The sequence below is a fragment of the Hydrogenophaga sp. IBVHS2 genome, from assembly GCF_002127215.1.
Classification (GTDB): domain Bacteria; phylum Pseudomonadota; class Gammaproteobacteria; order Burkholderiales; family Burkholderiaceae_C; genus Hydrogenophaga.
The window spans coordinates 1-105,820 of sequence record NZ_NFUT01000004.1 but is presented as its reverse complement, the minus strand read 5'-3'; the positions used below and the strand labels follow the sequence as shown (position 1 = coordinate 105,820).

At 69.3% G+C, this 105,820-nt stretch carries 105 protein-coding genes, 1 rRNA gene and 1 riboswitch; of the genes, 65 read left to right on the top strand and 41 right to left on the bottom strand.

The features are described 5' to 3' along the window. The first annotated feature begins 305 nt into the window (after positions 1-305). Positions 306-418, top strand: a 5S ribosomal RNA gene (gene rrf, locus CAP38_RS11275). 82 nt (positions 419-500) lie between these two features. Here the strand turns inward: rrf and CAP38_RS11270 are convergent. Both CAP38_RS11270 and CAP38_RS11265 read right to left on the bottom strand, forming a co-directional pair. Continuing rightward, positions 501-1,412, bottom strand: a complete 912-nt coding sequence (locus CAP38_RS11270; protein WP_086121511.1) for an MBL fold metallo-hydrolase — start codon at positions 1,410-1,412, stop codon at positions 501-503. Positions 1,413-1,447: 35 nt separating this feature from the next. Next, positions 1,448-2,194, bottom strand: coding sequence for a hypothetical protein (locus CAP38_RS11265; RefSeq protein ID WP_143435817.1), 747 nt, complete (start codon positions 2,192-2,194; stop codon positions 1,448-1,450). Between the two features lie 138 nt (positions 2,195-2,332). Here CAP38_RS11265 and CAP38_RS11260 point away from each other — a divergent pair, with 138 nt between their 5' ends. Beyond that, positions 2,333-3,154, top strand: coding sequence for an alpha/beta fold hydrolase (locus CAP38_RS11260; RefSeq protein ID WP_179188532.1), 822 nt, complete (start codon positions 2,333-2,335; stop codon positions 3,152-3,154). Here the strand turns inward: CAP38_RS11260 and phhA are convergent. Both phhA and hppD read right to left on the bottom strand, forming a co-directional pair. Next, positions 3,076-3,930, bottom strand: coding sequence for a phenylalanine 4-monooxygenase (phhA, locus tag CAP38_RS11255; RefSeq protein ID WP_086121508.1), 855 nt, complete (start codon positions 3,928-3,930; stop codon positions 3,076-3,078). The genes CAP38_RS11260 and phhA overlap by 79 nt on opposite strands. A gap of 10 nt (positions 3,931-3,940) precedes the next feature. Continuing rightward, positions 3,941-5,065: a 4-hydroxyphenylpyruvate dioxygenase gene (gene hppD, locus CAP38_RS11250; RefSeq protein WP_086121507.1), complete on the bottom strand. Its 1,125-nt coding sequence runs from the start codon at positions 5,063-5,065 to the stop codon at positions 3,941-3,943. A 105-nt stretch (positions 5,066-5,170) separates the two neighbouring features. On the opposite strand from hppD, the gene CAP38_RS11245 reads away from it, so the two are divergent. From CAP38_RS11245 to CAP38_RS11205, 9 genes are all read left to right on the top strand, one after another. After that, the gene (locus CAP38_RS11245) at positions 5,171-5,650 is read left to right on the top strand and encodes an Lrp/AsnC family transcriptional regulator (protein ID WP_086121506.1); all 480 of its coding nucleotides are present in this window, start codon (positions 5,171-5,173) and stop codon (positions 5,648-5,650) included. Between the two features lie 52 nt (positions 5,651-5,702). Further along, complete coding sequence (locus CAP38_RS11240) at positions 5,703-6,359, top strand: GNAT family N-acetyltransferase (RefSeq protein WP_086121505.1); 657 nt, start codon at positions 5,703-5,705, stop codon at positions 6,357-6,359. 83 nt (positions 6,360-6,442) lie between these two features. Then, positions 6,443-7,309: an HlyC/CorC family transporter gene (locus tag CAP38_RS11235; protein WP_179188531.1), complete on the top strand. Its 867-nt coding sequence runs from the start codon at positions 6,443-6,445 to the stop codon at positions 7,307-7,309. Positions 7,310-7,328: 19 nt separating this feature from the next. After that, positions 7,329-9,185: an apolipoprotein N-acyltransferase gene (lnt, locus tag CAP38_RS11230; protein ID WP_256924432.1), complete on the top strand. Its 1,857-nt coding sequence runs from the start codon at positions 7,329-7,331 to the stop codon at positions 9,183-9,185. 95 nt (positions 9,186-9,280) lie between these two features. Continuing rightward, positions 9,281-10,186: a glycine--tRNA ligase subunit alpha gene (gene glyQ / locus CAP38_RS11225; RefSeq protein WP_086121709.1), complete on the top strand. Its 906-nt coding sequence runs from the start codon at positions 9,281-9,283 to the stop codon at positions 10,184-10,186. 16 nt (positions 10,187-10,202) lie between these two features. Continuing rightward, on the top strand, positions 10,203-12,326 hold the full coding sequence (gene glyS, locus CAP38_RS11220; protein WP_086121504.1) for a glycine--tRNA ligase subunit beta: 2,124 nt from the start codon (positions 10,203-10,205) through the stop codon (positions 12,324-12,326). A gap of 1 nt (position 12,327) precedes the next feature. Further along, on the top strand, positions 12,328-12,903 hold the full coding sequence (gene gmhB, locus CAP38_RS11215) for a D-glycero-beta-D-manno-heptose 1,7-bisphosphate 7-phosphatase (RefSeq protein ID WP_086121503.1): 576 nt from the start codon (positions 12,328-12,330) through the stop codon (positions 12,901-12,903). Beyond that, on the top strand, positions 12,900-13,646 hold the full coding sequence (locus tag CAP38_RS11210) for a 1-acyl-sn-glycerol-3-phosphate acyltransferase (RefSeq protein ID WP_086121502.1): 747 nt from the start codon (positions 12,900-12,902) through the stop codon (positions 13,644-13,646). The genes gmhB and CAP38_RS11210 overlap by 4 nt, the downstream gene beginning before the upstream one ends. Positions 13,647-13,666: 20 nt before the next feature. Continuing rightward, the gene (locus CAP38_RS11205; RefSeq protein WP_086121501.1) at positions 13,667-14,569 is read left to right on the top strand and encodes a M48 family metallopeptidase; all 903 of its coding nucleotides are present in this window, start codon (positions 13,667-13,669) and stop codon (positions 14,567-14,569) included. On the opposite strand, the gene CAP38_RS11200 is transcribed toward CAP38_RS11205, so the two are convergent. After that, positions 14,542-15,666 carry an MBL fold metallo-hydrolase gene (locus CAP38_RS11200; protein WP_086121500.1) on the bottom strand — a complete coding sequence of 375 codons (1,125 nt, stop codon included), beginning with the start codon at positions 15,664-15,666 and terminating at the stop codon, positions 14,542-14,544. The two genes, CAP38_RS11205 and CAP38_RS11200, sit on opposite strands and share 28 nt — an antisense overlap. 120 nt (positions 15,667-15,786) lie before the next feature. On the opposite strand from CAP38_RS11200, the gene CAP38_RS11195 reads away from it, so the two are divergent. After that, the gene (locus tag CAP38_RS11195) at positions 15,787-16,191 is read left to right on the top strand and encodes a MerR family DNA-binding transcriptional regulator (RefSeq protein ID WP_086121499.1); all 405 of its coding nucleotides are present in this window, start codon (positions 15,787-15,789) and stop codon (positions 16,189-16,191) included. Here the strand turns inward: CAP38_RS11195 and CAP38_RS11190 are convergent, their stop codons facing one another. After that, entirely contained in the window at positions 16,192-16,794 is a 603-nt protein-coding gene (locus CAP38_RS11190) for a YigZ family protein (RefSeq protein WP_086121498.1), read from the bottom strand. A gap of 120 nt (positions 16,795-16,914) precedes the next feature. Here CAP38_RS11190 and CAP38_RS11185 point away from each other — a divergent pair, with 120 nt between their 5' ends. Genes CAP38_RS11185 through CAP38_RS11140 form a run of 10 tightly spaced genes read left to right on the top strand, consistent with a single transcriptional unit; the run spans position 16,915 to position 27,437 of the window. Continuing rightward, positions 16,915-17,376, top strand: a complete 462-nt coding sequence (locus CAP38_RS11185; protein ID WP_086121497.1) for a PaaI family thioesterase — start codon at positions 16,915-16,917, stop codon at positions 17,374-17,376. 35 nt (positions 17,377-17,411) lie between these two features. Next, positions 17,412-18,593, top strand: a complete 1,182-nt coding sequence (locus CAP38_RS11180) for an isovaleryl-CoA dehydrogenase (RefSeq protein WP_086121496.1) — start codon at positions 17,412-17,414, stop codon at positions 18,591-18,593. A 38-nt stretch (positions 18,594-18,631) separates the two neighbouring features. After that, positions 18,632-19,291: a carbonate dehydratase gene (gene can, locus CAP38_RS11175; protein WP_086121495.1), complete on the top strand. Its 660-nt coding sequence runs from the start codon at positions 18,632-18,634 to the stop codon at positions 19,289-19,291. An 18-nt stretch (positions 19,292-19,309) separates the two neighbouring features. Continuing rightward, positions 19,310-21,112, top strand: coding sequence for a bifunctional isocitrate dehydrogenase kinase/phosphatase (gene aceK, locus CAP38_RS11170; RefSeq protein WP_086121494.1), 1,803 nt, complete (start codon positions 19,310-19,312; stop codon positions 21,110-21,112). Between the two features lie 30 nt (positions 21,113-21,142). Continuing rightward, positions 21,143-22,324 (top strand): acetyl-CoA C-acyltransferase, encoded by a 1,182-nt coding sequence (locus CAP38_RS11165; RefSeq protein ID WP_086121493.1) that lies wholly within the window; start codon positions 21,143-21,145, stop codon positions 22,322-22,324. Between the two features lie 14 nt (positions 22,325-22,338). Continuing rightward, positions 22,339-23,469 carry an acyl-CoA dehydrogenase family protein gene (locus CAP38_RS11160; protein ID WP_086121492.1) on the top strand — a complete coding sequence of 377 codons (1,131 nt, stop codon included), beginning with the start codon at positions 22,339-22,341 and terminating at the stop codon, positions 23,467-23,469. A gap of 37 nt (positions 23,470-23,506) precedes the next feature. Then, entirely contained in the window at positions 23,507-24,898 is a 1,392-nt protein-coding gene (gene trkA, locus CAP38_RS11155) for a Trk system potassium transporter TrkA (protein WP_086121491.1), read from the top strand. A gap of 4 nt (positions 24,899-24,902) precedes the next feature. Beyond that, entirely contained in the window at positions 24,903-26,363 is a 1,461-nt protein-coding gene (locus CAP38_RS11150; RefSeq protein ID WP_086121490.1) for a TrkH family potassium uptake protein, read from the top strand. A 16-nt stretch (positions 26,364-26,379) separates the two neighbouring features. Then, positions 26,380-26,763: a YchJ family protein gene (locus CAP38_RS11145; RefSeq protein WP_373271414.1), complete on the top strand. Its 384-nt coding sequence runs from the start codon at positions 26,380-26,382 to the stop codon at positions 26,761-26,763. A gap of 20 nt (positions 26,764-26,783) precedes the next feature. After that, complete coding sequence (locus tag CAP38_RS11140; protein WP_086121488.1) at positions 26,784-27,437, top strand: HAD family phosphatase; 654 nt, start codon at positions 26,784-26,786, stop codon at positions 27,435-27,437. A gap of 10 nt (positions 27,438-27,447) precedes the next feature. On the opposite strand, the gene CAP38_RS11135 is transcribed toward CAP38_RS11140, so the two are convergent. Continuing rightward, the gene (locus tag CAP38_RS11135) at positions 27,448-28,488 is read right to left on the bottom strand and encodes an AraC family transcriptional regulator (protein ID WP_086121487.1); all 1,041 of its coding nucleotides are present in this window, start codon (positions 28,486-28,488) and stop codon (positions 27,448-27,450) included. Positions 28,489-28,600: 112 nt separating this feature from the next. Here CAP38_RS11135 and CAP38_RS11130 point away from each other — a divergent pair, with 112 nt between their 5' ends. The 12 genes from CAP38_RS11130 to CAP38_RS11075 are packed head-to-tail and all read left to right on the top strand — an operon-like array spanning position 28,601 to position 40,260. Then, positions 28,601-30,208, top strand: coding sequence for a carboxyl transferase domain-containing protein (locus CAP38_RS11130; RefSeq protein WP_086121486.1), 1,608 nt, complete (start codon positions 28,601-28,603; stop codon positions 30,206-30,208). 8 nt (positions 30,209-30,216) lie between these two features. Then, positions 30,217-31,023: an enoyl-CoA hydratase/isomerase family protein gene (locus CAP38_RS11125; RefSeq protein WP_086121708.1), complete on the top strand. Its 807-nt coding sequence runs from the start codon at positions 30,217-30,219 to the stop codon at positions 31,021-31,023. Beyond that, a complete protein-coding gene (gene bioA, locus CAP38_RS11120; protein ID WP_086121485.1) occupies positions 31,020-32,342 on the top strand; it encodes an adenosylmethionine--8-amino-7-oxononanoate transaminase in 1,323 nt (440 codons plus the stop codon). Before CAP38_RS11125 ends, bioA begins: the two co-directional genes overlap by 4 nt. Continuing rightward, the gene (locus CAP38_RS11115) at positions 32,332-33,576 is read left to right on the top strand and encodes an 8-amino-7-oxononanoate synthase (RefSeq protein WP_086121484.1); all 1,245 of its coding nucleotides are present in this window, start codon (positions 32,332-32,334) and stop codon (positions 33,574-33,576) included. Before bioA ends, CAP38_RS11115 begins: the two co-directional genes overlap by 11 nt. Further along, a complete protein-coding gene (bioD, locus tag CAP38_RS11110; RefSeq protein WP_086121483.1) occupies positions 33,573-34,274 on the top strand; it encodes a dethiobiotin synthase in 702 nt (233 codons plus the stop codon). Before CAP38_RS11115 ends, bioD begins: the two co-directional genes overlap by 4 nt. A 1-nt stretch (position 34,275) precedes the next feature. Beyond that, positions 34,276-36,288 carry an acetyl/propionyl/methylcrotonyl-CoA carboxylase subunit alpha gene (locus CAP38_RS11105; protein ID WP_086121482.1) on the top strand — a complete coding sequence of 671 codons (2,013 nt, stop codon included), beginning with the start codon at positions 34,276-34,278 and terminating at the stop codon, positions 36,286-36,288. Positions 36,289-36,315: 27 nt separating this feature from the next. Further along, positions 36,316-37,236: a glyoxylate/hydroxypyruvate reductase A gene (locus CAP38_RS11100; protein ID WP_086121481.1), complete on the top strand. Its 921-nt coding sequence runs from the start codon at positions 36,316-36,318 to the stop codon at positions 37,234-37,236. 13 nt (positions 37,237-37,249) lie between these two features. Next, positions 37,250-38,158, top strand: coding sequence for a hydroxymethylglutaryl-CoA lyase (locus tag CAP38_RS11095; RefSeq protein ID WP_086121480.1), 909 nt, complete (start codon positions 37,250-37,252; stop codon positions 38,156-38,158). 11 nt (positions 38,159-38,169) lie between these two features. Continuing rightward, a complete protein-coding gene (locus CAP38_RS11090) occupies positions 38,170-38,820 on the top strand; it encodes a LysE family transporter (protein WP_086121479.1) in 651 nt (216 codons plus the stop codon). A gap of 26 nt (positions 38,821-38,846) precedes the next feature. Beyond that, entirely contained in the window at positions 38,847-39,368 is a 522-nt protein-coding gene (locus CAP38_RS11085) for a YbaK/EbsC family protein (RefSeq protein WP_086121478.1), read from the top strand. Next, positions 39,365-39,583, top strand: coding sequence for a DUF1289 domain-containing protein (locus CAP38_RS11080; protein ID WP_086121477.1), 219 nt, complete (start codon positions 39,365-39,367; stop codon positions 39,581-39,583). The genes CAP38_RS11085 and CAP38_RS11080 overlap by 4 nt, the downstream gene beginning before the upstream one ends. Further along, on the top strand, positions 39,580-40,260 hold the full coding sequence (locus tag CAP38_RS11075) for a 2-hydroxychromene-2-carboxylate isomerase (protein ID WP_086121476.1): 681 nt from the start codon (positions 39,580-39,582) through the stop codon (positions 40,258-40,260). The genes CAP38_RS11080 and CAP38_RS11075 overlap by 4 nt, the downstream gene beginning before the upstream one ends. 18 nt (positions 40,261-40,278) lie before the next feature. On the opposite strand, the gene CAP38_RS11070 is transcribed toward CAP38_RS11075, so the two are convergent. Next, complete coding sequence (locus CAP38_RS11070; RefSeq protein WP_086121475.1) at positions 40,279-41,346, bottom strand: substrate-binding domain-containing protein; 1,068 nt, start codon at positions 41,344-41,346, stop codon at positions 40,279-40,281. 61 nt (positions 41,347-41,407) lie between these two features. Here CAP38_RS11070 and CAP38_RS11065 point away from each other — a divergent pair, with 61 nt between their 5' ends. The 3 genes from CAP38_RS11065 (at position 41,408) to uvrA (ending at position 52,090) form a co-directional block, all read left to right on the top strand. Next, positions 41,408-43,153, top strand: a complete 1,746-nt coding sequence (locus tag CAP38_RS11065) for an NADH-ubiquinone oxidoreductase-F iron-sulfur binding region domain-containing protein (RefSeq protein ID WP_086121474.1) — start codon at positions 41,408-41,410, stop codon at positions 43,151-43,153. Continuing rightward, the gene (gene fdhF / locus CAP38_RS11060) at positions 43,150-45,939 is read left to right on the top strand and encodes a formate dehydrogenase subunit alpha (protein ID WP_086121473.1); all 2,790 of its coding nucleotides are present in this window, start codon (positions 43,150-43,152) and stop codon (positions 45,937-45,939) included. The genes CAP38_RS11065 and fdhF overlap by 4 nt, the downstream gene beginning before the upstream one ends. A 70-nt stretch (positions 45,940-46,009) precedes the next feature. Continuing rightward, entirely contained in the window at positions 46,010-52,090 is a 6,081-nt protein-coding gene (gene uvrA / locus CAP38_RS11055; RefSeq protein WP_086121472.1) for an excinuclease ABC subunit UvrA, read from the top strand. A gap of 21 nt (positions 52,091-52,111) precedes the next feature. On the opposite strand, the gene CAP38_RS11050 is transcribed toward uvrA, so the two are convergent. Beyond that, positions 52,112-52,573, bottom strand: coding sequence for an Lrp/AsnC family transcriptional regulator (locus CAP38_RS11050; RefSeq protein ID WP_086121707.1), 462 nt, complete (start codon positions 52,571-52,573; stop codon positions 52,112-52,114). 111 nt (positions 52,574-52,684) lie between these two features. Here CAP38_RS11050 and mdeB point away from each other — a divergent pair, with 111 nt between their 5' ends. Both mdeB and CAP38_RS11040 read left to right on the top strand, forming a co-directional pair. Next, entirely contained in the window at positions 52,685-55,267 is a 2,583-nt protein-coding gene (gene mdeB / locus CAP38_RS11045) for an alpha-ketoglutarate dehydrogenase (protein WP_086121471.1), read from the top strand. Positions 55,268-55,277: 10 nt separating this feature from the next. After that, the gene (locus CAP38_RS11040) at positions 55,278-55,598 is read left to right on the top strand and encodes a hypothetical protein (RefSeq protein WP_086121470.1); all 321 of its coding nucleotides are present in this window, start codon (positions 55,278-55,280) and stop codon (positions 55,596-55,598) included. A gap of 51 nt (positions 55,599-55,649) precedes the next feature. Here CAP38_RS11040 and CAP38_RS11035 read toward each other — a convergent pair whose 3' ends face one another. The 3 genes from CAP38_RS11035 to CAP38_RS11025 form a co-directional block, all read right to left on the bottom strand. Next, positions 55,650-57,155 (bottom strand): hypothetical protein, encoded by a 1,506-nt coding sequence (locus tag CAP38_RS11035; protein WP_143435816.1) that lies wholly within the window; start codon positions 57,153-57,155, stop codon positions 55,650-55,652. 107 nt (positions 57,156-57,262) lie between these two features. Continuing rightward, positions 57,263-57,646: a hypothetical protein gene (locus tag CAP38_RS11030; RefSeq protein WP_086121468.1), complete on the bottom strand. Its 384-nt coding sequence runs from the start codon at positions 57,644-57,646 to the stop codon at positions 57,263-57,265. A gap of 10 nt (positions 57,647-57,656) precedes the next feature. Next, on the bottom strand, positions 57,657-58,907 hold the full coding sequence (locus tag CAP38_RS11025; RefSeq protein WP_086121467.1) for an MFS transporter: 1,251 nt from the start codon (positions 58,905-58,907) through the stop codon (positions 57,657-57,659). Between the two features lie 74 nt (positions 58,908-58,981). Further along, a riboswitch (S-adenosyl-L-homocysteine riboswitch) is annotated at positions 58,982-59,070 on the top strand. Positions 59,071-59,134: 64 nt separating this feature from the next. On the opposite strand from CAP38_RS11025, the gene ahcY reads away from it, so the two are divergent. From ahcY to CAP38_RS11000, 5 genes are all read left to right on the top strand, one after another. Further along, positions 59,135-60,568, top strand: coding sequence for an adenosylhomocysteinase (gene ahcY, locus CAP38_RS11020; protein WP_086121466.1), 1,434 nt, complete (start codon positions 59,135-59,137; stop codon positions 60,566-60,568). A 103-nt stretch (positions 60,569-60,671) separates the two neighbouring features. Beyond that, entirely contained in the window at positions 60,672-61,421 is a 750-nt protein-coding gene (locus CAP38_RS11015; RefSeq protein ID WP_086121465.1) for a TlyA family RNA methyltransferase, read from the top strand. Then, a complete protein-coding gene (metF, locus tag CAP38_RS11010) occupies positions 61,418-62,248 on the top strand; it encodes a methylenetetrahydrofolate reductase [NAD(P)H] (RefSeq protein WP_086121464.1) in 831 nt (276 codons plus the stop codon). The genes CAP38_RS11015 and metF overlap by 4 nt, the downstream gene beginning before the upstream one ends. Positions 62,249-62,255: 7 nt before the next feature. After that, on the top strand, positions 62,256-62,669 hold the full coding sequence (locus CAP38_RS11005; protein WP_086121463.1) for a septal ring lytic transglycosylase RlpA family protein: 414 nt from the start codon (positions 62,256-62,258) through the stop codon (positions 62,667-62,669). Between the two features lie 135 nt (positions 62,670-62,804). Further along, entirely contained in the window at positions 62,805-63,404 is a 600-nt protein-coding gene (locus tag CAP38_RS11000; RefSeq protein WP_086121462.1) for an OmpW family protein, read from the top strand. A gap of 21 nt (positions 63,405-63,425) precedes the next feature. Here CAP38_RS11000 and paaE read toward each other — a convergent pair whose 3' ends face one another. Genes paaE through paaA form a run of 5 tightly spaced genes read right to left on the bottom strand, consistent with a single transcriptional unit; the run spans position 63,426 to position 67,284 of the window. Continuing rightward, positions 63,426-64,541, bottom strand: coding sequence for a 1,2-phenylacetyl-CoA epoxidase subunit PaaE (gene paaE / locus CAP38_RS10995; protein ID WP_086121461.1), 1,116 nt, complete (start codon positions 64,539-64,541; stop codon positions 63,426-63,428). Between the two features lie 22 nt (positions 64,542-64,563). Next, positions 64,564-65,088, bottom strand: coding sequence for a 1,2-phenylacetyl-CoA epoxidase subunit PaaD (paaD, locus tag CAP38_RS10990; RefSeq protein WP_086121706.1), 525 nt, complete (start codon positions 65,086-65,088; stop codon positions 64,564-64,566). 5 nt (positions 65,089-65,093) lie between these two features. Then, entirely contained in the window at positions 65,094-65,939 is an 846-nt protein-coding gene (paaC, locus tag CAP38_RS10985) for a 1,2-phenylacetyl-CoA epoxidase subunit PaaC (protein WP_373271413.1), read from the bottom strand. A 23-nt stretch (positions 65,940-65,962) separates the two neighbouring features. Next, on the bottom strand, positions 65,963-66,277 hold the full coding sequence (gene paaB, locus CAP38_RS10980; protein WP_086121459.1) for a 1,2-phenylacetyl-CoA epoxidase subunit PaaB: 315 nt from the start codon (positions 66,275-66,277) through the stop codon (positions 65,963-65,965). Beyond that, entirely contained in the window at positions 66,274-67,284 is a 1,011-nt protein-coding gene (gene paaA / locus CAP38_RS10975; RefSeq protein ID WP_086121458.1) for a 1,2-phenylacetyl-CoA epoxidase subunit PaaA, read from the bottom strand. The genes paaB and paaA overlap by 4 nt, the downstream gene beginning before the upstream one ends. Before the next feature lie 160 nt (positions 67,285-67,444). On the opposite strand from paaA, the gene CAP38_RS10970 reads away from it, so the two are divergent. Further along, positions 67,445-68,014: a CAP domain-containing protein gene (locus CAP38_RS10970; protein ID WP_256924430.1), complete on the top strand. Its 570-nt coding sequence runs from the start codon at positions 67,445-67,447 to the stop codon at positions 68,012-68,014. 7 nt (positions 68,015-68,021) lie between these two features. Here the strand turns inward: CAP38_RS10970 and CAP38_RS10965 are convergent, their stop codons facing one another. Further along, positions 68,022-68,936: a 23S rRNA (adenine(2030)-N(6))-methyltransferase RlmJ gene (locus tag CAP38_RS10965; RefSeq protein ID WP_086121457.1), complete on the bottom strand. Its 915-nt coding sequence runs from the start codon at positions 68,934-68,936 to the stop codon at positions 68,022-68,024. A gap of 174 nt (positions 68,937-69,110) precedes the next feature. Here CAP38_RS10965 and rplM point away from each other — a divergent pair, with 174 nt between their 5' ends. From rplM to erpA, 5 genes are all read left to right on the top strand, one after another. Next, positions 69,111-69,542, top strand: a complete 432-nt coding sequence (gene rplM / locus CAP38_RS10960; RefSeq protein ID WP_086121456.1) for a 50S ribosomal protein L13 — start codon at positions 69,111-69,113, stop codon at positions 69,540-69,542. Between the two features lie 12 nt (positions 69,543-69,554). Further along, positions 69,555-69,947: a 30S ribosomal protein S9 gene (rpsI, locus tag CAP38_RS10955; RefSeq protein WP_086121455.1), complete on the top strand. Its 393-nt coding sequence runs from the start codon at positions 69,555-69,557 to the stop codon at positions 69,945-69,947. Between the two features lie 95 nt (positions 69,948-70,042). Further along, on the top strand, positions 70,043-70,747 hold the full coding sequence (locus tag CAP38_RS10950) for a DUF6776 family protein (protein ID WP_086121454.1): 705 nt from the start codon (positions 70,043-70,045) through the stop codon (positions 70,745-70,747). Positions 70,748-70,788: 41 nt separating this feature from the next. Then, entirely contained in the window at positions 70,789-71,187 is a 399-nt protein-coding gene (locus CAP38_RS10945) for a polymer-forming cytoskeletal protein (protein WP_086121453.1), read from the top strand. A gap of 80 nt (positions 71,188-71,267) precedes the next feature. Further along, entirely contained in the window at positions 71,268-71,633 is a 366-nt protein-coding gene (gene erpA, locus CAP38_RS10940; protein WP_086121452.1) for an iron-sulfur cluster insertion protein ErpA, read from the top strand. 79 nt (positions 71,634-71,712) lie between these two features. Here erpA and CAP38_RS10935 read toward each other — a convergent pair whose 3' ends face one another. Beyond that, positions 71,713-73,068: a M23 family metallopeptidase gene (locus CAP38_RS10935; protein WP_256924429.1), complete on the bottom strand. Its 1,356-nt coding sequence runs from the start codon at positions 73,066-73,068 to the stop codon at positions 71,713-71,715. A gap of 257 nt (positions 73,069-73,325) precedes the next feature. Between CAP38_RS10935 and tyrS the strand changes: the two genes are divergently transcribed. Genes tyrS through dtd form a run of 3 tightly spaced genes read left to right on the top strand, consistent with a single transcriptional unit; the run spans position 73,326 to position 75,896 of the window. Beyond that, a complete protein-coding gene (gene tyrS / locus CAP38_RS10930; protein ID WP_256924428.1) occupies positions 73,326-74,528 on the top strand; it encodes a tyrosine--tRNA ligase in 1,203 nt (400 codons plus the stop codon). A 4-nt stretch (positions 74,529-74,532) separates the two neighbouring features. Then, positions 74,533-75,456, top strand: a complete 924-nt coding sequence (locus tag CAP38_RS10925) for a cation diffusion facilitator family transporter (protein WP_086121449.1) — start codon at positions 74,533-74,535, stop codon at positions 75,454-75,456. Next, complete coding sequence (gene dtd / locus CAP38_RS10920; RefSeq protein ID WP_086121448.1) at positions 75,453-75,896, top strand: D-aminoacyl-tRNA deacylase; 444 nt, start codon at positions 75,453-75,455, stop codon at positions 75,894-75,896. Before CAP38_RS10925 ends, dtd begins: the two co-directional genes overlap by 4 nt. A gap of 10 nt (positions 75,897-75,906) precedes the next feature. On the opposite strand, the gene ybeY is transcribed toward dtd, so the two are convergent. From ybeY to CAP38_RS10905, 3 genes are read right to left on the bottom strand one after another with little or no spacing between them, the layout of a single operon-like run. Then, the gene (ybeY, locus tag CAP38_RS10915) at positions 75,907-76,362 is read right to left on the bottom strand and encodes an rRNA maturation RNase YbeY (RefSeq protein ID WP_086121447.1); all 456 of its coding nucleotides are present in this window, start codon (positions 76,360-76,362) and stop codon (positions 75,907-75,909) included. Next, positions 76,362-76,796 carry an MliC family protein gene (locus CAP38_RS10910; protein WP_086121704.1) on the bottom strand — a complete coding sequence of 145 codons (435 nt, stop codon included), beginning with the start codon at positions 76,794-76,796 and terminating at the stop codon, positions 76,362-76,364. Before CAP38_RS10910 ends, ybeY begins: the two co-directional genes overlap by 1 nt. Positions 76,797-76,807: 11 nt before the next feature. Continuing rightward, on the bottom strand, positions 76,808-77,788 hold the full coding sequence (locus CAP38_RS10905) for a PhoH family protein (protein WP_086121446.1): 981 nt from the start codon (positions 77,786-77,788) through the stop codon (positions 76,808-76,810). 32 nt (positions 77,789-77,820) lie between these two features. Here CAP38_RS10905 and ruvA point away from each other — a divergent pair, with 32 nt between their 5' ends. From ruvA to CAP38_RS10890, 3 genes are read left to right on the top strand one after another with little or no spacing between them, the layout of a single operon-like run. After that, on the top strand, positions 77,821-78,399 hold the full coding sequence (ruvA, locus tag CAP38_RS10900; RefSeq protein WP_086121445.1) for a Holliday junction branch migration protein RuvA: 579 nt from the start codon (positions 77,821-77,823) through the stop codon (positions 78,397-78,399). A gap of 3 nt (positions 78,400-78,402) precedes the next feature. Then, the gene (gene ruvB / locus CAP38_RS10895; protein WP_086121444.1) at positions 78,403-79,461 is read left to right on the top strand and encodes a Holliday junction branch migration DNA helicase RuvB; all 1,059 of its coding nucleotides are present in this window, start codon (positions 78,403-78,405) and stop codon (positions 79,459-79,461) included. A 13-nt stretch (positions 79,462-79,474) separates the two neighbouring features. Beyond that, complete coding sequence (locus CAP38_RS10890) at positions 79,475-80,419, top strand: SPOR domain-containing protein (RefSeq protein WP_086121443.1); 945 nt, start codon at positions 79,475-79,477, stop codon at positions 80,417-80,419. 7 nt (positions 80,420-80,426) lie between these two features. On the opposite strand, the gene CAP38_RS10885 is transcribed toward CAP38_RS10890, so the two are convergent. The 7 genes from CAP38_RS10885 to CAP38_RS10860 all read right to left on the bottom strand — a co-directional run bounded on the left by CAP38_RS10885 (position 80,427) and on the right by CAP38_RS10860 (position 85,468). Next, on the bottom strand, positions 80,427-81,602 hold the full coding sequence (locus CAP38_RS10885) for a DSD1 family PLP-dependent enzyme (RefSeq protein ID WP_086121442.1): 1,176 nt from the start codon (positions 81,600-81,602) through the stop codon (positions 80,427-80,429). Next, positions 81,595-82,233 (bottom strand): histidine phosphatase family protein, encoded by a 639-nt coding sequence (locus tag CAP38_RS10880; RefSeq protein ID WP_179188530.1) that lies wholly within the window; start codon positions 82,231-82,233, stop codon positions 81,595-81,597. Before CAP38_RS10880 ends, CAP38_RS10885 begins: the two co-directional genes overlap by 8 nt. A gap of 67 nt (positions 82,234-82,300) precedes the next feature. Further along, positions 82,301-82,957 (bottom strand): DUF4136 domain-containing protein, encoded by a 657-nt coding sequence (locus tag CAP38_RS15245; protein WP_143435815.1) that lies wholly within the window; start codon positions 82,955-82,957, stop codon positions 82,301-82,303. Between the two features lie 11 nt (positions 82,958-82,968). Continuing rightward, positions 82,969-83,862, bottom strand: a complete 894-nt coding sequence (gene ttcA, locus CAP38_RS10875) for a tRNA 2-thiocytidine(32) synthetase TtcA (protein WP_086121440.1) — start codon at positions 83,860-83,862, stop codon at positions 82,969-82,971. 13 nt (positions 83,863-83,875) lie between these two features. Continuing rightward, complete coding sequence (locus CAP38_RS10870) at positions 83,876-84,262, bottom strand: dihydroneopterin aldolase (protein WP_256924427.1); 387 nt, start codon at positions 84,260-84,262, stop codon at positions 83,876-83,878. Beyond that, on the bottom strand, positions 84,259-84,660 hold the full coding sequence (locus CAP38_RS10865; protein WP_086121439.1) for a dihydroneopterin aldolase: 402 nt from the start codon (positions 84,658-84,660) through the stop codon (positions 84,259-84,261). Before CAP38_RS10865 ends, CAP38_RS10870 begins: the two co-directional genes overlap by 4 nt. Next, a complete protein-coding gene (locus CAP38_RS10860) occupies positions 84,650-85,468 on the bottom strand; it encodes an SDR family oxidoreductase (protein ID WP_086121438.1) in 819 nt (272 codons plus the stop codon). Before CAP38_RS10860 ends, CAP38_RS10865 begins: the two co-directional genes overlap by 11 nt. Between CAP38_RS10860 and CAP38_RS10855 the strand changes: the two genes are divergently transcribed. Together CAP38_RS10855 and CAP38_RS10850 are read left to right on the top strand one after the other, a co-directional pair. Further along, on the top strand, positions 85,467-86,612 hold the full coding sequence (locus CAP38_RS10855; protein ID WP_086121437.1) for a class I SAM-dependent methyltransferase: 1,146 nt from the start codon (positions 85,467-85,469) through the stop codon (positions 86,610-86,612). The two genes, CAP38_RS10860 and CAP38_RS10855, sit on opposite strands and share 2 nt — an antisense overlap. A 9-nt stretch (positions 86,613-86,621) precedes the next feature. After that, positions 86,622-86,816, top strand: a complete 195-nt coding sequence (locus CAP38_RS10850) for a DUF2905 domain-containing protein (protein WP_086121436.1) — start codon at positions 86,622-86,624, stop codon at positions 86,814-86,816. Positions 86,817-86,821: 5 nt separating this feature from the next. Here the strand turns inward: CAP38_RS10850 and CAP38_RS10845 are convergent, their stop codons facing one another. The 6 genes from CAP38_RS10845 to CAP38_RS10820 all read right to left on the bottom strand — a co-directional run bounded on the left by CAP38_RS10845 (position 86,822) and on the right by CAP38_RS10820 (position 92,774). Continuing rightward, positions 86,822-87,232 carry a hypothetical protein gene (locus CAP38_RS10845; protein WP_086121435.1) on the bottom strand — a complete coding sequence of 137 codons (411 nt, stop codon included), beginning with the start codon at positions 87,230-87,232 and terminating at the stop codon, positions 86,822-86,824. Positions 87,233-87,261: 29 nt separating this feature from the next. Further along, positions 87,262-88,515: a multifunctional CCA addition/repair protein gene (locus CAP38_RS10840; protein ID WP_086121434.1), complete on the bottom strand. Its 1,254-nt coding sequence runs from the start codon at positions 88,513-88,515 to the stop codon at positions 87,262-87,264. An 11-nt stretch (positions 88,516-88,526) separates the two neighbouring features. Then, on the bottom strand, positions 88,527-89,219 hold the full coding sequence (locus CAP38_RS10835; protein WP_086121433.1) for a glutathione S-transferase family protein: 693 nt from the start codon (positions 89,217-89,219) through the stop codon (positions 88,527-88,529). A gap of 56 nt (positions 89,220-89,275) precedes the next feature. Then, a complete protein-coding gene (locus tag CAP38_RS10830) occupies positions 89,276-89,572 on the bottom strand; it encodes a metal-sensitive transcriptional regulator (protein ID WP_256924426.1) in 297 nt (98 codons plus the stop codon). Positions 89,573-89,714: 142 nt separating this feature from the next. Next, positions 89,715-90,668 carry a complex I NDUFA9 subunit family protein gene (locus CAP38_RS10825; protein WP_086121431.1) on the bottom strand — a complete coding sequence of 318 codons (954 nt, stop codon included), beginning with the start codon at positions 90,666-90,668 and terminating at the stop codon, positions 89,715-89,717. 12 nt (positions 90,669-90,680) lie between these two features. Next, positions 90,681-92,774: a lytic transglycosylase domain-containing protein gene (locus CAP38_RS10820; RefSeq protein WP_179188529.1), complete on the bottom strand. Its 2,094-nt coding sequence runs from the start codon at positions 92,772-92,774 to the stop codon at positions 90,681-90,683. A 9-nt stretch (positions 92,775-92,783) separates the two neighbouring features. On the opposite strand from CAP38_RS10820, the gene CAP38_RS10815 reads away from it, so the two are divergent. Beyond that, the gene (locus CAP38_RS10815; RefSeq protein ID WP_086121429.1) at positions 92,784-93,404 is read left to right on the top strand and encodes a 5-formyltetrahydrofolate cyclo-ligase; all 621 of its coding nucleotides are present in this window, start codon (positions 92,784-92,786) and stop codon (positions 93,402-93,404) included. 9 nt (positions 93,405-93,413) lie between these two features. Here CAP38_RS10815 and CAP38_RS10810 read toward each other — a convergent pair whose 3' ends face one another. The 3 genes from CAP38_RS10810 to CAP38_RS10800 all read right to left on the bottom strand — a co-directional run bounded on the left by CAP38_RS10810 (position 93,414) and on the right by CAP38_RS10800 (position 95,932). After that, positions 93,414-93,677 (bottom strand): hypothetical protein, encoded by a 264-nt coding sequence (locus CAP38_RS10810; RefSeq protein ID WP_086121428.1) that lies wholly within the window; start codon positions 93,675-93,677, stop codon positions 93,414-93,416. A gap of 256 nt (positions 93,678-93,933) precedes the next feature. After that, positions 93,934-94,845: a DMT family transporter gene (locus CAP38_RS10805; RefSeq protein WP_086121427.1), complete on the bottom strand. Its 912-nt coding sequence runs from the start codon at positions 94,843-94,845 to the stop codon at positions 93,934-93,936. 67 nt (positions 94,846-94,912) lie between these two features. Continuing rightward, a complete protein-coding gene (locus tag CAP38_RS10800; protein ID WP_086121426.1) occupies positions 94,913-95,932 on the bottom strand; it encodes a LysR substrate-binding domain-containing protein in 1,020 nt (339 codons plus the stop codon). A 135-nt stretch (positions 95,933-96,067) separates the two neighbouring features. On the opposite strand from CAP38_RS10800, the gene CAP38_RS10795 reads away from it, so the two are divergent. The 4 genes from CAP38_RS10795 (at position 96,068) to CAP38_RS10780 (ending at position 99,299) form a co-directional block, all read left to right on the top strand. After that, the gene (locus CAP38_RS10795; RefSeq protein ID WP_179188528.1) at positions 96,068-96,328 is read left to right on the top strand and encodes a DUF2917 domain-containing protein; all 261 of its coding nucleotides are present in this window, start codon (positions 96,068-96,070) and stop codon (positions 96,326-96,328) included. A 27-nt stretch (positions 96,329-96,355) separates the two neighbouring features. Continuing rightward, positions 96,356-96,955 carry a TetR/AcrR family transcriptional regulator gene (locus CAP38_RS10790; RefSeq protein ID WP_086121702.1) on the top strand — a complete coding sequence of 200 codons (600 nt, stop codon included), beginning with the start codon at positions 96,356-96,358 and terminating at the stop codon, positions 96,953-96,955. An 81-nt stretch (positions 96,956-97,036) separates the two neighbouring features. Then, on the top strand, positions 97,037-98,017 hold the full coding sequence (locus tag CAP38_RS10785; RefSeq protein ID WP_086121424.1) for an MBL fold metallo-hydrolase: 981 nt from the start codon (positions 97,037-97,039) through the stop codon (positions 98,015-98,017). A gap of 34 nt (positions 98,018-98,051) precedes the next feature. Further along, positions 98,052-99,299 (top strand): SLC13 family permease, encoded by a 1,248-nt coding sequence (locus tag CAP38_RS10780; protein ID WP_086121423.1) that lies wholly within the window; start codon positions 98,052-98,054, stop codon positions 99,297-99,299. Positions 99,300-99,308: 9 nt separating this feature from the next. Here the strand turns inward: CAP38_RS10780 and CAP38_RS10775 are convergent, their stop codons facing one another. Next, positions 99,309-100,229 carry a DUF6279 family lipoprotein gene (locus CAP38_RS10775; protein WP_179188527.1) on the bottom strand — a complete coding sequence of 307 codons (921 nt, stop codon included), beginning with the start codon at positions 100,227-100,229 and terminating at the stop codon, positions 99,309-99,311. On the opposite strand from CAP38_RS10775, the gene glmU reads away from it, so the two are divergent. Then, positions 100,228-101,622, top strand: a complete 1,395-nt coding sequence (gene glmU, locus CAP38_RS10770; RefSeq protein WP_086121421.1) for a bifunctional UDP-N-acetylglucosamine diphosphorylase/glucosamine-1-phosphate N-acetyltransferase GlmU — start codon at positions 100,228-100,230, stop codon at positions 101,620-101,622. The genes CAP38_RS10775 and glmU overlap by 2 nt on opposite strands. Here the strand turns inward: glmU and CAP38_RS10765 are convergent, their stop codons facing one another. Next, positions 101,623-102,330: a DUF2726 domain-containing protein gene (locus CAP38_RS10765; protein ID WP_179188526.1), complete on the bottom strand. Its 708-nt coding sequence runs from the start codon at positions 102,328-102,330 to the stop codon at positions 101,623-101,625. It lies immediately after the preceding gene. Positions 102,331-102,507: 177 nt separating this feature from the next. Next, positions 102,508-102,993 carry an Lrp/AsnC family transcriptional regulator gene (locus CAP38_RS10760; protein WP_086121701.1) on the bottom strand — a complete coding sequence of 162 codons (486 nt, stop codon included), beginning with the start codon at positions 102,991-102,993 and terminating at the stop codon, positions 102,508-102,510. 136 nt (positions 102,994-103,129) lie between these two features. Here CAP38_RS10760 and glmS point away from each other — a divergent pair, with 136 nt between their 5' ends. After that, entirely contained in the window at positions 103,130-105,004 is a 1,875-nt protein-coding gene (glmS, locus tag CAP38_RS10755) for a glutamine--fructose-6-phosphate transaminase (isomerizing) (protein WP_086121419.1), read from the top strand. The last annotated feature ends 816 nt before the right edge of the window (positions 105,005-105,820 follow it).

Here is a 105,820-nt window from a genome sequence, read left to right as displayed (position 1 = left end):
CAAGATGAGATCTGCCGGGGCCTTGAGCCCCCTAAAGAGTCGTTCAAGACCAGGACGTTGATAGGTCGGGTGTGGAAGCGCAGCAATGCGTTAAGCTAACCGATACTAATTGCTCGTGCGGCTTGACCCTATAACTTTGATTCAATGTCAAAGTGTCCAAGTGACATGCAAATGCAACATGTGAAGATCACATGCATATGCCAGTCGTGGATGCAATCAAAATACGCTGATCGATACTGCCCCGCGCAGTGTCAGACTCTATGAATTCGCCCGGCTGCGGCGTCGCAGCCAGGCAACCCTTTATGCCTGACGACCATAGCGAGGTGGTACCACTCCTTCCCATCCCGAACAGGACAGTGAAACGCCTTTGCGCCGATGATAGTGCGGATTCCCGTGTGAAAGTAGGTCATCGTCAGGCTACTAATAGCCAACATGCCCCCACCTTCGAAAGATCGTGGGGGTTTTGTTTTTTGGCTGACCCAATTCAATGATCGATAGATTCAACGGTCGATCACCCACTCGCCTTGAATCTCTGCAGCCGACGAAGACACCAGCTTGTCGAGCAGGTGCGGCAGGGTCAGATCAAGATCGGGCCGGTGCTGGCTGACCAGCGCGAAGTAGGGCGTCGACCGATACCACTCCTCTAGGTCAGTCTGGCGCAGCCGTTGTCGATCGAGCAGGTGGAATTTCACGAGCACCTTTGCCGCGTATTCGGCGTGTCGATGGGGAGCGGCCAGAAACTGGTCAAGCCGCTTGTGGGCCCGGTCCAGAGCGGCTGGAACGTTCTCGAACGGACGCCCGTGGCCAGGTATCACCACCGTCGGTGCCAAGCTTTGGATCAGATCCAGGGTGTTGGCGACTTCATGGAAGGCGTCCAGGCCTTCGAGTTCGGGGAAAACGACGCCGAATCCGTTCTCCCACAGCGCATCTCCCGAAATCAGCACCCGGTGTTGGCGCTGAAACAGCAGCACCGCGTGAGGATCGTGTCCCGGAGCGGCATGTACTTCCCAGCGGGCAGGCCCCAATCGAACTTCGTCGCCGGGCTGCAGCAGCCCGTCAAAACTGAATTGGTCACATTGCTGACCGGTCGGCTGATAGGTGAGTGCATTCACGTCCCACCGCCGCACTGCATCCGCCTGACCTGGCGGGATCCAGGTCTGCACTCCGGCAAACCGGCTGGACAGTGCCGCGTTGCCGCCACAGTGATCGCTGTGAAGATGCGTATTGAGAATGCCGACCAGCTTGCGGATACCCAGAACCTGTTGTACCAGCTCAACGGTCTGAGGGGCGTGGGAGGCGTAGCCGCTGTCGACCACCCAGCCTGCGTCGCCATCCACGATCACCGTGCTGTTGGAGGAAAGCCATCCCCTCTCCAGCACCGTCAGGCCAAGCGAATCAAACGTGGTCAACATGCGCAGTGGGCGGGGTAGTCAAGACAACCGGCTCATTATTCGGCCGAAAGGGACCAGATCAGGTCGAGCTCTGTCGCACACGAGCCATCGGGATCGCGAAACAGCCGCTCAAGCCACGCGCTTTCACGTTGGGCGATCGCATCCATCAGGCGACGGGGCTCCGGCATGGAGGCAAATGCGTCAAAGCCGGCCTCGAGAAACTGCTGCAGTGCATCCAGTCCGGCGGCACGCGCGGGCCCCCGCATCAGCCGCAGCCCGGTTCGAAGACTGCGCTTGCGGGTCAGGGATTCCAGGTCGGTGCCCATGCGTGAGACGACGACCAGCTGACGCTGTCGGTCCGCCGAGGAACCCGTGGTTTGCCACGCCCGCAGATACCGAACCCCGGCCGACCGCGAGTCGGGCTGGGCGAGCCAGGCCACCCCCATGGCATGGTCAAGCCTTTCCGTCAGTGCATGCAGTTCGGTGAGATCGATGGCCAGCTCTGCCACTGCCGAGGGGAACAGCCGCTCGAGTCCGCCCGCAATGCGGGAAAACTGCTGGTCACGGGAGCGGAAGTCCCGCACACCGTAGAGCTCATCAAGAAAGAAGCGTGCCGCCAACGCATACTCCGCGCTGGTCAGAAAGTCCTGGTACGTGTGTCTGAACCGCCGTGACTGGAGCTGCTTGATGATCAGCACTGCACGGTCGATGCCTGCATCGGCCGCTGCGTTGCGCAGCGACTCGACGGTGGACAGGTGGTGGCGGATGCGGTCGGCTGGACCGTTGGGACCCGTGTGTTGCATGGTGGGGATCTTGAATGAGCGGAGCATAACGAGATGAGTCGTGTTGCGTGGATCGGTCGGTCAAGCTGGGTGGTTCTGGTGGGTCTGGGGCTGGCGTTGCACGCCCGGTGGAGCGAAACCCACCCGGTGGCTGCAGGCTTGGCCTTGTCGCTCGCCTTGTGGTTGCCCGCCGCCGCCATGACCCTGGGCAGCGTCATCGCCGCCGGTGTGGCGGGAAAGTCATCGCCGGCCCCCCGCGCAACCGCCTGGGAATGGGGCAGCGCGGTGGTCCGGGAATGGCTGGCTTACTTCCAGGTGTTCGGGTGGCGCCAGCCGTTCCGGTGGCAGGCCATGCCCGATGTCGCCGAGCCCGGCCGGCCCACGGTGGTCCTGGTGCATGGCTACCTGTGCAACAGAGGCTTCTGGCACCCCTGGCGATCGGCCCTGCAGGCGCGGCACTGGGGTCATGCCTCGGTCAATCTGGAGCCGGTCTTCGGCAGCATCGACGACATGGTCGATGTGCTCGATCCCGTCATGCAGAAAGCCCTGGCGGGCGGAGGGCCGGTGGCCGTGGTGGCCCACAGCATGGGTGGCCTGGTGACCCGCGCCTGGCTGGCCCGCCAGGCCACATGGCCCGAGGCCTTGAAAACAGTCATCACCATCGGGTCGCCGCACCACGGCACCTGGGTGGCGCGCTGGGCCAACAGCACGGCGGGTCGACAGATGCGCTTGGGCAGCGACTGGATTGCCAGCCTGGCGGCACGGGAACGACCGGAGGACGCCCGCCGCTTCCTCTGCTGGCGATCACTCACCGACCATGTGGTCTTCCCGCCGGCGGTGGCGGTCCTGCCGGGAGCCACCGATCGGGTGGTGCGGAGTGCAGGCCATGTCGACCTGGCGTTTCAGGCGCCGGTGATGGACGAGTCGCTGGCCTGGCTGGCGTCGGCGTTCAGGTCGCCCGCAGACCGCACCCGCTCATAGATCGGCGCGAAATCGGCCGCGGTCAGGTCGAACAGCTGTTCGAAGCTGTCGATCACGAAGTAGGTGGCCTGAAAGTCGTCGATCTTGTAGCGGGTACGCATGCAGCGCTCCAGATCGAGTGCGATCCGGCGAGGCCGCGGATCGCGCACGCTGTGAACCAGCTCGCCGGCCGAGCTGAGGATGCCGGCACCATACGCCCGCAGGCCATCACCCTGACGGATCAGCCCGAACTCGATGGTGTACCAGTACAGCCGGGACAACAGCTCGCCGGCCCCCAGCGCATGGGCGCGCAGCCCGCCCTGGCCATAGCGCTGCACATAGTCGGCAAAGACCGGGTCGAACAGCAGCGGCACATGCCCGAACAGGTCGTGGAAGACGTCGGGCTCGACGATGTAGTCGAACTCGTCCGGGCGCCGTATCCAGTCGGTCACCGGAAAGCGGCGCTGCGCCAGCAGCTGGAAGAACGCCAGCTCCGGAATGAGACCGGGCACCGCCACGATCTCCCATCCGGTGGCCACGCGCAGTCGGCGGTTCACGTCCTCAAAACGCGGAATGCCCTCACCCGCACCCAGTGCAGGCAGTGCTTCGATGAAGGCGTCGGCAGCGTGACCGGGCAGCAGTGCACACTGGCGCTGCAGCAATCGGTGAAAGGTGTCGTGGTCCTGGGCGCTGTACTGCGACCAGTTCTGGTCGCAGGTGTAGTCGTCCCGGGCGCGGGCGTAGTCGCCACGCGGCGGACGTGTGCTGGTTCCGTAGACCACCGGTTCGACAGCCATGGCGGGTCCCTCAGGTGGTCAGCACGCCTCGGCGCATCTGGTCGAGCTCCATGGTCTCGAACAGGGCCTTGAAGTTGCCTTCGCCGAAGCCCTGGTTGCCCTTGCGCTGGATGAACTCGAAGAAGATCGGGCCGAGCTGGTTCTCGCTGAAGATCTGCAGCAGCAGCTCGTCCGGGCGCCCGTCGACCAGAATGTTGCGCTGCTTCAGCGCTTCGATGTCCTCCTGCAGGCCAGGAATGCGCCGCGGCAGCAGTTCGTAGTAGGTCTCGCTGGTGCTGAGCAGCTTCACGCCGGACAGCTGCAGCGCGTCCACCGTCTCGTACAGGTTGGTCGAACCCATCGCGATGTGCTGGATGCCCTCGCCCTGATAGCGGTCCAGGTACTCCTGGATCTGGCCCGCCTTTTCGTTGCCTTCCTCGTTGATGGGGATGCGGATCTTGCCGCAGGGGCTGGTCATGGCCTTGCTCTTGACGCCGGTGGCCTGGCCCTCGATGTCGAAGTAGCGCACCTCGCGGAAGTTGAACAGGCGCTCGTAGAAACCGGCCCACTCGGCCATGCGGCCCCGGTGCACGTTGTGGGTGAGGTGGTCGATGTACGTCAGTCCATGCCCGACCGGCTGGAGCTGTTCGCCCGAGTTCGGCTGCAGCGGCTCGAAGTCCACATCGAAGAACCCGATGTTGCCGATGTCCCCGGTGCGCGCGCCGTTCTTGCCGCGCCAGCGGTCGATGAAATAGATGATGGAGTCGCCAATGCCCTTGATGGCCGGGATGTTCAGCTCGCCCGGGCCGGCCTGTCCTGCGTAACCCCAGGCGCCCAGCGAGATGGCGCGTTCGTAGGCGGCCTTGGCGTCCGCGACCCGGAAAGCGATGGCGCACACGCTGGGGCCGTGCAGCCGGGCAAAGCGCTGGGCAAAGCTGTCGGGCTCCGCGTTGATGATGAAGTTGATCTCGCCCTGGCGGTACAGCGTCACGGCCTTGTGGCGGTGGCGGGCAATCGCCACGAAGCCCATGCGCTCGAACAGCGCGCCCATGGCGGCCGGATCGGGGGCGGCGTACTCGATGAATTCAAAGCCGTCGGTGCCCATGGGGTTGTCCCAGGGGATGGCCGTTGCGTCGGGAGTGTTGCGTGCGTTCATGGTGTCTCCTTCGAGAGGGTCCGGGCACTGTAGAGGGCGGCGGCCACACGAATCCGGCGTTCTCTGCCATGATTCACCTATCCAACGCATGAAAACTGCAAATCAATGAGTACAGACGCACTGGACAAGCTGGACAGGGGCATCCTGCGCATGTTGCAGCAGGACGGCCGGGCCACTTACGACCAGATCGCGGATGCGGTCGGTCTCTCGCCCAGTGCGGTGCTGCGGCGGGTCAGGCGGCTGGAGGAGGCCGGCGTGATCGCGCGCTATGTGGCCCTGGTTCAACCCGAAGCCGTGGGCCTGGGCCTGACCGCCTATGTGAACGTGCGACTGGAAAAGCATGCCGGCGGCGCCAAGCGCAATCCCATGGACGAGTTCCGCGCCAGCGTCACCGCCTGGCCCGAGGTGGTGGAGTGCGCCGCGCTCACCGGCGAGATGGACTTCCAGCTGCGTCTGGTGGTGGCCGACATGCCTGCCTACGCCCGTTTCATGATGGACACCCTGCTCAAGCACCCCAGCGTGCAGGACTGCAAGACCAGTTTCGTGATGGAACGCGTCAAGAGCACCACGGCCTTGCCGGTCTGAAATTGGAGTCCTCTCTCCTCCGCAGATCAGGGAAAACCCGTACATTCCAGCCATGACCTCCCGTCCGCCTTCTGCCCGATCCTCCACGGTGGTGCCGATCCGTTCGCTCACCCGCGACCACCTGGCCGACATCGAGCAGCACCTGCTGGCGCTGGAGCCCCACGACCGATACCTGCGCTTCGGCTACGCCGCCAACGACGAGCAGATCCGTCGCTATGTGGCGCAGCTCAACTTCGAGCGCGACGAACTGTTCGGCATCTTCAACCGCAAGCTGCAGCTCATCGCCATGGCGCACCTCGCGTTCTCGGTCGATCCTCAGCTGACCACCTGCGCCGAATTCGGCGTGTCGGTGTCGAAAGCCGCCAGGGGGCGGGGCTACGGCGGGCGACTGTTCGAGCGCGCCGCCACCAAGGCCCGCAACGAAGGGGTGAGCCAGCTGTTCATCCATGCGCTGTCGGAGAACACCGCCATGCTCAAGATCGCGCGCAACGCCGGTGCGGTCATCGAGCGGGCGGGCTCCGAGTCGGAGGCCCACCTCTGGCTGCCGCCGGCCGACTTCGATTCCCGGGTGACCGAGCTGGTGGACGAGCAGGTCGCCAGGACCGACTACCACCTCAAGGCGCAGGCGCGCCAGTTCTGGAGCGTGCTGTCGGTGCTGCAGGACATCCGCCAGGGTGTTCGCGAGGCGCGCGAGCGGGCCCGATCCTGAGGCTGTGCGGGCAGCCCTGCTGCACCCCGGCGACATGCTCTTGGGGTATTCTTGCCCCCTGTACCAACCACCCCCTCCCTTCAGTGGCCGACAACCCCCCCAGTAGCGGGCCGCAGCGCAGCCTGCGGCACGTGGACAAGCGAGGTTTCCTCCAGAAACTCGCCGAGTTCATCCACCCCGGACCCGACTCCAAGGATGAACTGATCGAAACCCTCGCCGACGCCGAGGACAACGACATCATCAACGCCGAATCCCGGGTCATGCTCGAAGGCGTGATCCGGATCGCCGACATGACGGCGGGTGATGTCATGGTGGCAGCACCCCGCATGGACGTGCTGGACATCGATGCCCCCTTCGACGAATTGCTGCACCTGGTGATCGACACCGGCCACTCGCGCTTTCCGGTGTTCGACGGCGAGCGGGAAAACATCATCGGCATCCTGCTGGCCAAGGACCTGCTCAAGCTGCAGCGCGCGCCGGAACTCAACATCCGTGCCCTGCTGCGACCGGCCACCTTCGTGCCGGAGAGCAAGGGCCTGAACGATCTGCTGCGCGAGTTCAGGGGCAACCGCAACCACCTGGCCATCGTCATCGACGAGTTCGGCCGCGTGGCGGGCCTGATCACCATCGAGGACGTGCTGGAAGAGATCGTCGGCGAGATCGAGGACGAGTTCGATGTGGCCGAGGACGACGGCGACATCTTCGCCCTGGCCGACCGCACCTGGCGGGTCAGCGGCGACACCCCCATCGAACGCATCAACGAGTCCTTCGGCCTGCACCTGCCCGAGGACGACTTCGACACCATCGGAGGCCTGATCGCCCACACCATGGGCCACGTGCCCAAGCGCGGCGAGCAGCACGAGCTGCACGGACTGCGGTTCGTGGTGCTGCACACCAAGGGCGGCGCGGTGAAGTGGTTCAAGGTCATGCCGGTGCCGGCCGAGTCCTGAACGACCTTCATTGCCGAGCATGCGCAGCCTGTTCGACTCCCTGCACACACCATCGAGTTTCAACCCGATGAGCCGCCGGCCGCCGGGGCGTGGCGGGCGCAGTGGCGGCGGTCTGTGGTTCCTGGTGTGCCTGGCGGCCGGGCTGCTGCAGGCCTTCTCGCTGGCATGGCCGTTGGCCGACTGGCACCTGCCCGGCACAGTGACGGGCCAGCCCTCGGGCGGCTGGCAGATCGTGTCGCTGGCGCTGCTGGTGCTGGCCTTGCAGTTCTCCGGCCGGGTCGGGCAGTCGGTCTGGCGCGGCTGGGTGTTCGCCACCGCCTGGCTGTGCGGCACCTTCTGGTGGCTGTTCGTTTCCATGAACACCTACGGTGGCCTGCCCGCCTGGATGGCGGTGCTGGCGGTGGGCGCCCTGGGTGGGGCGCTGGCCCTGTACTACGCAGTGGCCGCCGGCGTGCTGGCAGCCCTGGCGCCGGTGTCGCGGGCGGGGCAGGCTTTCATGTTCGCCGCGCTCTGGACGCTGGCCGAGCTGGCCCGCGGCAAGCTGTTCACCGGTTTTCCGTGGGGTGCGGCAGGCTATGCGCATGTGGACCTGATGCCTTTCTGGGCCCCGCTGGTGGGCGTGTACGGCATGGGTTTCCTGGCGGCCTTGCTGGCCTATGTGCTGGCCTCGGTGGTCTCGGGAGCCTGGCGCACGGCCGCGGCCTGGCTGCTGTCGCCGGTGAGCCGTCCTCCGCGCACCGGAACCCCCGGCTCGCGCATTCCACAGCCCGCAGCGCAACTGCAGCCCCGCTGGCCCTGGTCGGGCGCTTCCTGGACCGACGGGCTTCGCAACGGGCTCCTGCTGCTGCTGATCGGCGGGCTGCTGTCCACCCTGGGATCCGGCCCGGCGTGGCGCCAGCCGGACGCGGGCACCACGGCGGCCGGCGAACTGCCGGTCTGGCTGCTGCAGGGCAACATCCCGCAGGACCAGAAATTCCAGCCGGGCACCGGCATGGCCCAGGCGCTGTCGTGGTACCCGCAGCAGATCGCGCAGGCGGCTGCCAGGCGGGCCGATCAGCCCCTGCTGGTGGTGGCGCCCGAGACGGCGTTGCCCCTGCTGCCGTCGCAGCTGGGCGAGGGATTCTGGACGCCGCTGATGGCATCGCTCGGCGCCCAGCAGGGGCCCGGTGCCGCCGCAGCGCTGCTGGGCCTGCCGCTGGGCGACCGCCAGGGCTACACCAACTCGGCCTGGGGCATCAGCCCGGCGGCGGCGCGCGCTGCAGGTGGCCGTCCGGCCGAGGCGGGGGCCTTGATCTACCGCTACGACAAGCACCACCTGGTGCCCTTCGGCGAGTTCGTGCCGCCCCTCTTCCGCTGGTTCACTGACCTCATGAACATCCCGCTGGGCGACTTCCAGCGCGGCCCTCTGGCCCAGGTGCCCTGGTCCTGGGGCGGGCAGCGGCTGGCGGCCAACATCTGCTACGAGGACCTGTTCGGCGAGGAGCTGGCAGCCGGTTTCCGCGACCCGGCCACCGCGCCGACGGTGCTGGTCAACCTGAGCAACATCGCCTGGTTCGGCGACACCGTGGCCATCGACCAGCACCTGCAGATCTCGCGCCTGCGCGCCCTGGAGCTGGGCCGCCCGATGCTGCGGGCCACCAACACCGGTGCCACGGCGGTCGTGGACCACCGGGGTGTGGTGACGGCCCAGCTGCCCCGGCTGGAACGCGGGCGCCTGGAAGCGGTGGTGCAGGGCCGTGACGGGCTGACGCCCTTTGCGCGGTGGGCCGGCACCTGGGGGCTGATGCCGCTGGGGTTGGTGTGCGGCGCGCTGGTGCTGCTGCTGGGGGCGTTGCGCCATCTGGGGCGCCGGGGCGGACGCACCCGCCGGCGCTGAGCGGTGCCCCGGCCCGTAAAATCGGGCCTTTGTGCAGCCTGCGGCTGCGCTCCCCCGATTCCATCCAGCAGCGCGGCACAGACCGCGTGCCCGCCATGTTGACCTTTCAGCAAATCATCCTGACCCTGCAGTCCTACTGGGACCGTCAAGGCTGTGCCCTGCTCCAGCCCTACGACATGGAAGTGGGCGCCGGCACCAGCCACACCGCCACCTTCCTGCGCGCCATTGGTCCGGAGCCCTGGAAGGCCGCCTATGTGCAGCCCAGCCGCCGCCCCAAGGACGGCCGTTACGGCGAAAACCCCAACCGGCTGCAGCACTACTACCAGTACCAGGTGGTGCTCAAGCCGGCGCCGGCCAACATTCTGGAGCTCTACCTCGGCTCGCTGGAGGCGCTGGGCTTCGACCTGAAGAAGAACGACATCCGCTTCGTCGAGGACGACTGGGAGAACCCCACCCTGGGTGCCTGGGGCCTGGGCTGGGAGGTCTGGCTCAACGGCATGGAGGTGACCCAGTTCACCTACTTCCAGCAGGTCGGCGGCATCGACTGCAAGCCGGCCACCGGCGAGATCACCTACGGCCTGGAGCGGCTGGCCATGTACCTGCAGGGCGTGGACAACGTCTACAACCTGAAGTGGACCGACACCATGAGCTATGGCGACGTCTACCTGCAGAACGAGCGCGAGCAGTCGGCCTACAACTTCGAGCATTCCGATGCCGACTTCCTGTTCACCGCCTTCGGTGCCCACGAAAAGCAGGCCAGGTACCTGATGGAGCAGCAGCTGGCGCTGCCGGCCTACGAGCAGGTGCTCAAGTGCGCCCACAGCTTCAACCTGCTGGACGCGCGCGGCGCCATCAGCGTGACCGAACGCGCCGCCTACATCGGCCGCATCCGCAACCTGGCCCGCAGCGTGGCCCAGAGCTATTACGACAGCCGCGAGCGCCTGGGCTTCCCCATGGCCCCGCGCGAGTGGGTCGAGCAGATGCCGAAAAAAGCCGCCTGAGAAAAGAAGAACAACGATGTCCGCACAGAACCTGCTCGTCGAGCTGTTTGTCGAAGAACTCCCGCCCAAGGCCCTGAAGAAGCTGGGCGAGGCCTTTGCCCAGGTGCTGGGTCAGCGCCTGGTGGCCCAGGGCCTGGCGCCGCAGGACGCGGTGGTGACGCCGTATGCCTCGCCGCGCCGGCTGGCCGCCCACATCACCGGCGTGCTCCCCCGCGCGGCCGACCGTGCCGTCTCGCAAAAGCTCATGCCGGTGGCGGTGGGGCTGGATGCCGCCGGCCAGCCCACGCCGGCGCTGCTCAAGCGGCTTGCGGCCCTGGGCGCCGACGCATCGGCGGTGGCCGGTCTGCGCCGCGCACCCGACGGCAAGGCCGAGGCGCTGTTCTTCGACAGTGTGGCCCCCGGCGTGGATCTGGCCACCGGCCTGCAGTCGGCCCTGGACGATGCGCTGGCCCAGCTGCCCATTCCCAAGGTCATGACCTACCAGCTGGAATCCGGCTGCGAGCTGCCGGGCTGGAGCAGCGTGCAGTTCGTCCGCCCGGCCCACGGTCTGGTGGCGCTGCACGGCAGCACGGTGGTGCCGGTGAAGGCGCTGGGGCTGCTGGCCGGCAACGCCACCCACGGCCACCGCTTCGAGGCGCGGATCGACCCGGTGGTGGTGCCGGCCGCCGACGCCTATGCCGACACCCTGGCCGCCGATGGCGCCGTGATCGCCTCGTTCGCCGCGCGCCGTGCCGAGATCCAGCGCCAGCTGGCCGCAGCGGCCGAGCTCGTGGGCGGCGGCTGCCGTCCGATCGAGGACGATGCGCTGCTGGATGAGGTGACCGCCCTGGTCGAGCGTCCCAACGTGCTGGTCTGCGAGTTCGAGCGCCAGTTCCTGGAGGTGCCGCAGGAGTGCCTGATCCTCACCATGAAGGCCAACCAGAAGTACTTCCCGCTGCTGGACGCCAACGGCCGCCTGACCCACCGCTTCCTGGTGGTCAGCAACATCCGGCCCGACGATGCCAGTGCGGTCATCGGTGGCAACGAGCGGGTGGTGCGCCCGCGCCTGGCCGACGCCAAGTTCTTCTTCGACCAGGACCGCAAGAAGACGCTGGCGAGCCGCGTCGAGGGCCTGGGCAAGGTGGTCTATCACAACAAGCTGGGCACGCAGGGCGAGCGCGTGGAGCGGGTGCGGGCCATCGCCCGCGCCATCGGCCAGCAGCTGGGGGGCGACATCCTGGCCAAGCAGGCCGACACGGCCGCCCAGCTCGCCAAGACCGACCTGCTCACCGACATGGTGGGCGAGTTCCCCGAGCTGCAGGGCATCATGGGCGGCTACTACGCACGCCACGACGGCCTGACCGACGACATCGCCTTCGCCATCGAAGACCATTACCGCCCGCGCTTTGCCGGCGACGAGCTGCCGCGCAACCCGGTGGGCCTGGTGGTGGCGCTGGCCGACAAGCTGGAGACCCTGGTCGGCATGTTCGGCATCGGCAACCTGCCCACCGGCGACAAGGACCCGTTCGCCTTGCGCCGCCATGCCCTGGGCGTGATCCGCATGCTCACCGAGCGCGATCTGGCGCTGGACCTGACTGCCCTGATCCGCGCCGCCGTGCCGGCTTTCGGTGCGCTCATCACCGACCCGACCGAGCCGCTGGCCGACTTCATGTTCGACCGTCTGGCCGGCAGCCTGCGCGAGCAGGGCTACAGCGCCCAGGAGGTCGACGCGGTGCTGGCGCTGCGGCCGTCCCGCCTGGGTGACGTGTCGCGCCGGCTGCAGGCCGTGCGGGCCTTTGCGGCCCTGCCCGAAGCCGCTGCGCTGGCGGCCGCCAACAAGCGCATCGGCAACATCCTGCGCAAGAGCGAGACCGCGCCGGCCGAGCAGGTGTCCATCGACCTGTTCCGCGAGCCGGCCGAGGAAGCCTTCCGGGCAGCGCTGGCCGATGCCGCCGCACAGGCCAACCCGGCCTTCGAGCGGGGCGACTACAGCGCCTCCCTGCAGGCCTGGGCGGCGGTCAAGGCACCGGTCGATGCCTTCTTCGACCAGGTGATGGTCAATGCCGACGACATGGACGTGCGCCGCAACCGCCTGGGGCTGCTGCGCGACCTGCACGCCGCCATGAACCGCGTGGCCGATCTGGCCAAGCTGGCCGCATGACATGAAGCTGCTCATCCTCGACCGCGACGGCACGCTCAACCGCAGCCGCGACGACAAGGTGGCGTCGCCGGACGAGTGGGAGCCCATGCCCGGCGCGCTCGAGGCGGTGGCCCGTCTCAACCACGGCGGCTGGCGGGTGGTGCTGGCCACCAACCAGTCGGGCATCGGGCGCGGTCTGTTCGACATGGCCTCGCTCAACGCCGTGCATGCCCGCATGCAGCGCGAGCTGGCGGCGGTGGGCGGGCGGGTGGAGGCGGTGTTTCTCTGCCCGCACGCGCCGGAAGACAACTGCGACTGCCGCAAGCCCCGGCCCGGCCTGTTCCGTCAGATCGGCCGCCGTTTCGGTGTGCCGCTGGCCGAGGTGCCTGCTGCCGGCAACACCCTGCGCCACGTGACGGCCGCTGCCGCTGCCGGCTGCCCGGCCCACCTGCTGCTCACCGGCCCGCTGGCGGGTCTGGCCAGCGCCGAGGTGCAGGCCCTGCCCGACCTGCCGTCCGGCACCCGGGTGCATGCCGACCTGGCCGCCTTTGCCGACTGGCTGCTCTCCCAACCTGCCGTTTCCAAGAACCCCGCATGATCCTCGTCCACGCCCTCCGCTCGGTCCTGCACCTGCTGTTCATGGCCGTGACCGTGGTGCCGTGGGCGCTGGCGGTGCTGATCGCGGCGCCGTTCCTCAACAGCACGCAGATCTACTGGATGTGCGTGGGCTGGCTCAAGCTGGCGGTGCGCAGCGGCGAGCTGATGCTGGGCATCCGCAACCGCATCAGCGGCTTCGAGAACCTGCCGGTGGGCACCACGGCCCCGGCCATCCTGCTGCTCAAGCACCAGTCCACCTGGGAAACCTTCTGCATGCCCACGCTCATGCCGCATCCGCTGGCTTACGTGTTCAAGAAGGAGCTGCTGTACGTGCCCTTCTTCGGCTGGGCCATGGCCAAGATGGACATGATCCACATCGACCGCAGCAAGCGGGCGCAGGCGTTCAACAAGGTGGTGCAGCAAGGTCAGCGCCTGCTCGACCAGGGCACCTGGGTGATCATGTTCCCCGAAGGCACGCGCATTCCGCGCGGCGAGCAGGGCACCTACAAGACCGGCGGCACCCGGCTGGCCGTGGCCACCGGCGCCCCCGTCATCCCGATCGCCGTGACCTCGGCCAAATGCTGGCCGCGCAAGGCGCTCATCAAGCGGCCGGGCGTGGTGGACTTTTCCATCGGCCAGCCCATCCCCAGCCAGGGGCGGGAGGCCGACGAGCTGATGCGCGAGGTGGAGGCCTGGATCGAGGCCGAGATGCGCCGCCTCGACCCCGACGCCTACGCCGGCTGACGCCGACCGGCACCACCGCCATGCAGCGCTTCCTTCAGCTGGCGCTCGATTTCCTCGGGGGGCCCGACCCGCTGCCCAAGCCCTCAGCGCCGCGGCCCGAGCCGGACGCCCACGCGCCGCCCGCGCTGCCCATGGACGATGTGTTCCAGCCCGCCACCTGGCACCACCCCCGGGCCAACCGGCACATCCGCCTGCGCCACTGCGAGGTGGCCTACGAATTCAAGCGGGCCAGGCGGCGCACCATCGGCCTGAGCGTCGGCCCGGACGGCCTGACCGTGAGCGCCCCGCGCTGGACGCCGGTGGCCGAGGTCGAGGCCCTGCTGCACGACCGTGCCGGCTGGGTGCTGGAGAAGCTGCAGGCCGCGCGCGAACGCCGCACCACGCTCGACCAGGCCCGCATCGGCTGGGCCGACGGCGCCACCTTCGATGTGCTGGGGCAGCCGGTGCGCCTGCTGCTCGACCCCACCCACGCCTACGGGGGCCGCAGCGCCCGCCATGCGCAGTTCGAGGCGCCGCAGACACCGGGCGAGCCGGCCGTGCTGCGCCTGGGGCTGCCGCACCAGGCCACCGAAGCCCAGATCCGCGATGCCGCCCAGGCCTGGCTGATGCGCCGCGCCGAGGCGGTGTTCACCGAGCGCCTGCAGCACTTTGCGCCGCAGCTCGGCGTGCAGTGGAGCCGGCTGCGCCTGTCGAGTGCCGGCACCCGCTGGGGCAGCGCCACGGCCGACGGCACCATCCGCCTGAACTGGCGGCTGATCTTCCTGTCGATGGAGATGGTGGACTACGTGGTGGTGCACGAGCTCAGCCACCTGCGCCACATGGACCACAGCCCGCGCTTCTGGGACGTGGTGGCCAGCGTCATGCCCGACCACCGCGAACGCCGCCAGGCGCTGCGTCAGGTGGCCATGCCGCCGGACGCCTGAGCCGTCACGGCCGCGTCCACGGCTGCAAACCGCCATACCCCGTCATCACCCCGCTGCCGCCGCAGCTGCCCGCCATGCCACAGGCGGTTGAGGTGGGCCACCGCCTCGCCCATGGCGAAGGTGGTCTGGTGCAGGTCGAGCGTGCGCGGGAACAGCACCGGCAGGATGTCGGCCGCGCTGTGCGGGCCGGTGCGGCAGGCGTCCAGCACCTCCTGCAGGCGGTCACGGTGGTGATCGTGCAGCTGATCGATGCGCTCGTGCAGGCCGGTGAACGGCCGGCCGTGCGAAGGCAGCACCAGCGCATCGGCCGGCAGGGCCCGGAACTTGTCGATGGACTGCAGAAAGAGCTTGAGCGCATCGGCCTCGGGTTCCTGGTCGTAGACGCTCACATTGGTGGAGATGCGCGGCAGCACCATGTCGCCGCTGATGAGCACGCCCAGCGCCTCGCACCACAGGGCGATGTGTTCGGGCGCATGGCCGTGGCCGCTGATGCAGCGCCAGGTCTGGCCGCCGATGGCCACGTCCAGCCCGTCCATGAGGCGTGCGAAGCTGGCCGGCACCGCCGGCACCAGGCCGGGGAAGTAGCTGGAGCGCTGGCGGATCTTCGCCTGCGCCTCGGGGTCGGTCAGGCCATGCGAGCCGAAGAACACAGCGGCCGCCTCGGCCCCGAAGCCGCCGATGCCGCCCGAACCGATGCGCGCCACCGCATGGTCGGTGGCCGAGATCCACAGCCGGCAGGTGTGCTGCGGGGTGGTCCAGCGCTCGCACAGCCAGTGGGCCAGGCCGATGTGGTCCGGGTGCATGTGGGTCACGACCACGCGCAGCACCGGCAGGCCCTGCAGTTCGTGCTCGAACACCTCGGTCCATTGCGCGCGCGATTCGGGCTTGTCGATGCAGCAGTCCACGACCGTCCAGCCCTCGATGCCGTCGATGCGGTCGCGCAGCAGCCACAGGTTGATGTGGTCCAGCGCGAAGGGCAGGGCCATGCGGACCCAGCGCACGCCGGGGGCCACCTCCAGCGAGCGCCCGGGGGCGGGCAGGGCGTCGCCCAGGGGGTAGTGCAGCCGGGCTTCCAGCGCGTTGCGTGAGGCATTCATGGTGGTGGATCTGGATTAAGATGCGGCCGGTCTGACGTTGACGTAAACGTCAATCGGCCGCCGCATTCTAGGCACCGCTCCATCCCGCGACTGTCTGCAACCCGACACCCTTCCCGGACCATGGCCTCCAACCCGACCTTCACCATCAGCGATCTGGCGCGCGAGTTCGACCTGACCACGCGCGCCATCCGCTTTTACGAGGACATGGGTCTGCTGCAGCCGCAGCGCGAGGGGCCGGGCGGTCGCAACCGGGTGTACAGCGCACGCGACCGCACCCGCCTGAAGCTCACGCTGCGGGCCAAGCGGCTGGGCCTGTCGCTGACCGAGGCGCGCGAGATCATCGACATGTACGACAGCCCGCGCGACACCGGGCCGCAGCTGCGCAAGTTCCTGGCGGTGCTGGCCGACCACCGCCGCCAGCTCGAGGAGCAGCTGGCCGACCTGATGGCCAACCTGGACGAGGTCAAGGTGCACGAGAAGGAAGCGCGGGCCCTGCTGGCCAAGGTCGAGAAAAAGACCGCCTGATCAGACCCCGCCGGCCTCCGGCCGCAGCCACAGCGCCTGTCCCTGGCTGGCGTCGTTGATGCGCGCCACCAGCGCCGCCGCCGCGTTCTGCGGCACCGAAAACGCCAGGGTCACCGCCTGCCCGTGCTCCACCCCGCCCAGGGTGGCGCCTTGCGCGGTCAGTTCCCGCCGCAGCCAGCCTTCCAATGCATACGGCACGCTGCATCGCAGCGCGGTGAACACGGTGCGCGGCACCTTGCGGGCCTGCAGCAGCGCCTGGGCCACGCTGTCGGTGTAGGCCCGCACCAGCCCGCCGGCACCCAGCAGGATGCCGCCGTAGTAGCGCACCACCGTGGCCAGCACACCGTCCAGGTCCTGGTGGCGCAGCACTTCGAGCATGGGGCGGCCGGCGGTCCCGCCGGGCTCGCCGTCGTCGTTGGCGGCCGAATGGCCGCCGGCCATCAGCGCCCAGCACACATGGGTGGCCGCGGGGTGTTCGGCCCTCACCGCAGCCACGCGTTCCAGGGCCTGCACCCGGTCGGCCACCGGCTCCACCCGGCCCAGGAAACGGCTCTTGCGGATGGTCAGTTCGCTGGTGACCGGGGCTTGCAGGCTGTAGGGCATGGGGTGGGCGGGCAGGGGGCTGCAGCATACCCAAGGCCGGGATGTCCCGGGGGGTGTTTCATTGACGTTTACGTAAACGTCAAACTAGAATCGTCCGTTCATTTCACCCCGCCCTGACCCATGCCTCCCACCGACTTCGTCGTGCGCTCTCCCGACTACGAGCGCCGAGTGCGCGACAGCTTTGCCCGTCAGGGCGTCATGGGCACGCTGGGCGCCCGCCTGCAGCGGGTGCAGCCCGGCGAGGTGGAGATCGCGCTCGACTGGGCGCCCGACCTCACCCAGCAGCACGGCTTCCTGCACGCCGGCGTGGTGTCCACCGCGCTGGACTCGGCCTGCGGGTACGCCGGCTTCACGCTCATGGCACCGGACGCGGCGGTGCTGACCATCGAATTCAAGGTCAACCTGCTCGCTCCGGCGCGCGGACAGCATTTCCGCATGGTCGGCCGGGTGGTCAAGCCGGGCCGCACCATCACCGTGACCGAAGGCCAGGCCTTTGCCATCGACGACGGCCGCGAGACCCTGGTGGCCACCATGGGCGCCACGCTCATGGCCATCACCGGCCGTGCCGACGTGCAGGGCTGATTTCCCTCATTCCCCTTTATCCGGAGACCCGTTCCATGACCCAGCTGCCCGGCCTCAACTTCATGCTCGGCGACGACATCGACGCCCTGCGCGATGCGGTGCGCGACTTTGCCCAGGCCGAGATCGCCCCGCGCGCGGCCGAGATCGACCGCACCGACCAGTTCCCCATGGACCTGTGGACCAAGATGGGCGAGCTCGGCGTGCTGGGCATCACCGTGGGCGAGGAATACGGCGGCGCCAACATGGGGTATCTCGCCCACATGATCGCCATGGAGGAGATCAGCCGGGCCAGCGCCAGTGTCGGCCTGAGCTATGGCGCGCACAGCAACCTGTGCGTCAACCAGATCAAGCGCAACGGCACCGAGGCGCAGAAGCAGAAGTACCTGCCCAAGCTCATCACCGGCGAGCATGTGGGTGCCCTGGCCATGAGCGAGCCCGGCGCAGGCAGCGACGTCATCAGCATGAAGCTGCGGGCCGACGACAAGGGCGGCTACTACGTGCTCAACGGCAGCAAGATGTGGATCACCAACGGGCCGGACGCCGACACGCTGGTGGTCTATGCCAAGACCGAGCCCGAGATGGGCGCGCGCGGCGTGACCGCCTTCCTGATCGAGAAGGGCATGAAAGGTTTCTCGGTGGCCCAGAAGCTCGACAAGCTGGGCATGCGCGGCAGCCACACCGGCGAACTGGTGTTCCAGAACGTGGAGGTGCCGGCCGAGAACATCCTGGGCGGGCTCAACAACGGTGCCAAGGTGCTCATGAGCGGCCTCGATTACGAGCGCGCGGTGCTGGCCGCCGGCCCCATCGGCATCATGCAGGCGGTCATGGACAACGTGATCCCCTACATCCACGACCGCAAGCAGTTCGGCCAGAGCATCGGCGAGTTCCAGCTGATCCAGGGCAAGGTGGCCGACATGTACACCGTGCTGCAGGCCGCGCGCGCCTTCTGCTACCAGATCGGCAAGAACCTCGATGCCCTGGGCGCCGAGCATGTGCGCCAGGTGCGCAAGGACTGCGCCAGCGTCATCCTGTGGTGCGCCGAGGAAGCCACGAAGATGGCCGGCAACGGCGTGCAGATCTTCGGCGGCAACGGCTACATCAACGAGTACCCGCTGGGCCGTCTGTGGCGCGATGCCAAGCTGTACGAGATCGGTGCCGGCACCAGCGAGATCCGCCGCATGCTGATCGGCCGCGAGCTGTTCAACGAGACGATGTGAGTCAGGCTCGGGGAAGACCGCTCGACGACAATCCCGGCATGGACACCCACCTCAAAGACCTGTTCGACCACAACCGCGCCTGGGCGGCGCAGATGGTGGCGGAGAAGCCCAACTTCTTCACCGACCTGCTGGCCCAGCAGAGCCCGCGCTACATGTGGATCGGGTGTTCCGACAGCCGCGTGCCGGCCAACCAGATCACCGGTCTGGCCCCGGGCGAGGTGTTCGTGCACCGCAACGTGGCCAACGTGGTGGTGCCCACCGACCTGAACTGCCTCTCGACCATCCAGTATGCGGTGGACATGCTCAAGATCGAGCACCTGATGGTGGTGGGTCATTACGGTTGCGGCGGCGTGCAGGCGGCCCTCGACGATGCCCGCGTGGGCCTGGCGGACAACTGGCTGCGCCACATCAAGGATGTGCGCGACCGCCACGCCGCCCTGCTCGAACGCCTGCCGGCCGCCGTGCGGCACGACGCCCTGTGCGAGCTCAACGTGATCGAGCAGGTCATGAACGTGGTGCAGACCACCGTGCTGCAGGACGCCTGGGCGCGCGGCCAGACGATTGCGCTGCACGGCTGGGTGTACGGCCTGCGCGACGGCCTGCTGCACGACCTGCTCATGACCGTGAACGGCGCCGCCGGGCTGGATGGGGCGTACCGCGCCGCCGTGGCGGGCGTGGCCACCCGCCGCGGACACTGAGCCGACCAGGAGACCGCCATGTTCCCGCAGCAACTCGACTCCCGGCTGGCCTACGACATCGCCAAGGCCATGATGGACGGCTTCAACCGCCACTACCGGCTGTTCCGCACCGAATCGGCCCGGGCCAAGCACCGGTTCGAGACGCGCGACTGGCGCGGTCAGCAGCGGGCCCAGCGCGAGCGCATCGAGTTCTACGACCTGCGCGTCATGGAATGCGTGCGGCGGCTGATCAAGGAGTTCGATGCCGGCGACCAGCCCATGGACGTGTGGGAACAGGTCAAGCTGCACTACATCGGCCTGCTGGTGAACCACCACCAGCCCGAACTGGCCGAGACCTTCTTCAACTCGGTCACCACCAAGATCCTGCAGCGGGCGTACTTCCAGAACGACTTCATCTTCGTGCGCCCGGCCGTATCCACCGAGTACATCGAGAACGAGGAACCCACCGCGCGCCCGACCTACCGCTGCTACTACCCCACGGCCGAGACCATGGAGGCCGAGGTGCTGCGGCTGATCCAGGATTTCGGCCTGACGGTGCCCTTCGACGACATCGAGCGAGACGCGCGGCTGGTGCTCACCGCCATGAAGCGGCACTTCGACCATGTGAAGCTGCGCGCCAACTTCCAGTTCCAGGTGCTCTCCAGCCTGTTCTTCCGCAACAAGGGCGCCTACATCGTCGGCAAGATCATCAACGGCTTCCAGGAAGTGCCGTTCGCGCTGCCGGTGCTGCACAACCGCGACGACAAGCTGGTGATCGACGCCGCGCTGTTCGGCGAGGACGACCTGCTGATCCTGTTCAGCTTTGCGCGCGCCTACTTCATGGTCGACATGGAGATCCCCAGCGCGTACGTGCAGTTCCTGCGCAGCATGATGCCGCGCAAGCCGCGCGCCGAGTTCTACAACGCCCTCGGGCTGGCCAAGCAGGGCAAGACGCTGTTCTACCGCGACTTCCTCTTCCACATGCGGCACAGCACCGACAAGTTCCGCATCGCCCCCGGCATCAAGGGCATGGTGATGCTGGTGTTCGACCTGCCGAGCTTCCCGTTCGTGTTCAAGGTCATCAAGGACTTCTACCCGCCGCAGAAGGACACCACCCGCGAGCAGATCCGCGACAAGTACCTGCTGGTCAAGCAGCACGACCGGGTGGGCCGCATGGCCGACACGCTGGAGTTCTCCGAGGTGGGCTTCCCGCGCGACCGCTTCACCGACGAGCTGATCGCCGAGATCCAGAAGTTCGCGCCCAGCCAGATCGAGATCTCTGACCGCGACGGTGACGGCACCACCGAGGTCATCCTCAAGCACGTCTACATCGAGCGGCGCATGATCCCGCTCAACATCTACCTGCAGGAGGCTTTCGATGCGCTGCAGGCCAACCCGGACGATGCCCACGCGCGCGGCCAGCTCGAGCGCGCGGTGCTGGAGTACGGCAACGCCATCAAGGACCTGGTGGCGGCCAACATCTTCCCCGGCGACATGCTGTGGAAGAACTTCGGCATCACCCGCCACGGCAAGGTGGTGTTCTACGACTACGACGAGATCGAGTACATCACCGACTGCAACTTCCGCCGCGTGCCCGCTCCCCGCAACGAGGACGACGAGATGTCCGGCGAGGTCTGGTATTCGGTCGCGAAGAACGATGTGTTCCCGGAAACCTTCGGCCCCTTCCTGCTGGGCAATCCGGCGGTGCGCGAGGTGTTCATGCGCCACCACGGCGACCTGCTGGACGTGGCCTTCTGGCAGTCGCACAAGGAACGCATCCAGGCGGGCCATGTGCACGACGTCTTTCCTTACGAGCGCGACCGCCGTCTGCGCGCGCTCTGATTCCCCCACCTGTTTCGCAAGGAGTTCTCCATGTCCGATCCCGTCGTCATCCTCGGTGCCGCCCGCACGCCCATGGGCGCCTTCCAGGGCGATTTCAGTCCCTTGTCCGCGCACGACCTGGGCGGTGCCGCCATCAAGGCCGCCGTGGAGCGCGCCGGCGTGGCGCCGGCCGAGGTGAACGAGGTGCTGTTCGGCAACTGCCTGATGGCCGGTCAGGGCCAGGCCCCGGCGCGCCAGGCCGCCCTCAAGGGCGGACTGCCGCTCTCGGCCGGCGCGGTGACCCTGTCCAAGATGTGCGGCTCGGGCATGAAGGCCGCCATGCTGGCCCACGACATGCTCATGGCCGGCAGCGCCCGCGTGATGGTGGCCGGCGGCATGGAGAGCATGACCAATGCCCCTTACCTCATGCTCAAAGGCCGCGGTGGCTACCGCATGGGCCACGACCGCATCTTCGACCACATGATGCTCGACGGCCTGGAAGACGCCTACGAGCCCGGCCGCAGCATGGGCACCTTTGGTGAGGACTGCGCCGCCAAGTACCAGTTCACCCGCGAGCAGCAGGACGCCTTTGCCATTGCGTCGGTGCAGCGCGCCAAGGCCGCCACCGACAGCGGCGCCTTCGCCGCCGAGATCACCCCGGTCACCGTCAAGGACCGCAGCGGCGAGCGCGTGGTGTCCATCGACGAAGGCCCGGGCAAGGTCAAGCTGGACAAGATTCCGGCGCTCAAGCCCGCCTTCAAGAAGGACGGCACCATCACCGCCGCCAGCAGCTCCTCCATCAACGACGGCGCCGCCGCCCTGGTGCTGGCCCGCGCCTCCACCGCCCAGGCCCTGGGCGCGAAGCCGCTGGCCCGCATCGTCGGCCACACCACCCATGCGCAGGAGCCGAACTGGTTCACCACCGCGCCGGTGTTCGCCACCCAGAAGCTGCTGCAGGCCACCGGCTGGAGCGTGGCCGACGTGGACCTGTGGGAAGTGAACGAGGCCTTTGCGGTGGTGCCCATGGCCCTCATGGCCGAGCTCAAGGTGCCGCACGAGCGCGTCAACGTCAACGGCGGCGCCTGCGCCCTGGGCCACCCCATCGGCGCCAGCGGCGCGCGCATCCTGGTCACGCTCATCCATGCGCTGAAAGCCCGTGGCGGCAAGCGGGGCGTGGCCACGCTGTGCATCGGTGGTGGTGAAGCCACCGCCATGGCCATCGAACTCCTGTAACCCGGACCCGCGCCATGCTGCTGACCGACGACCAGATCATGATCCTCGACGCGGTGCGCGCCTTTGCCCAGGAACAGCTGTGGCCGAACGCGGCCAGGTGGGACCGCGAGCACCACTTCCCGGTCGAGGCCCACAAGGGCCTGGCCGAGCTGGGGGCCTACGGCATCTGCGTGCCTGAAGAGCTGGGCGGTGCCGGGCTGAACTATGTGACCCTGGCCGTGGTGCTGGAAGAAATCGCCGCCGGCGACGGCGGCACCAGCACCGCCATCAGCGTGACCAACTGCCCGGTCAATGCCATCCTCATGCGCTACGGCAATGCCCAGCAGCAGGAGCGCTGGCTGCGGCCGCTGGCCCAGGGCCGGATGCTGGGCGCCTTCTGCCTGACCGAGCCGCATGTGGGGTCGGACGCCTCGGCCCTGCGCACCACGGCCACCCGCACCGGCGACGGCTATGTCATCAACGGCGTCAAGCAGTTCATCACCAGCGGTCGCCACGGTCAGGTGGCCATCGTGATCGCGGTGACCGACAAGGCCGCCGGCAAGCGCGGCATGAGCGCCTTCATCGTGCCCACCGACACACCGGGCTACCAGGTGGCCCGGCTGGAGGACAAGGTCGGCCAGCACAGCAGCGACACGGCACAGATCAATTTCGAGAACTGCCATGTGCCGGCCGAGAACCTGATCGGTGCCGAGGGCGAGGGCTACAAGATCGCCCTGTCGGCACTTGAAGGCGGGCGCATCGGCATTGCGGCACAGAGCATCGGCATGGCGCGCAGCGCCTTTGATTGCGCCGTGACCTACGCCAAGCAGCGCGAGAGCTTTGGCCAGCCCATTTTCAACCACCAGGCGGTGGGTTTCCGGCTGGCCGAGATGGCCACGCAGATCGAGGCGGCGCGCGCACTCACCCTGCACGCCGCCGCCCTGCGCGACGCCGGCCAGCCCTGCCTGAAGGAGGCCGCCATGGCCAAGCTGTTCGCCAGCGAGATGGCCGAACGCGTCTGCAGCGACGCCATCCAGGTGCACGGCGGTTACGGCTATGTGAGCGACTTTCCGGTGGAGCGGATCTGGCGCGACGTGCGCGTCTGCCAGATCTACGAAGGCACCTCCGACGTGCAGAAGATCCTGATCCAGCGCGCCCTGGCCTGAGGGCCTGCCGCCGGCGCGGCAGGTACCATCGCGTCCCATGAACATCATCATCCTCGGGGCCGGGCGCGTGGGCGAAAGCGTGGCCGAGAGCCTGGTGTCGGAGCAGAACGACATCACCATGGTCGACATGGATGCCGCCCGGCTGCGCCTGCTGGAAGACCGGCTGGACCTGCGCGGCGTGGTGGGCAACGGCATACAGCCCTCGGTGCTCAAGGAGGCCGGCGCCAAGGACGCCGACATGGTGATCGCCTGCGCCGCCAACGACGACACCAACCTGGTGGTCTGCAAGGTGGCGCACGATGTGTTCAACATCCCCAGCACCATCGCCCGCCTGCGTTCGCCCGAGTTCGTCGAGGGCGATGCCCTGCTGGGCAAGTCGGGCTTTGCGGTGGACCATGTGATCTGCCCCGAGGCCTCGGTCACCCGCTACATCCACCAGCTCATCAGCTACCCCGAGGCGCTGCAGGTGCTGGAGTTCGCCGATGGCCGGGCCAGCCTGATCGCGGTGCGGGCCGCCCACGGCGGGGCCCTGGTGGGGCACACCATCGGCGAGTTCCGCCAGCGCTTTCCCCAGTGCGAGATGCGGGTGGTGGCGCTCTACCGGCAGGACACCGAGATCGAGGCCCGGCCGGACACCCGCATCCTGGCCGGCGACGAGGTGTTCGTGCTGGCCGACACCCAGAAGATCCGTTACGTGCTGGGCGCCATCCACAACATCGACAAGCCGGTGCAGCGGGTCATGATCGCCGGCGGCGGCAAGGTCGGCCTGCGGCTGGCGCGCAGCCTGGCCGGGCAGTGCGAGGTCAAGATCATCGAGCGCGACAAGCGCCGCTGCGAATACCTGGCCAGCCAGCTGCCGTCGAGCATGCTCATCCTCAACGGCGACGGGGCGGATGAAGACCTGCTGCTGGACGAGAACGTGGGCGAGATGGACATGTTCCTGGCCCTCACCAGCGACGACGAGGACAACATCATGTCCTCCATGCTGGCCAAGCGCCTGGGCGCCAACCGGGTCATGGCGCTCATCAACCGCCGGGCCTATGCCGACATGATGCAGGGCAGCACCATCGACATCGCCATCTCGCCCTCGCAGACGGTGATCGGCGAACTGCTCACCCACCTGCGGCGCGGCGACGTGGCGGCGGTGCACAGCCTGCGCCGGGGCGCCGCCGAGGCGCTGGAGGGCATCGCCCGGGGCGACGTGAAGACCAGCAAGCTGGTGGGCCGCCGGGTGGAGGAGATCCGGCTGCCGCAGGGCACCCGCATCGGTGCCATCGTGCGCGGCGAGGGCCGCAAGTCGGAGGTGCTCATGCCGCACCACGACACCCTGATCGAGCCGGACGACCACATCATCATCTTCATCCCCAACAAGCGGCAGGTGCGCGAGGTGGAGAAGCTGTTCCAGGTCAGTGCCACCTTCTTTGGCTGACCGCATGTACACCCTGCTGCCGGTCCTCTCGGTCTTCTCGCGCATCCTGCTGGCCTTCGCGCCCGCCTGGCTGGTGCCGCTGGGCTGGGCCTGGTTCCTCGATGGCCACCACCATGTGGCGGTGTGGGCCGGCGGCCTGGTGCTCAACCTGCTGTGCGGCCTGCTGCTGTGGCGCTACACCCGGCGCTTCCGGCGCGAACTGCAGGCCCGCGACGGCTTCCTGCTGGTCAACCTGGTGTGGGTGGTGCTGCCGGCCTTCGCGGCCCTGCCGCTGATGTTCACCGTGCCCGGCATCGACTGGGCGCGTGCCTACTTCGAGGCCATGAGCGCGCTCACCGCCACCGGTGCCACGGCGCTGTCGGGCCTGGACGACCTGCCGGTGTCGGTGAACATCTGGCGCTGCTTCCTGCAGCTGGTGGGCGGCCTGGGCATCATGCTGCTGGTGGTGGCCATCCTGCCGCTGCTGGGTCTGGGCGGCGTGCAGCTCTACAAGGCCGAGACGCCCGGCCCCATGAAGGACACCAAATTCACCCCGCGCATCGCCGAGACGGCGCGCGGCCTATGGGGCGTGTACGTGCTGTTCTCGGTGCTGTGCATGCTGGCCTACCGCTGGGCCGGCATGGGCTGGGCCGATGCCTTCATGCACATGTGCACCACCATGGGCCTGGGCGGTTTCTCGTCGTACGACGCCAGCTTCGGGCATTTCGATTCCCCCGAGATCGAGCTGGTGGCCACCGTCTTCATGGCGCTGGCCGGCATCAGCTTCGTGCGCTACTTCGTGGTGCTGCGCACCCGCTCGCTGCGCGTGATCACCGGCGACCGCGAGATCCGAACCTATCTGGTGGTGCTGGCGGTGTCGGTGCTGATCGTCGCCGTGCTGCTGGCGGTGCACGGTGTGGTCGACTCGGTGCCCGAGGCGCTGCGCACCAGCGCCTTCCATGTGGTGTCGCTGGCCACCACCACCGGCTATGCCTCCACCGACTACGCCCAGTGGCCGGTGTTCGCGCCGGTGTTCATGATGTTCCTGGGCTGCTTTGCGTCGTGTGCCGGCTCCACCGGCGGCGGCATCAAGATGGTCCGCATGGTGCTGCTGGTCAAGCAGGCGCGGCGCGAACTGGTGCGCATCATCCACCCGCGCGTGGTCAACCCGGTGACGCTGGGCGGTGCCGTGATGCCCATGTCGGTCATGACCTCGGTGCTGGGCTTCATGCTGATCTACGGTGCCACCACCATGGGCCTGACCATGCTGCTGCTGTTCACCGGGCTGGACATCGTCACCGCGTTCTCGGCGGTGGTGGCCACGGTCAACAACATCGGCCCGGGCCTGGGGCTGGTGGGTCCCTCGAGCAACTTCGGCGTGCTCAACGATTTCCAGATCTGGGTGCTGACCTTCGCCATGCTGCTGGGCCGGCTGGAACTGCTGACCGTGCTGGTGCTGTTCACCGGCCATTTCTGGCGGCGTTGACGGTCGGATGGTGAAGCTGCGTGCCCCCTCTGAAGCCTGCCCCTGCGGCCGTGCCGCCTGGGCCGACTGCTGTGGCCGCCACATCGGCACCGGCGTGCCGGCCCCTGATGCCGAATCGCTCATGCGCTCCCGCTACAGCGCCTTCGTGCGGGGCGATGTGGCCTACCTGCGCGCCACCTGGCATCCTGACCACCGTCCGGCCGATCTGGCGCTCGACCCCGCTGTGCGCTGGCTGGGGCTGGAGGTGCGCGGCCACCGCATCACCGGGCCGGACACCGCCGAAGTCGAATTCGTGGCCCGCTCGCGCATCCAGGGGCGTGGCCAGCGCCTGCACGAGCGCAGCCGCTTCAAACGGCAGGAAGGGCGCTGGCTTTATTTGGATGGCGACATCCTGAACTGAAACCTTTCACGTTGCCGACCATGTTCGATGCGGTGCTGTTCGATTGCGACGGTGTGCTGGTGGACAGCGAGCCCATCACCAACGGCGTGCTGCGCGAGATGCTGAACGAGGCCGGCTGGGCACTGTCCCAGGCCGAGTGCGAGCGCATCTTCATCGGCAAGGCGGTGCGCGACGAACGCGCCCGCATCGAGGCCGAGACCGGCCGGCCCCTCACCGAGGACTGGATGCGCGCCTTCTACGAGCGGCGCAACCAGCGCCTGCAGGCCGAGTTGCAGGTGATCGCGGGCGCGCTGGAGGCCGTGGCCCATCTGCACGCCCTGGTGGGTGGCCGCATTGCCTGCGCCTCGGGTGCCGACAAGGCCAAGGTGGTGATGCAGCTGCAGCAGGTGGGCATGGCGCCGTTTTTTGGCGAACGCATCTTCAGCGGGCACGACCTGCCGCGCTCCAAGCCCGCCCCCGATGTGTACCTGGCCGCCGCCGCCCATCTGGGCGTGGACCCGCGCCGCTGCCTGGTGATCGAGGACACCGGCACCGGCGCGCAGGCCGGTCTGGCGGCCGGCGCCACGGTGTGGGGCTACTGCCCGCATGGCGACGGCCGTGCCTTTGCCCGCATGCCGGTGCACCGGGTGTTCCACCACATGGGGGATCTGCCGGCGCTCTGGCCGGCGGCCTGAGGCGCCGGCTTCAGGCCGCCGGTGTCCCGGACGGCTGCCGCCATTCGGAGGGGCTGCGCCCGGTCCAGGCGCGGAAGGCGCGGGCAAAGCTCTTCTCGTTGCGAAAGCCGGCCGCCTCGGCCACCTGCTTGATCGGGCGGTTGGTGCGCAGCAGCAGCTCGCTGGCGCGCTGCAGCCGCACCTCGTCCTTGAGCGCCTGCAGCGAGGCGCCTTCGGCCTGCAGCTGGCGGTGCAGGCTGCGCACCGAGGTGTGCAGCAGGGCGGCCAGGCCCTCGGCGCTGTGGGTGTCGGCCGGGTGATCGGCCAGCGCCTGCCGCACCCGCTGCACCAGCAGGCGGTCGCGCCGGAACGAGCGCACGGTCAGGGGCAGGGCGCGCTGCAGCAGCTGGTTCATGGCGGCCTCGTCGCGCCGCATGGGCAGGTTGAGGTACTGGGCATCGAACACCAGCGCACCGGCGGGTTCACCGAAGCGGGCCGGCGCCTCGAACAGTGCGGCATAGGCCGCCACATGCTCGGGTGCCGGATAGGGGAAGAGCGCCTGGCGCAGCGGGATGCGGGAGTCGGCATACCAGCTGGCCAGCCCGTGGATGTTGCGCAGCACCGAGACCACGCAGAGTTCGTCCATGGGGCCGGGCGGGCGGTGCAGGGTCAGGGTGATGCGGGCCTGCGGGCCTTGCGCCTCCAGTGCCAGCGTGGCGTCGGGGGCGATCAGGCCGTGGTGGCGGCACCAGCGCCTGAGGGCCAGCCCCAGTGTGGGCGCCGAGAGCGAGGCGCGCGCCAGCATGCCGTAGCTGCCCCAGGGCAGGGGCCGGGCAAAGCAGCCCAGCGCCTCGTCGTCCAGCTCGCGCATGGCGGCTTCCGACACCCGTTCCATCTGCGCCGCGGTGATGCGCCCGGCCGGGTCGTCCAGGCGGTCGGCATCGATCAGGGCCGAGTCCAGTGCAGCGGCAGGATCCATGCCGCGCTGCCGGTACGCCAGCACCATGGCCCGCACCAGAGAAACAGGCGTCAAGGCAGGGCCGCGGAGCAGCGGATCAGGGGTCTCGCTCATGGGCCGGCAGTGTGCCCAAGAGTGGCACGATATGCAACCTGTCTGGCACCCCGGCGGTGGACGCGATGGCTATCCTCCACAATTCCGCACCCCGCATCCCCGAGCGCCTGCCATGCCGATCCTGACCTCCCAGCTCAACCCCCGATCCGCCGACTTCCAGGCCAATGCCCAGGCCATGCGCGCCGCGGTGGACGATCTGCGGCGCCAGATCGAGGCCGCCGCCCTGGGCGGTGGCGAGGTGGCCCGGGCCCGCCACACCGGGCGCGGCAAGCTGCTGCCGCGCGACCGGGTGCAGCTGCTGCTCGACCCCGGCACGCCCTTCCTGGAGCTCTCGCCGCTGGCGGCGCACGGCATGTACAACGGCGACGCGCCCTGCGCCGGCGTGATCGCCGGCATCGGCCGGGTCAGCGGGGTGGACTGCATGGTGGTCTGCAACGACGCCACGGTGAAGGGCGGCACCTACTACCCCATGACGGTCAAGAAGCACCTGCGGGCGCAGGAAGTGGCCCAGCAGAACCACCTGCCCTGCATCTACCTGGTGGACTCGGGCGGCGCCAACCTGCCCAACCAGGACGAGGTCTTCCCCGACCGCGACCACTTCGGCCGCATCTTCTACAACCAGGCCAACATGAGCGCGCAGGGCATCGCGCAGATCGCGGTGGTCATGGGCTCGTGCACCGCCGGCGGTGCCTATGTGCCGGCCATGAGCGACGAGACCATCATCGTGAAGAACCAGGGCACCATCTTCCTGGGCGGTCCGCCGCTGGTGAAGGCCGCCACCGGCGAGGTGGTGACGGCCGAAGACCTGGGTGGTGGCGACGTGCACACCCGCCTATCGGGCGTGGCCGACCACCTGGCCCAGGACGATGCCGACGCCATTGCGCTGGCGCGCCAGATCGTGGCCTCGCTCAACCACCGCAAGGAAGTCACCGCCGCCCTGCGCGAGCCGCGTGCCCCGCTGTTCGATGCCGAGGAGCTGTACGGCGTGATCCCGGTCGACACCCGCAAGCCCTTCGACGTGCGCGAGATCATCGCCCGGCTGGTGGACGGGTCGGAGTTCCACGAATTCAAACCGCGCTTCGGCGCCACCCTGGTATGCGGCTTTGCCCACATCGAGGGCATGCCGATCGGCATCGTGGCCAACAACGGCGTGCTGTTCTCCGAGAGCGCACAGAAGGGCGCGCACTTCATCGAGCTGTGCTGCCAGCGCAAGGTGCCGCTCCTGTTCCTGCAGAACATCACCGGCTTCATGGTGGGCCGCAAGGTCGAGAACGAAGGCATTGCCCGCCACGGCGCCAAGATGGTCACGGCGGTCGCCACCGCGCAGGTGCCCAAGTTCACCGTGATCATCGGCGGCAGCTACGGCGCGGGCAATTACGGCATGTGCGGCCGCGCCTACAGCCCGCGCTTCCTGTGGATGTGGCCCAACGCCCGCATCAGCGTCATGGGCGGCGAGCAGGCGGCCAGCGTGCTGGCCACCGTCAAGCGCGACGGCATCGAGGCCAAGGGCGGCACCTGGAGTGCCGAGGACGAGGCCGCCTTCAAGCAGCCGCTGCTCGACCAGTTCGCGCACCAGTCGCACCCCTACTACGCCAGCGCCCGGCTGTGGGACGACGGCGTGATCGACCCGGCCGACACCCGACGGGTGCTGGCCCTGGCCCTGTCGGCGGCGCAGAACGCCCCGATCGGCGAGCCGAAATTCGGCGTCTTCCGCATGTGAGGTTGAACATGTCCCAGGTCATCGCCCCTCCCGTCATCGAACTCACCCGCCCGCGCCCGCACGTGGCCCATGTCTGGCTCAACCGGCCGGATGTGCGCAACGCTTTCAACGACGAGGTCATCACCACCCTCTCCGACACCTTTGCCGCGCTGTCCCGCGACCCTGACCTGCGGGTGGTGGTGCTGGGCGCGCATGGCAAGGCCTTCTGTGCCGGCGCCGACCTGAACTGGATGAAGACCATGGCCGGCTTCAACTGGGACCAGAACCGGGCCGACGCCCAGCGCCTGGCCGACATGCTCCAGCTGCTGGACGACTGCCCGGTGCCGGTGGTGGGCCGCATCCAGGGCGACTGTTACGCCGGCGGCATGGGCCTGGCGTCCATCTGCGACGTGGTGGTGGCCGCGCGCGGGGTCACCTTCTGCCTGTCGGAAGCGCGGCTGGGCCTGCTGCCGGCCACCATCAGCCCGTACGTGATCCGCGCCCTGGGTGCCCAGGCCTCGCGCCGCTACATGACCACCGCCGAGCGCTTCAGCGCCGAACGCGCCCACGCGCTGGGCTTCGTGCACGAGCTGGTGGAGCACGAGGCGCTGGACGCCACCGTGGCCGGTATCGTGGACGCGCTGGTGGCCAACGGCCCGCAGGCGGTGCGGGCCTGCAAGCAGCTGGTGCGCGACGTGGCCGGCGCCCCGCTGGACGACGCCCTGCGCGCCGAGACGGCGCGGCGCATTGCCGACATCCGCGCCAGCCAGGAAGGCCGCGAAGGCGTGCAGTCCTTCCTGGGCAAGCGCAGCCCGGCCTGGATCACCCCGGCATGAACGCGCCCAGCGACCTGTCGCCCAACGCCCACTGGCAGCAGCGCAGCCTGGCCAGCGTGTGGCACCCCTGCACCCAGATGGCGCGGGCTGAGCGCACGCCGCCGCTGGCCATTGCGCGCGGGCAGGGCGCCTGGCTGCACGACCACGAAGGCCGCCGCTATTTCGATGCCATCAGCTCCTGGTGGGTCAACCTGTTCGGCCATGCCGACCCCGCCATCAATGCCGCCATCACCGCGCAGCTGAACACCCTGCCGCATGTGATGCTGGCCGGCTGCACCCACGAGCCGGCAGTGGTTCTCGCCGAGCGCCTGTCGGCCCGCACCGGCGGTGCGCTGGGCCACTGCTCCTTCGGCAGCGACGGGGCGAGCGCGGTCGAGATCGCGCTCAAGCAGAGCTTTCACAGCTGGCGCAACCGGGGCCGGACCGACAAGCGCCACTTCGTCTGCCTGCGCCACAGCTACCACGGCGAGACCATCGGGGCACTCGCCGTGACCGACGTGGCCGTGTTCCGCGATGCCTACGACCCGCTGCTCATGCGCGCCCACACGGTGGACGCGCCCGACAGCCGCCGGGGCAACGAAGCCGAGGCCCTGCGGGCCATCGAAGACTGCCTGACGGCGCACGCCGACACGCTGGCGGCGGTCATCGTCGAGCCGCTGGTGCAGGGTGCCGCCGGCATGGTGATGCACTCGCCCGACTACCTGCGCCAGCTGCGCTCCCTGTGCACCCGCCATGACGTGCACCTGATCGCCGACGAGATCGCGGTGGGCTGCGGCCGCACCGGCCGCTTCTTCGCCTGGCAGCACACCGAGCCCGCCACCCCGGCCGACTGGCCCGACTTCATCCTGCTGTCCAAGGGCATCACCGGCGGCACGCTGCCGCTGTCGCTGGTGCTCACCACCGACGCGGTGTTCGAGGCCTTCTGGTCCGAGGACACCACGCGCGGCTTCCTGCATTCGCATTCCTACACCGGCAACCCGGCGGCCTGCGCGGCGGCCCTGGCGGTGCTGGACCGGTTCGATGCCGGCCAGGAAGCCCAGAACGCCCTGCAGGCGCAGTGGCTGGCCGATGCCTTTGCGCCGCTGGCCCGGGACGACCGGGTGCACCACCTGCGCCAGCGCGGCACCATCCTGGCCTTCGATGTGCCGGGTGCGGCCGACGGCTTTGCCGAACGCTTCCACCTGGCCGCCCGCGCGCACGAACTGCTGATCCGCCCCATCGGCCGCAGCGTGTACCTGATGCCGCCCTACCTGATCGACCCGCCCACCGCCGCCTGGCTGGCGCAGGCCGTCACCCGGACCCTGAACGATGTGGTTTGACCATTTCCGCGCCACCCGCGAACAGCTCGCCGCGCAAGACCTGTTGCGCCAGTTGCGCGTGGCCCACGGCGGCACCGCGCCGCACCAGCCGGTGGCCACGGCCGGCGGCGCCGTGCGCGAGCTGCTCATGTTCTGCAGCAACGACTACCTGGGACTGGCCGCCCACCCGGCGCTGGCCGATGCGCTGGTGGACGGCGCGCGCCGCTGGGGCGGTGGCTCGGGCGCATCGCCGCTGGTGAGCGGCCACAGCCAGGCGCACGAGGCCGTGGCCCAGTGGCTGGCCCGCGCCTATGCCCCGCACCTGCCGCAGCCCCGCGCGCTGGGTTTCTGCACCGGCTACATGGCCAACCTGGGCGTGGTCACCGCGCTGGGCGATGCCGACGTGGAGCTGTTCTGCGACGCGCTCAACCATGCCTCCCTGATCGACGGGGCGCGGCTGGCCCGGGCGCGGGTGACCGTGTACCCGCACGGCGATGTCGCGGCGCTGGCGCAGCGGCTGCAGGCCAGCACCGCGCCGCGCAAGCTCATCGTCACCGACGGTGTGTTCAGCATGGACGGCGATGTGGCCCCGCTGCCCGGGCTGCTGGCGCTGGCCGACGCCTTCGATGCCCTGCTGCTGGTGGACGATGCCCACGGTCTGGGCGTGCTGGGGCAGCGCGGACTGGGCTGCATCGAACACTTCGGCCTGAACAGCCGCCGGCTGGTGCTGGTGGGCACGCTGGGCAAGTCGGCCGGTCTGGCCGGCGCCTTCGTGGTGGCCCATCAGGCCGTCACCGACCACCTGCTGCAGAAGTCGCGCAACTACATCTTCTCCACCGCCTCGCCGCCGGCCATCGAGCATGCCCTGCTCACCGCGCTGGAGTTGCTGGCCGGACCCGAGGGCCAGCGCCGCCGGCACGACCTGCAGGCCCGCTGCGAGCAGCTGCGTGCCGGCCTGACCCGCCTGCTGCAGCAGCACCCCGAACTGCCCTGGCGCCTGACCGGCAGCAGCACGCCCATCCAGCCCCTGGTCGTGGGTGCCAATGCCGAGGCCATGCGCCTGGCCGCGCGGCTGGAACAGGCCGGCATCCGGGTGCCGGGCATCCGCCCGCCCACCGTGCCGGCCGGCACCGCCCGCCTGCGCATCACCCTGTGCGCCAGCCACACCGAGGCCGATGTGGAGCGCCTGCTGCGGGTGCTGCGCGACTCGGCCGCCGAGGCACAGCAGACCGAAACCGAAGGAGCCGGCGCATGAGCCCGTCGCCCATTGCCGTGCTGCGGGGCTGCTTCGTCACCGGCACCGACACCGAGATCGGCAAGACCTGCGTCAGCGGCGGGCTGGTCCATGCCTTCCGCCGCCAGGGCCTGCGGGCGGCGGCCATCAAGCCGCTGGCGGCCGGCCAGCAGCAGGACGCACAGGGCCGCTGGTTCAACGACGATGTGCGCCACCTGCACGGCGCGCAGGACCTGGGCCTGAGCGAGGCCGAGGTCGGCCCCTTCCAGTGGCGCACCGCGTGCGCGCCGCACATCGCCGCCGCCATCGAAGGCCGGCCCATCGACCCCGCGGCGGTGCGGTCCGCCATCCACCGGCTGGCCGCGCGCACCGAGGCCCTGGTGGTCGAGGGCGTGGGCGGCTTCCGGGTGCCGCTGGTGCCGGGCTGGGACACGGCCGATCTGGCGGTCGACCTGGCCCTGCCGGTGGTGCTGGTGGTGGGGCTGCGGCTGGGCTGCATCAACCATGCGCTGCTCACGGCCGAGGCCATCCGCGCCCGGGGCCTGCAGCTGGCCGGCTGGGTCGGCAACACGCTGGACCCGGCCATGCCGCACCTGGCCGACAACCTCGATGCCCTGCGCCAAGGCCTGCCCGCGCCTTGCTGGGGCGTGGTGCCGCGCCTGGCCGACCCCACACCGGCGGCCGTGGCCGTCCACTTGAACCCGATCCCGGAGACCTGACATGTTCACCAAGATCCTGATCGCCAACCGGGGCGAGATCGCCTGCCGTGTGGCGGCCACCGCGCGCCGCCTGGGCATCCGCACCGTGGCCGTTCATTCGGATGCCGACGCGAACGCCCGCCACGTGGCGCTTTGCGACGAGGCGGTTTCGCTGGGCGGCAACACCCCGCAGGAAAGCTACCTGCGCTGGGAGGCCATCCTCCAGGCCGCCCGCGCCACCGGTGCCCAGGCCATCCACCCCGGTTATGGCTTCCTGAGCGAGAACGAGGCCTTTGCCGACGCCTGTGCGGCGGCCGGGCTGGCCTTCATCGGACCGCCGGCCTCCGCCATCCGGGCCATGGGTCTGAAGGCCGAGTCCAAGCGCCTGATGGAAGCCGCCGGCGTGCCGCTGGTGCCCGGTTACCACGGCGCCGACCAGAACCCGGCCCTGCTGCGGGCCGAGGCCCAGCGCATCGGTTACCCGGTGCTGATCAAGGCCAGCGCCGGCGGTGGCGGCAAGGGCATGCGGGTGGTGGAGCGCGATGACGACTTCGACGCCGCGCTCGCTTCCTGCCAGCGCGAGGCGCGCAGCAGCTTCGGCAGCGACGCCGTGCTGGTGGAGCGTTACGTGCAGCGCCCCCGGCACATCGAGATCCAGGTGTTCGGCGACACGCACGGCCAGATCGTGCACCTGTTCGAGCGCGACTGTTCGGTGCAGCGCCGCCACCAGAAGGTGCTGGAAGAAGCGCCCGCCCCCGGCATGACGCCGGCCCTGCGCGAGCGCATGGGGCAGGCGGCAGTGGCGGCGGCCAAGGCGGTGAACTATGTGGGCGCCGGCACGGTGGAGTTCATCGTGGAAGGTCTGGAAGGGCCGGGGGCCGACGACAGCCGCGCCCGCTTCTACTTCATGGAGATGAACACCCGGCTGCAGGTGGAGCACCCGGTGACCGAGGCCATCACCGGCCAGGACCTGGTGGAGTGGCAGCTGCGCGTGGCTGCCGGCCAGCCGCTGCCGCTCAAGCAGGACCAGCTGACGATGCAGGGTCATGCCATCGAGGCGCGCCTTTGTGCCGAGAACCCGGACAACCAGTTCCTGCCGGCCACCGGCACCCTGAGCGTCTACCGCAAGCCGCTGCACGCGGCCTTCGAGCGCGCTGCGGTGCGCTTCGACGACGGCGTGCGTGAGGGCGATGCCATCAGCCCCTACTACGACTCCATGATCGCCAAGCTCATCGTGCATGGCGACACCCGCGCGCAGGCGCTGGCCCGGCTGGATGCCGCGCTGGCCGACACCCGCATCGTCGGCCTGCCGAACAATGTGCAGTTCCTGCGCCATGTGGTGGCCAGCCGCTCGTTTGCCCAGGCCGATCTGGACACGGCGCTGATCCCGCGCGAGGCGGCGGTGCTGTTCCAGCAGGAGCGGGTGGGCGCCGCCCGGGCGGCCGCAGCGGCGGTGGTGCACCGGCTGCAGGCCGAGCAGGCGCAGGAGACGGCCGACCCGTTCTCGCGCCGCGACGGTTTCCGCTCGCACGGCACGCTGGTGCGGCGCTTCGATTTCCGCCATGCCGAGCAGCCGCTGACCGCACGGCTCACCTATGGCCGCGATGGCCTGCAGCTGGCGGTGGGCGAGGGCGCAGCACAGCCCCTGTCGTGGCAAGTGCAGGCCGACGGCGTGACCGAAGTCCGCTGGGGCGGCGAGCGTCTGCGCGTCCAGGCCTGGGTTCACGGCGAGGCGCTGCAGGTGTTCACACCGCAAGGCGCCACCCGCATCGAGGTGGTCGATCCGCTGGCCCATGCCGGCGAGACGGCGACCGAGGGCGGGCGCCTGACCGCGCCCATGCCGGGCAAGGTGCTCTCGTTCGCCGTGAAGGCGGGTGACGCGGTGCGCCAGGGCCAGCCGCTGGCCGTGATGGAGGCCATGAAGATGGAGCACACCATCACCGCCCCGGCCGATGGCACCGTGGCCGAGCTGCTGTACGCCCCGGGCGACCAGGTGGCCGAGGGCGCGGCGCTGCTCCAGCTGGTGACAGACTGATCGCGCTGCTGCGCTTAAGCTCGCCGCATGCGCATCACCCTCTGCCTCACCGCCAACAAACCCGAGCCCTGGCAGGCCGGCCTGCAGGCCGCGCTGCCCGGCGCGCAGATCGACATCTGGGCCCCCGGCGCGCCATTGGCCGATCACGCGGTGGTCTGGGCGCCGCCGCAGGCCTTCATCGACGAGCAGACGCAGCTCCAGGCGCTGTTCAACATCGGGGCCGGGGTGGATGCGCTGCTCAAGCTCAAGCTGCCGCCGCACCTGAAAGTGGTGCGGCTGGACGACGCCGGCATGTCGGTGCAGATGGCCGAGTACGTGTGCCATGCCGTCATCCGCCACTTCCGCGAATTCGACGGTTACGAGGCCGACAGCCGCCAGGGCCGCTGGGGTTACCGCAAGCCGCGCAGCCGGGCCGACTTTGCGGTGGGCGTGATGGGCCTGGGCGTGCTGGGCGAACGGGTGGCCAAGGCGCTGACCACGTTCGAGTTCCCGGTGCACGGCTGGAGCCGCACGCCGCGCACCATTGAAGGCGTGGTCTGCCACAGCGGCGAAGACCGGCTGGACACCTTCCTGTCGCAGTGCCGGGTGCTGGTGAACCTGCTGCCGCTCACGCCGCAGACCACCGACATCCTCAACCGCCGCACCCTGGCTCGCCTGCAGCCGGGCGGCTATGTCATCAACGTGGCGCGCGGCGCGCACCTGGTGGACGACGACCTGATCGCGCTGCTGGACAGCGGCCACCTGGCCGGCGCCACGCTGGACGTGTTCCGCACCGAACCGCTGCCGCCCGAACACCCGTTCTGGCGCCACCCCGCCATCACCGTGACGCCACACACCTCGGCCCGCACCCTGCGCGACGAAAGCATCGCCCAGATCGCCGGCAAGATCCTGCGCCTGGAGCGCGGCGAGCCGGTGGCCGGGCTGGTCGATCCGGTGCGTGGCTACTGAACCGGAGAAGTCCATGTCCCTCCCCTCCCGTGTCCGCCTGATCGACGTCGGCCCGCGCGACGGCCTGCAGAACGAGAAGCAGCCGGTGCCGGCCGAGGTCAAGATCGCGCTGGTGCACCGCCTGCAGGCCGCCGGCCTGGCCGAGATCGAGGTCACCAGCTATGTCAGCCCCAAGTGGGTGCCGCAGATGGCCGACAACCATGCCGTCATGAGCGGCATCCGCCGCCCGGCCGGTGTGCGCCATTCGGTGCTCACGCCCAACCTCAAGGGCTTCGAGGCGGCCCTGGCCGATGCGCCCGACGAGATCGTGGTGTTCGGCGCCGCCAGCGAGGCCTTCAGCCAGAAGAACATCAACTGCAGCATCGCCGAGAGCATCGAGCGCTTCGCGCCGGTGGTGGAAGCCGCGCTGGCGGCCGGCATGGCGGTGCGCGGTGCCATGAGCTGCACCGTGGGCTGCCCGTATGAAGGCGACATCGCGCCCGAACGCGTGGCCTACCTGGCCGGGCTGATGAAGGGCATCGGCGTGCAGCGGGTGGACGTGGCCGACACCATCGGTGTGGGCACGCCGCGCCGGGTGCAGGCGGCCATGGAGGCCGCGCTGCGGCACTACGGCATCGACGAGGTCAGCGGGCATTTCCACGACACCTACGGCCAGGCCCTGGCCAACACCCTGGCCGCGCTCGAGATGGGCGTGTGGAACTTCCAGGCCTCGGTGGCCGGCCTGGGCGGTTGCCCGTACGCCAAGGGCGCCACCGGCAACGTGGCCAGCGAAGACCTGGTGTTCATGCTGCACGGCATGGGCATCGAGACCGGCATCGATCTGGACGCGCTGGTCGATGCCGGCGCCTGGATCAGCGAACAACTCGGCCGGCCCACCGCGTCCCGCGTGGGCCGTGCGCTGCTGGCCCGCCGGGCCGCCTGAAGGAGACCGCGATGGAATGGCAGGTGTGGATCGCTTATTTCGTGGCCTCGTGGGCCATTGCGCTGTCGCCCGGTTCGGGCGCGGTGCTGTCCATGTCGCACGGCCTGGCCTACGGCGTGCGCGGCGCCAGCGCCACCATCCTGGGCCTGCAGGCCGGGCTGGCGGTGATCCTGCTGGTGGCCGGTGCGGGCGTGGGCGCGCTGCTGGTGGCCTCGGCCACGGCCTTCACCGTGGTCAAGGTGGTGGGCGCGGCCTACCTGATGTGGCTGGGCTGGCGGCAGTGGCGCGCGCCGGTGGCGGTCGCTCCCGAAGAGTCCGGCCCCACCGACGCGGCCCCCTCGGCCGGGCTGCCCTCGGTGCGCCAGCGCCTGGGCATCGGCTTCTTCACCAACGTGACCAACCCCAAGGGCATCGTGTTCATGGTGGCGGTGCTGCCGCAGTTCATCGACCCGGCGCGCCCGTTGTGGCTGCAGCTGCTGGTGCTGCTGGTCACCACCATCGGCGTGGACCTGATCGTCATGCACGGCTACGCCTTCCTGGCTTCGCGCGCCCAGCGCTGGCTGGCCACCGCGCGGGCCCGCCAAGCCCAGAACCGGGTGTTCGGCGGGCTGCTGATGGCCATGGGGGCGAGTTTGTTTCTGGTCAAGCGCGGGGCCGGCTGAGGGCCGTCTGGCTACCATCCCCACCCATGAGCGACACCCTCACCCCCTCCAACCCCTCCACCACCGCCGCCGTGCAGCGCGTCACCGAGGCCCTGGCGGCGCTGGGCCATGCGCATGCACCGGTCATGCTCGACGATGCGGCCCGCACCGCGCAGCAGGCGGCCGATGCCCTGGGCGTGGCCCTGGGCCAGATTGCCAAGAGCATCATCTTCCGCCGCAAGAGCGACGGCCGCTCGGTGCTGGTGGTGACCTCCGGCGACCGCCGCGTGGATGAAAAAAAGGTCCAGGCCCTGGTCTGCCCCGAGGGCACCAGGCTGGGCCGGGCCGATGCGGATTTCGTGAAGGCGCGCACCGGCTTCTCCATCGGTGGTGTCTCGCCGCTGGCCCATGCGGAGCCGCCGGTGGTGCTGATCGACCGCGAACTGTTCCGCTTCGACCGGGTGTGGGCGGCCGCTGGCCATCCCCATGCCGTGTTCCCGCTCACCCCGCAGGAGCTGGAGCGCTACACCGGCGCGCCGGTGGCCGACGTGACCCAGGAGGCTGCATGAGCCGCACCGTGACCCTGCAGGCGGCCCGCGCGCGTCAGCCCGGCGTGGTGGCGCCGTCCCCCTGCATCTCGGTCTGCCGGCTGGACGATGGCAACAGCCACTGCGTGGGCTGCCACCGCACCCTGACCGAGATCAGCGCCTGGTCCCGCCTGGACGACGAGGCCAAGCTGGCGGTGTGGCGCGACATCGAGGCGCGGCAGGGGATCGCGCCATGAAGGACATCGACTTCTTCTACGACCCCATCTCGCCCTATGCCCACCTGGCCTTCCTGGCGCTGCCGCAGGCGCTGGCCGGGCACAGCGTGGCGGTGCATTACCGGCCCATCCTGTTTGCCGGCCTGCTCAAGGCGCACGGGCAGCTGGGCCCGGCCGAGATCGCACCCAAGCGCGACTGGACCTACCGCCAGGTGCAATGGCTGGCCCATGCCCACAGCCTGCCGCTGCAGATGCCGGCGGCGCATCCCTTCAACCCGCTGCCGCTGCTGCGCCTGGGGCTGGCCGCGGCCCTGTCCGATGCCCCGGGCGAGACCAGCCGCTGGGTCACGGCGCAGCTGTTCGCCCATGTGTGGCAGTCTGGCGGGGCCGACGCCGGCGACCCGGCCCGCCTGCAGGCGCTGGAGGCCACCCTCCGGACCCACGTGGCCGAATGCGGCCGCCCCTGGCAGGACCCGCAGGGCGATGCGGTGCGCCAGCAGCTGCGCGCCAACACCGACGCCGCGCTGGCCCTGGGCCTGTTCGGCGTGCCGTCGGTGGTGGTGGACGGTCGGGTGTTCTGGGGCTTCGATGCCCTGCCCATGGTGTCGGCCTGGCTGGCGGGCGATGCCTGGTTTGCACCCGGTGGCCCCTGGGACACGGCGGCCGCCTTGCCGGCCGCGGTGCAGCGCCCGCGCTGAAGACGCCCGCGATCGGCGTCAGCCGTCCAGCGCGTCGGCCAGCGTCAGCACCTCGCCGGTGCGCGCCGCGTCGTAGCCCTGCAGACCCGCCACCCGCGACCGGAACGCAGGGGACCGCAGCACCGCGAGCACCGGCCGCAGCTCGTCGCGGTCCAGCGCATCGGCCGGCAGCGCAAAGAAGTACCGCTCCTTGAGCAGCGGAATGAAGTGCAGGCCGAAGCGGTGCGCGGCGGTCTGCACGCCCATGCCCACATCGGCCATGCCGCTGGCCACGAAGGCGGCCACGGCGGCATGCGTGAGTTCGGTGCTGTCGTAACCCGTCACCTGGCGCGGTGCGATGCCGTGGCGGCGCAGCAGCAGGTCGGTCAGCACCCGGGTGCCCGAGCCTTCGGGCCGGTTGACGAAGCGCAGACCGCTTCGGGTCAGATCGGCCAAGCCCCGCACCCCCAGCGGGTTGCCGGCCGCCACGAACAGGCCCTGGGTGCGCACCGCCAGATGCACCAGCCGGTGCTGGTGGCGGTCCAGCCAGGGCGCATAACGCGCGGCGGCCGCGGCCTGAAATTCGCCCAGGGGCAGATGAAAACCGGCCAGCTCGCAGTCGCCCTGGGCCAGTGCGGCCACGGCCTCCAGGCTGTTGCGGTAGCGCACCTCCACCCGCACCGACCGGGCCGCCAGCTGTTCGCGCAGCGCGGCCACCGCAAAACCGTGGCTGGCGTGCAGGCGCGGCACCGCGCGACGGCGCCGCTGCACCCGACCGAGCTCGCCTTCCACCTCGGCGGCCAGGGTCTCCAGCAGGGGCTGCAGGCGGGCCGCGATGCGGGCATCGGCCCACACCAGGCGCTGCGCCAGTTCGGTCGGCACCGAGCCCTGACCGCGCCCGCGTTCCAGCAGCGGCTGGCCCAGCACCGCTTCGGCCTGCCGCAGCAGGCCCCAGGCATGGCGGTAGGACAGGCCCAGGTCGCGCCCGGCCTGGGCAATGCTGCCGCTGGCCTGGATGCCGGCGAGCAGCTGGAGCAGGGCGCCGGCATCGAGGGCCGGGCCGTCGTCGGGGCCGATCTGCCACCGGGTATCGAGCTGGATGCGCATGGCCGGAGTTTATGCAAAGACGTACATATTGGGCGGTCACCCCGGTGCTACCCTGCGCAGCATGAGCCCGACCCCGTCCACCGTCATCCCCATCCACCCCGCCGACACCGGCACCGGTCGCCGCAGGCCCGGCTTCACGCCCAAGGGCCGGCAGGTGGAGCCGGCCGCCCGTGCCCGGGTGAGGGCGCTGTGCGCAGGGCTGGAGCCGCGCGCCGATCTGCTGATCGAGCACCTGCACCGCCTGAACGATGCCGAGGGTGCCCTGCGCCGGGGCCAGCTGGCCGCACTGGCCGAGCACCTGCGCCTGAGCCAGGTCGAGGTGTTCGAGGTCGCGAGCTTCTACCACCACTTCCGCATCGTCGACGACGCCGACGCGGTGCCCGCCATCACCGTGCGGGTGTGCAACAGCCTCTCGTGTGCCATGGCGGGTGCCGATGAATTGCTGGCCGCCACCCGGCAGGCCCTGCACGGCCGCCCGGTGGCGGTGGAGGCCGCACCCTGCATCGGCCTGTGCCACGGTGCGCCGGCCGCCTGCGTGGGCCAGCACCGGATGGCGCAGGCCACGCCGCAGGCCATTGCCGACGCGGTCGAGCAGGGCCATGTGCAGGCCCGGCCCCTGCCCGCGCCGGTGCCCGCCCAGTGGACCCAGCTGCAGCGCCTGCTGTCCGGCGAGGTGGGTGCCGAGGCGGTGCTGGCTGAGCTCAAGGCGTCCAACCTGCGGGGCCTGGGCGGCGCGGGTTTTCCGGCCTGGCGCAAATGGGAGACGGTGCGGGCCCAGCCCGGGCCGCGCATGGGCGTGGTCAACATCGATGAAGGCGAGGTCGGCACCTTCAAGGACGCCGCCGTGCTGGCCGAGGGCATCCCGCAGGTCCTCGAAGGCGTGCTGATCGCTGCCGAGGTGGTGGGCCTGGAACATGTCTGGCTCTACCTGCGCGACGAATACCACGACGCCCGCGCCCTGCTGCAGGCCGAACTCGACCGGCTCGATGCCGACCTGGCCTCGCTGCGCGCGCGCTTCCCCGCCTGGACGCCGCCGCGCATCGAACTGCGCCGGGGCGCCGGTGCCTACATCTGCGGCGAGGAATCGGCGCTCATCGAATCCATCGAGGGCCGGCGCGGGCTGCCGCGCCTCAAGCCGCCCATCGTGGCACTGCATGGCGTGTTCGGCCGGCCCACGCTGGCCCACAACCTGGAGACGCTGTGGTGGGTGCCGGCCATCGTCGAACACGGCGGGGCCTGGCTGGCCGGGCAGGGCCGGCGCGGGCGCAGCGGGCTGCGCCGTTTCTCGGTGTCGGGCCGGGTGGCGCGGCAGGGCGTGCACCTGGCGCCGGCCGGCATCACGCTGCGCGAGCTGATCGACGAGCACTGCGGCGGCATGGCGCCGGGCCACACGCTCAAGGCCTACCTGCCGGGCGGGGCCTCGGGCGGCATCCTGCCGGCTTCGCTGGCCGATGTGCCGCTGGACTTCGACACCCTGGCCGAGCACGGCGCCTTCGTGGGTTCCATGGCGGTGGTGGTGCTGGGCCACACCGACAGCGTGCGCGATGCCGCGCTCAACCTCATGCGTTTCTTTGAACACGAATCCTGCGGCCAGTGCACGCCGTGCCGGGCCGGCACCACCCGCGCGGTGCAGCTGATGCAGTCCCCGGTCTGGGACGCCGAGCTGCTGGGCGAACTCTCGGCCGTGATGCGCGATGCCAGCATCTGCGGCCTGGGTCAGGCGGCGCCCAACCCCATGGACAGCGTGCTGCGCTTCTTCCCGGAAGAAGCCGGCCTCGGCGCCGGTCTGGACGGGAGCGCTGCATGAGCCCGATCCACTTCACCCTGGACGGCCAGAGCGTCACCGCGCAACCCGGCGAGAGCCTGCTCGATGTGGCGCAGCGCTGTGGCACCGAACTGCCGCACCTGTGCCACCGGGACGGCCTGGGCAGCCCGGGCAACTGCCGCGCCTGCGTGGTGGACGTGCAGGGCGAGCGGGTGCTGGCCCCGTCGTGCTGCCGCGCGCCGGTGGACGGCATGGTGGTGCACACCGCCTCCGACCGCGCCACCCGCGCCCGCCGCAGCGTGCTGGAGCTGCTGCTGGCCGATGCGCCCGCCACCACAGCCCTCAAGCACGACAGCGAACTGGCGCACTGGGCCGAACAGGTCGGGGCGCGTGCTGATCGGTTCCCGGCCCGCGCCCCGGTGGGGCAGGACGCGTCGCATCCCGCCATGGCGGTGAACCTCGATGCCTGCATCCAGTGCACCCGCTGCATCCGCGCCTGCCGCGACGTGCAGGGCAATGACGTGCTGGGCCTGGCCTTCCGGGGCGGCCATGCGCAGATCGTCTTCGACCAGGCCGATTCCATGGGGTCCAGCACCTGCGTGGCCTGCGGTGAATGCGTGCAGGCCTGTCCCACCGGCGCCATCGCGCCGGCGCACGGCGTGTTTTCAAAGCCGGCGCAGAAGCAGGTGGATTCGGTCTGTCCGTTCTGCGGCGTGGGCTGTCAGCTGACCTACCACGTGAGCGACGAGCGCATACAGCATGTGTCAGGTGCGCAAGGCCCGGCCAACGAGGGCCGGCTGTGCGTGAAGGGCCGCTTCGGCTTCGACTACGCCCACAGCCCCGAACGCCTCACCGTGCCCCTGATCCGCAAGCCCGGCGTGCCCAAGGACCCGTTGAACCTGCAGCGGCGCGACTGGCGCGAACTGTTCCGCGAAGCCACCTGGGACGAAGCGCTGGACGCCGCCGCTGCCGGCCTGCGTCGCGCCCGCGAGAGGCAGCCCGCCACCGGGCGCGGTGCTGCCGTGGCCGGCTTCGGATCGGCCAAAGGGACCAACGAAGAGGCCTACCTGTTCCAGAAGCTGATCCGCAGCGCTTTTGCCACCCACAACGTCGACCACTGCACCCGCCTGTGCCATGCCTCCAGCGTGGCCGCGCTGATGGAGGGCCTGGGTTCGGCGGTGGTCACCAACCCGCTGCGCGACGTGCAGCACGCCGACTTCGTGCTGCTGATCGGTGCCAACCCGGCGCAGAACCACCCGGTGGGTGCCAGCTGGATCAAGAACGCGGTCAGGCGCGGCACCCGGCTGGTGCTGGCCGACCCGCGCCGCACCGAGCTGGCCCGCCAGGCCCACACCCACCTGGCCTTCCACCCCGGCACCGACGTGGCGCTGCTCAATGCGCTGCTGCACGTCATCATCGAAGAAGGGCTGACCGATCCGGCCTATGTGGCCGCCCACACGCTGGACTTCGAGCAGCTGCGCGCCCATGTGGCCGATTTCCCGCCCGAGGCCATGGCGCCGGTCTGCGGCATTCCGGCCGACACCCTGCGCGAGGTGGCCCGTGCCTATGCCGGGGCCCGCAACAGCATGATCCTGTGGGGCATGGGGGTGAGCCAGCACACCCACGGCACCGACAACGCCCGTTGCCTGATCGCCCTGGCCCTCATCACCGGTCACATCGGTCGGCCCGGCACCGGCCTGCATCCGCTGCGTGGCCAGAACAATGTGCAGGGCGCCAGCGACGCCGGCCTCATCCCCATGGTGCTGCCCGACTACCACCGGGTCAGCGATGCCGCCTCGCGCGCCCAGGCCGAACGCCTGTGGGGCCTGGCCCCGGGCAGCCTGGGCAGCGAGCCGGGCCTGACCGTGGTGGAGATCATCGACGCGGCCCACGCCGGTCGCATCCGGGCCATGCTGATCCAGGGCGAGAACCCGGCCATGAGCGACCCCGACGCCACCCATGCCCGCGAGGCCCTGGCCGGCCTGGACCACCTGGTGGTGCAGGACATCTTCCTGACCGAGACCGCCGCCCTGGCCGACGTGGTGCTGCCCGCCACCGCCTGGCCCGAGAAGACCGGCAGCGTCACCAACACCGACCGCTGCGTGCAGCTCGGCCGCAAGGCGGTGGCCGCCCCCGGCCAGGCCCGGGCCGACGCCTGGATCACCGAACAGCTGGCCCGGCGCCTGGGGCTGCCCTGGGGCTACGGCATCGCGCCGGACGGCTCGGCCACCGCCGACGCGGGGCAGGGCATCGGCGCGGTGTTCGAGGAGATGCGCGCCCTGATGCCCAGCATAGCCGGACTGTCGTGGGCCCGCCTGCAGCGGGAAGGGGCAGTGACCTACCCGGTGGCCGACGAGGCCGACCCCGGCCATCCGGTGGTGTTCACCGACGGTTTCCCCACCCCCAGCGGCCGCGCCACCCTGGTGCCGGCCGAGCTGCGCGCCCCGGCCGAAAGGCCGGACGCCGAATTCCCGCTGGTGCTCATCACCGGCCGGCAGCTGGAGCACTGGCACACCGGCAGCATGACCCGCCGTGCCACCGTGCTCGACGCCCTGGAGCCGGCCCCGGTGGTGAGCCTGCACCCGGACACGGCGGCCCGGCTGGGCTTGGGCGCCGGCGATGCGGCCCGGGTTCGTTCACGGCGCGGCAGCGTGCAGCTGCCGGTCCGGCTGGATGCCGGCATGCCGGCCGACGCCGCCTTCATTCCCTTCGCCTACGCCGAGGCGGCCGCCAACCTGCTGACCAATCCGGCCCTGGACCCGGTGGGCAAGATCGCCGAGCTCAAGTACTGCGCCGTCGACGTGCGGCCGGCCACCGTGCCGGCCTGAATGGCGCACGGCCCCGTGGGGTCGGGCGGGCCTCCCTAGAATGGTCCGCCCTTGCCCCTGGAGCCGCACCATGTCCGATGAACGCCCCGTGTCCGACCCCGCCGCCGACGAATCCCTGCCGGGCGACGAGGGCACCGGGCTGATCCGCATCCGGGGGGCGCGCCAGCACAACCTCAAGAACCTCGACCTGGACATCCGCACCGGCGAGCTCACCGTGGTGACCGGCCCCAGCGGATCGGGCAAGTCCAGCCTGGTGTTCGACACCCTGTTCGCCGAGGGCCAGCGGCGCTACGTGGAGACCTTCAGCGCCTACGCGCGCCAGTTCCTGGACCGCATGGACAAGCCGGCGGTGGACCGGGTCGAAGGCGTGCCGCCGGCCATCGCCATCGACCAGACCAACCCGGTGCGCAGCTCCCGCTCCACCGTGGGCACCATGACCGAGCTCAACGACCACCTCAAGCTGCTCATGGCGCGGGGTGCGGCGCTGTTCGACCGCGACACCGCGCTGCCGGTGCGCCACGACACGCCCGAGTCCATCCTGGCCGAGCTGCACCGCCGCGTGGCCAGTGCCGAGGCCGGGGCGGACCCGCGCCTGGTGGTCACCTTCCCGGTGGAGCTGCCGGCCAACACCAGCGCCGAAGAGGTCGAGCAGTGGCTGTCGGCCAGCGGCTACACCCGGGTGCAGTCCGAACGCGTGGTGCAGCGCGGCGATGCGTCGGTCAAGCTGCTGGACGTGGTGGCCGACCGCTTCCGCCTGGGCAGCGCCGAACCCGCCCGGGTGATGGAGGCCATCGAGACCGGGCTCAAGCGCGGCAGCGGCCAGCTCACGGTGCACGTGATGTCCGCCGAGGGCGAAGAACGGGTCTGGAAATTCAGCACCGGCCTGCACTGCCCGGAAAGCGACATCCGCTACGCCGACCCGGCGCCGTCCATGTTCTCGTTCAACTCGCCGGCCGGTGCCTGCGAGTCGTGCCGCGGTTTCGGCCGGGTGATCGGGGTGGACTACGGCCTGGTCATCCCCAACGACAAGCTCACCCTGCGCTCCGGTGCCATCAAGGTGTTCCAGACCCCGGCCTGGAAGGAGTGCCAGGACGACCTGATGCGCCACGCCGAGGCCAGCGGCATTCCGCGCGACACGCCCTGGGCCAAGCTCACGCCGGAGCAGCAGCACTGGGTCAAGCACGGCTCGCCGCAGTGGAACGGCAAGTGGAACCAGCACTGGTACGGCGTGGACCGGTTCTTCGAGTACCTGGAGAGCAAGGCCTACAAGATGCACATCCGGGTGCTGCTGTCCAAGTACCGCAGCTACACCGAATGCCCGACCTGCAGCGGCGCACGTCTCAAGAACGAGAGCCTGCTGTGGCGCATCGGCACGAAGGCACAGGCGGATGCGGTGCTGCCGCCCGAAAAGCGCTTCATGCCGAACGGGGTGAAGTGGTCGCGCGCGCAGCTGGAAGCCTTGCCGGGGTTGTGCCTGCACGATCTGATGCTGTTGCCGTTGTCGTCGTTGCGGGTGTTCTTTGCCTCGTTGGCCGAGCGCGAAGCGGAGGCAGGGGTCGGGCCGGGCGACGATTTGGGCCTGCCGTATGAGGAGCCCGGCCTGACCCCTGCCTCCGCCCCCGCCCCCGCCAACAGACGAGACATGACAGGAGAGCAGCAGGCCCTCAACCTCCTGTTCACCGAGATCAACACCCGCCTGCGCTACCTCTGCGAAGTCGGCATCGGCTACCTCACGCTCGACCGCCAGAGCCGCACCCTCAGCGGCGGCGAAGTGCAGCGCATCAACCTCACCACCGCACTCGGCACCTCGCTGGTCAACACCCTGTTCGTGCTGGACGAGCCCAGCATCGGCCTGCACCCGCGCGACATGGCCCGCATCAACGACGCCATGCTGCGCCTGCGCGATGCCGGCAACACGCTGGTGGTGGTCGAGCACGACCCGGCCGTGATGCTGGCCGCCGACCGCCTGATCGACATGGGCCCCGGCCCGGGCGAGCGCGGCGGGCAGATCGTGTTCGACGGCACGCCGCATGCCATCCGCCGCGCCGACACCCTCACCGGCGCCTACCTGGGTGGCCGCAAGACCATCGGCATGGGCTTCAAGCGGGCGGTGACCGACAGCACGCCGCGCCTCATCCTGGAAGGTGCGCGCGAGCACAACCTGCAGAACGTGTCGGTGGAGATCCCGCTGCAGCGCCTGGTGGTGGTGACCGGCGTGTCCGGCTCCGGCAAGTCCAGCCTGGTGCAGGACGTGCTGGCCCCCGCGCTCATGCGGCACTTCGGCCAGTCGACCGAATCGCCCGGCGCGCACGACCGCCTGCTGGGCGCCGAACAGCTCGGCGATGTGGTGTTCGTCGACCAGTCGCCCATCGGCAAGACGGCGCGCTCCAACCCGGTGAGTTACGTGGGTGCGTGGGACGCCATCCGCGCCCTGTTCGCCGATGCGCCGCTGGCCCGCCAGCGCAGCTATACGCCGGCCAAGTTCAGCTTCAACAGCGGCGACGGCCGCTGCCCCACCTGCGGCGGCTCCGGCTTCGAGCATGTGGAGATGCAGTTCCTGAGCGACGTGTACCTGCGTTGCCCGGACTGCGACGGCCGCCGTTACCGGCCCGAGATCCTGGAGGTCACCATCACCCGCGACGGCCATGCCATGAATGTGGCCGACGTGCTCGACCTCACCGTGAGCGAAGCGGCGCAACGCTTTGCCAACGACCGCGAGGTCATCCGCGCACTCCAGCCCATTGTCGATGTGGGCCTGGAATATGTGCGGCTGGGCCAGCCGGTGCCCACGCTTTCGGGCGGCGAGGCGCAGCGCCTCAAGCTCGCCGGTTTCCTGGCCGAGGCCGCCAAGTCGGCCAGCGCCAGCCGCCAGCCGCTCTCGCGCAAGGGCACGCTCTTCCTGTTCGACGAGCCCACCACCGGCCTGCACTTCGACGACATCGCCAAGCTCATGCGCAGCCTGCGCAAGCTGCTGGACGCCGGCCATTCGCTGGTGGTGATCGAGCACAACCTGGACGTGATCCGCGCCGCCGACTGGCTGATCGACCTCGGTCCCGAGGGTGGGGCGGGCGGTGGCCTGATCGTGGCCGAAGGTCCGCCCGAAGAGGTGCGCCTGCACCCCACCAGCCACACCGCCCAGGCCCTGCGCGAATACGCCGAGGCCATGGACGGCCCGGCCCTGGCGGCCGAGCCGGCACCGCGCCTGCGCCCGGTGCCCGAGCATGCCGACGCCATCCGCATCGTCAACGCCAAGGAACACAACCTCAAGAACCTCAGCGTGGACATTCCGCGCGGCCAATTCAACGTCATCTCCGGCGTCAGCGGCTCGGGCAAGAGCACGCTGGCCTTCGACATCCTGTTCAACGAAGGCCAGCGCCGCTACCTGGAAAGCCTCAATGCCTATGCGCGCAGCATCGTGCAGCCGGCCGGCCGCCCCGAGGTGGATGCGGTCTACGGCATTCCGCCCACGGTGGCCATCGAACAGCGCCTGTCGCGCGGCGGGCGCAAGTCCACCGTGGGCACCACCACCGAGGTCTGGCATTTCCTGCGGCTGCTGTATGTGAAGCTGGGTACCCAGCACTGCGTGCACGATGGCGCGGCGGTCATGCCGCAGAGCCCCGACAGCATCGCGGCCGCCATCCTGCGCCGCTACAGCGGCCAGCACATCGGCCTGCTGGCGCCGCTGGTGGTCAACCGCAAGGGCGTCTACACCGAACTGGCCGACTGGGCCCGCCCGCGCGGCCACACCCACCTGCGGGTGGACGGCGAATTCCTGCCCACCACCGGCTTCCCGCGCATCGACCGTTTCAAGGAACACACCATCGAGCTGCCGGTGGCCGACTTCGTGGTCGACCCGGCGCAGGAGACCGTGCTGCGCGACGCCATTGCCCGCACGCTGGAGCTGGGCAAGGGCACGCTGACCGTGCTGCATCCGTTGAACGACCTGGCCGCGGCCCTGCAGGAGGGCCGCAGCACCCGCGACATCGGCCGGGTGGAGAGCTTCTCCACCACCCGCGCCTGCCCCATCTGCGCCACCAGCTACCCCGAACTCGACCCGCGCCTGTTCTCGTACAACAGCAAGCACGGCTGGTGCCCGGACTGCGTGGGCACCGGCGTGCGCCTGAGCCGCGAACAGCGCAAGGCGCTGGACGATTCGGTGCGCGACGACCGCGAGAAAGGCCGCGAGCAGAGCTTTGCCGAACCCGAGGTGGAAGACGTCACCGACGAGGCCTGCCCGACCTGCGAAGGCACCCGCCTGAACGCCCAGGCCCGCGCCGTGAAGTTCGGTGGCGTGGGCATCACCGAGATCGCACGGCTGTCGGTGGGCGAGGTGCGCCAGCGGGTGCGGCAGATGATGGACGGATCGTCCCTGTCCGGCCGGGAGGCCGACATCGCCCGCGACCTGCTGCCGGAAATCGAAAGCCGCCTGGCCTTCCTGGAAGACGTGGGCCTGAGCTACCTCACGCTGGACCGGGGCGCTCCGTCGCTCTCCGGCGGCGAGGCGCAGCGCATCCGCCTGGCGGCCCAGCTGGGCAGCCACCTGCAGGGCGTGTGCTATGTGCTGGACGAGCCCACCATCGGCCTGCATGCGCGCGACAACCGCATCCTGCTGGACGCCCTGCACAAGCTGGGCGGGCAGGGCAACACGCTGGTGGTGGTGGAGCATGACGAGGACACCATCCGCCGGGCCGACCACATCATCGATATCGGCCCGAGTGCGGGTCGGCGTGGGGGGCGGGTGGTGGCCCAGGGTTCTGTGGACGACCTCTCGGCTTCGCCGGAATCCTTGACGGGGCGGTACCTGCTGCATGCGATGAAGCATCCGTTGCAGGCTCGCCGTTTGGTGGTCGCCGGGGATGGGGTGGCCCCGGGCTCCTCATACGGCGAGCCCAAATCGTCGCCCGGGGCCACCCCATCCCCTCGGGGCAAGGGCAAGCCGAAAGCCAAGGGTGCAGACATGGCTGGTACGAGCGCCCAGGTCGCGGCGGGCGCGGGTGCGCCGGGCGACGATTTGGGCCTGCCGTATGAGGAGCCCGGCGCACCCGCGTCCGCCGCCCCCCCAAGCTCTCCGCCAACGAAACCGGTGGAAGAGTGGATCGAAGTCAAAGGCGCGAACCTCCACAACCTCCAGAATGTGGACGCCAAGGTCCCCCTGCGCCGCCTCGTGGTCGTCACCGGCGTCTCCGGCTCCGGCAAGTCCACCCTGGCCCGCGACGTGCTGCTCACCAACGTGGCCGCCGCCGTCACCGCCCGCAGCACCGCCGCCGGCCGCAAGGCCTGGGACGCGGGCGAGCGCCCGGCCTGGGTCGGCTGCCAGCGCGTGCTCGGCACCGAACCGGTGGACCGCGTGCTGGAAGTCGACCAGACCCCCATCGGCAAGACCCCGCGCAGCTGCCCGGCCACCTACATCGGCTTCTGGGACACGGTGCGCAAGCTGTTTGCCGACACGCTGGAAGCCAAGGCGCGTGGCTACGGCCCCGGCCGCTTCTCGTTCAACACCGGCGCCGGCCGCTGCCCCACCTGCGAAGGCCAGGGCATGCGCACCATCGAGATGAGCTTCCTGCCCGACGTGAAGGTGCCCTGCGAGACCTGCCGCGGTGCCCGCTTCAACGTCGAGACCCTGGCCGTGACCTGGCGCGGCAAGAGCGTGGGCGACGTGCTGCAGATGGCGGTCGACGAGGCGGTGGAATTCTTCGCCAGCATGCCGGCCATCAGCCACCCGCTGCAGCTGCTCAAGGACGTCGGCCTGGGCTACCTCACGCTGGGTCAGCCCAGCCCCACCCTGTCGGGCGGTGAGGCCCAGCGCATCAAGCTGGTCACCGAACTCTCCAAGGTGCGCGACGAGGTGGGCCGCCGTGGCCAGAAGGCGCCGCACACGCTGTATGTGCTGGACGAGCCCACCGTGGGCCTGCACATGGCCGACGTGGAGAAGCTCATCCGCGTGCTGCACCGGCTGGTGGACGGCGGCCACAGCGTGGTCGTCATCGAACACGACCTCGATGTGATGGCCGAGGCCGACTGGATCATCGACCTGGGGCCCGAGGGCGGATCGGGCGGTGGCCGCATCGTGGCTGCCGCAGCGCCGGACGAGGTGGTGCGGCTGGACACCCACACCGGGCGGGTCCTGGGGCCGGTGCTGGCGCGAAGCTGATCGCCCGTGTTGCCGGGGGCCTCAGCGCCCTGGCAGCGGCAGCGCCGTCTTGTAGCGCACCTGCTTCAAGGTGAAGCTGGAGCGGATCTTCTCGATCTCCGGAATGGGGGCGAGCCGGTCCAGGATGAAGCGCTCCAGCGCGGCCATGTCGGCCACCACCACGCGGATCAGGTAGTCGGAATCGCCGGTCATGAGGTAGCACTCCATCACCTCTTCGTGGTCGGCGATGCCGGCCTCGAAACGGGCCAGGGCTTCCTTGCTCTGGGTCTTGAGGCTGATGTTGATGAACACGCTCAGGCCCAGCCCGAGCCGCGCCGGGTCCACCAGCGCCACATAGCGGCGGATCAGGCCGGACTGCTCCATGGCCTTGACCCGCGCCAGACACGGCGAGGGCGACAGGCCCACCCGCCGCGCCAGCTCCACGTTGGAGAGCGAGCCGTCGTGCTGGAGCTCGTGGAGGATGCGGCGGTCGATGGGGTCCATGGTGTTTTGTGCTGAGTTGATGTTGTCCGGCAGCACGATCGGCTGACTGGCTGCCAGATGGTCGGCATTTTGGCAGCACATGCCGGGCGCTTGTGCCTACAGTCGTCGGTCATGAACGCCCCTTCCGCCCTCCCTTCCGAACTCCTCCACGCCATCGACGCCGACCCGCAGGAAACCGCGGAATGGCACGAAGCCTTTCTGGCCCTGTTGCAGCAGGCCGGCCCGGCCCGGGCGCGCCAGCTGCTCGATGGCCTGGCCGGGCTGGCGGCGCACCAGGGCGTGGGCTGGAAGCCCAGCCTGAACACGCCTTACGTCAACACCATCCCGGCCGACCGCCAGCCGCCGTTCCCGGGCGATCTGGCCATCGAGGAGCGGCTGGCCTCGCTGATGCGCTGGAACGCCCTGGCCATGGTGGTGCGGGCCAACACGGCGTATGGCGAACTCGGCGGCCACATCGCCAGCTACGCCAGTGCGGCCGACCTGTTCGAGACCGGCTTCAACCACTTCTTTCGCGCCGGCCGGCAAGGCGACCTGGTGTTCTTCCAGCCGCACAGCGCCCCGGGCGTGTACGCGCGGGCCTTTCTGGAAGGCCGCCTGACCGAGGCCGACCTGCTGCACTACCGGCAGGAGATCACCGCCGGCGCCAGCGGCGCGCGCGGTCTGTCCAGCTACCCGCACCCCTGGCTGATGCCGGACTTCTGGCAGTTCCCCACCGGCTCCATGGGCCTGGGCCCGATCAGTTCCATCTACCACGCCCGCTTCATGCGCTACCTGGCGCACCGGGGGCTGCAGGACACGGCCGGCCGCACCGTGTGGGGCGTGTTCGGCGACGGCGAGATGGACGAGCCCGAGAGCATGAGCGCGCTCACCCTGGCTGCCCGCGAAAAGCTCGACAACCTGGCCTGGGTGGTCAACTGCAACCTGCAGCGGCTCGATGGCCCGGTGCGCGGCAACGGCCGCATCATCGACGAGCTCGAACGCCTGTTCGCCGGTGCCGGCTGGAACGTGATCAAGCTGGTCTGGGGCAGCGACTGGGACGGCCTGTTTGCCCGCGACCACCACGGTGCCCTGCTGCGCGCCCTGGGCGACACGGTGGACGGCCAGATGCAGACCTTTGCCGCCAAGGACGGCCGCTTCAACCGCGACCACTTCTTCGGCCAGAACCCCGAGCTCGCGGCCCTTGCCCAGGGCATGACCGACGAGCAGATCGACCGCCTCAAGCGCGGCGGGCACGACCTGGTCAAGATCCACGCCGCCTACGCCGCCGCTGCCGCCCACCGTGGCCAGCCCACCGTCATCCTGGCCCACACCAAGAAGGGCTACGGCATGGGCAGCGCCGGCCAGGGCAAGATGACCACGCACAGCCAGAAGAAGCTCGATGGCGACGAACTCATCGAATTCCGCAACCGCTTCAACCTGCCGCTGACCGACGAGCAGGCGCGCGGCCTGAGCTTCTACCGCCCGGCCGACGACAGCCCCGAGATGCGCTACCTGCGTGAACGGCGTGAGGCCCTGGGTGGCGCCATGCCGCGTCGAGAGACCGCGTGCGACGTGGTGCCGGTGCCGGCCCTCGATCGCTACGCCAGCTTTGCCCTGCAGGCCGGCGGCAAGGAGATGAGCACCACCATGGCCTTTGTGCGCATGCTGGGCAATCTGCTCAAGGACCCGGTGCTGGGCCCGCGCGTGGTGCCCATCGTGGCCGACGAGGCCCGCACCTTCGGCATGGCCAACCTGTTCAAGCAGGTCGGCATCTACAGCAGCGTGGGCCAGCGCTATGCGCCGGAAGACATCGGCTCGGTGCTGAGCTACCGCGAGGCGCTGGACGGCCAGATCCTGGAAGAGGGCATCAGCGAGGCCGGGGCCATTGCCAGCTGGACGGCGGCGGCCACCAGCTACAGCGTGCACGGCCTGGCCATGCTGCCGTTCTACATCTACTACTCCATGTTCGGCTTCCAGCGCGTGGGCGATGCCATCTGGGCCGCCGCCGACCAGCGTGCCCGCGGCTTCCTGCTGGGCGCCACCTCGGGCCGCACCACGCTGGGCGGCGAGGGGCTGCAGCACCAGGACGGCAGCAGCCACCTGGTGGCCGCCACCATCCCCAACTGCCGCGCCTGGGACCCGGCCTTTGCCGGCGAGCTGGCCGTCATCCTGGACACCGGCATGCGCGAGATGCTGGTGGAGCAGCGCGACGTCTTCCACTACATCACGTTGATGAACGAGAACGTGGCCATGCCCGACCTGCCCGAGGGCGCGGCCGAGGGCGTGCTGCGCGGCGCCTACCGCTTCGCGCGCTTCGGCGCCGGTCTGACCGACCGCGTTGTGCTGATGGCCTCGGGCGCCATCGTGGGCGAGGCCATCCGGGCCGCGCAGGCCCTTGAAGCGCAGGGCGTGGGGGCCGACGTGATCAGCGTCACCAGCTGGAGCGAACTGGCCCGCGACGGACAGCGCTGCGACGACAGCGGCACCGGCACGCCGTGGATCGCGCAGCTGCTGCAGGACTCACCCGGCCGCATCGTCATGGCCAGCGACTATGTGCGCGCCTTGCCCGACAGCATCCGCGCCTGGCTGCCGGCTGAGCGCCGCTGCACCACGCTCGGCACCGATGGCTTCGGGCGCAGCGATACGCGGGCGGCGCTGCGGGCGTTCTTCCGGGTGGACGCGGCTTCCATCGCACAGGCCGCCACCCGGGGTTAAGCTGCCAGGGGTGCAACCGGTCGTCATCCACATCCACCCCGAAGCGCCCCCCAAGCCGGCACTGGGCCAGCCCTGCAACGGCTGCGGCCTGTGCTGCCTGGCCGAGCCGTGCCCGGTGGGCATGGTGATCTCGCGCAAACGCACCGGTGCGTGCGATGCGCTGCGCTGGCAGGCCGATGCCGCGCAATACCGCTGCGGCCTGCTGACCGACACCGCCGCCGTGCTGGGTCCGCGCTGGACCTGGGCCGCGCCGCTGCTGCGGCGGCTGGCGCGGCGCTGGATATCGGCCGGCAGCGGGTGCGACGCCGATCTGCAGCGGGACCCCGGCTAGACCGCTGCGCGGGTGCGACTGCGGATCATGGGCTGTGGCCGTCGACCGGCATCACCCGCCGCGTTCCAGCCGGCCCTCGAACTCGATCGTTGCGTTGAGAACCATGTTCTCCAGCCCCATCGTTTGTGCATGGACGGCCGCTTCTTTCAGCTTGACCGACAGACCGGCGCGCAGGGCCGGATCCGGCCAGGCGACGATCTGCCGGATGAAGGGGTTGTCTTTGTGTGCGGGTGCGAACAACTGGTAGAGGTGGCCCGCCAGATAGCTGACGGGAATCCGGTCCAGCAGGGCCAGGAGGGCCTTGGTGGTCGTTGCAGCGTCGTGTGGTGGGCCCTGGTCGAGCAGGGCTTGCAGCAGTTTCCGCAGACCCCCCATGAAAGGGTCGGCCCCGAACGCGATGAACTGCATGGCCGGCTTCAGAAGGCCCTCGGAGAGGCTTGCCGTGTCGGCCAAGGTCTGTGCCGGGGTCGGGTCGTGAGCCAGGCATGACGGATGGGCCTGTGCCAGGCTTTCCAGCAGCTTCAGCGTTCCCTGCAGGGCCTGTGCGAGTCCGTTGAAGCCACCCCTGTCCTCGACGAGCTGGACGATCAGCCGTTCGACGAAACGGACGACGGCCTGGGCCTGCGCCGGCGTGATCTCGATTCCCTTGGCCAGTCGCTCCAGACCGGACGCGACGCTGTCCCATTCGACCGGAGGTTCGGTCTTGAGCATCCGGTCCAGGGTGCCCATGCACGCAGGCGGCAGCCCGAAATGGCCGATCAGCGTGTTGCCGACCTGCTGGGCGGCCTCGTGCTTCGGCCCGGACGGCTGGCGGGAGTGAAGCGCATCGAGCGCCAGCGTTTCCTGCGTGGTCAGGGCCGGGGCCATGAGGCGCTGCGACGCTCGTGCAAGCCGGTCGATGGTGTCTGCCGATGCGTCCGGGTTCTGGCGGTGGACATGGAGGGCCACGGCCACCATGTGTCCCAGCGCACGCACGGTGCCCGCCTTCCGGGCGCAGGTTGTCAGGCTGCTGTGGCTGATCGGGTGGATGAGATCCCCGAACGCGTGCACACAGTGGCGGATCCTTTCGGCCTCCGGCAGGCGCTGGAGCAGTTCGAGCGCCGATTCGGCCTGTCCGTGGTGCATCAGGTCGGCTGCGAGGTGGCACAGGAACCGGCACGCCATGGATGTCAGCGGCTGGCCCCGTCCCAGCTGCTGCAAGGCCAGAGCAAGGTCAGGGTTCGCGCTGCCCAGATGGGGAATCACCGACGGGTTGACACCCAGCAGTTCGACCAGAACATCCAGGCCGGCGAGGTAGGGGTCGATCCATTCGGGGACCTCGGCATGACCGGGCAATTCGATCTCGATGTCATGCACCCCGGAGCGTGTGGCCGTCACGGACAGGAATGGCGTGCCTTTGGACCGCAGTGTCCGCGCGATGTCTTCGCGTATGTCCTTCAGGAGGGACTCATCGGCGCCCAGCGGTGGTGGCAAAGGGCAACCGATGGTGGTGGTCCTGCCCTGTGTGCGGACCGCGGTGCGGGAGTTCGGGGGCGTCTGGGGGGTTCCGGAGATCATGAACGGAGGGGAGAGTGATGGGAGCCCCTTCGTGACAAACCCCGGTTCACGGATTCGCGGCGGATCGAATTCTTGATGGAATCATCATGGTCGGGCCGCCCCCCGGTTCAGCGCAGCAGCAGTGCCACCAACCCAGCACTCAGCGCCAGCACCGCCCAGATCAGCATGCGGGTGCGCAGGCGCAGCTTGTTCACCGCGTCCACCAGGCGGGCGTTCTGCTCCGCCAGTTCGGTCACCATCTGGGCGGTCTGCTGCTGCACCGCGGCCTGCTGGTCGATGAGCTGGCGGGCTTCGATCAGGCGGTTGCGCAGCTCGCCCAGGCTGGGCGGTTCGGCGTTCGGGTCCAGGGGCGGGCCGGGCGGCACCACCGGCGCGGGGGTGGCGCTCTGCCGCTCCATCAGCTTGCGGGCGGCATTCAGCACCTTGGGCGCGTGCTCGATCACGTCGCCCCAGGGGATGTACTTCAGCGCGGCGATCCAGGGCAGGGCCATGCGGTTCCTTTCAGTCGGTGGACGATGGAGTGGCGCGGGGCACCCCGGGTTCCCGCAGCAGCCACACGCCCAGCGCCGCCACCGCCAGCAGCAACACCGGGAATCCCAGGGCGGGCGCCCATTGCAGGGCCGCTGCGCCCAGCACCGGCGCCAGCACGCCGCCCAGGGTGTAGCTGAGCACCAGCACGGCGGTGCTGTTGACCAGGGTGATGCCTTCCTCGCGTGAGCCGATGTCGATCATGGCCAGGGTGTACAGACAGCCGCCGGCCCCGCCCCAGACAAAGGCCACCGGTGCCGCCAGCCAGGGCGTCCCGGCCACGAAAGGGATGACCACGGTGGCGCCCAGCGTGATCCAGGCACAGACCCGCATCAATGTGTGCCGCGCCTGGGCCTCGTTGCCCCAGCGCTGCTGGGGGTGGTGGCCCATGCGGTCGGCCAGCAGGCCGGCGGGCAGCATCATCAGGGCGCTGCCCAGCCCGCTGGCCGACACCAGCAGGGCGGCCAGCGTGGCGCCCAGGCCCAGGGCCAGACCGTAGAGCGGCAGGATGGCGGTCAGGCCGCTTTCAAAGAAGCCGCCCACGAAGCCCACCGCCATGACCATGGGGTGGGCCAGCACCGCGTGCCACACGCCGCCCAGACCGACCCGGGCCTCGTGCGCATCGGCTGCGGGTGGCAGGCGCGGAATGATCAGGCTCCACACCAGGCCGGCGGCCATGAAGCCCAGGGCGGTCCAGATGGCGGCATCGTTCTGCGGCCCGATCCAGGCCAGCAGGGCCGGGCCGACCACGAAGGTGATGCCCACCATGGTCTCGAACAGGCCCACATACCGGCCGCGCTGACCCGGCGGCGAGAACTCGGCCACCACCGCCTCGGCCAGCACCCAGCGCAGGCCGGAGGCCATGCCGGCCGCCAGCTTGAGCACGAACCACACGCCCAGCAGCGGCGACAGCGCAAAGCCGGCGGTGGCCACGGTGGGAATGAGGGCCGCGAGCCACAGGGTGGGACGTCGGCCCAGGCGGCGGGTGACGGCCGAGGCAAATGGCGTCATCAGGAACACGCCCAGCCAGCCGGTGGCGGCAAACACCCCGGCCAGTGCGGTGGACACGCCGCCGTCCTTGAGCCGCAGGATCAGCAGCGGCGTGAGCATGAAGTAGCCCACCAGTTCCAGAAAGGTGCTGCCGAAGATGGCCAGCAGGCCCAGGCGGGCCTGGGGTGGTGGTGGCACGGCGGGGCCGGTCGACGAAATGGGGACAGTCTGCATGGAGCGCGGCAGTTTCTCACAGGGGCAACCCCCTCGAATGGACGGGAATGGACCCCGGCCGCTACAATCAACGGCTTCCGAGGAGCGTTGCAGCGTTCCCCCCATGCAGCAGCATGGCGCGGGGCGTGAGGCTCGGACTGTTCTGCAACGACGCTCATCCACTGGTTGTGCGATGGGCTTTTTTTTCGCCCGGCCGGTGGCTCAACCCCTCAATCCGGAGCGAAAACATGAATGCACGACTGAACACCGCCGTCAACGCCGACTGCGTCATTGCCGACATCGGCCTGGCCGAATGGGGCCGCAAAGAGATCAAGATCGCCGAGACCGAAATGCCGGGTCTCATGGCCATCCGCGAAGAGTTCGCCGCCAGCCAGCCGCTCAAGGGCGCGCGCATCACCGGCTCGCTGCACATGACCATCCAGACCGCTGTGCTGATCGAGACCCTGCAGGCGCTGGGTGCCCAGGTCCGCTGGGCCTCGTGCAACATCTTCTCCACCCAGGACCATGCCGCTGCCGCGATTGCCGCCAACGGCACGCCGGTGTTCGCCATCAAGGGCGAGACCCTGGCCGACTACTGGGAGTACACCCACCGCATCTTTGAATTCGGCGCCGCCGGCACCCCTGGCGAAGGCCCCAACATGATCCTGGACGACGGTGGCGATGCCACGCTGCTGATGCACCTGGGTCAGCGCGCCGAGAAGGATGCCTCCATCCTGAACAACCCGCAGAGCGAGGAAGAGACCTGCCTGTTCAACTCGATCAAGGCCAAGCTGGCCCAGGACCCGACCTGGTACACCCGCAAGGCCGCCGAGATCATCGGCGTGACCGAGGAAACCACCACCGGCGTGCTGCGTCTCAACGAGATGTCCGCCAAGGGCACGCTGCAGTTCCGCGCCATCAACGTCAACGACAGCGTCACCAAGAGCAAGTTCGACAACCTCTACGGCTGCCGCGAGTCGCTGGTGGACTCCATCAAGCGCGCCACCGACGTCATGATCGCCGGCAAGGTCGCCGTGGTGGCCGGTTACGGTGATGTGGGCAAGGGCTCTGCCCAGGCCCTGCGCGCCCTCTCTGCCCAGGTGTGGGTGACCGAGATCGACCCCATCAACGCCCTGCAGGCCGCCATGGAAGGCTACAAGGTGGTGACCATGGAATACGCCGCCGACAAGGCCGACATCTTCGTGTCCGCCACCGGCAACAAGAACGTCATCCGCTACGAGCACATGGCCGTCATGAAGGACGAGGCCATCGTCTGCAACATCGGCCACTTCGACAACGAGATCGATGTCGCCAGCCTCGAGAAGCTGCAGTGGGACGAGATCAAGCCCCAGGTCGACCACGTCATCTTCCCCGACGGCAAGAAGATCACCCTGCTGGCCAAGGGCCGTCTGGTGAACCTGGGCTGCGCCACCGGCCACCCCAGCTTCGTGATGTCGAGCTCGTTCGCCAACCAGACCATCGCCCAGATCGAGCTGTTCACCAAGAAGGAGCAGTACGAGAACGGCAAGGTCTATGTGCTGCCCAAGCACCTGGACGAGAAGGTCGCCCGCCTGCACCTGAAGAAGGTCGGCGCCATGCTGACCGAACTGACCGACGAGCAGGCCGCCTACATCGGCGTGAAGAAGGAAGGCCCGTACAAGGCCAACACCTACCGCTACTGATGGTCCCCCCCGCGCCGCCTTCGGCGTCACCCCCCAGGGGGCGGTGCCAGCGGGCCGGCGGAGCCGGACCCACGGTACCCCGGACGAAACGGTCTGTGTTCGCATGAGGGTGGACCAGCTTCTGGTGGAACGTGCGCTGGCGGCCTCGCGGTCGCAGGCGCAGCGCCTGGTGGCTGCCGGTGTGCGCTGGCGCCTGCCGGGCGGCGTGTGGCGCACCGTCACCAAGAATGGCGAGGAGGTGCCGGAGTCGGCCGAACTCGAGCTGGTGGACAGCGCCGAGACGCGTTTCGTCTCGCGCGGTGGCCTCAAGCTCGACGGCGCGCTGAACCACGTGGGCCTGCCGGTGGCCGGGCTGCGCTGCCTCGATGTGGGGCAGAGCAGCGGCGGCTTCACCGACTGCCTGCTGCAGCGCGGTGCGGCGCAGGTCGTGGGTGTGGACGTGGGTTCGGGTCAGCTGCACCCCAGCTTGCGCAGCGATGCGCGCGTGGTGTGCATCGAGCACCTCAATGCCCGCGATCTGACGCCCGCCGCCGTGGGCGTGCCGCCGCTGTTCGATCTGCTGGTGGGCGACCTGTCGTTCATTTCGCAGACCCTGGTCTGGCCGGCGCTGGTGCCCCTGATGGCACCGGGCGGACACGGCCTGATGCTGGTCAAGCCGCAGTTCGAGCTGCAGCCCTCCCACATCGGCAAGGGGGGCCTGGTGCGCAGCGCCGAGAGCTACCCGCTGGTGCGCCAGCGCATCACCGACGCACTCACGGCCCTGGGGCTGGAGCTGCGCGACTACTTCGACAGCCCGATCACCGGGGGTGACGGCAACCGCGAGTTCTTTGTTTTTGTCAGGAGGCCTCTGTGAGCCTGCCCATCAGTCTTGAATTCTTTCCGCCCAAGACGCCCGAAGGGGCCGAGAAGCTGCGTGGCGTGCGCCGGCAGCTGTATGCCCTGCAGCCCGAGTTCTGCTCGGTGACCTATGGCGCCGGCGGCTCCACCCAGGAAGGCACTTTCGGCACGGTGCGCGAGATCCTGGCCGAGGGCGTGGACGCGGCCTCGCACTTCTCGTGCATCGGTGCCACACGGGCCTCGGTGCGCGAGCAGCTGGCCACCCTCAAGGCCATGGGCGTGAAGCGCCTGGTGGCCCTGCGCGGCGACCTGCCCAGCGGGTACGGGGCCGGTGGCGAGTTCCAGTACGCCAGCGACCTGGTGGCCTTCATCCGCGCCGAGACCGGCTCGGACTTCCACATCGAGGTGGCGGCCTACCCCGAGGTGCACCCGCAGGCCCGCTCGCCCGAGTCCGACCTGCAGGCCTTCGCCGCCAAGGTCAAGGCCGGCGCGAACTCGGCCATCACCCAGTACTTCTACAACTCGGACGCCTACTTCCGGTTCGTGGACGACGCCTACCGGCTCGGTGCCGACGTGCCGGTGGTGCCGGGCATCATGCCCATCACCAGCTCGACCCAGCTGATGCGCTTCTCGGATGCCTGCGGCGCCGAGATCCCGCGCTGGATCCGGCTGCGCCTGCAGTCCTTCGGTGACGACGCCGCGTCCATCCGCGCCTTCGGCCTCGACGTGGTGACCGACCTGTGCGACCAGCTGCGCAACGGCGGCGTGCCGGCGATCCACTTCTACACCATGAACCAGAGCGCGGCCACGCTGGAGATCGTCCAGCGCCTGCAGCCGCTCTGACGCTGCCATGGCCACGCACCGTGTCCTGCTGTGGGGTGTGCTGATGCCGGCGTTGTGGCTGGCGGGTTGTGCCACGCGGGCACCGGTGCCGGTGCCGGCGGTTCCGCCCGCCGCCGAGCGCACCGACCCGCGCGAGATCGAGCGCGGCATCGGGTCCTGGTATGGCGATGGGTTTCAGGGGCGCAAGACCGCCAGCGGCGAGACCTTCGATCCCAATGCCCTCACCGCCGCCCACCGCACCCTGCCGTTCGGCACCCTGGTGCGGGTGCGCAATCCGGCCAACGGCCAGGAGGTGGTGGTGCGCATCAACGACCGGGGACCCCACATCGGCGGCCGCGTGATCGACCTGAGCCGGGCGGCGGCCACCCGCATCGGTCTGCTGAGGGCCGGTGTGGCGCCGGTGATACTGCTGCGCGACTGAGGTTTGACCTGGGTCAAACCGGCGGCAGGCCGCCGCCCACCTGTGCCGGTCGGTTTGATGCAGCGCAACAAACCGGTGCGGCAGGGCCCCTGTAATGGAGCGCGGGAATGTTCCCGGACCGATCCATACAACGCCATGAAACGCTCTTCTCTCGCCCTGGCCACGGCCCTCCTGCTGGCTGGTGGCACCACCTTCGCCCAGGACTTCCAGGCCGGCGATCTGCTGGTCCGTGCCCGCGCGGTGCACCTCGATTCGTCCAACAAGGACAGCACCGGCCTGGGCCTGACCATCAACAACAAGACGCTGCCGGAAGTCGATTTTTCGTACTTCTTCACCCCCAACCTGGCGGCCGAGCTGGTGCTCACCGTGCCGCAGAAACAGACCGTGTCGTCCAACGGCACGGCCATCGGCACCCTCAAGCACCTGCCGCCCACCCTCACGCTGCAGTACCACTTCAACACCGCCAGCGGCATCAAGCCCTATGTGGGCGCGGGCGTGAACTACACGCGCTTCAGCTCGGTGAACCTGTTGAACGGGGGCGCGACCATCGACCGCAACAGCTGGGGCGGCGCACTGCAGGTGGGCGTGGACATTCCGCTCGCCAAGGACCTGTACTTCAACATCGAAGTGAAGAAGGTCTACATCCAGACCGACGTGTTCGCCGGTGGTGCCCGTGCCGGCACCTTCAAGATCGACCCGGTGCTGGTCGGCGTGGGTCTGGGCTGGCGTTTCTGACGCGGGCCTGCGACGGGCGCGTCAGCGCTCGTCGAAGCTCACCACCACCCGGTCGGTGGTGGGCCGGGCCTGGCAGCTGAGCACGAAGCCCTGCTCGGCTTCCCACGGCTCCAGGGTGAAGTTCTTGTCCATCACCACCGCGCCCTCCATCACCTTGGCGCGGCAGGTGCAGCACACGCCGCCCCGGCAGGACCAGGGCAGGTCGAGTCCGGCATCGAGCGCCACGTCCAGCACATGCTCGTCGGGTTCCATGCGCAGCTGGTGGGCCTTGCCGTCGAGCAGCACGGTCAGAGCCACGCTGCCGGAGCCGTCGGCCGCATGCGCCTCGCGCCGCGGCCGGACCGGGGCCGGCGCAGCGCCGCTGCTGAAGCGTTCGGTGTGGATGCGCTCGGGCCTGACGCCGGCCTCGCGCAGCGCGGTCTCGGTGGCGTCGATCATGGCCTCCGGGCCGCAGATGAACACCTCGTCCAGGCTGGGCACCGGCAGCAGGGTGGACAGCAGGGCGCGCACCTTGTCGCCGTCGATGCGGCCTTCGAGCAGCGGCACCTCCTGCGCCTGGCGAGAGAGCACATGCACCAGGGTCAGGCGGTCGCGGTAGCGGTCCTTCAGGTCCTGCAGCGTTTCGTTGAACATCACGCTGCCCATGCGGCGGTTGCCATAGACCAGGGTGAACTTGGCCTGGGGCGACTCTTCGAGCGTGCTGTGCAGGATGGACAGGATGGGCGTGATGCCCGAGCCGGCCGCAAAGCCCACCCGGTGCAGCGCACGCGGCCGCTGCACCGTGAAGCGCCCGTCCGGCGGCATGGCCTGCAGGGTCATGCCGGCCTGCAGCGTGCGGGCGGCCCAGTTAGAGAACACGCCGCCTTCCACCGCGCGGATGCCCAGGGTCAGTTCACCGCGTTCGCGGTACTGGCTGCGGGGGCTGCTGATGGAGTAGCTGCGTCGAACCTCCTGCCCGTCGATGGTGGCGCGCACCGTGAGGAACTGGCCGGGCTCGAAGGCGAACACCTCGCGCAGCGCTGCCGGCACCGACAGCGTGACGGCCACCGCCTCGCCGGCTTCGGGCTGCACGCGGGCGATGCGCAGTTCGTGGAACCGGGCGGCGGTGGGGGAAGGTGCGGTGGCGGTGGCGCTCATGCGTGGGACCCGGAGCTACCGGTCAGTAGGGTTTGAAGTAGTCGAACGGCTCCAGGCAGTCCAGACAGCGGTAGAGCGCCTTGCAGGCGGTCGATCCGAAGGGCGATGTCTCGGTGGTGCGCGTGGAGCCGCACTGCGGACAGGCAATCGGCTGCGTGCTGCAGGGCGGCGGTGCAAAACGGATCACGTTGGCGTGGCCGGTGGGTGCGCTGCTGCACTGCGGCGGCGCAATGCCGTAGGCGCGCAGCTTCTCGCGGGCGGCCGGGGTCATCCAGTCGGTGGTCCAGGCCGGCGAGAGCTGCGTCACCACCCGGGCCTGCAGGCCGGCCGTGGCGATGGCGGCGCGCACGTCGTCCTCGATCTGCCCCATGGCCGGACAGCCGCTGTAGGTGGGGGTGATCACCACCTCGGCCTGACCGTCGCTGCCCATCCGGACCTCGCGCAGGATGCCCAGCTCGCGCAGGCTCACCACCGGGATCTCGGGGTCGGTGAGCGGCTCCAGCACCGCCCACAGCGGCGCCAGGCTTTCATCGTGCGCCACGGTCATGACCGTCACCACACGGCGTCGGGGTGGGCGCGGGCCAGACTCTGCATCTCGGCCAGCAGGAAGCCCATGTGTTCGGAGTGCACGCCCCGCTTGCCGGTGGGCACGAAGCCGCCGTCGGCCGGGCGCTGCAGCGTGGCCTGGGCCAGGGCGGCGTCCACCGTGGCATTCCAGGCCTCGCGCAGGCTGGACAAGGCCACGCCGGTGCCGCTGGCCACGGCCTGCTGTTCGGCCTCGCTGGGCACCCAGAACTCCTGGCAGAACGGCATCAGGTGGTTCAGCGCGGCCTGGGTGCGGGCATGCGATTCGTCGGTGCCGTCGCCCAGCCGCACCAGCCAGTCGCCGGCGTGGCGCTGGTGGTAACGCGCCTCCTTGAGCGACTTGGCGGCGATGCCGGCCAGCTGCGCATCGGCGCTGTCCTGCAGGGCGGTCCACAGCGGCACGGTGAGCGCACTGAACAGGAAGTTGCGCACCACCGTGGTGGCGAAGTCGCGGTCGGTGCGGGCCGGGCCGGCCAGCGGGCCGTGGTGCGGCAGTTCGGCCAGCGTGTGGTTGCGGAACTCGCGGGCGTCGCGGAAGTAGGCCAGGGTGTCCTCGGTCACCACGCCACCGTGGCGGGCGCCCTGCAGGTGGGCAAAGCGGGCCTGCTCACCGGCATCGGCCTCGATGCAGGTGGCGGCATGCTGGTAGAGCAGCCGGGCCAGGCCCAGGTGGTCCAGGCTGTGGTTGGCCAGGGCCAGGTCTTCTTCCAGGATGGGGCCGTGGCCGCACCATTCGGCATTGCGCTGGCCCAGCACCAGGGCGTCGTCGGCCAGCTGAAGCAGGTAGTCGACCGGCGCGGTGCGGGTGGCCACTTCGGCGGTGGTGGCGGCGTCCATCACATGTGCCCCACGCGCTCAGGGATCTCGTAGAAGGTGGGATGGCGGTACACCTTGTCGGCCGACGGATCGAAGAAGCTGTCCTTGCTGTCGGGCTCGCTGGCCACGATGCTGGCCGAGGGCACCACCCAGATGCTCACGCCTTCCTGGCGGCGGGTGTACACATCGCGCGCCATCTGCAGGGCGTGGCGGGCGTCGCTGGCGTGCAGGCTGCCGCAGTGCTTGTGCTCCAGGCCCTGCTTGCTGCGCACGAAGACTTCCCACAGCGGCCATTCCTTCATGGCCGGGGTTCCGGTGTCCGGGGTCGTGCTCATGCGGCCTCCTTGCGGGCGCGTTGCTCCTGCTTGCGGGCATGGGCCAGCGCGGCCTCGCGCACCCAGGCGCCGTCTTCCCAGGCCTTGACCCGGGTGGCCAGGCGTTCCTGGTTGCACGGGCCGTTGCCGTTGACCACCTGCCAGAACTCGTCCCAGTCGATGGCACCGAAATCGTGGTGGCCGCGCTCGGCGTTCCATTTCAGGTCGGGGTCGGGCAGGGTGACGCCCAGCACCTGGGCCTGCGGCACGGTGGCGTCGACGAACTTCTGGCGCAGGTCGTCGTTGCTGATGCGCTTGATGCCCCAGCGCATGCCCTGCACGCTGTTGGGGCTGTCGGCGTCGGGCGGGCCGAACATCGCCAGACACTTCCACCACCAGCGGTTCACCGCGTCCTGCACCATGGCCTTCTGCTCGGCCGTGCCCTGCATCATGGTCATCAGCGACTCGAAGCCTTGGCGCTGGTGGAAGCTCTCTTCCTTGCAGACGCGGATCATGGCGCGCGCATACGGCCCGAAGCTGCAGCGGCACAGCGGGATCTGGTTCATGATCGCCGCGCCGTCCACCAGCCAGCCGACCACGCCCACATCGGCCCAGGTCAGGGTGGGGTAGTTGAAGATGGAGCTGTATTTGGCCTTGCCCGAGTGCAGCGCGTCGAACATCTGGTCGCGGCTGGTGCCCAGGGTCTCGGCCGCGCTGTAGAGGTACAGGCCGTGGCCGCCTTCGTCCTGCACCTTGGCCACCAGAATCGCCTTGCGTTTGAGGCTGGGCGCGCGGCTGATCCAGTTGCCCTCGGGCAGCATGCCCACGATCTCGGAGTGCGCGTGCTGGCTGATCTGGCGCACCAGCGTCTTGCGGTAGGCCTCGGGCATCCAGTCGCGCGGCTCGATCTTGCCGTCGGCGTCGATGACCGCATCGAAGCGCGCCTGCAGGTCGGCATCGACCGGGACCGACACGGCCTGCAGCGTGGGGGTGCCGCCGTCGGGCACGTTGAACGACTGGGTGTACATGGCTGTCTCCTCGGGGTGCTCGGCCCGCCATCGGTGCCGGCTGGGTCGCAGTATAGCCAGTTACCCAACCGATCGGTCGGTTAATTGCAATGCCCGTGTCGCATGGTCGGATGAAGCCCGGTCGACGGCGGGGAGATGGCCGCCGGCGCACCATCGCGGCATGCAGTTCCGGAACCTGTGCACGTGGCGACGGCGCCTGATGGCGGCGGGGCTGGCTGCGCTGGTGTCGATGGTGTTGCCGGCGGGTGCCGAGGTGCGGCCGGAGCCCGGCCGGACCGGCAGCGAGCCCGCGGCCCAGGACCGTTGTGACTTGCCGGCCTTTCGCACCACCCTGCTGCAGGCGGTGAACCGGGCCCGTGCAGCGTCCCGGGTGTGCGGCAGCCAGCCGATGGCCGCGGCCCCCCCCTTGCAATGGGAGCGTCGGCTGTTCGCTGCAGCGCAGGGCCACTCGGCCGACATGGCGCGGCTGGACTACATGTCGCACACCGGCCGCGACGGCCGCTCGGTGCCGCAGCGGGTGCTGGCCCAGGGCTATCCGTGGTCGGTGGTGGGCGAGAACCTCGCGGCCGGGCCGCAGAGCGTGGACGAGGTCGTGGAGGGCTGGCTGGCCAGCCCGGGCCACTGCGTGAACCTGATGAAGCGCGACTTCGCCGAGGTGGCGGTGGCCTGCGTGCAGCGCGACGGCACCACCTGGGGCCGCTACTGGACCATGGTGCTGGGCCGGGAATGACGCGGATTCAGCCGCCAGCTTCCAGCGTCTGTGCCTGACCGCGTCCGCGCCCCAGCACCTCCAGCAGCACCGGCAGGGCTTCCTGCAGCTGGGCCTTCAGGGTGTAAGGCGGGTTGATCACGAACATGCCGCTGGCGGTCAGGCCCGGGCGGTCGTCCGGGCCGTGGGTCGGGTCCTGGCCGATCGCCAGGGTGGCGTGCAGCCAGGGCCGCTGCGCCTGGTTGGCCAGGGTGCGCAGCCGCCGCGGCAGGTCGTGCGCCTCGGGACGCGGGATCACCGGGTACCAGACCAGGTAGCAGCCGGTGGGGAAGCGCTTGAGGCTCTCCTGTATGCAGGCGCTCACTTTGTGGTAATCGCTCTTGATCTCGTAGCTCGGGTCGATCAGCACCATGGCGCGCCGCGAGCCGCCCGGGCCGGGCGGGGGCGGCAGCAGCGGGCGCAGCGCGGCAAAACCGTCTTCGCGGTGCACGCTCACCGACCGGCCGGCTTCGAGCTGGGCGATGTTGGCCGACAGCGTGCGGCTGTCGGTGGGGTGCAGTTCGTAAAGGCGCAGCCGGTCGCGCGAGGTGGCCCGCAGCGTGCTGTGCACCACGAAGGGCGAGCCCGGGTACACGCGCAGCTGGCCGGACGGGTTGAAGCCGGCGATCAGGTCGAGGTAATCGTCCACCGCGGCCGCACTGGCGGCCGGCTGACCGCTGGCCGGCCGCAGCGCGCCCATCAGCTTGACGATGCCGTCGCGCGCCTCGTCGCCCTTGTCGGTGAAGTCGCTGTCGAGCCGGTACAGGCCAGCCCCCGCATGGGTGTCGATCAGCGTCAGGCCCGCCTCCTTGTGCATCAGGTGGCGCAGGGTGGCCAGCAGGACGACGTGCTTGAGCACATCGGCATGGTTGCCGGCATGGAAGGCGTGGCGGTAACTGAACATCGGGCGATGGTAGCGCCGGAAATTGCCGGTCTGGCCGCAATTTCGTACAATGGCGGGCTTCGCAGCGATCTGCTGGCTCCGCGGCGAAGCAATCCAACCCCACCTAAGAGGGTCCCGACAGAGGACCACCGACCGTGGAAAAGAGCCGCCAAACCCTCGTAACAGAGCAAACTCATGACCAAAACGTTCAGCGCCAAACCCGCTGACGTGAAGCACGAGTGGTTTGTGATTGACGCGACCGACAAGGTCCTCGGACGAGTTGCCAGTGAAGTGGCTCTCCGACTGCGCGGCAAGCACAAGGCCATCTACACGCCTCACGTCGATACCGGTGACTACATCGTCATCATCAACGCAGCCAAACTCCGCGTCACGGGCAACAAGGCCCTCGACAAGGTGTATTACCGCCACTCGGGCTTCCCCGGCGGCATCTATGGCACCAACTTCCGCGACATGCAGGCCAAGCACCCCGGCCGCGCGCTCGAGAAGGCCGTCAAGGGCATGCTGCCCAAGGGTCCTCTGGGCTACGCCATGATCAAGAAGCTCAAGGTGTACGGCGGTGCAGAGCACCCGCACACCGCCCAACAGCCGCAAGTGCTGGACATCTGAAGGAGCCTTGAGATGATTGGTGAATGGAACAATGGCACCGGCCGTCGCAAATCCAGCGTCGCCCGCGTGTTTCTGAAAAAAGGCACCGGCAAGATCACGATCAATGGCAAGGACATCCAGGCCTACTTCGGCCGCGAGACCTCCATCATGATCGCCAAGCAGCCGCTGCTGCTGACCAACCACGCCGAGACCTTCGACGTGCAGGTCAACGTGCACGGTGGTGGTGAATCCGGCCAGGCCGGCGCCGTGCGCCACGGCATCACCCGCGCCCTGATCGACTACGACGCAGCGCTCAAGCCGCAGCTGTCGCAGGCCGGTTACGTCACCCGCGATGCCCGCGAGGTCGAGCGTAAAAAAGTGGGTCTGCGTTCGGCACGCCGTCGCAAGCAGTTCAGCAAGCGCTGATCGGCATGTCCCTTCAAAAACCGCCCGCAAGTTCAGCTTGGGGCGGTTTTTGCATTTCGGGCCTGCATTTCCTTACCTAGGTTGGAAAGCGTTGCATGGGACTGCGACTTCTGCGCCGTCGACTCGCTGCCAGCACACCGCGCATGTCGGTGCGCAGCAGCATGCCATGGCCGTTGCGCTGGCTGGCGGTGGCCACCGTGCTGGGTTTTTCGGCGGCTGTGGCGCTGTGGGCGTTCGAGTTCGGCAAGGACATCGCCGGCCTGGACCGGCACGCACAGGCGGAACTCCAGCAGCTGCGCCGTGAGGTGGTGCAGCTGCGCGAGGAACTGGACGCTGCCCGCTCGGTCAGCAGTGCCGCCGACAGCCTGATCACCACCGAGCGCGTGGCCCAGCAGCAACTGCAGCAGCAGCTGCGCAGCCTAGAAGCCGAGAACCAGTCGCTGCGGGCCGATCTGGGTTTCTTCGAGCGTCTGCTGCCCGCACAGGGCGGTCAGGGCCTGGACATCCGGGGCCTGCACGCGGAGCTGACCGACGCCGGCCAGTGGCGCTGGCAGGTGCTGGTCATTCAGCCGGGACGCCAGGCGCCCGACTTCGAGGGCACACTGGAGGTGACCCTGACCGGCACGCTGGCAGGTCAGCCGTGGACCCTGTCCGCCCCCGTGCGTCAGCCCGTCTCCATCCGCCGTTACCTGCGCCTCGAGGGCATCATTCCGGTCCCGGCCCAGGTGTCGGTCCGGTCGGTGACCGCCCGGGTGCTGCAGGGAGCCACCGTTCGCTCGACGCAGACTTTCGCGCTATAGCCACGGCATGATCGCCGGCCCATCACACGAGAGGAGTCCTCATGTTCGGCAAGAAGAACCCACCCCCCATCAAGAGCCTGATCGCCAACGGCACCCGGATCGAAGGCGACATCACGTTCAGCGAAGGGCTTCGCGTGGACGGCACCGTGGTGGGGCACATCAAGGCCGCCGAGGGCAAGGTCAGCATCCTGGTGGTCAGCGAGGTGGCCGAAGTCACCGGCCGCATCGAGGCCGATCACGTCATCATCAATGGCCGCGTCAAGGGGCCTGTGGTGGCCCATGGTCTGCTGGAGCTCCAGCCCAAGGCCTGCATCGAAGGGGATGTGGCCTACAAGGCGCTGGAGATGCACCAGGGGGCCACCATCAGCGGCCAGCTCAAGCCGCTCTCGGGCGAAAACCGCGAAAAGCCCACACTGCTGTTGGCGGCAAATGGCCAGTGAAGCCATTTCCCGAGCAATCTGATTTAGTATTCCGCATCGCCGGCCCTACCGTGCCCGGTTCCGTTTGACAGAGGATTGCCATGAGTGCCGTTGCCGAAAACATCCAGACCGACATGCCCGCCCCGCTGGTCTTCACCGACAGTGCCGCCGCCAAGGTGGCCGAGCTGGTGGCCGAAGAGGGCAATCCTGACCTGAAGCTGCGCGTGTTCGTCCAGGGCGGCGGCTGCTCCGGTTTCCAGTACGGCTTCACCTTCGACGAGGTGGTCAACGAGGACGACACCACCATGACCAAGAACGGTGTGTCCCTCCTGATCGACGCCATGAGCTACCAGTACCTGGTGGGTGCCGAGATCGACTACAAGGAAGACCTCGAAGGCGCACAGTTCGTCATCAAGAACCCCAACGCCTCCACCACCTGCGGTTGCGGTTCGAGCTTCAGCGTCTGAGCGGCGCTTCAGCCCCATGAAAAAAGGAGCCTTCGGGCTCCTTTTTCGTTGGGGGCGTCTGCCGCAAGGCAGGCCTGGATCACTGCGCGCTGGCCTGCTGCAGGTTGGCGGCGGCTTCGAGCGTGATGCGCTGCTGCTGGGCGACGGCTTCGAACGCCGGACGCAGCTCGGCGGGCAGGCGGATGGCCTCGCTCTGGCGGGCGATCACCAGCGGATCTCGGTGCTGGCCGTTGTCCCGGAACTCGAAATGCAGGTGCGGGCCGGTGGACACGCCGGTGGAACCCACGGCGCCGATACGCTCGCCCTGGTCCACCCGCTGGCCCTTGCGCACGAAGATGCGGCTCAGGTGGGCATACACCGTGACCTGGTTGTTGCGGTGACGCACGTAGATCACGTTGCCGTAGCCGCCCTGCACGCCCGCAAACTCGACCGTGCCATCGCCCACGGTGCGCACCGGCGTGCCGGTGGGGGCGGCATAGTCCACGCCCAGGTGGGCCTTGTGCTGACCGGTGACCGGATGGAAGCGCATGCCGTAGCCGCTGCTGACCCGCGAGAACTCCAGCGGCGACGACAGGTAGAAGCGGCGGGCACTCTCGCCCGCGAAGTTGTAATAGCCGCCCTTGTGGCCGGGGGCCTCGAACCAGACGGCATCGAAGGCGCGGCCGCCGTTGATGAATTCGGCGCTCAGCACGCGGCCCACGGTCATGGGTTCGCCGTCGGCTTCCAGGCTCTCGTAGACCACGGTGAAGCGGTCTCCCTGGCGCAGATCGCGGCGGAAGTCGATGTCGCTGGAGAACATCTCGGCCAGCTGGATGGCCACGCTGTCCGGGATGCCGGCGGCGTCGGTGGCGGCGAACAGCGAGGAGCGGATGACGCCGCTGCCCAGGCGGGCCGAGGCGGTCAGGGTGCCGGTCTCCAGCCGGGACTGCAGGCCCTGCGGCGTGGATTCGACCACCAGCCGCTGGAAGGTCTTGCCGTCGGCGTTGGCCCAGCGGGCGGTCAGGCGTTGCAGCTCCTGACGTTCGTTGGCCTCGGCATGCACCAGGCGGCCGCTGCGCCCGACGATCTGGCGGATGTGGGGGGTGTTGCGCAGCTGGGTGATGGCGGCCGGGTCATTGATGCCCAGCCGTGTCAGCAGGCTCTGCAGCGTGTCGTCGCTGCGGGTGCTGTCGGTGCGGTAGAGCACCCAGGGCGTGCTGGAGGCCGGCAGGATCTCGATGCGCGCGCCTTCGGTGCCGGTGTCGAGGGCTTCGACCACCTGACGTACCGGCAGCTGGGATGCATCGGGGGCCAGCGGCGCAATGCCGAAGGCGGTCACACCGGTGCCGAGCAGCAGCGCACCGATGCCTGCCATGATGCGGCGGGGGTGGCGTGCAATGCTGAGCTTGAGGGAGGCCGCCTGGGCCGCCCATGGGGAGTAGGACGAAGACTTCAAAACCTGTTTTCCGGTTGTGGCTGGTCTGACAGGGGAGCAGCACGCAACATCATGAGTGGCGGGCGGCCCGAGAGTTCACGGCGGCGAGGGTGGCCGGGTGCGTTTTCCGGGCGTGCAAGAAGCACGCCAACTAGAATCCGTCGGTCCGCGCGGGCAGTATAGCCAGCCAGCCGGCATGCACATCGGAACAAACGCGTATGAGCCCCACACCTCCTGAAACCATAAGTACTCAAACGTCGGCACCGGTCGCCAGCCAGATGACCGATGGCGTCCGGGAGGCTCTGGCCGTCACCCTTCGCGGCTGCGAAGAACTGATCCCGCAGGCCGACTGGGCGCAGAAATTGTCACGTGCCGAGCGCACCGGACAAGCTTTGCGCATCAAGCTGGGGCTGGACCCGACGGCACCGGACATCCACATCGGCCACACGGTGGTGCTCAACAAGATGCGCCAGCTGCAGGACCTGGGACACCAGGTGATCTTCCTGATCGGCGACTTCACCTCGCTCATCGGCGATCCGTCGGGCCGCAACAGCACCCGCCCGCCGCTGACCCAGGAGCAGATCAAGGCCAACGCCGAGACCTACTACCGCCAGGCCAGCCTGGTGCTGGACCCCGCGCGCACCGAGATCCGCTACAACAGCGAATGGAGCCTGCCGCTGGGCTCCATGGGCATGATCCAGCTGGCCGCCAAGTACACCGTGGCGCGCATGATGGAGCGCAACGATTTCCACCAGCGCTTCTCCGCCGGCACGCCGATCAGCGTGCATGAATTCCTCTATCCGCTGATGCAGGGCTACGACTCGGTGGCGCTCAAGGCCGATCTGGAGCTCGGCGGCACCGACCAGAAATTCAACCTGCTCATGGGCCGCCACCTGCAGGCCGAATATGGCCAGGAGCCGCAGTGCATCCTGACCATGCCGCTGCTCGAAGGTCTGGACGGTGTGGACAAGATGTCCAAGTCCAAGGGCAACTACATCGGCATCACCGAAGAGCCCAACACCATGTTCGCCAAGGTGCTCAGCATCTCCGACACGCTGATGTGGCGCTGGTACACGCTGCTGTCGTTCCGCTCCCTGGCCGAGATCGAGGCCCTGAAGAAAGAGGTGGAGGGCGGCCGCAACCCCAAGGATGCCAAGGTGATGCTGGCCAAGGAGATCACCGCGCGCTTCCACAGCGCGGCGGCAGCCGACGCGGCGGAGCAGGATTTCATCCACCGCAGCAAGGGTGGCGTGCCGGACGAGATTCCCGAGGTGACCCTCTCCGGTGCCCCGCTGGGCATTGCCGCCCTGCTCAAGTCGGCCGGTCTCGCGCCGTCGTCCAGCGAGGCCAACCGGCTCATCGACGGCAACGGTGTGCGCATCGACGGCACCGTCATCAGCGACAAGGGTCTGAAGCTCCCCGCCGGCACCTATGTGGTGCAGGTCGGCAAACGCAAGTTCGCTCGCATCACGCTGGGCTGATGCCATGGTGACCCTGGCCTGGCTCACCCCGAAGCGCCTGTTGATGGCGTCGGTGGTGGTGGCCATGGTCACCATCGCCCTCAAGACGCTGGCCTGGTACGTCACCGACTCGGTCGGCCTGCTGTCGGACGCGATGGAGTCGCTGGTCAACCTGGCCAGCGCCATCTTCGGCCTGGTCATGGTGACCATCGCCACCCGGCCGGCCGACGACGACCATCCCTACGGCCATCACAAGGCCGAGTACTTCTCGTCCGGCTTCGAGGGCGTGCTGATCATCGCGGCGGCGCTCGGCATCATCTGGGCCGCCGGGCACCGCATCTTCGATCCGCAGCCCATCCAGCAACTGGGATGGGGCCTGGCGCTGTCCATCGGCAGCTCCGCACTCAACGGCCTGCTGGCCTGGGTGATGTTCCGCGCGGCCCACGAGCACCGGTCGATCGCCCTGGAGGCCGATGCCCGGCACCTGGTGTCGGACGTCTGGACCTCGGTCGGGGTGGTGGTCGGGCTGGTGCTGGTGCACTTCAGCGGCTGGCTGTGGCTCGACGCGCTGGTGGCCATCGGCGTGGCGCTCAACATCCTGCGCGAAGGCGTGCACCTGATGTGGCGCTCGGCCCAGGGCCTGATGGACGAGGCGCTGGAGCCCGAGACCCGTGCCCTGATCGACCGGACGCTGTCGGCCTTTGCCGCGGAGCAGACACCGCACACGCCGATGCGCTTCGACCATGTCACCACCCGCAAGTCGGCCCAGCGCAGTTTTGTCGACCTGCACATGCATGTGCCCGCCGACTGCACGCTGGGTCATGCGGCCGAACTGCGCAACCGGCTGGAGCGCACGCTGATGCAGGCGGTGCCGGGCTTGCGCGCCACCATCCAGCTGCTGCCCACCGACGTGGAAGCGCACTTCGACGACCCGAAGGACACCGCTTGATCGCCCTGCTGCAACGTGTGACCGAGGCCCGTGTGGACATTGCCGGGCAGACCGTGGGCCGCATCGACCATGGCCTGCTGATGCTGGTCTGCGCCGAACCCGACGACACCCCGGCCGTGGGCGACAAGCTGCTGGCCAAGGTGCTCAAGCTGCGCATCTTCAACGACGAGGCCGGCAAGATGAACCGCAGCCTGCAGGACGTGCAGGGCGGCCTGCTGGTGGTGAGCCAGTTCACGCTGGCGGCCGACACGCGCGGCGGCAACCGGCCGGGCTTCACCGGTGCGGCGCCACCGGCACAGGGGCGTGCCCTTTACGACGCCTTCGTGGCGGCGGCCCGAGCGGCGCACCCGGTGGTGCAGACCGGCGAATTCGGCGCCGACATGCAGGTGCACCTGGTCAACGACGGGCCGGTGACCATCCCGATGCGCATCACGGCCTGAGGCGTCGGCTTCAGCGGTAGGGGTTCTTCAGGCCCAGCCCGGCCAGGATCTCGATCTCGCGCGCTTCCATGGCCTCGGCGTCCTCGTCGCTGGTCTCGTGGTCCCAGCCCTGGGCATGCAGGGTGCCGTGCACCAGCAGGTGGGCATAGTGGTCGGCCAGCGGCTTGCGCAGCTGCTTCGCCTCGGCGGCCACCACCGGCGCACACAGCACCAGGTCGGCCATCACCAGGGGTTCGGTGGCGTAGTCGAAGGTGAGCACGTTGGTGGCGTAGTCCTTGCCCCGGTAATCGCGGTTCAGGGCCTGGCCTTCGTCGGCATCGACGATGCGCACCGTGATCTCGGCATCGGCCTCCAGCGCATGGCGGATGCAGCGCACCACCTTGTGGCGGGGCAGGGCAGCGCGGTGGGTGGCGGCATCGGCCAGGTCGCCGAACTGCAGCGACAGGGAGAGTTGGTGCAGGGCCATCAGCGGTAGGCGGGCAGGGCCCGGCAATCGTTCAGCAGGATCTGTTCGCGGGCGGTGTCGCTGGCTTCCATGAAGCGCAGCGTGCCCTCGATGCCCTTGGTGTGCCAGCGCAGGCTGTGCTGCTCGTCGAGCGCGATGTAGCGTGCGCCCGAGGCGGCCGGCCGGTTCTGCAGCAACGCGGTGCGGCCGGCGAAGTGCAGCGTGGCGAACGAACGGCCGTCCTGCAGGTTGAGGTACACCACGTCGAGCAGGGTGCCGCCTTCGCACTGGTAGCGCACGGTACGGCTCTGGAAGCGGTCGCCCTCGATCGTGGCCGGCAAGGGCAGGGCGGCATCGGCCGGGGCGGGGTGGCGGTGCTGGGCGCAGCCGGCCAGCGCGGTGAGCGCCAGCGCCAGGCCCAGCAGGCTGGCACGCAGACGGGGTGTGGGCTTCATGCGGGCCTCCATCAGGCGGCGGGACGGCGGGTGCGGCGCACCGGCGGGGCGTCGTCGGCACCGGGTGTGCGGGCGTCGTAGGCGTCGACGATGCGGGCCACCAGCGGATGGCGCACCACGTCGGCACTCGAGAGGCGCGAGAACGCGATGCCCTGCACCCGCTTGAGCACCCGCTCGGCGTCGATCAGCCCGCTGAGCTGGGTGCGCGGCAGGTCGATCTGGCTCACGTCGCCGGTCACCACCGCCTTGCTGCCGAAGCCGATGCGGGTGAGGAACATCTTCATCTGTTCGGGCGTGGTGTTCTGCGCTTCATCCAGGATGACGAAGGCATGGTTGAGCGTGCGCCCGCGCATGAAGGCCAGCGGCGCGATCTCGATCTGCTGCCGCTCGAAGGCCTTCTGCACCTTGTCGTGCCCCATCAGGTCGTACAGCGCGTCGTACAGCGGGCGCAGGTAGGGGTCGACCTTCTGGCCCAGGTCGCCGGGCAGGAAGCCGAGCTTCTCGCCGGCCTCCACCGCCGGGCGGGTCAGCACGATGCGCTGCACCGCGCTGCGCTCCAGGGCGTCCACCGCACAGGCCACCGCCAGGTAGGTCTTGCCGGTGCCGGCCGGACCGATGCCGAAGGTGATGTCGTGCGTGGACATGTTCTCCAGGTAGCGCGCCTGGTTGGGTGTGCGGCCCTTGATCTCGCCGCGCCGGGTCTGCATGGCCAGCGCGCCGTCCCCCGGCTCGGCCAGGGCGGTGTCGCCGCTGAGCATCAGCTGCACCTGTTCGGCCGGGATGGGCTTGCGGGCCATCTCGTAGAGCGCCTGCAGCGCCTCCATGGCCTGTTCGGCCCGCGCCTTGGGCCCTTCGACGCGGAACTGCTCGAAGCGGTGCGCCACCTTGACCTGCAGCGCTGCCTCGATGGCGCGGATGTGCGCATCCAGCGGACCGCACAGGTGGGCCATGCGGGTGTTGTCCGGCGGGCTGAAGGTGTGTCTGAGAATCAAGCTGATAATTCCGGGGCAAAACAGGAGCCCCGATGATAGGCAAGTTGACCGGCCAGCTGCTGGAGAAGAACCCGCCCCAGATCCTGGTGGACTGCCACGGCGTGGGCTATGAGGTGGACGTGCCCATGAGCACCTTCTACCAGCTGCCCGCCTCCGGCCAGACCGTCTCCCTGCTGACCCACTTCGTGGTCCGCGAGGACGCCCAGATCCTCTACGGCTTTGCCACCGCCGCCGAGCGCGAGGCCTTCCGCCAGCTCATCCGCATCAGCGGCGTCGGTCCGCGCACCGCGCTGTCGGTGCTCTCCGGCCTGAGCGTGACCGAACTGGCCCAGGCCGTCACCGCGCAGGAGGCGGGTCGCATCGTCAAGGTGCCCGGCATCGGCAAGAAGACGGCCGAGCGGCTGCTGCTCGAACTCAAGGGCAAGCTGGGCGCCGACCTGCCGGCCCTGGGCGCTGCCAGCGCCGTGGGCGATGCGGCGGCCGACATCCAGCAGGCCCTCATGGCCCTGGGCTACAACGAAAAGGACGCCACCGCCGCCCTCAAGGCCCTGCCGGCCGGTGTGGGCGTGACCGAGGGCATCAAGCAGGCGCTCAAGGCGCTGGCGCGGTAAACCATGGGCATCCAGACCGACGACTTCGCCCCGGCACCCCGTGTGGTGTCGGCCACGCCGGCTTCCCCGAAAGAGGAGGCGATCGAACGCGCCCTGCGTCCCAAGCTGCTCGACGAATACGTCGGCCAGCAGAAGGTGCGCGAGCAGCTGGAGATCTTCATCGGCGCGGCCCGCAAGCGCAGCGAGGCACTCGACCATGTGCTGCTGTTCGGCCCGCCCGGCCTGGGCAAGACCACGCTCTCGCACATCATTGCCCAGGAGCTGGGGGTGAACCTGCGCCAGACCAGCGGCCCGGTGCTGGAGAAGCCGCGCGACCTGGCCGCGCTGCTGACCAACCTGGAGCCCAACGATGTGCTGTTCATCGACGAGATCCACCGCCTGAGCCCGGTGGTGGAGGAGATCCTCTACCCCGCGCTGGAGGACTACCAGATCGACATCATGATCGGCGAGGGGCCGGCGGCCCGCAGCATCAAGCTCGACCTGCAGCCCTTCACCCTGGTGGGTGCCACCACCCGCGCCGGCATGCTGACCAACCCGCTGCGCGACCGCTTCGGCATCGTGGCCCGGCTGGAGTTCTACACGCCGGCCGAGCTCTCGCGCATCGTGCAGCGCAGCGCCCGGCTGCTGAACGCGCCGATGGACGAGGAAGGCGGCTTCGAGATCGCACGGCGCTCGCGCGGCACGCCCCGCATCGCCAACCGGCTGCTGCGCCGGGTGCGCGACTACGCCGACGTCAAGGGCAGCGGCACCATCACCCACGACATCGCGCAGAAGGCGCTGTCGATGCTCGACGTCGATCCGCAGGGCTTCGACCTGATGGACCGCAAGCTGCTGGAGGCGGTGATCCACCGCTTCGATGGCGGCCCGGTCGGGCTGGACAACATCGCCGCCAGCATCGGCGAGGAGCGCGACACCATCGAGGACGTGATCGAGCCCTACCTCATCCAGCAGGGCTACCTGCAGCGCACGCCGCGCGGCCGCACCGCCACGCTGGCGGCCTACCGCCACCTGGGTGTGAGCCCGCCGCGCACCGAAGGCGGGCTGTTCCCACCCGAGGCCTGACCCACCAGCTCCCATGTCGTCGCGCCCGGCCACTTTGCCCCCGCAGGACAACGCCACCACGGCGCTGTACCGCGCTGCACTGGGGCCGGTGGGGGCGCCGTATTACCTGAAGGTGTTCGGCCGTTTCGACGAGGTCGGTCTGCCCGGACCGGCCTGGAACACCATGGCCGCCTGCTTCACCCTGGGCTGGCTGATCTACCGTCGGCTGTGGGGCGCCGCCTTTTCGTATGCAGTGCTGCTGGCGGCGCTGGGCGCTGCCCTGTGGTTCGAGATGGGCCCGTGGACGACCTGGTCGGCGCAGTGGCGCTGGATCGCTGCCGGGGGGCTGGTGGCGGTGCTGTGGTTGCTGCCGGGTTTCTATGCCAACGTGCTGCTGCACGGCGAGTTGCGCCAGCGCATGACCGAGGCGGTGCGGCAGGCCGCCACGGTGCAGCAGGCCCGCGAGCAGCTGGCCGCGCAGGCCAGCGGCCCCTGGTTGCTGGGGCTGCTGGTGTTCCTGTACCTGGTGCTGGGGTCGGCGGCTGCGGGCTGGTGGTGGCAGCAGAGCCGGGGTCGGCCTGTGCTGCCGGTTCCGCCATTGTCGGTGGCGCCCGTGGTGGCGGAGCCGGCGCCGGTGGCCGTTCCGGCCCCGCCGCCCGAACCGGCACCCAGGGCCGAGGTGGCCCCGCCCGAGCCCGCGAAGGTAGAGCCCGAGAAGGTAGAGGTGGCCGACGCCATCCGCGTCCGGGTGCGCGGCCATGGCGTGGCGGTGGGCATGTTCGCCGACCCGGCCAATGCCGCGCGGGCCGAAGCCCGGCTGCGCGATGCGGGCCTGCCGGTGCTGGTGGATCCGGTCGAGTCGTCGCGGGGCACCCTCACGCGCATACGGGTCGGTCCGCTGGACGACCGTGCCGCGGCCGATGCGGCGGCGCGCCAGATCCGCGCGCTGGGGCTGGATGCCCGCGTCTACGGCCCCTGACCCGGCGTCAGCCCAGGGCGCCCCGGGCATCCACCTCGAACACCCGTTCCACCCGGCCCTGCTGCAGGCCGCCGCGCACGCCGACCATCACGTCGTGCAGGTTCACCGTGGGGTCGCAATGGCCGGGGATCAGCCAGACCGTCTCGCCCAGTTCGGGCAGGGTGCCGTCCGGGGATGCCGGGCGCAGGATGCCGTGTTCGTCGCCGCTGTTGGCAAAGTCCAGCCCCGGCGGTTGTGCCACCCGGGGCAGACCGCTGTCGATGGCGTGGCTCTTGTGGCCGGCATCCACCACCGCCCGGTCGGGGCTTCGGCTCATCACCTGGGACTTCACGAACAGTGCGTGCTCGAATACCGGCGCGCCCGGCAGTGCCTCATTGGCGGCGTAGTCGGCGTCCATGAACAGGTAGGAGCCGGGCTGGATCTCGCCCCACAGGCCGCTGCCGGCCTCCAGCGCGAAGCTGCCGCTGCCGGCACCGGTCACCAGCGGCACCTGGATGCCCAGCCGGTTCAGGGCTTCGGTGGTGGTCCGCACCGCCCGGGCCGCGAGGTCGATGGCCGCCGCGCGGCCGGTGGCGTCGCGGATGTGCTGGGCACGCCCGTGGTACGCCTGCAGGCCGGCGAACCGCAGCACCGGCCGCGCCAGCACCTGCACCGCCAGTGCAGCGGCGGCGTCGCCGGGTTCCACGCCGCAGCGGTTCTGGCCGGCGTCGATCTCCACGAACACGTCGAAGCGGCCCGGCGCCTGCACGCCCGCCACGGTCAGGGCGGTGGCCAGGCGCTCGATGCCGGTGGCGCTGTCCACCGCCACGGCCCAGCGCACGTCCGGCCTGCTTTGCACCGCCTGCGCCAGCCGCTGCAGCTTGGCCGGGTCCACCACCTGGTTGCTGATGTAGATGTCGCTCACGCCGCCCTCGGCCAGGGCCAGGGCTTCGTCGGTCTTCTGCACGCACACGCCCACCGCGCCGTGGGCCATCTGCAGCCGGGCCAGTGCGGCGCACTTGTGCATCTTGGCGTGGGGTCGCAGGCGCAGGCCATGCCCGGCGGCAAAGTCGGCCATGCGCTGCAGGTTGCGCTCCATGGCATCGAGATCGACCACCAGGGCCGGGGTGTCGATGGCATCCACGCCCCGGCCGACCAGCGCCCGCACCCGGCGCAGGCGCTGCTCACGGGCCGCCTCAGACATGCTGCTCGTCCAGGCTGTCGGTCTGCAGGTGGCGCACATCGGCCCAGCCCACCAGGCCCAGGCCCTCGGGGGACCACAGCAGCCGGTTGACGGCGGTGTTGGGCAGTGCCCAGCTGCGCGGGGCCTGCAGTTCCAGCCGGGTGGCGGCGCGGTAGAGCACGTCCAGCACGCCCCCGTGCACCACCATCAGCACCTGTTCGCCCGGGTGGCGGGCAGCCAGGTCGTCCACGGCCGCCAGCACCCGCTCGCGCAGCTGCAGCAAGGTCTCGCCACCCGGCGGGGCGAAGTCGGGCATGCGCTTGCGCCAGGCCAGCGTCTCGGCCGGAAAGCGCAGCTCCAGTTCGTCCCAGGTGTGGCCCTCGAACCGGCCAAAGCCCCGCTCACGCAGACCCATGTGGATGTGCACCGGCATGTCCCGCTGATGGGCCACCGCCTCGGCGGTGGCGCGGGCGCGCTTGAGATCGCTGGCATAGATGGCCGCCAGCGGTTCCTCGCGCAAGGCATCGGCCAGCCGCTCGGCCTGCCAGCGACCGTGTTCGTTGAGTTCGATGTCGGTGTGCCCCTGGATGCGGGTCAGGCGGTTCCAGGCGGTCTCTCCGTGGCGCACGGCCAGGATGCGGGTGGCTTCCAATGGGGTCTCCTCGGCGCGGCGGGGCGCCGGTCGCCGAACTGTAGCGGCTGCGGTCCGCCGGTGGCGGTCAGCGGGGCACTTCGATGTCCACCCGGCGCCGGCCTTCAGGGGCGCTCGGGAAACCCTGCAGGGCGGCATCCAGCATGGCCTGCCAGAGCGCTTCCGTGCCGTTCCAGCGGCCGTCGTGGGCGGCACTGGATTCGAACACCACCTGCCCGTTCGCGGCGTTGCGCACCAGCACCGTCACCCGGCGCTGGTAGTAGGGCGTTTCCAGCCGGGGAAAGACCGGGCCATGGAACCCGTAGCCCGGCCCGTAGGGATGGACCCATCTCGGTCCGAACGGACCATGAAAACTGTCGTACGGGCTTTCCCAGGGCGCACGGGGCAGCTGCACCACGATGGCACTGACCTCCACCGCCCAGGGAGCCCGCACGTTGCCGGCGGCCGGCGTCCAGCCGGCGCGGGCCAGCGACTGTGTGGTCAGCCGTTCCAGCATGTCCTGGCTGGCGCCGGCGCGTCCGCCCTCCTGCGAGGGCGTGCGCTCGAAGCGGAACACCTGGGGGGCCTGCGGAATGCCGTTGCCGCGTTCGCTCCACCGGGGATGGCTCTGCACCTCGTTGTCCACCAGCATCACGCTGGCGCACCCGCCCAGGGCGACCGTGGCGCCCAGCAGCACCACGGCGCCCAGGCGGCGCAGGCCGGAAGAGAAGGAGCGGAGGGTCATGGGCAGTCGGCTCAGTCGGCAGCGATGGGTATGACCGGTCGGGCCGGCGCCAGGTTCCCCGCACCGCCAGCGGGTGCGGGCATTTCGGTGTCGAACGCCTTGTCGCCGTCGGGGTCGGGCACGCCGGTGGCTTCCAGCGTGTCGAACGGGAACAGCTGGCGGTCCATCAGGTGGCTGGGCACCACGTTCTGCAGCGAGTTGAACATGTTCTCCAGCCGGCCCGGGAAACGCGCGTCCCATTCGCGCAGCAGGTTGCCCACCTGCTTGCGTTGCAGGTTTTCCTGGCTGCCGCACAGGGTGCAGGGGATGATGGGGAACTGCCGGATCTCGGCCCAGCGGATCAGGTCCTTCTCGGCCACATAGGCCATGGGACGGATCACCACATGGCGGCCGTCGTCGCTCACCAGCTTGGGCGGCATGCCCTTGAGCTTGGCGCCGAAGAACATGTTGAGCAGCAGGGTCTGCAGGATGTCGTCGCGGTGGTGGCCCAGGGCGATGCGGTTGCAGCCCAGCTCGTCGGCCACCCGGTACAGGATGCCCCGTCGCAGGCGGCTGCACAGGCTGCACAGCGTCTTGCCCTCGGGGATGACGCGCTTGACGATGGAGTAGGTGTCCTGGTTCTCGATGTGGAACTTCACACCCAGGTTCGACAGGTATTCGGGCAGCACGTGCTCGGGAAAGCCGGGCTGCTTCTGGTCGAGGTTGACCGCGATCAGCTCGAAGTTGACGGGTGCGCGCTGCTGCAGCTTGAGCAGGATGTCGAGCATGCCGTAGCTGTCCTTGCCGCCCGAGAGGCAGACCATGACGCGGTCGCCTTCGCCGATCATGTTGTAGTCGGTGATGGCGCGGCCGACCTCGCGGCACAGGCGTTTTTCGAGCTTGTGGTTTTCCAGTTGTTCGTTCATGGGGTGGTTCCTTTCACCACTGTCCGCTTTCCATGCGGATGGCGACCTCGCAGTCGTCGAAGATCTCCAGCTTGGCGATCTTCACCCGCACGCCGATCACGCCGGGCAGCTGCATGAGCCGGCGGGCCAGCTTGCCGATCAGGCTCTCCAGCAGGTTCACATGTTCGGCGGTGCACTCGTCGATGATGATCTGCCGCACCTTGCGGTAGTCCAGCACATGGGTGATGTCGTCGTCGTGCGGCAGCAGGGGCTGGGTGCCCTGATTCAGCTCGGCGTCCACCTGGATCGGCTGGGGGCTGAGCTTCTCGTGGTCCAGGATGCCGAGGTTGGCGTTGAAGCGCAGCCCGGTGAGCGTGAGGATCTGGGTGCCCGCGTGTGTGCCCGATGACATGGGGTTCATGCCGCCTCCTGCGACCGGATCCGGAACACCTCCACCCCCACCGCCTCGCAGTCGGGGTAGACGTCGGGCTTGCAGGTGGACAGCCGCACGGCGGCCACGCCCGGGTTCTGCAGCAGCCGATCGACCAGCTCGTCCACCAGCGTTTCCTGCAGGCCGATGTGACCCTGCGCGATGCGCTGCGCCACCACCTCGCGCACGAAGTCGTAGTCCACCACCTCGTCGATGCGGTCGCCCTTGGGGGTGGACTGCGCCAGCGGCACGTACAGCTCGACATCGATCCACAGGCGCTGCGGCGCGGTCTTCTCGAAGTCGTGGATGCCGATCTGCACCATCACCTCGTGGCGGCGCAGGAACAGCTTGCGGCAGTTCAGCAGCAGGGCATTGAGGTCAGCGGTCAAGGGGTTTCTCCTGCATCAGTTCTTCCACCACGAACATCACGTCGCGCTCCAGGGGCACCAGGTGCTGGCCGCTGTCCACGTTCACCGTGGTGCCGGTGATGCCGGTATGGCTGGCCAGGAACACGCAGGTCTGCGCCACCTGGGCCGGGTCGGTGGGTCGGCGCAGCAGATTGACGCGGCTGGCGCGTTCGAAGTTCTCGGGCTGTTGCGGACCGCTCAGGTACATCAGGCCCGGTGCCACGGCGTTGACGCGCACGCCCGGCGCCAGCGCCTGGGCCTGCAGCGCCACCGACCGCTCCAGTGCCAGCTTGGACACGGTGTACGAGAAGTAGTCGCGGTTGAGGTTGTGCACCTTCTGGTCCAGCACGTGCAGCACACAGGCGTCGGGCAGGGCATGGCGCTGCTGCATGCGGGCGAGCTCGCGGCCGAGCAGCAGCGGCGCGATCAGGTTCACCTCCAGCTGCAGCCGCGCCATGGCCGGGTCGAAGTCGATGCCGGTGTCCGGCTCGAAGGTGGACGCGTTGTTCACCACCGCGCGCAGCGGCCCGCCGGTGGCCTCGATGTGGGCCATCATGGCCTCGATCTGGGCGCCATCAGCCAGGTCGGCGCGGACCGTGTCGACCCGCGCGCCGGCCTGCCGGAGCTCGGCCGCCAGGGCCGATGCCGCATCGGCCGACCGGCTGTAGTGGCACCACACCTGCCAGCCGGCTTGCGCAAACGCACGCACCAGCTCGGCACCCAGGCGCAGCGAGCCGCCGGTGATCAGGACCGCGCCGGGTTGTCCGGCGCCGGGAAGAGGGGGATTCATGGGGGACAATCGGCGGGTGCCACCCGCTGCCGTGAACGAACCCTCCAGTGTAACGACCGCCCTGCTGGCGCGCCTGCGCCAGGCCATCGGCGAGGCCGGTGGCTGGCTGCCGTTCGACCGCTACATGGCCATCGCCCTGTACGAACCCGGGCTGGGCTATTACGCCAACACCGCCCCCAAGTTCGGGCACCTGCCGCAGTCCGGCAGCGACTTCGTCACCGCGCCCGAGCTCACGCCCCTGTTCGGGCAGACCCTGGCGCGGCAGGTGCAGCAGGCGCTTCAGGCCACGGGCACCGACGAGGTGTGGGAATTCGGGGCCGGCTCCGGCGCGCTGGCCTTGCAGCTGCTCGATGCCCTGGAAGCAGCCGGTTGCGCGCCCCGGCGTTACACCATCGTCGATCTGTCGGGCAGCCTGCGCGAGCGCCAGGCCGCCACCCTGTCGGCCCATGCCGGCCGGGTGCGCTGGGTGAGCGAGTTGCCGGCCCGCATGGCGGGCGTGGTGGTCGGCAACGAGGTGCTCGACGCCATGCCGGTGCGCCTGCTGCACCGCCAGCGCGGCGTGTGGTCCGAGCGCGGTGTGGAGCTGGATGCCGACGGCCAGCTGGTCTGGGCCGACTGCCCCACCGATGCCCGCCCGCCGCCCGCCATCGAGGGTCCGCACGACTACCTGACCGAGATCCATCCCCAGGCCGAAGCCTTCGTGCGCACCCTGGCCGACCGGCTCGAACGCGGTGTGGCCTTCCTGATCGACTACGGTTTTCCGGAGGCCGAGTACTACCACCCGCAGCGCCACATGGGCACGCTGATGTGCCACCAGGCCCACCGCAGCGACAGCGATCCGCTGGCCGACCCCGGGCAGAAGGACATCACCGCCCATGTCAACTTCACGGGCGTGGCCCTGGCAGCGCAGGACGCCGGCCTGTCGGTGCTGGGCTACACCAGCCAGGGGCGCTTCCTGCTCAATGCCGGCCTGCTCGATCTGGCCCGTGACGCCGGCCCGCGCGAGAACGCCCTGATGCTGAAGCTGGTGCTCGAACACGAAATGGGCGAGCTGTTCAAGGTGATCGCCCTGGCACCGGCGGCATCGGCGCAGGGCTGGGTGCCGGTCGGGTTCGCCAGCGGCGACCGCACCCACCGACTCTGAGGACGATCCATGATCCGCTGGATGCTCGTGATCTTCCTGGCGCTGCTGCTGATCAGCTGGGCCACGCCGCTGCTGCAGAAGATGGGGCTGGGCCGGCTGCCGGGCGACCTGCGCTTCCGGGCCTTCGGGCGTGAGTGGTTCCTGCCGTTCGCCTCGACCGTGCTGCTCAGCTTCGTGGCCAGCCTGATCGGCTACCTGATCTGACGCGCTCAGTCGTCCCGCAGCGTCCAGCGAAAACCGCAGCGTTTGCAGCACACCGGCACCAGCTCCGGGCGGCGGTGGCCGGGCTCGTCCTGCACCCGCAGCTGGCCGTAGGCCTTGCAGTTGGCGCAGTTCGCCTGGTTCGCCACCTCTTCGGCGTGCATCAGCAGGAACAGGTAGCGCCGCAGCGACCACAGCGCGATCGCGCCGCTCACCACCACGAACACCATATCCATCAGCTTGTCGGCCAGGCTGCCACCCTGGAAGGCCTCGAAGCTGGCCAGCATGGCAACCGCCGCCAGGATGGCCAGCGTCATGTGCGCATGGCTGGAGAGCAGTTCACGCTCGTACCACTTGCGAAAACCGAGTCGACGGATGCCGTCGGCCAGCGGTCGGTTGAGCAGATTGCGGTGCGGCATGCGGCCTCCTGATCGAGCCGCCCATGGTCTCACAGGCCCTGCAGGGCGTCCACGCGTGCCTGATGGATCCGCTCGCCTATGTGCGGGCCGCTGAGCCCGGCGGCCATGGCGGCCGAGGCAATGACCGAGGTGTCCACCGCCAGCACCGCCTGCAGGGCGTCATGCAGCCGGCGGGCCTGGGGATAGTCGCGATCTTCATGGCCAAGCCGCCCGCGGGCATCGCATTCACAGGCCAGCAGGACCTGCGCAAACCGGTCCGGCTTGCGGATGGCGTCGCAGCGTTCGAGCAGCCGCAGCGTGGCCGCCGGCGACAACAGCCCGCTGCCGTGGATGTGCCCGTGTTCCCGGGCCACCACGTCGGCCAGTTCCTGGCAGGCACTGGGCACTCGCAGACGTTCTCCGATGCCCTTGAGCAGGCGTGCGCTGCGCGCCTCGTGGCCGATGTGGCGTGGCCATTCGGCCGGTGGTGTGGTGCCTTTGCCCAGATCGTGTCCCAGGCAGGCATAGCGCACCGGCAGCGGGGCCTGCAGGCGTGCGGCCATGTCCAGCACCATCATCAGGTGCACGCCGGTGTCCACCTCGGGGTGGTGTTCGGCGCGTTGCGGCACGCCCCACAGCCGGTCCACCTCGGGCAGCAGGCGCGCCAGCGCCCCGCATTCGCGCAGCACGGTCAGCATGCGGCTGGGTCGCTGTTCCATCAGGCCGCGGGCGATCTCCTGCCACACCCGCTCCGGCACCAGGTGGTCCACCTCGCCGTCTTCCACCATCCGCTGCATCAGGTCCCGCGTTTCCGGGGCCACCGAAAAGTCGGGGAACCGGGCGGCGAAACGGGCCAGGCGCAGGATGCGGACCGGGTCTTCGGCAAAGGCCGGGGTGACATGGCGCAGCACGCGGTCGTGCAGGTCCTGTGCCCCGCCATAGGGGTCGACCAGCCGGCCCCGGGCGGGATCGTCGGCATCGGCCTGGGGCACCGCCATGGCATTGATGGTCAGGTCGCGCCGGGCCAGGTCGTCCTCCAGCGTCACGCCGGGGTCGGCGTGGAAGGCAAAGCCGTGGTAGCCCGGTGCGGTCTTGCGCTCGGTGCGGGCCAGGGCGTATTCCTCGCGCGTCTGCGGATGCAGGAAGACCGGGAAGTCGCGTCCCACCGGCAGGAAGCCGGCATCGCTCAACGCCTGGGGTGTGGCGCCCACCACCACCCAGTCGCGGTCGCTGGGGGATGCCGCCCCGGTGGAACGCGCCATCAGTGCATCCCGCACGGCGCCGCCGACCAGATAGACCTGCATCGCCGGTCCGATCAGCTGCGCCCCAGCCGATAGGGCTCCTCGAAATCCAGGAAGTCGGCCTCGGCCAGGGCGTCGTCGATCCACGCTTTCACGCCGGGCAGGGCTGCCACCCGGTCCACATAGGCCTGGATGTCGGCGGGCACCGGCAGCCCATAGGTCCGGATGCGCATGCAGACCGGGGCAAAGTAGGCGTCTGCGATGGTGAATTGACCGAACAGCAGCGAGCCTGCCGGCTGGGCGGCGAGCAATTCACCCCACAGGCCGCACAGCCGGGCCAGGTCGGTCCGCACGCCCGGCTGGTCGCGCCAGATCAGCCGGCCCACGTCGGGCAAGGAGGCTTCGATGTTCATGGGACAGGCGCTGCGCAGGGCGGCAAAGCCGCTGTGCATCTCGGCACAGACGCTGCGGGCCCGGGCGCGGGCGCGGGCATCGGCGGGCCAGAGCTGGCGGTCGGGGAAACGCTCGGCGGCGTACTCGGCAATCGCCAGGGTGTCCCAGACGGCAAAGCCGTCGTCGACCAGCACCGGCACCTTGCCCACCGGGCTGATCGCCTTGAGCTGTTGCTTGAAAGTGGAGCCGGCGTCGAAGGAATCGAACCGGACCATGATCTCCTCGAAGGGGATGCCCGCCTGCCGGAGCATCACCCAGGGCCGCATGGACCAGGAGGAGTAATTCTTGTTGCCGATGTAGAGCTGCAGTGCCATGGCGGGAACCTCGTGAGTGAGGTCCCGATGTTAGGGGCACGCAGGCCGGCTGCGGATCAGGCGTATTTTTCGAGGATGCGGGTGGAGCGTTCCACATCGCGCACGGCCGACGACTCGGCCACCGTGCTGGCAATCGCCTCGAGCATGTCGCAGGCCATCATGCGGTAGAAGGCCTTGTCCATGGCCTTGCGCACGGCCGCCATCTGCTGCGCCACCTCTTCGCAGCTGCGGCCTTCCAGGATCATCTGGATGAGGCCGCCGACCTGGCCGTCGATGCGCTTGAGCCGGTTGATGACGTCGCGTTGGGCTTCGGTGAGGTGGGGGGTGCCGGGTTTGATGGAAGGAAGCGACATGGTCATTGCCCTTTAGGTAGAAGGTATTCACTCAATACCCGCGGGGAGTGTGCCAAAAAATCCCGTCTTGTAAGCCGAAGTGATTAATCAGGCGACTGGCGGTAGGGTTCCGCGTGGGGTATGGCACCCCGCCGCTCCTGTTTCAGCGGGGCGGCTGGCGGCGGTAAGCCAGCAGGGCGTCCCGCCCACCCCGGTGGCCCAGATAGCGGGGCGCCACCGCCTCGATGGGCGCCGGTGCGATGCCCAGTGCCTGCAGGCCCGGCAGGCGGCCGTCGGCCACGTTGTCCACCGTCATGGCAGCCAGGTTGTCGCGGCTCATGAGCGGCTCGCCGGGCGCCAGCTCCATCAGACGGGCCTGGATGTTGCCCACGAAGGCGGGCAGCGGGATCACCGGCCGCTGCCGGCTGCCGATGCGACCGGCCAGCTGCACCAGCTGCGCCAGGGTGAGCACATCGGGGCCGGCTGCATCGTAGGTCTGGCCGATGCTGTTGCGGCCGTACCGCGCCGGGTCCAGCGATGCCGCCACGGCCTCGGCCACGTCTTCCACCCAGACCGGCTGAAAACGGGCGCCGGCGCTGGCCAGCGGCACCAAGGGCAGCACCGACTGCATCTGGGCAAACAGGTTGAGGAAGCGGTCGCCCTGGCCATAAATGACGCTGGGCCGCAGCACGGTCAGGTCGAGGCCGGCTTCCTGCAGCACGGCCTCGCCGCGCGCCTTGCTGCGCTGGTAGCGCGACGGTCCGCTCTCGGACACGCCCAGGGCGCTCACATGCACCAGCCGGCGCACGCCGCTGGCGTTCATGGCCGCTGCCAGCTGCCGCGGCAGGGTCACATGCGTCTGTTCGAACGCGGCCTCGGTGCCATGCAGGATGGCCACCAGATGCACCACCGCGTCATGGCCCGGCAGCAGGCGCAGCAGGTCCTCGGTGCGGTGCACGTCGGCCTGCAGCACGGTCACACGCGGCAGGTGCTGCACGGCTGCCGCCTTGCTCATGCGGCGCGTGGGCACGGTGATGTGCCAGCCCAGGCGGTGCAGTTTTTCGCAGACATGGCGACCGACAAAGCCGGTGCCCCCGGTGATCAGGACTTTTTTCATGACGGGCAGGTTTCAGGGGAGATCGGTGTTGGGGGGAGGGGCCGACGCGCTGCGCGGCCCCACGGTGCCCAGCCGCTGCCGCAGCGACTGCGGCTGGCCGCTGAGCAGCGCGGCGTACAGCGTGGTGTTGGCCAGCACCCGCTTGACGTAGTCGCGGGTTTCTTCGAAGGGGATGGTCTCGGCCCACTGGTCGCCGGGCAGTGTCGGGCCTTCGCGCCAGGCGCGTGCGCGGCCGGGGCCGGCGTTGTAGGCTGCCGCGGCCAGCGGCATGGAGCCTTCGAAGTCGTCCAGCGCGAACTTCAGGTAGGCGGTGCCGATCTGGATGTTGGTGTCGCGCTCGTTGATCTGGGCCGGCCGGAAGTCGCTCAGGCCGATGCGCCGCGCGGTCCAGCGGGCGGTGGCCGGCATCACCTGCATCAGCCCCGAGGCCCCCACGCCGGAGCGTGCATCGGTGACGAAGCGGCTCTCCTGGCGGATCAGGCCATACACATAGGCCGGCTCCAGCCCGATCTCGCGGGTGCGGCCCAGCACCGCGTCGCGGAACGGGGTGGGGTAGCGCAGCGACATGTCGATCTGCGACCGGTTGCGGGAACTGGTGTGGATGCAGCGGTCCCAGAGCTGCTCGCGGCAGGCCAGCGTGGCGGCAGCCAGCAGCTCGCGTTCGGTCATGCCGCCCGGCGTGTGCAGGGCGATGCTGTAGTTCCATTCGCGCGAGGCCTCGCTGCGCAGCCCCAGCCGGAACGCGGCCAGCGCGCGGCGGATGCCGGCGTCGCGCGCGATGTCGGCCAGTTCGGCGGCCGTGGGCGGCGGTGGTGGTGGCGGCAGGCTGACCTTGAGGCCCAGCGCTTCCAGCGCCAGCTGTTCGTAGAAGCCGTGCGGCGATGCGATGCCGGCCAGCAGCTGCCGCGCCTGCAGCACCTCGGGCGCCGCCGACGCCCCGACCACGGCCGTCCCGGCCGGTGGTGCCGTGGCCGGATCGGGCACGCCGGCGGCCGATTCCAGGCCGGCCTGGGCCAGCAGGGCACGCGCCTTCCAGTAGATCCAGGCCGGGTCGGACTGCTGGGCCGGCCCCATGGCGTCCACGGCCTCGCGCACCATCGACCAACGGCCGGTGCGCAGCCCGGCCCGCGCCTTCCAGGCCAGGTGGTCGTCGGCCATGCCCCGGTCGCTGCCCCGCGCGAAGTAGTCCACCGCCTGCGGCATGAACTTCTGGGTGGCCCGCTTGCCGATGACACCCCACAACCAGTCGCGCTCGTCCCGCGTGAGCTGGGTGCGCCAGCGCAGGTGGTCCACCTCGGCGGCAGCGGCGGCCGGGTCGTTGCTGGCCAGCCGGATGATGGCCAGCGTGACCAGTTCCTTGGTCTGGGTGCGGAATGCGGTGAGCTTGCCGTCCAGGTAGCGCTGCGGCTCGGCAGCGATCGCGTCCAGCCGGGCGGCCCATTCCGGGTTGAGCAGCGCAACCGCCTGGCTGGCGGCCCGGGTCTTGCCGGTCTCCATCATCAGCCGGGCCCGCATCCACACCGCCTTCGGGTCGAGGTGGCCGCTCTGCAGCAGCGCTTCGGCGGCGGTGGCGCAGCCGGTGTCCTGGTCTTTCTGCGCCAGCCATTCGGTCTGCACCCGGGCTGCGGCCTGGGTCGGCTCCATGCGGCCCGCCACGGCGTCGAGCATCAGGCCGTAGCAGCGCACCTGGCGGTCGTCGTTCATGCGGAAGCGCGGGCGCTCGGTCTCGAAGTCGGCCCAGTTGCGTTGCCGGCCCAGCACCAGCAGCCAGTCGTTGCGCAGGCGGTCTTCCCAGTAGGTGCCGGCCATGGCGTCCAGGGCGGCACGGATCTCGGCCGCCGGCGCCGATTCCAGCCGGGCGCGCATCTCCCAGTAGCGCGCCAGGGGTTCCAGCACATGGCCCTGGGCCTTGGGCAGTGACTGGCCGAGCTGCACGGTGCGGCCCAGGCGGAACGCGTCGCGCATCTCCAGCAGGGTGGCATCGCCGGGGGCCGCCGCAGGGGCCTGGGCCAGCAGGGCACAGGGGCCCAGGGCAGCGGCCAGCAGCCCCGCCATAATGGGCCGGCGCCATGCCCCGGCCGAGATCGATGGAATCACGAAAGACATCGCCCGATTATGGATACCAAACCCCCCGAGAGTTCCCCTTCGGCCGCAGCCAAGATGGCCTGGCGCAAGGCGCTGGTCGAGAAGCGCCAGAACCTGGCCGACCGGGCCTGGCGCAACGACCTGCTGCAGCGGGTGATGCGCGTCTGGCTGATCCACCGTCCGGACACCGTCATCGGGGCCTACTGGCCCATCAAGGGCGAGTTCGACCCGCTGCCCGCGCTGTTCCGCTGGCAGGAAGCCGGTCTGGAAGAGGACGCCGCCAGCGCTGCACGCCAGCGCCGCATCGGCCTGCCGGTGGTCAACAAGGTGGACAAGACGCTCACCTTCCACACCTGGTATCCCGGCTGCCCCATGGAAGAAGATGCCTACGGCATCCCCAAACCCAAGGACACCGAGGTGGTGGTGCCCACGCTGATCTTTGTGCCGTGTGTGGGGTATGGCGCCGGCGGCTACCGGCTGGGCTACGGCGGCGGCTTCTACGACCGCACCCTGGCCGCCCTGCAGCCCAAGCCCTTCACCGTGGGCCTGGGCTATGAATTCGGCTACCTGCCCGATCTGGAGCCCGAACCCCACGACCAGCCGCTGGACGCCATCCTGTGCGACACCGGCGTGGCCTGGCCGGTGCGCTGAGCCGTCCGGTCAGGAGGTCGATGCGGAGTCGATCACCCGCCGGGCCTCTGCCATCGCCGCCGTGATCCTGCCGTGCAGGTAGGTGCCCGGCGCGTGGAGTGGCAGCTGGCTGGCCAGACGGGACAAGCGGCGGGACAGCGCGCAGATTTCCCGTGGGAACTGAATGAGCCTGGCTGAACTGGCTTCATCAAGGCCCTCGGCATAGGACTCTGCCGTCAGGCCGATGTGGTGCGTCTCGTCCAGCAGTCTGAGCAGGGCGCGGGTTGGCAGCATCCGTTCTTCGCGCGGGATCAGTCGGGCATCGACCGGCGCGACACGCGGCGAAAGGCGGGGTCCCTGGCGGGTCGGGCGACACCCCTTGAGGGCCCATGTCCCGGGGCTTCCGGTGTGTCTCATCGTGGCCGGGGCAGAGCGGCTGCGCTGGGGCCGGGGTCGTGTCGATGCTGAAATCATGGCGGGCTGTGGTCAGAGTGGATGATCCGGTTGGGTGCCCCCCCGCTCTCCGACGATCCGGGCGGTCGATCGGCGGTCACACCCGGTCCGGGTTGGCGTGCGCCTCGGTGATGCGCTGTTCGTGCCGGACCAGCCACAGGCCGCTGCCGATGATGATGGCCGCGCCCAGCCAGGTGTGGGCTTCGGGCAGGGCCTGCCAGATGAACCAGTCCAGCATCACGCCCCAGGCCAGCGCGCTGTACTCGAACGGCGCCACGGCGGACGCCTGACCGTGGCGGAAGGCCTCGGTGATGGCGAGCTGGCCACCGAAGCCGGTGAGGGCCAGGGCCAGCAGCAGCGGCAGATCCGCTGTGGCGACGGGTTTCCAGTGGGGCGCTGCCAGGGTGGTGGCGGCCACCGACAGCAGCAGCGTCATCCACAGCACCATGCCCTCGCTGCTGTCGGTGCGGCTGGCCAGGCGGCCCACCACGGCCGAGACCGCGTAGCACAACGCAGCGCCCAGCACCGCCAGGCCGCCGGCCGTGACCAGGCCGGCCTGCAGGTCCTGCCCGCTGGGCTTGAGCGCCACCAGCACGCCGGCAAAACCGACCGCCACGGCAACCCAGTGCACCCAGGGCACGCGCTCGCCCAGCACCGGCACCGACAGCACGGTTATCAGCAGCGGCGCCACGAAGAACAGGGTGTAGGCGGCCGACAGCGGCAGATCGCGCACCCCCAGCGTGAACAGCGACAGCATGGCCACACTCAAGGCGCCGCGCAGCAGGTGCAGCGACCAGCGTGCCGGCTTCACGCGCCGCCAGGCGCCGTTCCAGGTGATCCACAGCAGCACCAGCGGCAGGCAGGTCAGGCCCCGCAGGGCGGCGATCTGCATCACCGGGTAACGCGCTGCCAGCGTCTTGAGCACCGCATCCATGAGCGCGAAGAAGCCCACGGCCACCAGCATGGCGACGATGCTGCGCAGGTTGCTGGAAGAGCGGCTGGGGGACATGGCGGCGGCGGGAGAAAAAGCCGGTGAGTGTGCACCCGCCTGGGGCATGGGCCGGGTCCGGTGCGCGTCAGTCGATGCGGTCCACCGTGTCGGGGTCGGGTGCGTCGCCGATGGCCTGCCGGGTGGCGGCCGCCTGCTGCTGCAGCCAGTCGCAGAAGGCCTGCACCTCGGGCCGGCGCGTGCGCTGCGGGCCGGTCACCAGCCAGTAGGCCAGCGGCGAGTCCATGCGGCAGGACGGCAGCGGCTCCACCAGGGCGCCACTGGCCAGGCTCTCGGCCACCAGGGGCAGGCGGGCCATGGCCACGCCCTGGCCGGTGAGGGCCGCCTGCACGATCTGGTGGGCATAGTTGAAGTACAGCCAGCGCTGGGGCTGCAGCCGGACCGGTGCGGTGCGCCGGCCTCCGGCAGCGCGTCGGGGCGGTACGGTCTGGCCGAAGGTGTCGAGCCAGCGTTGCCAGGTGAGCCATTCAAGGTGCCGGGAGCGGTGCGCATCCCCGGCCTCGATCAGGGCGACACCCTCCAGATCGGCCGGCGTGTGGATGGGGTGGCTCTGCAGCAGCCAGGGGCTGGCCACCGGCGTGAGCTGTTCGCCGAACAGCCGCACGGCGTGGGGCGGCGCGTTCCCGGGCACGCCGTAACGCAGTGCCAGATCGACGTCGGCGGTGGCCAGGTCGACGGTGCTGTCGGTGGCATCGATGCGGATGTCGATGTCCGAGTGTTCCCGCTGGAAATCCTCCAGGCGCGGTATGAGCCACATCGAGGCAAAGGATGCCCAGGTGGTGATGGCCACGCTGCGCCGGCCTGCCCCCTGGCGGATCTGGCGCACCGCGCTGTCCAGCCGGTCGAGCGCGGGATCGACCGCCCGCAGCAGCTGGGCGCCGGCCCCGGTGAGCTGCACCGAGCGGGTGTGGCGCAGGAACAGCGGGGTGCCGAGCTCGTCCTCCAGGGCCTGTATCTGGCGGCTCACCGCGCTCTGGGTGAGCGAGAGCTCGTCGGCCGCCGCGCGGAAGTTGAGCAGGCGGGCCACGGCCTCGAAAGCGCGCAGGTGGCCCACGGCCAGGGGGCGGGTACGGCTGGTGGGCGACATGGTGGTGGATGACGGGTTTGATGCCGGAAAGCGATCAATCGGCAAATGCCTTTTCATTGGACCACAGCCCGCCCTTGGCCGAGCATTCAAGCACGCAGCAACCACGGGCGTTTTGCCCGCACACAGGAGTGCATCATGTCCATTCATGCCATTCAAGAATCTTCGGTTCCCGGTCCGCTGTGGCAGCTCGGGTCGGGCGCCGCGGCCAGCCTGCGGGCTGTCCAGCCCAGCCGGCTGGCGGTGCGCGAGGGCCGGGCCTGGGTCACCTGGGGCGACGGCTGCGACCGCATCGTGGCCGCCGGCGAGGCGCTGGAAGTGCCGGCCGGGGCGCATGTGGTGGTGGAGCCGTGGCAACCGGAAGGCGGGCCCCTGCGGTTCGGTTTCGGCGCGGTCTGACCCGGGGCCGCTGGCAGAATGCCCCGCATGGCCCGGCCCAAGTCACCCACCCACGACCTCAAGCGCGACGAGATCCTGAATCTGGCCGCGCAGTGCTTTGCCCACCGCAGCTTCCCGGCGGCCAGCATGAACGACATCGCTGCCGCCTGCGGCACCAGCAAGGCGCGGCTCTACCACTACTACGAGAGCAAGGAAGCCATCCTGTTCGACCTGCTGGACCGCTACACCCAGCGGCTGCTGGCCCTCATCGGCGAGGCCGAGGCCCATGCCCAGCGCCAGAACCTCAGCGAGCGGGCGGCCCTGCATGCCCTGGTGCGGGTCTTCCTGGCCGAGTACGAAACCTCGGCCACGCGCCATGTGGCCCTGGTCTCGGACACCAAGTTCCTGGGTGATGTGCAGCGCGAACTCATCCTCAACCGCCAGCGCGACGTGGTGGCGGCCTTCACCCGCTTCATCCGCCGGGCCTATCCGGAGCGGGTGACGCCGGCCAACCAGACGGCACTGACCATGATGCTGTTCGGCATGATCAACTGGACCTTCACCTGGCTGCGCCCCGGGGGGGCCATGAGCTATGCCGGCTTTGCCGACGAGGTGGTGGCGGTGCTCGACCGGGGCTTGGCCGGCTGATCGCCCTTTGCGGCCTGTGATTTACCCATACGAAACACATTTCGTTTAGGTAAAATTTCGGCTTCCACCCAGGAGACCCCCATGAGCAAAGCCTTTGCGTCCCAGGCCGACCTGCAGGACAAGAACATCACCTTCGAACAGCTCAGCGCCCATTGCTGGGCCTACACGGCCGAAGGCGATCCGAATTCCGGCGTGATCATCGGTGACGATTGCATCCTGGTGAGCGACGCCACCGCCACGCCCGCCATGGCGCAGGACCTGATCCGCCGCATCCGACAGGTCAGCGACAAGCCGATCAAGTACGTGCTGCTGACCCACTACCACGCGGTGCGCGTGCTCGGTGCCAGCGCCTTCCGGGCCGAGGGCGCGACCGAGATCATCGCCAGCCGCGGCACCCACGACCTGATCGTGGAACGGGGTGCACAGGACATGCAGAGCGAGATGGAGCGGTTTCCGCGCCTGTTCCGGGGTGCCGACACGGTGCCCGGCCTGACCTGGCCCACCCTGGTGATCGGCGACGGCACCCCCGGCCGCCAGGGCAGCCTCACGCTCGATCTGGGCGGCGTGAAGGTCGAGATCTGGCATCCCGGCGCCGGCCACACCAAGGGCGACACCATCGCCTGGGTCGGGTCCGAGAAGGTGCTGTTCAGCGGCGACCTGGTCGAGTTCGAGGCCGGTGTCTACACCGGCGACGCCCAGCTCGAGGAATGGCCGGCCACGCTGGAAGCCCTGCGCGCCCTGGGCGCCGAGGCCATCGTGCCCGGTCGTGGCGAGGCCATGAAGGGCAACGCCAACGTCAACAAGGCACTGGACTACACCGCCCGCTGGGTCACCACGCTGTTCCAGGCGGCCCGCGAAGCCGCGGCCGCCGGCATGGACCTCAAGGCCGCCATGGCCCACACCCGCCAGAAGATGGATCCGGTGTTCGGCCATGTGTTCATCTACGAGCACTGCCTGCCGTTCGACGTGAGCCGTGCTTACGACGAGGCGCGCGGCATCAAGCATCCCCGCATCTGGACCGCCGAGCGCGACCGGGAGATGTGGGCTTCGCTGCAGGCCTGAACGTCGGCGGCGGCCCCGCTACCATGCGGGGTCCATGAATCCACCGCCGATCCACCATGCCCTGACCGACTGGGCTGTCGTCACCGTCTTCGGTGTGGTGTACCTGGGCATGTTCCTGGGCGGCCTGCCCCGGCTCAGGCTCGACCGAACCGGCGTGGCCCTGCTGGGGGCCATCGCCATGATGGCGATCACCGGCATGACGGTGAACGAGGCCGCCTCGGCGCTGGACGTCACGACGCTGCTGTTGCTGTTTGCGTTCATGGTGATCTCGGCCCAGATGCGCCTGGGCGGGTTCTACGCGGCGGTCACGCTCAAGGTGGGGGCGCTGCCGCTGTCCCGGCCGGCCCTGCTGGCCGCGCTGATCGTGGTGGCCGGCGTGCTCTCGGCGGTGTTCTCCAACGACGTGATCTGTCTGGCCATGACCCCGGTGGTGCTGCGCCTGTGCCTGCAGCGCGGCCTGCCACCCGTGCCGTTCCTGGTGGGGCTGGCCTGCGCGGCCAACATCGGCTCGGCCGCCACGCTGATCGGCAATCCGCAGAACATGCTGATCGGCTCGGTGCTGTCGCTGCACTTTGCCGATTACGCCGCCCGCGCCCTGGCGCCGGTGGCGGGTGGCCTGGTGGTGCTCTGGGTGTGGCTGGCCTGGGGTCCTGCCGCGTCCGGTCGCGATGCGCCCGCGCCGCCGGTGCTGGCCGTGGCCGACGACCCGCCGTTCGACGCCTGGCAGACCACCAAGGGTCTCACGGTGGTGGGCGTGCTGATGGTGCTGTTCCTGTTCACCGATGCACCGCATGCCGTGCTGGCCCTGGTGGGCGCGGCCCTGCTGCTGCTCAGCCGCAAGCTGGCCTCGTCGGAAGTCATCGGGCTGGTCGACTGGTCGCTGCTGGTGCTGTTCATGGGGCTGTTCGTGGTCAACCATGCCTTCGAGGCCACCGGGCTGGCGGCCGATGCGGTGCAGTGGATGGCGGCCCGTGGCGTGGTCCTGCACGAGCCCGGCACGCTGATGGTGGCCGGCGTGGTGCTCTCGAACATGGTGTCGAATGTGCCGGCAGTGATGCTGCTGCTGCCGCATCTGCAGGACCATGGGTCCACCGCCGGTGTGCAGCTGGCCCTGGTGACCACCTTCGCCGGCAACCTGCTGCTGGTGGGATCGATCGCCAACCTGATCGTGGCCGACCTGGCGCGCCAGCAGGGGGTGCACATCGGCTGGCGCGAACATGCGCGCATCGGCGTGCCGGTCACGCTGCTCTCGCTCGGACTGGTCTGGATCGCGATGCGTTGAGGCGGCGCCTCAACCCGGGCTGGACAGGGTGCGCAGGTCCGACTCGTACTGCTTGAGCGTCGTCACCGCCCGCTGGCGCTGCTGCGCCGTGGTGCTGTTGTGGATCAGCGCGATCTGCCGGCAGCCATGCTGGATGGACGCCTGCAGGTAGTCGTTGTAGCCCGGCGTGGGCGAATCGGTGAACCGGTTCATGTGTGCCACGACCCGCTGGCGCGCCGAGGCCGGATCGGCCTGGGCCTGCCGGATGGTCTGCTGCAGGTCGGCCTGCCGCGCCAGCCGCTCCTGCTGGGTGCGGGGCGCGTCGAAGGGCGAGGCCGCCAGCTGCTGGCGCAGCAGCTGGCGCTGCGCATCGCTGAGTCGGCCATAGAAGGTCTCGATGCGGTCCTGCGCACGCTCGGTGCGGCGGTCAAGCACCTTGGCCGGCGGCGGCTTGATGAAGTCGTCCTCGAACTCGCGGTTGCTCTTGGCCTGCTGGCGCGCCAGGTGCTCCATCTGGGCCGGCGAGAGGGTGAGGGCCAGACGGCTCATCGGAGCGGCCGCCTCGCCCGCTGCGCGTTCCAGGCTGCCGCGCACCCGGTCGAACTGCACGCACACCTGATCGGCCGTGATGTCGTTCGGGGCCAGCCGTTGCCAGTCGCGCAGCAGCTCGGCCAGACGCGGCAGTTCCTCGCTGCGGTGCCACGCAAAGAACGCGTCCAGGTCGGCCCGGACCTGGGCAGTCTGGCGGCTGTCGAGATCGGCGTAGCCATCGATCCACCAGTAGCTCAGGCTGGGCGCCTGGTGGTAGACCACCCGCAAGGCGGTGCAGCCGGCCAGCACCAGCGCGGCGCCGAGCACGGCCAGACGCCCCAGGTGGCGCGCCATAATCCGGCGCATTCCACCGCCGGCCTGGGGCAGCGTCGGCGGGTCGGCAGCACGAAGGACAGACATGAGCGCAGCGTTGGATGTGGTGGTGATGGCAGCGGGCAAGGGCACCCGCATGAAGAGCAGCCGGCCCAAAGTGTTGCACCGACTGGCCGGGCGTGCGCTGGCCCAGCATGTGATCGACTGCGCCGCGCGGTTATCGGCCCGCAGCGTGGTGGTCATCACCGGTCACGGGGCCGAGGCGGTCGAGGCTGGCCTGAGCGCCCCACCCGCCACGCCCTTGCGCTTCGTGCGCCAGGAGCCGCAGCTGGGCACCGGTCACGCGGTGCAGCAGGCGGCCCCGGTGCTGCCGGACGACGGTGTGACCCTGGTGCTCTCCGGCGACGTGCCCCTGACCCAGCCCGACACGCTGCAGGCCCTGCTGCAGGCCTGCGGCGGCGAGCGCCTGGCGCTGCTCACGCTCGACCTGCCCGACCCCACCGGCTACGGCCGCATCGTGCGGACCGCTTCGGGCGATGTGCAGGCCATCGTCGAGCACAAGGACGCCACCGAGGCCCAGCGCGCCATCGGCGAGATCTACAGCGGCATCATGGCCGTGCCCACCCGGCTGCTGCGCGGCTGGCTGGCCAGGCTGGACAACCGCAATGCCCAGGCCGAGTACTACCTGACCGACGTGGTGAAGTTCGCCGTGGCCGACGGGCTGAGCGTGGTGGCCCACCGCATCTCGGACGCGGTGCAGGTGGCCGGCGTGAACAGCCCGCAGCAGCTGGCTGAACTGGAGCGGGCGTACCAGCTGCGCCATGCCCAGGCCCTCATGGTCCAGGGCGTGCGACTGGCCGATCCGGCCCGGCTGGATGTGCGCGGCGAGCTGGTCTGCGCACAGGACGTCGAGATCGACGTCAACTGCGTCTTCGAAGGCCGGGTCGAGCTCGGCGAGGGCGTGCGCATCGGCGCGAACTGCGTGATCGCCAACGCCCGCATCGGGGCTGGCGCCGTGATCCACCCGTTCACCCACATCGACGGCGAGAAGGCCGGTGTGCGTGTGGGTGCCGGCGCACTCGTGGGGCCGTTCGCGCGGCTGCGTCCCGGGGCCGACCTGGGCCCAGAGGTGCACATCGGCAACTTCGTGGAGGTCAAGAACAGCACGCTGGCCGCCGGTGCCAAGGCCAACCACCTGGCCTACCTGGGCGACGCCACCGTGGGCGAACGCGTGAATTACGGGGCCGGCAGCATCACCGCCAACTACGACGGTGCCAACAAGCACCGCACCGTGATCGAGGCCGATGTGCACGTGGGCAGCAACTGTGTGCTGGTGGCGCCGGTCACCATTGGCGCAGGTGGCACCGTGGGTGCGGGCTCCACCATCACCAAGGACACGCCGGCGGGTGCCCTCTCGGTCGCCCGGGGCAAGCCGGTGACGATTGCCGGCTGGCAGCGCCCGGTGAAGGCCAAGCGCTGATCAGCGCGGCTGGCCGTTGCCCGGCGCCTGGCCGGGGCGGGAGCGCGAACGGCGCGGCGCCAGTTCATCGTCCAGCCCCATGAGGTTGGACAGCCCCATGATTTCCGACTCGCGGAAGCCGGTGTTCCCGTACTGGTGGTCGAAGCCGGAGAGCTGGCTTTCCAGCTCGCGCATCACGCTGTCGCGCTCGTTCTCGGTCTTGACCGGCTGCTTGGGCTTGGGCAGCTCGGCCAGGTTGAGCTGGGCCCGGAAATCCGCCGGTGACGGCATGCGGTGGATGCCGTTCTTGAGCAGCACGAAACGCACGCCGGCGGTGCGCAGGATGCGGTTCTTCTCGCGCACCTTCTCGGCCCGCGCCTCGGCATTGCTCAGGTGGTACTGCTCCACGTCGAAGGCAAAGCTGGGCTTGCCATCCACGCCGCACACCACGAAGTCGGCGCTCTGGCCTTCCAGCCGTTCCTGGGCCCGCTCCTTGTTGCCGGCCCGGCGCACCGAGAGCATGTGCTTGAGCGGCACCTGGGGCAGCACCACGTGGCCCGGGAAGGTGTCCTGCAGGTAGTCCAGCATGGCGACCTGTTCCACCGAGAGCACGCGCTCGGGGCTGTAGCGATCGTCCCGGCCCTGATCGCCCTGGCGGAAGTACCGCACATAGAGCCAGCCGCACAGAACCAGCAGCACCGCCGCGATGCCGATTCCGGTCCACATCATGTCCATCAAGGCCTCCTGAAGCCCTGAGGCGGGCTTTTGTCGTTGAGGGGCGATTCTAGGAAAACTGTTACAGGTTGTGTCGTGCCTGCAATGCAAACGACCTAACTAAACGCCGACGTTGTGCGGTTTGTATCAAACCCTGGGGGGTAGGGTGAGCCAACGGTATGCACCCGGCGATCAGCGGCGGATGGGCAACTGCGGAGCGAACTTGGCGCGGCGCGTGCTGAAGAACGCCTTGACGTTGCGCACGTTGGCGTCGCTGGTGAACAGCCGTTGCGCCAGCGCCAGGTAGGCGGGCATGTCGGCGCAGTGCACCACCAGGATGAAGTCCGGGCCGGGGCTGACCCGGTAGCACTGCTGGACCGCCGGGTCGGGCGCCACGCGGGCTTCGAAGGCGTCCTGCAGGTCGGCGCCCTGGCGGTCCAGCGTCACTTCCACGATGGCGGTCAGGCCATGGCCCAGCAAGGCCGCCAGCCGTTCCGGCTGGAGGATGGCCACCACCCGCTCGATCAGTCCGAGCTGGTGCAGTCGCCGCACCCGGCGCAGGCTGGTGGGGGCCGAGAGATGTGCGGCAGCGGCCAGGTCCTGGTTGCTGCGGCCGGCGTCTTCCTGCAGCAGTTCCAGCAGGCGGCGATCGGCTTCATCGATGGAATCAGATTCCATTTCAACGATCTTCATGGTCAATCATTTCATTCATGGAGCAGGATGAAATTATTGTTCATAAAGTTTCAGATATCGCCATTTCATTTCTTGTTGTGGTGCGTAGCATTCCGCCATCCAAGTCCATCAGGGGTGTTTCATGTGCGGCATCGTGGCAGGCGTCTCCCGGCGCAACATCGTTCCGGTTCTGGTGCAAGGGCTGCAGCGGCTCGAGTACCGGGGCTATGACTCCTGCGGCGTGGCCGTGCACGCCGACGGGCTCCAGCGTGCCCGCAGCACCGCCCGGGTGGCCGAGCTCACCCAGCAGGTGCAGACCGACCACATCGCCAGCGGCACCGGCATCGCGCACACCCGCTGGGCCACCCACGGTGTGCCGGCGGTGCACAACGCCCACCCGCACTTCAGCCACGGCCCCGGCCAGACTTCCACCAGTGGCGCTGCCGGACGCGTGGCCCTGGTGCACAACGGCATCATCGAGAACCACGACGAACTGCGCGCCGCCCTGCAGGCCAAGGGCTATGTGTTCGAGAGCCAGACCGACACCGAGGTGATCGCCCACCTGATCGACTCGCTCTACGACGGCGATGTGTTCGCCGCCCTGCAGGCGGCGGTGGCACAGCTGCACGGCGCCTACGCGCTGGCGGTGTTCCACAAGGACGAGCCGCACCGGGTGGTGGGAGCCCGCGCCGGATCGCCGCTGGTGCTGGGTGTGGGCCAGGACACCGAGTCCGGCACGAAAGAGCATTTCCTGGCCAGCGACGCCATGGCCCTGGCCGGCGTGACCGATCAGATCGTCTACCTCGAGGAAGGTGACCGTGTCGACCTGCAGCTGGGCCGCTACTGGGTGCTCGACGCCCAGGGCCGATCGCTGGACGCGGCGCAGCGCCCGGTCCGCACGGTGCAGGCCCACAGCGGCGCCGCCGATCTGGGCCCCTACCGCCACTACATGCAGAAAGAGATCTTCGAGCAGCCGCGCGCCATCGCCGACACGCTCGAAGGCGTCGGCGGCATCAGCGCCGACCTGTTCGGTGACCAGGCCCACCGCACCTTCCAGGGCATCGACCGGGTGCTGATCCTGGCCTGCGGCACCAGCTACTACAGCGGCTGCGCGGCCAAGTACTGGCTGGAAGAGATCGCCCGCATCCCCACCCAGGTGGAGGTGGCCAGCGAATACCGGTACCGCACCAGCGTGCCCGACCCGCGCACCCTGGTGGTCACCATCAGCCAGAGCGGCGAGACCGCCGACACCCTGGCCGCCCTGCGCCATGCCCGCAGTCTGGGCATGCACCACACCCTGACCATCTGCAACGTGGCCACCTCGGCCATGGTGCGCGAATGCGCCATGGCCTATGTGACCCGGGCCGGTGTGGAGATCGGCGTGGCGTCCACCAAGGCCTTCACCACCCAGCTGGCTGCGTTGTTCCTGCTCACGCTGGCCCTGGCCCAGGTGCGGGGCCACCTGAGCGAAGCGCAGGAGGCCGAACACCTCAAGGCCATGCGCCACCTGCCGCTGGCCCTGCAGGCGGTGCTGGCGCTGGAGCCGCAGGTCATCAGCTGGGCCGAAGACTTCGCCCGCATGGACAACGCCCTGTTCCTGGGCAGGGGGCTGCACTATCCCATTGCCCTGGAAGGCGCGCTCAAGCTCAAGGAGATCAGCTACATCCACGCCGAGGCCTACCCGGCCGGCGAGCTCAAGCACGGCCCCCTGGCGCTGGTGACGGCGGCCATGCCGGTGGTCACGGTCGCTCCCAACGACACCCTGCTGGAAAAGCTCAAGAGCAACATGCAGGAAGTGCGTGCGCGCGGCGGCGTGCTCTATGTGCTGGCCGACGCCGACACCCGCATCGCCAGCGGCGAAGGCATCCACGTCATCCGCATGCCCGAGCACTACGGTGCGCTCAGCCCGCTGCTGCACGTGGTGCCGCTGCAGCTGCTGGCCTACCACACGGCCCTGGCCAAGGGGACCGATGTGGACAAGCCCAGGAATCTGGCCAAGAGCGTGACGGTGGAGTGAGGGCCCGCTGATCAGTCCTGGTGTCTGTTCTGTCCAAATAAAGTCGAAAACTACCAAATAAAGTCGAAAACTACTCAATAAAGTCGAAAACTGATCTCCTTCGACGCGCATCGCTGCCTGTGGCAGAACAGGGGAGGGTCGTCCTGTTCTACCTAAACGGCCACCCCGATATCCGGGGGGTAGGTATTCATGGCAAGTGGAAGGAAGTCGACCATGCAAAGCACAGCGTGTACGTGGGTCTTGGCGTTAGCTCCTCAGCAGCAGGCAGGTCAAGGGTCAACGGCACTTTGAACAACCTACGCTAGGGATCTGCCTTTCTTCAATGGCTCTATTGCAGCGATAGCAGCCGTTCGGACCTACCCCAACTGGGCGATGTGCTCATCTTAGGTTCGGCTACTTTTCAAGCGATCCATGCTGGGGCGAGTAGACGACGGCCGCCGGAGCAGCCCCTTCGGTTGGGCTGTACTTCCGTAGAGGTCAAGAAGGCCTGCAGCCGACCCAGCTTAGTTGTTCAACGACATCATCGAATCCAACCTGAATCTCATCGAAGACGGATACCGGCGGTTGGCTCTTCTCAAAGCAGCTCTGCTGTGAGGGAAAGGCGCGAGCAGGAAGCAGGCAGACTGATTCCTTGGACAAGGGTGGCCATCCCCAAGAATTCGATAAGGCGGCCCGGATGGCCCTCGAGGGTCTTGCCTGATGACTCTGTTGTTGCCCTTGAAGTCCCCTCGAAAACCTGAACCACTCGGAGGTAGAGAATTCCCCCAGACGGAGTCTCTACATGAAGAAGTCCAGATTCAGTGAAGCGCAGATAGT

Excerpts from the sequence above, each read along its gene's own strand:
- CAP38_RS10845 (WP_086121435.1), bottom strand. The coding sequence starts at position 87,232 with ATGCCGCACCGCAATCTGCTCAACCGACCGCTGGCCGACGGCATCCGT.
- CAP38_RS10780 (WP_086121423.1), top strand. The coding sequence starts at position 98,052 with ATGAATCCACCGCCGATCCACCATGCCCTGACCGACTGGGCTGTCGTC.
- glyS (WP_086121504.1), top strand. The coding sequence starts at position 10,203 with ATGTCCGCACAGAACCTGCTCGTCGAGCTGTTTGTCGAAGAACTCCCG.
- CAP38_RS11115 (WP_086121484.1), top strand. The coding sequence starts at position 32,332 with ATGTGGTTTGACCATTTCCGCGCCACCCGCGAACAGCTCGCCGCGCAA.
- mdeB (WP_086121471.1), top strand. The coding sequence starts at position 52,685 with ATGAACGCCCCTTCCGCCCTCCCTTCCGAACTCCTCCACGCCATCGAC.
- CAP38_RS10785 (WP_086121424.1), top strand. The coding sequence starts at position 97,037 with ATGAGCAAAGCCTTTGCGTCCCAGGCCGACCTGCAGGACAAGAACATC.
- ttcA (WP_086121440.1), bottom strand. The coding sequence starts at position 83,862 with ATGAACGAACAACTGGAAAACCACAAGCTCGAAAAACGCCTGTGCCGC.
- CAP38_RS11185 (WP_086121497.1), top strand. The coding sequence starts at position 16,915 with ATGCCTCCCACCGACTTCGTCGTGCGCTCTCCCGACTACGAGCGCCGA.
- ruvA (WP_086121445.1), top strand. The coding sequence starts at position 77,821 with ATGATAGGCAAGTTGACCGGCCAGCTGCTGGAGAAGAACCCGCCCCAG.
- CAP38_RS11180 (WP_086121496.1), top strand. The coding sequence starts at position 17,412 with ATGACCCAGCTGCCCGGCCTCAACTTCATGCTCGGCGACGACATCGAC.
- ahcY (WP_086121466.1), top strand. The coding sequence starts at position 59,135 with ATGAATGCACGACTGAACACCGCCGTCAACGCCGACTGCGTCATTGCC.
- CAP38_RS11135 (WP_086121487.1), bottom strand. The coding sequence starts at position 28,488 with ATGAGCGAGACCCCTGATCCGCTGCTCCGCGGCCCTGCCTTGACGCCT.
- CAP38_RS10810 (WP_086121428.1), bottom strand. The coding sequence starts at position 93,677 with ATGCTGCCAACCCGCGCCCTGCTCAGACTGCTGGACGAGACGCACCAC.
- CAP38_RS15245 (WP_143435815.1), bottom strand. The coding sequence starts at position 82,957 with ATGACCCTCCGCTCCTTCTCTTCCGGCCTGCGCCGCCTGGGCGCCGTG.
- CAP38_RS11100 (WP_086121481.1), top strand. The coding sequence starts at position 36,316 with ATGCGCATCACCCTCTGCCTCACCGCCAACAAACCCGAGCCCTGGCAG.
- CAP38_RS10870 (WP_256924427.1), bottom strand. The coding sequence starts at position 84,262 with ATGAACCCCATGTCATCGGGCACACACGCGGGCACCCAGATCCTCACG.
- CAP38_RS11105 (WP_086121482.1), top strand. The coding sequence starts at position 34,276 with ATGTTCACCAAGATCCTGATCGCCAACCGGGGCGAGATCGCCTGCCGT.
- tyrS (WP_256924428.1), top strand. The coding sequence starts at position 73,326 with ATGACCGATGGCGTCCGGGAGGCTCTGGCCGTCACCCTTCGCGGCTGC.
- CAP38_RS10820 (WP_179188529.1), bottom strand. The coding sequence starts at position 92,774 with ATGTCTTTCGTGATTCCATCGATCTCGGCCGGGGCATGGCGCCGGCCC.
- CAP38_RS10790 (WP_086121702.1), top strand. The coding sequence starts at position 96,356 with ATGGCCCGGCCCAAGTCACCCACCCACGACCTCAAGCGCGACGAGATC.
- CAP38_RS11130 (WP_086121486.1), top strand. The coding sequence starts at position 28,601 with ATGCCGATCCTGACCTCCCAGCTCAACCCCCGATCCGCCGACTTCCAG.
- CAP38_RS11085 (WP_086121478.1), top strand. The coding sequence starts at position 38,847 with ATGAGCGACACCCTCACCCCCTCCAACCCCTCCACCACCGCCGCCGTG.
- CAP38_RS10830 (WP_256924426.1), bottom strand. The coding sequence starts at position 89,572 with ATGTCGCTTCCTTCCATCAAACCCGGCACCCCCCACCTCACCGAAGCC.
- CAP38_RS11025 (WP_086121467.1), bottom strand. The coding sequence starts at position 58,907 with ATGCAGACTGTCCCCATTTCGTCGACCGGCCCCGCCGTGCCACCACCA.
- CAP38_RS10855 (WP_086121437.1), top strand. The coding sequence starts at position 85,467 with ATGGGGGACAATCGGCGGGTGCCACCCGCTGCCGTGAACGAACCCTCC.
- glyQ (WP_086121709.1), top strand. The coding sequence starts at position 9,281 with ATGTTGACCTTTCAGCAAATCATCCTGACCCTGCAGTCCTACTGGGAC.
- CAP38_RS11050 (WP_086121707.1), bottom strand. The coding sequence starts at position 52,573 with ATGGACCCCATCGACCGCCGCATCCTCCACGAGCTCCAGCACGACGGC.
- rpsI (WP_086121455.1), top strand. The coding sequence starts at position 69,555 with ATGATTGGTGAATGGAACAATGGCACCGGCCGTCGCAAATCCAGCGTC.
- paaD (WP_086121706.1), bottom strand. The coding sequence starts at position 65,088 with ATGACCGTGGCGCACGATGAAAGCCTGGCGCCGCTGTGGGCGGTGCTG.
- phhA (WP_086121508.1), bottom strand. The coding sequence starts at position 3,930 with ATGGCTGTCGAACCGGTGGTCTACGGAACCAGCACACGTCCGCCGCGT.
- CAP38_RS11035 (WP_143435816.1), bottom strand. The coding sequence starts at position 57,155 with ATGATCTCCGGAACCCCCCAGACGCCCCCGAACTCCCGCACCGCGGTC.
- CAP38_RS11125 (WP_086121708.1), top strand. The coding sequence starts at position 30,217 with ATGTCCCAGGTCATCGCCCCTCCCGTCATCGAACTCACCCGCCCGCGC.
- CAP38_RS10825 (WP_086121431.1), bottom strand. The coding sequence starts at position 90,668 with ATGAAAAAAGTCCTGATCACCGGGGGCACCGGCTTTGTCGGTCGCCAT.
- glmU (WP_086121421.1), top strand. The coding sequence starts at position 100,228 with ATGAGCGCAGCGTTGGATGTGGTGGTGATGGCAGCGGGCAAGGGCACC.
- paaB (WP_086121459.1), bottom strand. The coding sequence starts at position 66,277 with ATGAGCACGACCCCGGACACCGGAACCCCGGCCATGAAGGAATGGCCG.
- CAP38_RS10945 (WP_086121453.1), top strand. The coding sequence starts at position 70,789 with ATGTTCGGCAAGAAGAACCCACCCCCCATCAAGAGCCTGATCGCCAAC.
- CAP38_RS11070 (WP_086121475.1), bottom strand. The coding sequence starts at position 41,346 with ATGCGCATCCAGCTCGATACCCGGTGGCAGATCGGCCCCGACGACGGC.
- CAP38_RS10885 (WP_086121442.1), bottom strand. The coding sequence starts at position 81,602 with ATGTCTGAGGCGGCCCGTGAGCAGCGCCTGCGCCGGGTGCGGGCGCTG.
- fdhF (WP_086121473.1), top strand. The coding sequence starts at position 43,150 with ATGAGCCCGATCCACTTCACCCTGGACGGCCAGAGCGTCACCGCGCAA.
- CAP38_RS10805 (WP_086121427.1), bottom strand. The coding sequence starts at position 94,845 with ATGTCCCCCAGCCGCTCTTCCAGCAACCTGCGCAGCATCGTCGCCATG.
- ruvB (WP_086121444.1), top strand. The coding sequence starts at position 78,403 with ATGGGCATCCAGACCGACGACTTCGCCCCGGCACCCCGTGTGGTGTCG.
- CAP38_RS10840 (WP_086121434.1), bottom strand. The coding sequence starts at position 88,515 with ATGCAGGTCTATCTGGTCGGCGGCGCCGTGCGGGATGCACTGATGGCG.
- CAP38_RS11015 (WP_086121465.1), top strand. The coding sequence starts at position 60,672 with ATGAGGGTGGACCAGCTTCTGGTGGAACGTGCGCTGGCGGCCTCGCGG.
- CAP38_RS11205 (WP_086121501.1), top strand. The coding sequence starts at position 13,667 with ATGCAGCGCTTCCTTCAGCTGGCGCTCGATTTCCTCGGGGGGCCCGAC.
- aceK (WP_086121494.1), top strand. The coding sequence starts at position 19,310 with ATGTTCCCGCAGCAACTCGACTCCCGGCTGGCCTACGACATCGCCAAG.
- ybeY (WP_086121447.1), bottom strand. The coding sequence starts at position 76,362 with ATGGCCCTGCACCAACTCTCCCTGTCGCTGCAGTTCGGCGACCTGGCC.
- CAP38_RS10850 (WP_086121436.1), top strand. The coding sequence starts at position 86,622 with ATGATCCGCTGGATGCTCGTGATCTTCCTGGCGCTGCTGCTGATCAGC.
- CAP38_RS11000 (WP_086121462.1), top strand. The coding sequence starts at position 62,805 with ATGAAACGCTCTTCTCTCGCCCTGGCCACGGCCCTCCTGCTGGCTGGT.
- CAP38_RS11245 (WP_086121506.1), top strand. The coding sequence starts at position 5,171 with ATGAGTACAGACGCACTGGACAAGCTGGACAGGGGCATCCTGCGCATG.
- trkA (WP_086121491.1), top strand. The coding sequence starts at position 23,507 with ATGAACATCATCATCCTCGGGGCCGGGCGCGTGGGCGAAAGCGTGGCC.
- CAP38_RS11095 (WP_086121480.1), top strand. The coding sequence starts at position 37,250 with ATGTCCCTCCCCTCCCGTGTCCGCCTGATCGACGTCGGCCCGCGCGAC.
- CAP38_RS11210 (WP_086121502.1), top strand. The coding sequence starts at position 12,900 with ATGATCCTCGTCCACGCCCTCCGCTCGGTCCTGCACCTGCTGTTCATG.
- CAP38_RS11270 (WP_086121511.1), bottom strand. The coding sequence starts at position 1,412 with ATGTTGACCACGTTTGATTCGCTTGGCCTGACGGTGCTGGAGAGGGGA.
- lnt (WP_256924432.1), top strand. The coding sequence starts at position 7,329 with ATGCGCAGCCTGTTCGACTCCCTGCACACACCATCGAGTTTCAACCCG.
- bioD (WP_086121483.1), top strand. The coding sequence starts at position 33,573 with ATGAGCCCGTCGCCCATTGCCGTGCTGCGGGGCTGCTTCGTCACCGGC.
- CAP38_RS10815 (WP_086121429.1), top strand. The coding sequence starts at position 92,784 with ATGGATACCAAACCCCCCGAGAGTTCCCCTTCGGCCGCAGCCAAGATG.
- CAP38_RS10795 (WP_179188528.1), top strand. The coding sequence starts at position 96,068 with ATGTCCATTCATGCCATTCAAGAATCTTCGGTTCCCGGTCCGCTGTGG.
- CAP38_RS11190 (WP_086121498.1), bottom strand. The coding sequence starts at position 16,794 with ATGCCCTACAGCCTGCAAGCCCCGGTCACCAGCGAACTGACCATCCGC.
- CAP38_RS10835 (WP_086121433.1), bottom strand. The coding sequence starts at position 89,219 with ATGGCACTGCAGCTCTACATCGGCAACAAGAATTACTCCTCCTGGTCC.
- CAP38_RS10890 (WP_086121443.1), top strand. The coding sequence starts at position 79,475 with ATGTCGTCGCGCCCGGCCACTTTGCCCCCGCAGGACAACGCCACCACG.
- erpA (WP_086121452.1), top strand. The coding sequence starts at position 71,268 with ATGAGTGCCGTTGCCGAAAACATCCAGACCGACATGCCCGCCCCGCTG.
- CAP38_RS11090 (WP_086121479.1), top strand. The coding sequence starts at position 38,170 with ATGGAATGGCAGGTGTGGATCGCTTATTTCGTGGCCTCGTGGGCCATT.
- CAP38_RS11150 (WP_086121490.1), top strand. The coding sequence starts at position 24,903 with ATGTACACCCTGCTGCCGGTCCTCTCGGTCTTCTCGCGCATCCTGCTG.
- glmS (WP_086121419.1), top strand. The coding sequence starts at position 103,130 with ATGTGCGGCATCGTGGCAGGCGTCTCCCGGCGCAACATCGTTCCGGTT.
- CAP38_RS11140 (WP_086121488.1), top strand. The coding sequence starts at position 26,784 with ATGTTCGATGCGGTGCTGTTCGATTGCGACGGTGTGCTGGTGGACAGC.
- CAP38_RS10860 (WP_086121438.1), bottom strand. The coding sequence starts at position 85,468 with ATGAATCCCCCTCTTCCCGGCGCCGGACAACCCGGCGCGGTCCTGATC.
- CAP38_RS10970 (WP_256924430.1), top strand. The coding sequence starts at position 67,445 with ATGCAGTTCCGGAACCTGTGCACGTGGCGACGGCGCCTGATGGCGGCG.
- rplM (WP_086121456.1), top strand. The coding sequence starts at position 69,111 with ATGACCAAAACGTTCAGCGCCAAACCCGCTGACGTGAAGCACGAGTGG.
- CAP38_RS11240 (WP_086121505.1), top strand. The coding sequence starts at position 5,703 with ATGACCTCCCGTCCGCCTTCTGCCCGATCCTCCACGGTGGTGCCGATC.
- CAP38_RS10925 (WP_086121449.1), top strand. The coding sequence starts at position 74,533 with ATGGTGACCCTGGCCTGGCTCACCCCGAAGCGCCTGTTGATGGCGTCG.
- CAP38_RS11160 (WP_086121492.1), top strand. The coding sequence starts at position 22,339 with ATGCTGCTGACCGACGACCAGATCATGATCCTCGACGCGGTGCGCGCC.
- CAP38_RS10765 (WP_179188526.1), bottom strand. The coding sequence starts at position 102,330 with ATGATGTGGACCGGAATCGGCATCGCGGCGGTGCTGCTGGTTCTGTGC.
- bioA (WP_086121485.1), top strand. The coding sequence starts at position 31,020 with ATGAACGCGCCCAGCGACCTGTCGCCCAACGCCCACTGGCAGCAGCGC.
- hppD (WP_086121507.1), bottom strand. The coding sequence starts at position 5,065 with ATGAACGCACGCAACACTCCCGACGCAACGGCCATCCCCTGGGACAAC.
- CAP38_RS11080 (WP_086121477.1), top strand. The coding sequence starts at position 39,365 with ATGAGCCGCACCGTGACCCTGCAGGCGGCCCGCGCGCGTCAGCCCGGC.
- CAP38_RS11265 (WP_143435817.1), bottom strand. The coding sequence starts at position 2,194 with ATGCAACACACGGGTCCCAACGGTCCAGCCGACCGCATCCGCCACCAC.
- CAP38_RS10800 (WP_086121426.1), bottom strand. The coding sequence starts at position 95,932 with ATGTCGCCCACCAGCCGTACCCGCCCCCTGGCCGTGGGCCACCTGCGC.
- can (WP_086121495.1), top strand. The coding sequence starts at position 18,632 with ATGGACACCCACCTCAAAGACCTGTTCGACCACAACCGCGCCTGGGCG.
- uvrA (WP_086121472.1), top strand. The coding sequence starts at position 46,010 with ATGTCCGATGAACGCCCCGTGTCCGACCCCGCCGCCGACGAATCCCTG.
- paaA (WP_086121458.1), bottom strand. The coding sequence starts at position 67,284 with ATGTACACCCAGTCGTTCAACGTGCCCGACGGCGGCACCCCCACGCTG.
- CAP38_RS11005 (WP_086121463.1), top strand. The coding sequence starts at position 62,256 with ATGGCCACGCACCGTGTCCTGCTGTGGGGTGTGCTGATGCCGGCGTTG.
- CAP38_RS11065 (WP_086121474.1), top strand. The coding sequence starts at position 41,408 with ATGAGCCCGACCCCGTCCACCGTCATCCCCATCCACCCCGCCGACACC.
- CAP38_RS11030 (WP_086121468.1), bottom strand. The coding sequence starts at position 57,646 with ATGGCCCTGCCCTGGATCGCCGCGCTGAAGTACATCCCCTGGGGCGAC.
- gmhB (WP_086121503.1), top strand. The coding sequence starts at position 12,328 with ATGAAGCTGCTCATCCTCGACCGCGACGGCACGCTCAACCGCAGCCGC.
- CAP38_RS10760 (WP_086121701.1), bottom strand. The coding sequence starts at position 102,993 with ATGGAATCTGATTCCATCGATGAAGCCGATCGCCGCCTGCTGGAACTG.
- paaE (WP_086121461.1), bottom strand. The coding sequence starts at position 64,541 with ATGAGCGCCACCGCCACCGCACCTTCCCCCACCGCCGCCCGGTTCCAC.
- CAP38_RS11075 (WP_086121476.1), top strand. The coding sequence starts at position 39,580 with ATGAAGGACATCGACTTCTTCTACGACCCCATCTCGCCCTATGCCCAC.
- CAP38_RS11195 (WP_086121499.1), top strand. The coding sequence starts at position 15,787 with ATGGCCTCCAACCCGACCTTCACCATCAGCGATCTGGCGCGCGAGTTC.
- CAP38_RS10910 (WP_086121704.1), bottom strand. The coding sequence starts at position 76,796 with ATGAAGCCCACACCCCGTCTGCGTGCCAGCCTGCTGGGCCTGGCGCTG.
- CAP38_RS11200 (WP_086121500.1), bottom strand. The coding sequence starts at position 15,666 with ATGAATGCCTCACGCAACGCGCTGGAAGCCCGGCTGCACTACCCCCTG.
- CAP38_RS11165 (WP_086121493.1), top strand. The coding sequence starts at position 21,143 with ATGTCCGATCCCGTCGTCATCCTCGGTGCCGCCCGCACGCCCATGGGC.
- CAP38_RS10965 (WP_086121457.1), bottom strand. The coding sequence starts at position 68,936 with ATGTTCAGTTACCGCCACGCCTTCCATGCCGGCAACCATGCCGATGTG.
- CAP38_RS10775 (WP_179188527.1), bottom strand. The coding sequence starts at position 100,229 with ATGTCTGTCCTTCGTGCTGCCGACCCGCCGACGCTGCCCCAGGCCGGC.
- CAP38_RS10950 (WP_086121454.1), top strand. The coding sequence starts at position 70,043 with ATGGGACTGCGACTTCTGCGCCGTCGACTCGCTGCCAGCACACCGCGC.